This is a genomic window from Azospirillum argentinense (assembly GCF_000632475.1).
Taxonomy (GTDB): Bacteria; Pseudomonadota; Alphaproteobacteria; order Azospirillales; family Azospirillaceae; genus Azospirillum; species Azospirillum baldaniorum.
Genome location: NZ_CP007797.1, coordinates 55291 through 164781 on the forward strand (window position 1 = coordinate 55291; position 109491 = coordinate 164781).

The window sequence follows — 109491 nt, forward strand, 5'->3', positions numbered from 1 at the left end:
CAGCCGGGCCTGGAGCCGCATGAAGGTCCGCCCCCCCTCCGTCTCGCGCATGGCGAGCGCCGGCATCAGGAAGGCGTAGACGATGTCGCGCACCGGCGGCGGCGCGGGGCCGCGGCGCAGCGCCTCCAGCCGCTCCATGCGCTCGTCGGCGATCTTCCGGCCGCGGCGCAGGAAGACCTCCTCGAACAGCCCGTGCTTGGACCCGAAATAGTAGCTGATGAGGGCCTGGGTCACCTCGGCCCGGTCGGCGACGTTGCGCAGGCTGGTGCCGGCGTAGCCGAGGTTGGCGAACTCCAGCTCCGCCGCGTCCAGGATCTGGTCGCGCACGTTGCTGGTGCCCTCCGGACGGCCCGGCCCGGCGCGGCGGCCGCGCGCGGGCCGGCCCCGCGCGGTGCTGCTCTCCGGCGCGGTGTCGGCGACGGGCGCGCTGTCCTGGACTTTGCTCATCGGTCGGCTCATTTCACTCCCGGCGGCACTCTTCGGATGGAAAGTCTAACATGGTGCAACGCCTGATCCTCTTTTCAACCCCGACCGCGTCTCACAAGGCGAGAATGCGCTCCGCCGGAACCACGTCGCCGTATTTCTGGCCGATGTCGAACAGGTTGGCCTCGTGCGGCGCCAGGGCGCGGTCGCCCACGCAATCGGCCATGACGACCGGGCGGAAGCCGTGGCACATGGCGTCCACCACGCTGGCCCGCACGCAGCCGCTCGTCGTCGCTCCGGCGATCAAAAGAGTCTCGACGCCGCGCTGTGTCAACCACGGCGCCAGCCCGGTCCCGAAAAAGGCCGAGGGAACCGTCTTGCGCACCACCAGCTCCCCCGGCACCGGAGTCAGCTCCGGCACGATGGCGCTGATGGCGGCGTGCTCGGTCAGGGTCTGCATGCCCGGCACCTTGATGGAGAAGACGTTCCCGTCCGACCCGTCGTCGGCGTAGACGATCCGGCTGTGGGCGACCGCCCAGGCCATGGCGCGGGCCTTCTCCAGCACCTGCGCGGTGCGGGCGATGGCCGGCGCGATGTTGCCGCCGCCGAACACCGCCGGGTCGGCGAAGCCGTTAACGAAATCGACGATCAGCAGCCCGATCCGGCCCTGGATGCCCAGCGCTTGGCCGAAGCCCTGCCGCTCGTAGACGGCCTGTTCCGAAACACTCATGCCAGTTCCTTTCCGGCCAGCAGCTTGCCCTCGCGGACGACCGCGCGCCCGTCCAGGCTGACGGTGCAGTTCCGCATGGGGATGTCGATGTGGCAGGCGGTGGTGCGCGACCCGCCCGCCTCGTTGTTGGGACCGAGCGAGAACAGGAAGTTCCCGGCGAAGGCCCGCGCGTCCATGCCCAGCGTCTGTTCCCGGTCGTAGAGGCCGAGCGTCGACCAGCGCGCCCGCTTCTGCGTGCCCCAGCCGATGTGGGAGATGGCGTAGGCCTCCGGGTCGGCGAAGGCGTCCATGTAGTCGTTCAGCAGGTCGGCGTCCAAACCGCCGGTGATGGCGGTGACGTAGCCCTTCTCCACCGTCATCTCGATCTGCGAGGTCAGGTAGGACTTCATCGGCAGGAGGATGTCGCCCTTGTCGAGCACGATCCGCCCGCTTGCCTGCCCCTCGTTGGGGAAGGTGAAGCCGAAGCCGCTCGGCCAATGGTCCCAGCGCCCCGGCTCGTCGACGAAGCCGTATTCCTGCACCGTGGGAAACTCCCCGATGGGCAGGCGCAGGTCGGTGCCGGCACGCGAGGTGACGTGCATCTCCTTCGCCGCCTTCAGCAGCGCCGTGGCCTCGCCCACCGTCGCCTTGTCCTCCAGGCTGGGCAGCAGGCGGACCAGCACCTCCGGCGGTTCGACGGCGAGCAGGATCTTGGTGCCGCTCTCCAGGATCTCCATCTGCTCCGGCGAGAAGAGGAGGGTCATCAGGTCCAGCACCAGATCGCTTTCCTTCAGCGCGGCCATGGCGGCGCGGTTTCCGGTCAGCGGGGTGGTGCCGAGATAGGCGAGGCTGTCGCGGCTGTGGGCGTGCTCCGCGTTCACCGGCGGCAGGTCCAGCCGGTTGACCCGCGCGCCCAAGTTCGAGGCGGCGATCAGGGCGGTGCGCAGGGTCTGCGGATGGGTGCCGTCGCTGGTCAGGACGGTGACCACCTCCTGCGGCTGCAGCTTCGACAGGGTCAGAACATGGGTCCAGGCGCGGACCATATCGGCGTCACTGACGGGCATGATGCGTGTCCCTTTCCGGATGGGCGGTCAGACGGCGGTGCCGAGGAAGGTGCCGAAGGCGCGGTAGAAGCCCTCTTCGTCGTCCCAGGGGATCATGTGGCCGGCCCCCTCGACGCGGGTGACGGCCAGCTCGGGCTGGAGCCGGCGGATTTCCGCCTCCTCCTCCGGCCGGATCACGTCGCCGCGCCCGGCGGCGATCAGCAGGGCCGGGCAGGGGATGCGCGGGAAATCCGCGTGGATGTCGTCGGTCTGGAAGTCGTTGAAGGCGGTGACGATGGCCCGCTCGTCGCAGGTGTGCAGCCATTCGGCGCGCAGGCGGAGTTGCTCGTCGGTCCAGGTCGGGCAGAAGGGCCGCATCGCCTCCAGGTCGGCGCCCTCGCGCATCAGGCGGATGGAGTCCACGTACCAGGGCAACTGCGCTGGGTAGGGGCGGCGGCTCGGCCCGGAGACCGGCGGATCGACCATGACCAGCCGCGCCGGGGCGGCGCTATGGCGGCTGACCGCGCGCAGGCCGATGCGGGCGCCCATGGAGTGGCCGACCAGCGCGTAGTCGCGCAGGTTCAGTGCCTCGGCGAAGGCCGTCACGTCGGCGGCCATGGCGTCCAGCCCGTAGTCGAGCGCGTCCGACGCCTCCGACAGGCCGCGCCCGCGCACGTCGAGCACGTAGGTGTCGAAGCTGCGCCCAAAGCGCTCCGCCACGAAGCCCCAGGTGACGGCGGGGCTGGTGATGCCCGGAACGATGACGACGGGACGGGTTTTCCCCTCGCCGCCGTAGCGCAGGTAATGCTGGCGGATGCCGTTGGCGCGGACGTTCGCGCCGTAGCGGTAGGTGTTGCTGGTCATGACATACCCCCGCTCAGTAGGCGCCGGAGAGCAGGGCGCCGGCCCCCGGAACGCGCGTCGGCAGGCCCAGCGCCTTCAGCTTGGCGTAGGTGGTGGCGACGGCGGCGCTCAGCACCGGCTTGCCGGTCATCGCCTCGACCTGCGCGATGGCGGGCAGCGACGGCATCTGGACGCAGGCCGACAGCACAACGGCGTCTACCCCGGCGGTGTCCATGCCGGCGACGATGCCCGGCAGGCGGGACGGGTCGTGGCGCCCGACCTCCAGATTGTCGGGGATTTCCAGCGCGCGCCAGTCGGCGACCTGCACGCCCTCATGCTCGATGTAATCGACCACGAGCTGCGCCAGCGGCTTCATGTAGGGGGCAACCAGGGCGATCTTCTTGGCGCCCAGCACGTGCAGCCCGTCGACGAGCGCGCCGGCGCTGGTGATGACCGGGGCCGTCCCGCCGTTCTCCGCGGTGCGCCCGTGCAGCCGCTCCTGCGAGACGCGGTGGTAGCCCTTGCCCATGCTCATGATCGCGACGAGGCAGGCGTAGCCCAGCACGTCGACGCGGGCGTCCGACAGCTCCAGCGCGCAACGGTCGGACTCGGCGTCCATGGCGGCGAGCTCCTCCTTCTTCACCGTCTTCATGCGCATGCGGCTGGAATGGAAGGTGAAGCGGGTGCCGTGCGCCAGCGCGTGGGCGGTCAGCATCGCCGGGATTTCGGTCTCCATGGTCGTGTTGGAGCTGGGGACGATCTGGCCGATGCGATAGGTCTTGTTGGTCATGGTCGGTCCTTGGAGATGTCTTCTGGCGGCTGGCCCCCACCCCGGCCCTCCCCCGCTCTCGCGGGAGAGGGTGCCTTCTGCGAAGCGGCGGCAGTCCCGGCCGGACCGTACCGTACCCGTACCGTACGGTAGGTAGGGAGGGGTAGGGTAGGGAGGGCATCACGCCACGAGGCGCGGCTTGTCGGAGAGGTTCGGGCGGAAGGCGCGGGCGTCGTACTGGTAGACCCAGTTGGCCTGGATGCCGGTGGCCTGCGGGTTGAACAGCCCGCGCAGCCAGTACATGAAGTCGCGCTTCGCCTGGGCCAGCGGGGAGGGCAGGTGGTAGGTCCGTCCGCGCTCCCGCGCCTCCAGCTGGACGCGGCTGGTGCGGGGAAGCCGCTCCGCCTCGTAGTCGCGCAGCGCCGAGGCGACGTCGCTGCCGTGCCCCTTCAGGGATTCGGCCAGCACATAGGCGTCCTCGATCGCCATGGCCGCCCCCTGCGAGAGGAAGGGCAGCATGGGGTGTGCTGCGTCGCCCATCAGCGTGATGCGGCCCTTCGACCAGCTCGTCATCGGGTCGCGGTCGAACAGGCCCCATTTGTAGACCTGATCCACCTTGCTGAAGAGTGTCTCCACGTTGCGGTGCCAGCCGCGGAAAGCGCCGAGCATCTCCTCCTTGCTGCTGGGGGCGTTCCAGGACTCCTCCACCCACTCCTTGGTCTCGGCGACCGCCACGATGTTCACGGCCTTGCCGCCGCGCACGTAGTAGGTCACGACGTGGCTGTGCGGCCCGAACCAGAAGGAGGCGTCGGGGCTGACGTAATCCACCACCCCGCCGGTCGGCACCACGGCGCGGTAGCACATGTGCCCGGTGAAGCGCGGCGCCTCCGGCCCGAACAGGGCGGAGCGCACGACGGAGCGCACGCCGTCGGCGCCGACGATCAGGTCGGCCTCGAACTCGCTGCCGTCGCTGAAGCTGGCGACCGCCGTGCTCTTGTCCTGGCGCACACCGGTGCAGCTCACCCCGAAGTTGGCGACGCTGTCCGGGACCAGCGAGGCCAGGATGGCGTGCAGGTCGGCCCGGTGGATATGGATGAAGGGCGCGTCGTAGAGCACCGGGCAGGTCTCGATCAGCGGCGTGCGGAAGCTCTCCCGCCCGCTGCGCCAGTTGCGCCCGACCAGCGATTGCGGCAGGAAGCCCGCGGCCAGCATCTTGTCGAGCAGACCCAGCGACTTGATGACCTTCACCGCGTTCGGCGTCATCTGGATGCCGGCGCCGATCTCGCCGAAGCCCGGCGCCCGCTCGAACAGGCGGACCTCGAAGCCGCGCTGGAGCAGGCTGCCGGCCAGCGCGACGCCGCCGATGCCGCCGCCGACGATGCCAATTCGCATGTTGGTTCGCACTCTTGCCTCCTGAAGGACGGCGACCGAGAATTGGTCGGTCGTTCGTTTAATTATTCGTGACACGGCCTTTCGCCGTCGCTTGTGGCCGTCAGCCGCCCAGATAGGCGCGCAGCAGGTCGGGGTCGCCGCGCAGTTCCGCCGAGGGGCGGCTGGCGGTGATGCGGCCGGTCTTGACCACATAGGCCCGGCTGGCGACGCCCAGCGCGTTGTGGATGTTCTGCTCGACGAGCAGGACGGTGACGCCGTGGCCGTTGACGGAGCGCACCACGTCGAACACCTCGTCGGCCATCTTCGGGCTGAGGCCGAGGCTGGGCTCGTCCAGCATCAGCAGCCGCGGCTCCGACATCAACGCGCGGGCGATGGCGAGCATCTGCTGCTCGCCGCCGCTGAGCGTGCCGGCCATCTGGCGCGACCGCTCGCGCAGGCGGGGGAAGCGGTGGAAGGCCATGCCGATGCGCCGCTGCACCTCCTCGCGCGAGCGGCAGAGATAGGCGCCGAGCGCGATGTTCTCCTGCACCGTCATGTTCGGCCAGACGTGCCGTTCCTCCGGGCAGTGGGCGATGCCGGCGGCGACGATGCGATCGGCGGGCAGGTTCGCGATGGACTTGCCATTCCACAGGATGGTGCCGGAGCGCGCCTTCAGCAGACCGGAGATGGCCCGCAGGATGGTGCTCTTGCCAGCGCCGTTGGCGCCGATCAGGGCGACCGTCTCGCCGGCCCGCACGTCCAGCGACACGCCGTGCAGCGCCACGGTGGAGCCGTAGGCGACGTGCAAGCCCTCCACGGCGAGGACCGGCGCGTCGGCGGCCTGGGCGATGGCGGAGGGCGAGGGGGATTCGGAGAGCAGCGTCATGCGGCGGCCTTTCCGAGATAGGCTTCGGCGACCTGCCGGTTCTCCAGGATCTCGGCCGGCCGGCCCTCGGCCAGCTTGCGGCCGAAGTTGAGGACGACGATCCGGTCGGACACCGACATGACCAGATCCATGTTGTGCTCCACGATCAGCAGCGCGTCGATGCTGCGCCCGATCAGCGTCTTCAGCACGGCGCCGAAGGTCCCGGCCTCGTGGCTGTTCAGCCCGGCGGCGGGCTCGTCGAGCATCAGCAGGCTGGGCTTGGCGGCCAGCGCCACCGCGACCTCCAGCAGGCGCAGCTCGCCGCAGGACAGCAGATGCGCCGGGGCGTTCATGCGCTGGGCCAGACCCATGGTTTCGACGATGGCGGCGGCGCTCTCCCGCGCCTCGCGCTCGGCGCGGCGGACCGCCTCGCCGGGGAAGAAGGTGGCGAGGAGGGATTGGCGGCTCGCCATGTAATGGCCGGTCAGCACATTCTCGAAGACCGTCAGCCGCTTCATGACGTTGGTCTTCTGGAAGCTGCGGACGAGGCCGAGCCGGGCGATGGCGTGGGGCTTGCGGTTGGTGATGTCCTGCCCTTTGAAGCGCACCCGCCCGTTGCTCGGCGCGTAGAAGCCGGTCAGCATGTTGAAGCAGGTCGTCTTGCCTGCGCCGTTGGGGCCGATCAGGCCGACGATCTCGCCGGGCTCGATGTGGAAGCTGAAGTCCTTCACCGCCGTGATGCCGCCGAAGGTCATGGTCAGGTCGTCGGCGCGCAGAAGCGGCTGCCGGTCGGTTGTCGCCGTCATACGGTGCGCTCCTTCGCGGCGTTGAGGGTCGGCTTGGCGGCCTGCTGCTCGCGGCGCAGGGCGATGAAGCCCATCAGGCCGTTGGGCAGGAACAGGACGATGGCCATGACGATCAGCCCGAACAGGGTGAGGCGGAGTTCCTGCACCTCGCGCAGATATTCCTCCAGCACCGTCACGATCACGGCGCCGGCCAACGGGCCGATCAGCGTGCCCTTGCCGCCCAGCAGAACCATGATGATCATCGTCGCCATGAAGGCAAAGCGGAACACCTCCGGTCCGACGAAGGAGATGTAGTGGGCGTAAAAGCCCCCGGCCAAACCGGCCAGGAAGGCGCCCAGCACGAAGGCCTGCATCGCCGTGCCGAAGGGATCGACGCCGATGGACTGCGCGACGTAGCGGTTCTCGCGCACCGCCACCGCCGCCCGCCCGGCGTTCGAATAGACGAAGCGGTAGGAGAGGTAGAGCGCCACCGCGGCGATGCCCAGCACGATCAGGAAGAAGCCAGCCTTGTCGGTGACCGTGACGTCCCCGAAGAGGTTCTGGCCGACGCCGGCCAGACCCATCGGGCCGTTGGTCACCGCGATCCAGTTGTTGGCGACGATGCGCAGCACCTCGGCGAAGGACAGGGTGACGATCACGAAGTAGGGGCCTTGCAGCCGCAGCGTGATCGCCCCGATGGCGAAGCCGAAGACGGCGGAGACCAGCCCGGCCAGCGGGATCGTCACCCACATCGGCATCCCCGCCTGGGTGGACAGCAGCGCCGCCGTGTAGGCGCCGGTGCCGAGAAAGGCGGTGTGGCCCAGCGAGAACTCGCCGACATAGCCGACCACCAGATTGAGGCTGCTCGCCAGCACCGCGTAGAACAGCGCCATGATGGCGAGGTGCAGGATGTACTGGTCCGTCACCGCGAAGGGCAGAAGCGCGGCTCCGGCCAAAAAGGCCAGCAGGATGTTGCGTTCCAGGGTCATGTCAGGCCCTTTCCGTGCGGATCGAGAACAGGCCCTGGGGCCGGAACAGCAGGATCAGGATGACCAGGACGAAGCCGATGACGTCCACCATGCCCATGGAGACGTAGCCGCCCCACATCGCCTCGGCGACGCCCAGCAGCAGGCCCCCGGCGATGGCACCCGCGAAGCTGCCCATCCCGCCGAGGATCACCACGACGAAGCTCTTCAGGCTGATGAGCCCGCCGACCGACGCCTGGGCGGAGTAGATGGAGGCCAGCAGCATCCCCGACAGCGCAGCCAGCGTGCAGCCCAGCGCGAAGGTGGCGGCGTAGACGTGGCCGGTGCGGATGCCGGCGAGGCTGGCCGCCATCGGGTCCTGGAAGGTGGCGCGCATCGCCGCCCCCAGCCGGGTCCGGCGGATCAGCAGATGGGCGCCGATGATCAGCGCGATGCCCACCGCCACGGCCAGCAGGCGCAGCTTGGTCACCGCGATCGGGCCGAAGAACAGCGGCCCTTCGGCCACCGCGCCGGCCACCTTCATGGGCGCCGGGCCGACCAGCAGGAGCGTGCCGTTGACCAGGAAGATCGACAGGCCGATGGTCAGCAGGATGCCCGGCTCCTCACCCTGGCCGCGCACCCGCTCGATCAGGAAACGGTCGACCAGCCAGCCGACGGCGGCCATGAAGGCGGCGACCACGATCAGGCCGCTGAAGAAGTCGAGGCCCAGGTAATTGGTGACGAACCAGCCGCTGACTCCGCCCAGCATGTAGAACTCGCCATGGGCGAAGTTGACCACGCGCATCAGGCCGAAGATCAGCGTCAGACCGAGGGCGGAGAGCGCGTAGAACACGCCCATCACCAGCCCGTTGGCCAGGAACTGCGGAAAGAGATCCATGACGTTCTCGCAAAAGCAGGCCCGCACAAACGGTGCGTTGGATCGGTGCGCGCCGCGGGAGCGGTGCCGTCACGGCGGCCCCGCGGCGCGTCCGCCGGTCAGTGCGGCGCGTCCACCGGGGTGGAGGCGATCACCTTCGGTTCGCCCTTCTCGATCCGCACCAGCACCGCGTCGAAGCCATAGGCTTGGCCCTTGTCGGTGAACTTGTAGACGCCGTTCGGCGCCTCGTAGCTGGTCTTGGCGAGCGACGCCCGGATGGCCTCGGCGTCGGTGCCGCCGGCCCGCGCGATGGCCTGCCCGGCGATGTTCAGCGCGTTGTAGCCGGCGGCGCCGTACTTGCCGGGCTTGATGCCGTACTTTGCCTGATATTTCTGGACGAAGGTCTGGTTGCGCGGGGTGTCCATGCTGGAGGCGTAGGGGACGGCGGCGTGGATGCCTTCCGCGGCCTCGCCGGTCAGGTTGATGAAGTCGGCGGTGGCCCAGGAGCCGACGCCGAACACCTTGGTGTCCAGCCCCATCTCGCGGATCTGCTTGACCAGGATGGAACCGTCCTGCGTCTCCGCGGCGACGAACACGCCGTCCGGCTTGGCGGCGCGCAGCTTGGTCAGCAGCGTGAAGAAGTCGGTGGCGCCGTGATCGAAATACTCGGTCAGCACCGTCTTGACGCCCAACGCCGTCAGGTCGCGGGAGAATTCCTCAACCCCGCCGCGGCCCCAGTCGTCGTTGACGCCGATGTAGGCGACCTTGGTCAGCTTCAGGTCGTTGGCGAGGATCTTGGCGAAGGCCTCCGCCATCAGCGCGTCCGTCTCGGCGGCGCGGAAGAAATAGGGGTTGCCCTGCTCCGTCAGGCTGGCCTTCGACGACACGCCGGTGATCAGCGGCAGTTTGTACTTCTGGGCCACCGGCATGATCGCCGCGGTGGCGGAGCTGCAGAAGGCGCCGACCAGCGTGACGACCTTGTCCTTCTGCACCAGCTTCTCGACGGCGTTGACCGAGTTGGCCGGGGTGCACTGGCCGTCTTCGACGATCAGTTCGATCTTCTTGCCGAGGACACCCCCGGCGGCGTTCATTTCCTCGACGGCGAGCCGGGCGCCTTCCACCACGGACTTGCCGTTGTAGGCGACCGATCCGGTCAGCGGCTGGACCAGCCCGATCCTGACCGTGTCCTGCGCCTGCGCCGGAACCGACGCGGCGATGCCGGTCAACAGCAGGCCGCCCAGTACCACGTTTCTCATCTCTCCCTCCGCGTTCGACGGTGATGTCGCGATGACGGCGAATGACGATTCCCTGTCGGCGCCCCGCCGCTCTCGGCGTGGGCGCGTCGGCCCGTTGCGGGAACGCGTGCCGTCCGATGCGGCAACCGTCCCCGTGTTTTATTATACGGCCAATTAATTATGCAGGGATGCTAACGGTCGCGTCGCGGCGCTGTCAATCGCTTTTCCGACGAAGACGGTTGGGGATTTTTCGTGGGGAGTTTTGGGGGGATGTTTTGCGCTCGGTCGGCGCGCTCCTCAGCGGAGCGCGTCGAGCGTGTCGGCGTTGGGGCAGAGCAGCGCGTGCTCCGGCTGCGTGCAGCCATCGGCGAGCAGATGGCGGCAGGTGCGGGCGCTGCGGCAGAGCGCGCAGACGCGCTGCAGGTCGTTCATCAGGTCGGGGCGGTCCTGTTCCACCGCGGCGCCGTCAACGCCGTGCAGCGCCATCGCGGCGGGCAGCAGCGCGCCGACATGGCCGGCGCGCAGCACGGCTGGGGCGGTCAGGTCGGTCAGGCCGGCGTCGGCCAGCACGCGGTCGCGGTCGTGCGGCGCCAGTGCCTGAAGCGCGCCCAGGGACCGCGCGCCGCGCCAGCCGCGCAGGAGTTTCGCGCACAGGCCCTCATGCGGCGCGGGGGCGGGGGTGGTCATGGGAGTCTCCGAAGCTGGTTATTAATCGTTCGATTAATATTTGCCATCGGAGCGCCCGGCGCCTTGATGTGGATCAGCCGCGCCCAGCTTTTGTCACGGGGACGGCCGCGTTCCGACGCAGCGCACGGCGTAGCGCCGGAAGCCGAAGCCGGACTCGCCTTCGCACCGCTCGACCACGAAGGCCGCGCGCATCGTGACGACGCGGCTTCCCATGGCGAGCGGGGTGTCGTGCGCCAGTTCCAGCATCATGCGCTGCTGGCGCTGCGGGTGGGACAGCAGCAGGGCGCGGGCCTTGCCCAGCCGCCGCCCCTCGGCGTCGCGGCAGCGGGCCGGGACCTCGAACATCCAGAAGGCGAGCGCGGCTTCGGACATGGGCGGAGTCCTCGTGGGATGGTGGGATGTTCAGGTGCCGACGGTGCCCCCTCCCTAACCCTCCCCCTCCTATGAGGTGGAGGGGACTGCCGCCGCTTCGCAGAAGGCACCCTCTCCCTCGTAGAGGGGGAGGGCCGGGGTGGGGGCACCGCCGCGTTACGCCGCCAGCGGAATCGGCTTCGGCAGCAGCGGGCTGTCCACCTCCTGCACCACGCCGTCGCGCAGCGAGAAGGCCGGAACGATCATCTCCGGCGCGGTCACCCGCTCGCCGCTGTTGTCGCTGAGCTGCCAGCGGCCGGCCTTGACCTCCAGAACCGCCACGTCGGCGGCCATGCCCGGAGTCAGCGCGCCGATCTCGTCGGCCATGCCCAGCATGGCGGCGGGGTTGCTGGTCACCGTCTTCAGCACGTCGCCCAGCGCCATACCGAGAGTCAGCAGCTCGGTCATCGCGTGGGTCAGGCTGAAGGGGGCGACGCCGTAGAAGGGGTTGGCCTCGCGCTCGCCGCCGGCGCCCGCCGTCGGGGCCTTCACGTTGTAGCCGTGCAGGTCGGCGCCCAGCGTGTAGGGCAGGATGCCCGCCGCCAGCGTCCGCCGCGCCATCTCGAAGCTGAAGTGCGAGCCGTGGCCGACGTCCACGGTCAGGCCGCGCTCCAGCGCCTTGTAGATGACCGGATGCACCTCGCCGGTGCGGGTGGAGATGAAGCCGCCGGGGTGGCGGGTGAAGGGATGGGCCAGGATGTCGCGCGAATCCAGCAGCGGGACCAGCTCCTCCACCAGCATGTCGGGATCGACGGCCTCGCCGCCCTCGACCTCCGGCCAGAGTTGGCCGAGATGGACGTAGAGCGGCACGCCGATGCCGTCGGCGATGCGCTTGGCCTGCTTGATGACGTCCAAGCCCCAGCGCGAGGCGCCGCCGACCTCGGCGTGGGCCTTGATGCCCTTGACGATGTCGCGGTTCTCGCGTCCGACGCGGATGGTCGCGTCCACATCGACGCAATCCGGACGGTAGAGCTGCGGGTAATAGTGCCCCTCCAGCCCGCCGACCAGATAGGCCGACAGGAAGCACAGCGTGCGCGAGCGCGCCGGCTCGGCGATGAAGCGGCGGAAGGCCGGCAGGGTCATCAGGCTCGGCCCGCCCTGGTCGACCAGCGTCGACACGCCGGAGCGCACGCCCACCATGTCCGGGTTCAGCCCGAAGCGCCCGGTGACCTTTTCGAAGACGTGCGCGTGGGTGTCGATCAGGCCCGGCGTCACGAGCTTTCCGGAGACATCGAGGATGGTGTCGGCGGCATCGTCGGGCAGCCGTTCCGCCACCGCCGCGATGCGGCCCTTCGCGACCGCCAGATCGCCGACCAGATCCAGCCCGTTGGCCGGATCGAGAATCCGTCCGCCGCGGAGCACGAGGTCGAACGTGTGCGTCTCTGACATAACCCACCTTCTTGCGCTGATTTTTATCTGGCGGTCCTTTCAGCAAGCGTCATGCCAGGGCGGGGGGGAGTCGCCGGGGCGCACAAAACTTCAGCACACTGACGAATGACCGTCCGTTGGGCATTTGGTGGTCAAAATACGCACAATACGGCATACCACAGCATGCGCCCGCCGCCCGTCGGTGCCCAATTTTCCGCAGCATGCTGATGATTCATGGCGCGGCGGCGCGGCGTGGCACCCTGCCACCAATTTGTGCACGAACACAGAAGTCGAGGCGGAAATAAGGGGTTTCCAGGGGCTCCTGGGTTGGTCCGCTGTCGCCGCGCCGGGGCATGCACGAGCTCTTCACGAGCATCATCATATCGTCAGTATGCTGATGAATGCCCGCGCAGCAGGCAGAGGTTGCGCAGGAATGAAGCGGAAGGCCGGCCCGCTCGGAAGTCACAATTATTTGTTGTTTCTCAAATGGATGCTGGTCGTTTTCCGGCAGCCGCGTGGCCCCTCCATCCATCCGTTTGCCCAACATTAGGGCGATTTTCGGCCTTGGCGCCACGCCGCGCCCTCCTTCCCACCGAACCGAAATGCGCAGTGTTCTGCCGGTTGGCACGGCGTTCGCAAAGGGATGGGAAACCAACGGAAAAAGTCGGATATCCATAAAAATGAGAGGGTTTCTGCAGATGCGGCGGGACGTCCCGTGACCGGGCTGGGGATCGCGGCGGTGCCGCAGCTTCCCATCCTCGGCGGCGGGCTGCTGCTGGCCGGCGGCTTCGCCGGGCTGGCGGCCGGCATGATGGGGGTGGGCGGCGGCATCGTGATCGTGCCGGTGCTCTATCACCTGTTCACCGCGCTGGGCGTGGACGAGGCCGTGCGCATGCACGTCGCGGTCGGCACCTCGCTCGCCACCATCATCGCCACCTCGCTCACCTCCCTGCGCGCCCATCGGCGGCGCGGCGCCGTGGACGGCGAGCTGCTGCGCGCCTGGGGGCCGGCGATCTTCCTCGGCGTGCTGGCGGGAACGGCGGTGGCCGGCGTGGTGCGCGGCCCGGTGCTGACGGCGGTGTTCGCCGGGATGGCGGTCCTGGTCACGCTGCACATGCTGTTCGGCAAGCCCGAGTGGCGCATCGCCGACGGGCTGCCGAGCGGCGCGCCGCGCCAGGGGCTGGCCGGCGGCATCGGCATGATGTCGGCGATGATGGGCATCGGCGGCGGCACGCTCAGCGTCCCCATTCTCACCCTGTTCGGCTACCCGATCCACCGCGCGGTCGGCACGGCGGCGGCGCTCGGCTTCATCATTGGTGTGCCGGGAACGGTGGGCTTCGTGCTGACCGGCTGGAACGTGCCGGGCCGCCCGGATTTCAGCCTGGGCTACGTCAACCTGCTGGGGCTGGCGCTGATCCTGCCGGCCTCCATGGCGATGGCGCCGCTCGGCGCGCGGCTTGCCCACAGCCTCGACACCCGCGTCCTGCGCCGCGTCTTCGCCCTGTTCCTCGGGCTGACGGCGGCCCGGATGATCTACGGCCTTCTTCCCTGAGGTTCCCATGCTGAACACGCCGCGCAGCCGCCGGGGAATGGTCACCTCCCCGCATCATCTCGCCAGCCAGGCCGGGCTCCAGATCCTGCGCGACGGCGGCACCGCCGTCGAGGCGGCGGTCGCGGTCGCCGCGGCGCTGGCCGTCGTCTACCCGCACATGACCGGCATCGGCGGCGACGGCTTCTGGCTGATCGCCGAGCCGGGGCGCGACCCCGTCGCCATCGACGCCTGCGGCGGGGCGGGCAAGGCCGTCTCGCTCGACCTCTACCGGCGCCACGGCCACGCCACCGTGCCCTGGCGTGGGCCGCTGGCGGCGAACACGGTCGCCGGCACCATCGACGGCTGGCGCGAGGCGCTGGCCGTCAGCGCCGGCTGGGCCGAGCCGCTGCCGCTCGCCCGCATCCTGGACGAGGCCATCACCCACGCCGAGCAGGGCATCCCGGTGACCGCCAGCCAGGAAGGGCTGACCCGTCAGAAGCTGCACGAGCTGAAGGACGTTCCCGGCTTCGCCGGCACCTTCCTGCCGGGCGGCGCCGTGCCGCTGGAGGGCTCCACGCTGAAGCAGCCGGCGCTGGCCGCCACGCTGCGCCGGCTGGCGGCGGAGGGGCTGGAGAGCTTCTACCGCGGGCCGCTCGCCGCCTCCATCGCGGCGGATTTGCAGCGCGCCGGCGCGCCGGTGGACGCGGCGGATCTCGCGGCCCACGCGGCGCACCGCCGACCGGCCCTGTCGGTCGGCGTGCGCGGGGCGCGGCTGTTCAACCACCCGCCGCCGACGCAGGGTCTGGCCTCGCTGATGATCCTCGCGCTGTTCGACCGGCTGGGCGTGACGGAGGGCGAGGGCTTCGACCACATCCACGGGCTGATCGAGGCGACCAAGCAGGCCTTCCTGGTCCGCGACCGCGAGGTCGGCGACCCGGCCTACATGGGGCGGGAGGCGCAGAGCTTCCTCGACGACGCGGTGCTGGACGGGCTGGCGGCGACCATCGACCGCGCCCGCGCGCTGCCCTGGCCGCATGTCGCCAAGCCCGGCGACACGGTGTGGCTGGGTGTGATCGACGGCCAGGGCCGCGCCGTCAGCATGATCCAGAGCGTCTATTTCGAATTCGGCTCCGGCCTCGTCCTGCCGGAGACCGGCATCACCTGGCAGAACCGCGGCGCCTCCTTCCGACTGGCGGAGGAAGGCTGGAACGCGCTGGTGCCGGGCCGCAAGCCCTTCCACACGCTGAACCCGGCGATGGCCCGCTTCGACGACGGGCGCAGCATGGTCTACGGCACCATGGGCGGGGAGGGGCAGCCGCAGACGCAGGCCGCCGTCTTCTCCCGTTACGCGATGTTCGGGCAGGGCCTGCAGGCCGCCGTCACGGCGCCGCGCTGGCTGCTCGGCCGCACCTGGGGCGAGGACAGCGTGACGCTGAAGCTGGAAAGCCGCTTCGACCCCGCCCTGGTCGCCGCCCTGAGCGACGCCGGGCACACGGTCGAACTGCTCGATCCGTACACGAGCACCATGGGGCATGCGGGCGCCATCGTCCGCCATGCCGACGGAACGCTGGAGGGGGCGACCGATCCCCGCAGCGACGGCGCGGTCGCTGCCTGGTGAGTGCCATTGGGTGAACACCACCAAGTGACCGCTGCTTACTGACGGTTCAAATCAAAAAGAGGGGGCTAGACGACATGCGGACGATGAAGACCACGGCGTTGCTGCTGAGCGCCGCGCTGCTGGCGCCGGGCGTGGCCTTTGCGCAGGAGACGATCAAGATCGGCGTGACCCAGCCGCTGACCGGCGCGGTCGCCGCGTCGGGCAACTACGTCGCCAACGGCGCGCGGGTGGCGGAGGAGGTCGTGAACGCCAACGGCGGCGTTCTCGGCAAGAAGATCCAGCTGATCATCGAGGACAACAAGAGCAACCCGAAGGAGGCCGTCGCCTCCGCCGAGAAGCTGATCGTGCGCGACAAGGTCCCGGTGCTGATGGGCGCCTGGAGCTCCACCTTCACTCTGGCGGTGATGCCGAAGCTGGTGGAGTACGGCGTGCCGATGGTGGTGGAGACCTCCTCCTCGACCAAGATCACCACCTCGGGCAACCCGTGGGTCTTCCGCATCGCCCCGACTTCCGCCATGGAGGCCAAGTCCTTCGCGGAGAAGCTGGACCACTTCCAGCCGGCCATCCAGAAGGCTGATTTCCTGGCGGTGAACAACGATTTCGGCCGCGGCTCGGCGGACGAGTTCCGCAAGATGCTCCAGGCCAAGGGCGTCAAGATCGGCGTCACCGAGACGATGGCGCCGGAGGCCACCGACCTGTCGGCGCAGCTTTCCAGCATCAAGCAGTCGGGCGGCGACACGCTGTTCGTCACCACCGGCGTCGAGCAGATCACCCTGATCCTGAAGCAGGCGGCGGAGCTGCGCCTGCCGCACCGGGTCATCACCAACGGCGGCTCCTCCTCCCCCGACCAGCTCATCGCGCAGGCGGGGGCCGCGGCGGACGGCGGCTACTTCACGCTGTTCTTCGCCCCCTGGTTCCCGGAGAAGGCGGTGCACCCGACGGTCGCCAAGACCTTCGTCGATGGCTGGAACAAGAAGGGCTACGACTTCGCCGGCCTGACCGAGGGCTACCGCGGCTATGACGGCATCATGACCATCGTGGAAGCCATCAAGAAGGCCGGCAAGGCCGAGCCGCAGGCCATCCGCGACGCGCTGTGGACCGTCAAGCTGGACGGCGTGAACGGCGACATCGCCTTCAAGAAGGACGGCCCGGAGGGCAAGGAGAGCGGCCAGAACGAGGCCAACGTCTACGTCGTCCAGGTGAAGGACGGCAAGGTGACGATGCCGTAAGGCCCTCCTTTCAAACGCCCGCGCCGAAGGCGTGGGAAGGGTGAGGGTACCGGCAAGGATCAGCGCCTTGATCCTCGGGCGACCCTCACCCGGCTCTCAGCGGATGCCATAGGCATCCGCCTGTCGCCGTCAGCGCTGGCTTTCAGCCAGCGCGAGAGGCGCCTTCGGCGCCACCCTCTCCCGGGACGGAAGAGGGGAAGTAAGGAGACACGCGGTGGAAGCGCATCTGCAGCACCTTTTGAACGCCGTGGTCCTGGGGGGGACCTACGCGCTGCTGGGAATCGGCCTGACGCTGATCTTCGGCATCATGCGCGTGGTCAACTTCACCCATGGCGAGCTTTACACCTTCGGCGCCTACATGGCCTACATGCTGGCCGGGATGATGGGGCTGAACTTCTTCATGTCCCTGGCGATGGCAGCATTGCTGGGCATGGCGCTGGGCGCGCTGATCGAATTCACGCTGCTGCGGCCGCTGAAGGGCGCCGACATCGACACCACCATGCTGGTGATGATCGGCGCCGGCATCGCCATGCAGGCCGGCGAGCAGCTGGTCTGGGGCGGTGTGGCGAAGTCCGTGCCCAGCCCCTTCCCGACCGAGCCGGTGGTGCTGGGGTCGGTGTCGGTGGGCATGAACCGGCTGTTCGTCCTGGGCGTGGCGCTGCTTCTGCTGGGCGGCTTCTACCTGCTCATCAACCGGACCAAGCTGGGCGTCGCCATGCGCGCCACCTTCCAGGACCCGGACACGGCGGCGCTGATGGGCGTCAACCGCGGGCTGATGTACACGCTGACCTTCGCGCTCGGCTCCGGCCTCGCCGCCACGGCGGGGGCGCTGCTCGGCCCGATCTTCGTGGTCACGCCGACCATGGGCGATCTGGTGGCGCTGAAGGCCTTCGCCATCGTCATCCTGGGCGGGCTGGGCAACATCCCCGGCGCCACCATCGGTGGCTTCGTCCTGGCGCTCGCCGAGGAGTTCGGCGCCGGCTACCTGTCGTCGGGCTACCGCGACGCCATGGGCTTCCTGCTGATCATCGCCGTGCTGATCGTGCGGCCCCAGGGTCTCTTCGCCATGAAGGAGCGGATCGGATGACGACGCGTCTCCTCCCCTGGCTGTTCGTCCTGTTCATGGCGGTCGGGCCGCTGTGGCTGGGCGACCAGTACATCCTCTACGTCCTGATCTCGACCGGCATCTTCATCATCGGGGCGATGAGCCTGAACCTGCTGCTCGGCTACACCGGGCAGCTCAGCCTCGGCCACATCGCCTTCTTCGGCATCGGCGCCTACACCAGCGCGCTGCTGTCGCTGGGCTTCGACCTCGATCTCGGCGGGGCGGAACCCTTCGTGCTGGGGCCGCAGCCGGTGTGGGTCGCCTTCCTCGGCGGCATCCTGATGGCGGCGCTGTTCGGCTTCCTGATCGGCAAGCTCGCCTTCCGGGTGCGCGGGGCCTACTTCGTCATCGTCACCATCAGCTTCGCCCAGGTCATGCGCATGGTCGCGCTGAACTGGGTGGACCTGACCGAGGGGCCGATGGCGTTGAACAACATCCCGCCGCTGTCGGTGTGGCTGCCGTGGGACGGGGTGCTCCCGCTCTACAAGAAGGAATACAATTACCTTCTGGTGCTGGCGGTCGCGGTGGTCTGCTTCCTGGTGATCCAGCGGCTGGTGCAGTCGCGGGTGGGCCGGGCGCTGGTGGCGCTGCGCGAGAACGAGTCGCTGGCGCGCTCGGTCGGGATCGACGTGACGCGCTATCTGGTCGTCGCCACGGTGATCGCGGCGGGCATGGCCGGTGCCGCGGGCGGGCTCTACACCCATTACATCCGCATCGTCGATCCGGACGTCTTCATGTTCATCTACACGGTGACCATGGTCATCATGGTGGTGACGGGCGGCAAGGGCACGCTGGCCGGTCCGATCGTCGGCGGCCTCGCCTTCGGCATCCTGCCCGAGGTGCTGCGCGAGGTGGCGCGGCCCGAGGTGCAGTGGATCATCTACGGCGTCGCCATGATCGTGGTCGTCTTCTTCCTGCCGCAGGGCATCGTCCCGGCGGTGAAGAACTGGTTCGCCGGCCGCCGCAAGCGCGTCGCCGGAACGGCGCTGGGCCTGCGCAAGGAGACCTCGGCATGAGCTTCGCGTTCGACGAATCCGCCGCGCCGATCCTGGCCGCGCCAATCCTTGAGGTGCGCGAGGTCGCCGTGCACTTCAGCGGCCTGATCGCCATCGCCTCGATGAGCTTCGCCGTGCCGGAGGGGGAGATCGTCAGCCTGATCGGCCCCAACGGGGCGGGAAAGACGACCGCCTTCAACGTCATCACCGGCTTCCTGAAACCGACCGGCGGGAAGGTGCTGTTCCGCGGCACCGACCTGACGCGCCTGTCCTCCAACCGCATCGCGGGCCTGGGCGTCGTGCGCACCTTCCAGCGCACCAGCATCTTCGCCGGCTGCACCGTCTTCGACAATGTGCTGACCGGGATGCACCGGCAGGGCCGGGCGGAGACCTGGGGCGCCTTGCTGCGGCTCGCCTCCGTGCGGGCGGAGACGGAGCGGATGCGGGCGGCGGTGGCCGAGATCCTGGCCTTCGTCGGGCTGTCGCACCGCGCCGATGAGCTGGCCGGCAACCTTGCCTACGGCGAGCAGCGGTTGCTCGGCATCGCCATCGCGCTGGCCGCCGATCCGAAGCTGCTGCTGCTGGACGAGCCCGCCGCCGGGCTGAACCCGTCGGAAACGGAGGCCTTCATGGGCGTCGTCCAGCGCATCCGCGACCGCGGCGTGACCATCCTGCTGGTCGAGCACGACATGCGCATGGTCATGACCATCTCCGACCGCGTGGTGGTGCTGAACCATGGGCGCATCATCGCCGAAGGCCCGCCGGAGGTCATTCGCGCCAACCCGGACGTGATCCAGGCCTATCTGGGCCAGGGGGTGAAGCATGCTAAAGGTTGAGGGGATCACCGTCTGCTACGGCCAGATCCCGGCGCTCCGCAACGTCTCGCTGACGGTGGAGGAGGGGGAGCTGGTCACCCTGATCGGCGCCAACGGCGCCGGCAAGACCACCACGCTGCGCGCCATCAGCGGCCTGCTGCCGCTGGCCTCGGGCCGCATCACCTTCGAGGGGCGGGAGATCGGCAACGCCGCGCCGCGCACGGTGCTGGCGCTGGGCGTGGCGCACTGCCCGGAGGGGCGGCGCGTCTTCCCCCACCTGACCGTGCGCGAGAATCTGGAGATGGGCGCCTATCTGCGCCGTGACCATCAGGCGGTGGCGCAGGACATGGAGCGGCTGTTCCACCGCTTCCCCCGCCTGAAGGAGCGGCTGAACCAGCCCGCCGGCACCATGTCGGGCGGCGAGCAGCAGATGCTGGCCATCGCGCGGGCGCTGATGTCGCGCCCGAAGATCGTGCTGTTCGACGAGCCGTCGCTCGGCCTCGCCCCCAACCTCGTGGAGCGCACCTTCGAGATCGTGTCAGACATCCGCCGGGAAGGGACCACTGTGCTGATGGTCGAGCAGAACGCCTACGCCGCGCTCGACATGTGCGACCGCGCCTATCTGCTGGAAAGTGGGCAGGTGATGGAGCAGGGCACGGGGCAGGCCATGCTCGCCAACGACCACATCCAGCGCGCCTATCTGGGCGGTTAAGCAAGAAACGAGAGGGTCAGGGAATGGGAGAGGTTAGCACCGCTGGATCGGGCGCTGGTTCCGGTGTCGGCGCGCGGGTTCGCCGCAAGGAGGACGACCGGCTGCTGCGCGGGCGGGGCCGCTTCGTCGGCGACATCGCCCTGGTCGGCATGAAGGAATTGGCCTTCGTGCGCAGCCCGGTCGCCCACGCCACCATCACCGGCATCGAGATCCCGGAGGAGCACCGCGGCGCCGTCTTCACCTGGGCGGATCTGGCGGCGGGCGGCGTCAAGCCGATCCGCGCCGTCTCGGGCCTGCCCGGCTTCAAGGTGTCGGAGCAGCCGGCGCTGGCCGACGGCAAGGTGCGCTTCGTCGGCGAGCCGGTGGCCGTCTGCGTCGCCGCCACCCGCGCCGAGGCCGAGGACATCGCGGCGTCCGTCTTCGTCGACTACGCCGAGCTGCCGGTGAATGCCGACATGCTGGAGGCGGTGACGCCGGGCGCGCCGAAGGTGCACGACCACTGGCCGGACAACGTCTTCCTGGAGACCAACGTCGGTGGGAACATCGCGGAGATCGCCGCCACCGCCCCGGTGAAGGTGTCGCGGACCATCCGAACGGCGCGCCAATGCATGGTGCCGCTGGAGGGCAAGGGCGTGGTCGCCCATTGGGACCGCCATGTCGAACAGCTCGTCCTGACCACCTCGACCCAGATGCCGCACATCGTGCGCGCCGGCCTGTCGGAATGCCTGGGCCTCGACCAGGGGCTGATCCGCGTGGTGGCGCCGGACGTCGGTGGCGGCTTCGGCTGGAAGGGTCTGCTCCAGCCCGAGGAGATCGTGGCCGCCTGGATCGCCATGCGGCTCGACCGCCCCGTCCGCTGGACCGAGGACCGGCGGGAGCATCTGGTCGCCGCTGCCAACGCCCGCGAGCACCATTACGAGATCACCGCCTACGCCGACGCGCGCGGGCGGCTGCTGGGCATCGAGGCCGACGCCTGGGTCGATGCCGGGGCTTATTCCGTCTATCCCTTCTCGGCCTGCTTGGAGGCCGCACAGGTCGGCAGCATCCTGCCCGGCCCCTACGACTTCGCGCATTACCGCTGCCGCACCTTCTCCGTCTGCACCAACAAGCCGCCGATCGTCCCCTACCGCGGCGTGGCGCGCACCGGCGTGTGCTTTGCCATGGAGCAGATGATCGACGCCGTGGCCGACGCCGTCGGGCGGGAGCCGTGGCAGGTGCGGCTGGAAAACCTCGTCCCGCCGGAAAAGATGCCCTTCGACAACGTGACGAAGAAGCATTTCGACAGCGGCGACTATCCCGAATCCGTCCGCCGCGCCGTCGCCGCCATCGAACTTGAGGGCTGGCGCGCCCGCCAGAAGGCCGGGGAGCCGGATGGTCGGCTGATCGGCGTCGGCTTCGCCACCTATTGCGAGCAGTCGGCCCACGGCACCGCCGTCTATCACGGCTGGGGCATTCCCATGGTGCCGGGGCACGAGCAGGCGCAGGCCCGCATCACCCCGGATGGCGGGCTGGAGCTGCGCGTCGGCGTGCAGTCGCACGGCCAGAGCATGGAGACCACCTTCGCCCAGGTCGCGCACGAGGTGCTGGGCATCCCGCTGGAGAAGATCAAGCTGGTGCACGGCGACACCGGCCTGACGCCCTATTCGACGGGCACCTGGGGGTCGCGCAGCATGGTCATGGCCGGCGGCGCCGTCGCCACCGCCTGCCGCACGCTGGCCGAGCGGCTGCGCAAGATCGGCGCGCACCTGATGCAGGCCGGGCCGGACGGGGCGGTGCTGGAGGGCGGGTCGGTGAAGGCCGGGGCCGCCGCGGTGACCATCCGCGAGATTGCCCACACCTGGTACCGCGCGCCGCAGCTTCTTCCCGCCGACGTGGATCGCGGCGGGCTGGAGGTCACCGCCGGTTACAAGCCGGGCAGCGACCACGGCACCTTCTCCTACGCCACCCACGCCGTGGCGGTGGCCGTGGACCCGGAGATCGGGCAGGTCGAAATCCTCGACTACGTGGTGGTCGAGGACGCCGGGACCATGGTCAACCCGATGGTCGTCGACGGCCAGATCTACGGCGGCGTCGCCCAGGGCGTCGGCACCGCGCTTTACGAGCGGATGCCCTACGACGCGGAGGGCCAGCCGCTCGCCTCCACCTTCGCGGATTACCTGATCCCCGGATTCACCGAGGTCCCGCACGTGAGGATCATCCACATGCTGACGCCTTCGCCCTACACCGAGTTCGGCGTGAAGGGCATCGGCGAGGGCGGCGCCATCGCCCCGCCGGCCGCGATTTGCAACGCCATCAACGACGCGCTGAAGCCGCTGGGAGTCATCGTGACGAACGCACCGATGACCCCGGAGGTCATTCTCTCCGCCATTGCGGGCAAGCGGGGTGCGGCATGAAGGCGGTCGATTTCGACTACGCCCAGCCGGCGACGCTGGACGCGGCGCTGGAACTTCTGGCGCGCGAGGACGTGATGGTGCGGCCGGTGGCCGGCTCCCAGTCGCTCGGCCCCATGCTGAACCTGCGGCTGGCCCAGCCGGAGCTGCTGGTGGACATCACCCGCATCGCCGAGCTTCAAACGATCCGCCAGGAGGGCGACCGGCTGGTCATCGGGGCCTGCGTCACCCACGCGCGGCTGGAGGACGGCGACTATCCGGACGTGACGCGCGGTGTCCTGCCATCCGTGGCGGCGGTGATCGCCTACCGCGCGGTGCGCAACCGCGGCACCATCGGCGGCAGCCTCGCCCACGCCGACCCGGCGGCGGACTGGGTGAACGTGTTGACCGCGCTCGGCGCGGACGTGGTGATCGCCGGCACGGGCGGACGGCGCAACGTGCCGATGACCGACTTTATCCTGGGTGTCTTCGAAACGGCCCTGCAACCGGGCGAGATCGTCGCGGAAATCCGTGTGCCCGCCCTCTCCGAGCGGGCGCGCTGGGGCTACTACAAGGTCTGCCGCAAGACCGGCGAGTTCTCCCACGCCACCGGCGCGGTGCTGATCGACCCGGCCCGCGGCGTCCAGCGCTGCGTCGCCGGGGCGACCTCCGGCAAGCCGGTGGTGATCGACGGCCCGGCCCTGTTCACGGATGGCTGCACGGAAGCGGCGCTGGCCGCTCATCTCGCCGGCAGCCCCGCCGCGGACGACCCCATCGCCCTTCGGACCCATACCGTCGCGCTGAAGCGCGCCATCGCGCAGGTGATGTCATGAGCGCCCACGCCAAAACCATTTCCCTGACCGTCAACGGCACGCGCGTCGAGGCCAGTGTGCCGCCGCGCCAGCATCTCGGCGACTTCCTGCGCGAGCGGGAATTGTTGACCGGCACCCATCTGGGCTGCGAGCACGGCGTGTGCGGCGCCTGCACCATCCTGATCGACGGCGAGCCGGCGCGCTCCTGCATCACCTTCGCGGTGGCCTGCGACGGGCGGTCCATCACCACGGTGGAGGGGCTGGACGACGACCCCGTCGCCACGGAGCTGCGCGAGGCCTTCTCCGCCGAGCACGGGCTCCAGTGCGGCTTCTGCACGCCGGGGATGCTGGTGGCGGCGCGCGACGTGGTGCTGCGCCGCCCGGACGCCGACAACCCGGCGATCCGCACGGCGATGAGCGGCAACCTGTGCCGCTGCACCGGCTATGTCGGGATCGTCAACGCCATCCGCCGCGTCATCGACGCGCGCAACACGAACGCGGGGTAAGCCCATGCCGACCATGACCCAGACCCTTGCCGTCAATTTCCCGCGCGCCCGCGTCTGGCCGCTGCTCAGCGACGTGGAGCAGGTGATTTCCTGCATGCCCGGCGCCTCGCTGACCAAGCCGCGTGAGGGCGACCGGATCTTCGGGCAGATGCGCGTGAAGCTCGGCCCCATCGCCGCCGCCTTTGCGGGGGAGGGCACGCTGACGATGGACGAGGCGACCCACACCGGCGTCATCCACGGCCAGGGCACGGACCCCAAGAACAACTCCCGAGCCAAGGCCGACGTGACCTTCGCCGTGGTGGAGGAGGGGTCGGGGACGCGCATCGACCTGACCGTCGATTTCACGCTGACCGGCGTTCTGGCCCAGTTCAGCCGCGGCGCCATCGTGCAGGAGATCGCCAACCGCCTGACCGCCGAGTTTGCCCGCAACCTGGAAGCCAAGCTCGCCGCGACCGCACCGGTGGAGGAGATGGCGGCTGCGTCCACGGACGCGGTTGCCGCCCCGGTCCCGGAACCTGCCTCCGAGCCCCCCAAGGAACTGAACGCTGGCAATCTGCTGTGGAGCATGTTGAAGGATTGGCTGCGCAAGCTCTTTTCCAACCCTCTCCCCTCTGGGGAGAGGGTGGTCCGAAGGGCCGGTGAGGGGGATGCGCGTGGCGGTGCGTCCGGCAAAAGCGCAACCCCCTCACCCTGACCCTCTCTCCACGAGGGAAGAGGGGATTTGAACCTATGATGAGATTGACCACCGCATCATGCCGAACGACCCCCTGAACGCCTTCGTCCCCTACGGCCGGACCGAGGTCGCCGGAGCCGCAAGTGGCCCGCTGGCCGGGCTGCGCTTCGCGGTGAAGGACCTGTTCCACATCGCCGGCCTTCCCACCGGGGCCGGCAACCCCGACTGGCTGCGTACCCACGAGGTCCCGCGGGAGACCGCGCCCGCCGTGCAGCGGCTGCTCGACGCCGGGGCGCGCGTCGCCGGCAAGACGCTGACCGACGAGCTGGCCTGGAGCCTGGCCGGCGAGAACGCCCATTACGGTACGCCGGAGAATCCGCAGGCGCCGGGCCGCATCCCCGGCGGTTCCTCCAGCGGGTCGGCCTCCGCGGTGGCGGGCGGGGCGGTGGACTTCGCCATCGGGACGGACACCGGCGGGTCGGTCCGCCTGCCGGCGAGCTACTGCGGCCTCTACGGCATCCGGCCCACCCACGGGGCGGTTCCGCTGGACGGCTCCGTGCCGTTGGCGCCGAGCTTCGACACGGTGGGCTGGTTCGCGTGGGAGGCGGCGCTGCTCCGCCGCGTCGGGGCGGTGCTGCTGCCACCGTCGTCCACTCTGGGGCCCGATCTGGCCTTCCGCCGCCTGCTGGTCGCCGAGGACGCCTTCGCCATTGCGGGGGAGGCGGTGCGCGCCGCCCTCGCCCCGGCCTTGGACCGGCTGCGCGAACGGTTCGGGGATGCGGAGACCGTGACGCTGGCCCCGGAGGGCCTGGACCAATGGCGTCCGGTCTTCCAGACGCTCCAGGCCGCCGAAGCCTGGGCTGCGCACGGCGCCTGGATCGCGGCAACGAAACCGACCTTCGGGCCGGGGGTGCGCGACCGCTTCGCCGCGGCGGCGACGCTCGACCCTGCCCTGGCCCGTGCGGCCGCGGAGACACGGGCTGGCATCCGGCGGCGGATGGACGGCCTGTTGGGGACGGACGGCCTGATCGTCCTGCCCAGCGCGCCGGGCATCGCGCCGCTGCGCGGCTCGTCGGGGGCGGCGGTGGACGCGGAGCGCGGGCGGGCGCTGGCGATCCTCTGCCCTGCCGGTCTGGCCGGTCTGCCGCAACTTTCCATTCCGGCGGCGCGGCTCCAGGGCTGCCCGCTCGGCCTGTCGCTGATCGGGCCGCGCGGCAGCGATTCGACGCTTCTGTCCATTGCCGAGGAGCTGTTCGCATGACGCTTGAAATCAACATCCCCGAGGTGGTGGCCGAGGTCACCGCCGCCTTCGAGCGCTACGAGCGCGCGCTGACCGGCAACGACGTAGCGGTCCTGGACGAGCTGTTCTGGAACCACCCGGCGACCCTGCGCTACGGCGTGGGCGAGAACCTGTACGGCTACGACGCCATCGCCGCCTTCCGCCAGGGCCGCCCCGCGGCGGGGCTGGACCGGGTGTTGCGCAACACCGTCATCACCACCTATGGCCGCGACATGGCGACCGCCAACACCGAGTTCACGCGCCCGTCCACCGAGCGCGTCGGGCGGCAGAGCCACACCTGGGTCCGCATGCCGGAGGGCTGGCGGATCGTCGCCGCGCATGTGTCGCTGATGGGCTAGACGTTGCGGCCATCCGGCCCGGTTGCCGATCCTCCGGCCCGCCGCCATCCTCTCTCTGTTCGCCGCTTTCCCAAACCCGCTCCGACGGACCGCCCGCGATGACATTAGACGACCCCCTGATCGAAGAGGCGTACCGCGTCCTGGCGGAGCGTCCCGGATTCCTCATCCGCCGCCTGCACCAGATCCACGTCGCCATGTTCATGGAGGAGTGCGCGGAGTTCAACATCACCCCCGTCCAGTACAGCGTGCTGACCGCCCTGGTGGACCGGCCCGACCTGGATCAGGTGACGCTGGGCGCCCAGATCGGCATCGACCGCACGACCACCGCCGGCGTTCTGGCCCGGCTGGCCGAGCGCGGGCTGATCCAGCGCCGGGCCAGCCCGGTGGACAAGCGCATGAAGCTGGCCGCCATCACCGCGGAGGGCCGGAAGCTGCTGCGCCGCATGGACAAGAAGGCTCAGCGCGCCCACGACCGCACCATCGCGCCCCTGCTGAAGGAGGACCGCGCGGTCTTCCTGCGCTACCTGCTGCATCTGGTCGACGCCAGCAACGGCTACGGCCGCGCCCCGCTGCATCTGCCGTAAAGGCACGGACAACATCGAGACCTGGGGACATACGCGATGAATGACGCCACCGCGCGGGCCGTGGAACGGATGCTGGCCGCCGATCCGCTGTGGACGGAGACCGGAACCGCCGGGGAGCGGATCGGGCTGGACCGCCACACGCTGCTGCACGCCGGACCGCCCTTCGCCGATCCGGCGGAGATCTGCCCGCCGATCCTCAACGCTGCCGCCGCGGCGCTGCTGTTCGAAGGCATGGCCGGCAGCGTGGAGGAGGCCCGCGCCCTGGTGCGCAGCGGCGCCGTGACCCTGCGTCCGGCGCAGGACTTCGGCGTGGTCACCCCGCTCGCCGCCGTCGTGTCGCGGTCGATGTGGCTGCATGTGGTGGAGGATGCCGGCGGCTCCGGCGCCCGCGCCTACAGCCCGCTCAACGAGGGCGGCGGCCCCGCTTTGCGTTTCGGCATTGTCAGCGGCGCGGTGGTGGAGCGGCTGCGCCTGTTGCACGGCGCGGTCGGCCCGGCGCTGGCCGGGATCGGGGCAGTGGAACTGCGTGGCATTGTGCGCGAGGCGATGGAGCAGGGGGACGAGCTGCACGGGCGTGTCGGGGTGGCCTCGGCCCTGCTGACCGAGACGCTGGTGTCGCGGCTGGGCGGGACCGGTGAGGTCTGTGCCTTCCTGAAGGAGGCCGGGCAGTTCTTCCTCAATCCCTGGATGGCCGCCTGCAAGGCGGTGATGCTGGCCGCTGACGGCGTGCCGGGGTCGGCGCTGGTGACGGCGGCAGGCGGCAACGGGGTGCGCTTCGGGCTGCGCCTGTCCGGCATGATGGGCGAGGGCTGGGCGAGCGCGCCGGTGGCCGCACCGCAGGGGCCGGACATCGGCTCTCCCGGCAGTGCTCCCCGCCCACGCCTGCCGGCGATCGGGGACAGCGCCGTCATCGACGCGCTGGGCTTCGGCGCGCTGGCCCTCGACGCCGCCCCGCTGCTGCGGGCGGAGCTGGGGGCGGCGGCCGAGACGGCCATCGCGGCGGCAGACCGGCTGCTCTGCGCCGACCATCCCGTCCACGGGCGGCGCGTCGGGCTGGACGCTCGCGCCGTGTTGCTGGGCGGCCCGGTGCCCCCGGTCTGCCTGGCCGCCCTGCACGCGGCGGGGGAGGACGGGATCGTCGGGCGCGGCCTCGCCTGGCATCCGCCCTCCTGCCACGCCGAGGCGGTGGCCGCGGTGGACGCGCGGAGCCGCGCCGGCTTCCCGGACGCTCCCGACCGTCGCGCCTGACGTTTGAGGGTCGCGGGTCAGACGGGACTCCCCGTCACTTCTTCACGAGGGGACAGTCGCTCTGCGACAGCGGCCGGAAGGCCTCCTCCGCGGGGATCGTGGCGCGCAGGGTGTAGTAGTCCCAGGGGTACTTGGACTCCGAAGGCTTCTTCACCTGCATCAGGTACATCTCGCGCATGAAGCGGCCGTCCTCGCGCACCCAGCCGTCCTTCACGAACACGTCGTTGATCCGCATGCTTTTCAGCTTTTCCATGACCGGGCCGGCCTCGTCGGTGCCGGCGGCCTCTATGGCCTTGAGGTAGGCGAGCGTCGAGGAGTAGACCCCGGCCTGCCCCATGTTCGGCATGATCTTCACCCGCTCGTGGAAACGCCGGGAGAAGGCGCGGGTCTCGTCGTCGCGGTCCCAGTAGAAGGCGGTGGTCAGGTACATCCCCTGCGTCGCCTCCAGCCCCAGGGCGTGGACGTCGGTGTCGAACAGCAGGAGGCCGGCGAGCTGCTGGCCGCTCTGGGTCAGGCCGAATTCGGAGGCGGCCTTGATGGCGTTGCGCGCGTCCATCCCGGTGGTGGCGAGGCCGACGATCTTGGCCCCCGACGCCTGCGCCTGCGTGACGTAGGAGGCGAAATCGAGGTTGTTCAGCGGGAAGCGCACGGCGCCCAGGACCTTGCCGCCGTTCTCCTGGACGATCTTCGCCGTGTTCTCCTCCAGCCCGTGGCCGAAGGCGAAATCGACGGTGAGGAAGTACCAGGTGTCGCCGCCCTGCTTGATCGTCTGCGCCCCGGTGCCCTTGGCCAGCGCGTAGGCGTCGTAGGCGTAGTGGATGGTGTTGGGCGTGCATTTGTCGCCGGTCAGGCGAGTGACGGACGGGCCGTTGAAGATGGCGACGCGGTTCTTGTCGTGGACGATGTCCGCCACCGCCAGCGCCAGACCGGAGTTCGCCACGTCCTGGATGAGATCGACGTTCTGCGCGTCGATCCACTCGCGCACGATGGCCGAGCCCACATCCACCTTGTTCTGGTGGTCGGCCGTCAGCACCTCGACGGGCTTGCCCAGCACCGTGCCGCCGAAATCCTCCACCGCCATCTGCGCGGCGGCGATGGAGCCGCGGCCGCTCTGGTCGGAGAAGGCCCCGGACAGGTCGGTGATGACCCCGATCCGGACGACGTCGTTCGAGATCCTGGCCCCTTGCTGCGCCGCCGCCGGCAGCATGGTGGCGAGCAGCAGCGCGGTCCCGGACAGCAGCGCGGTGCCCAACTGACGCTTCATCGATTCCTCCCTGTTTTGCGTCGTCCCGGCGAGCCTTCACCGAAACCCGTTGCCATACCGTCCCGCCCCATGGTCGATTCCACAACGGCGCGCGGTCCGGAGCATGGGTAAAATGGGGAAAAAAGGTCGGTTCGACGTACAAATCGTTTCTGCGCTCTGTCCTTCGGCGGAAATGCCCAATGAGAGGTTGTTCTGTCCGGCCTTCGGCGGGCATCCGGTGGACCGCGCCGAGTATCTGGCCCTGCTTCCCATCCAGGACAGCAACGGGCGGCTGTTCGCCGCCTTGGCCGAATCGCCGGATGGCGTGCCGGAGGGGGTGTGCGTCGGCGTGCTGGCCGTCGACCCCTTCCGGCCGGTGGGGCCGTTCCTGGAAACCCTGCGCCGGTTCGGGGTGCAGGCGGTCGCCAATTTCCCCACCACCGCGCTGTTCGACGGGGAAACCGGCGAGACGCTGCGCGGCGTCGGGCTCGGTGCGGAGCGGGAGGTGTCGTTCCTTGAGCAGGCCGCCTGTGCGGGATTCGCCGTCACCGGCTTCGCCGCCGACGCGGACATCGGCCGGCGCCTGCGGGCGGCGGGTGCGGGGCGCCTCGTCGTGCATCCGGGCGCCGCGACCGGCGATCCGTTACGCGACGCCGAGGCGGTCGCGAACGCCGCCGCGGTCGCCGCCGAACTGCGTGGAGAGGGCGGCGGTCCCGTCCTCCTCTATCGGCCGGCCGGCTTCGAGGACCATCATGACGTCATGAGGCGGGCGGCCGACGGGCTGGTGCTTCCGCCCGACGCCGGTCACTCCAACAGGCCGTAGTGGCGCATCTTGTTGTAGAGCGTCTTGCGCGACAGGCCGAGGAAACGGGCCGTCTCCCCCCGGCGGAAGCGGTGCCGCCGCAGGCCGTCGAGAATCCAGTCCCGCTCCGACTGTTTAGGCGACCGGTCTCCGGGCGCGTCGGGGCGTGGGCGGCCCGTGCGCTTGCCGTCCAGGGCGGGCAGGGCTTCCGCCTCGATGACATCGCCGCTGCCGTCCAGCGCCTGCTCCACCACGGCGCGGAGTTCGCGGAGGTTGCCCGGCCAGTCATGGGCGATGAGCAGCCGGAACGCCCGCGGCGACAGGCGCACCGGACCCGCTGACGGGCGCAGCGCCGCCGCGAAATGCTCGACCAGCAGTGGAATGTCGTCCAGCCGCTCGCTCAGCGGCGGCAGGTCGATGTCGCGTCGGGCGAGGCGGCGGGCCAGGTCGGGCACGAGCGTCCCGGCGCCGGCCGCGGCCTCCAGGCCCGCCGTTCCGATCAGGATGATCCGCGCGTTGGAGCGCAGGCTGTCCTGGCCGCCTTGGCGGCGGAAGCTGCCGCGCTCCAGGAAGGCGGCAAGCTCGGCCTGCGTGCCGGGCGCCAGTTCCTCCGCGTTCTCGATCACCAGCGTCGTCCCGTTGGCGGCCTCGACCCAGCCGAGGCGGCGGCGTCCGCCGTCCGCCGGCTCCGCTCCGAACAGCCATCCGCCGTCCAGATGGCGGGCATCGACGGTCATCGGCGGACGCTGGCGCTGCGGTCCGCGCCCGTGCAGCAGAGTGGCCACCAACGACCGACCGCTGCCGTCCGGCCCGGCGACCCACACCGGTCCACCGTCGGCGCCGAGATGCTCCAGCCGCGCCCGCGCCTCCACCAGCGCGTCGGTGCGGCCGACCAGCCCCATCCCCTGGCCGGTCTGGTCGAGACGGCGTTCCAGCCGGTCGATGCGCCGCTGCAGGGTGGAGACCAGCTTGAAGGCGGCGGTCATCTCCTCCATCGAGCTTTCCGAGGGCAGGCGGTCGATGGTCGAGCCGCCGATGTAGCCGTCGGCGCGCGCCTCGCGGCAGGCCTCGTGCATCTCCTGCGGGGTGGTGATCGGCCCGCCCTCGATCACGCACAGCGCGCCGGGGTCGGCGGTGCGGATCGCCTTGATGTGGCCGCGGGCGCGGTTGCCGACCTGAAGCACCGACTCCCCGCTGGGCACGCCCACGGCGCCGCCGGCGTTCCAGCCGATGTTGAAGCAATAGACGTCTACCCCCGCCTGGGCGAGCGCCAGCGCCTCCTCCCGGCGGCGGAAATAGCCGACGGTCGCCAGCCCGGCGGCCCGAGCCTCCTCCAGCAGGCGGACCTCCCGCGCGAAGCCCAGGCCGGTGCGCTCCAGCGCCTCGCGGAAGCGCCCGTCGACATGCGACACGGTCGGGAAATTCACCACCCCGGCAAAGCCCCAGCCGCGCAGCCGCTCCATGAAGGGAGAAAACTCCTCCTCCGCGAGACCCCAGGCGCAGGCGCCGAAGAAGACCGGAATCGGCGTCGCGTCGACGATCTCCGAGCAGGCGAAGTCGGCGACGAAGGCGTTGCTGTCGCGCAGCGCCAGCATGGTGGCGATGGACGACGCCCCCATGGTGCGGAAGCGTCCCGCGGCCAGCGCCAGCAGGAAGTCGGCGCCGCCGCGCGCCGCCGCGCGGGCGGCGAGGCCGGTGCCGATGGCGGCGCCGACCAGCAGCGTGTGCCGGCCGCGCAGGCCGCCGATGGCGGCGCCGACCAGCAGCGTGTGCCGGCCCGCGCAGGCCCGCCGCAGATCATCCAGAAGCTGGGTCCGTTCATGGGTCATGCCAATCATTATACCCAAGATTACCCGCTCCGCCGCAACGCCCCGGTTGGCACCCTCGGCGGGCGGCCTACACTTCCGGAAAAGACGAAGGGAGGAGCCCGGCCATGGCGGATGCGGAGCAAGGCGCGGCGACGGTCTATGTCGTCGGCTGCTACGACACCAAGGGAATCGAGTTGGACTATGTGCGGGGGCTGATCGCGGCGGAGGGGCTGCGCACGGTGACGGTCGATGTGGGCACCCGCCTGCCGGCCGTCCCGGCCGACGTCTCGGCGCGGGACGTCGCCTCCTGCCACCCCGACGGGGCGGAAGCGGTGCTGGGCACCGACGACCGCGGGCTGGCCGTGTCGCGCATGGCCGACGCGTTCCGGCGCTTCGTCGAGCGGCGCACCGACGTCGCCGGCATGATCGGGCTGGGCGGTTCCGGCGGCACGGCGATCATCGCCCCGGGCATGCGGGTGCTTCCCGTGGGAACGCCCAAGATGATCGTGTCCACCATCGCGTCGGGCAACGTTGCGTCCTATGTCGGCGAGACGGACCTCTGCATGATGGCCTCGGTCACCGACGTCGCCGGGCTGAACCGGATTTCGCGCCGCGTGCTGGGCAACGCCGCCCACGCGATGGCCGGCATGGTGGCGCGGGCAGTTCCCGAGACGGACACCAAGCCGGCGCTGGGCCTCACCATGTTCGGCGTGACGACGCCCTGCGTCACGCAGGTGTCCCAGGCGCTCGACCCCGCCTACGACTGTCTGGTCTTCCACGCCACCGGCACCGGCGGGCGGGCGATGGAGAAGCTCGTCGCCTCGGGCTTGCTGGCGGGCGTGCTGGACGTGACGACCACCGAGGTCTGCGACCTGCTGATGGGCGGCGTCTTCAGCGCCGGGGAGGAGCGGCTGGACGCCATCGCGCGGGCCGGCATCCCCTATGTCGGCTCCTGCGGGGCGCTGGACATGGTGAATTTCGGCCCGCGCGAGACCGTGCCCGACCGCTACCGCGACCGGCTGTTCTATGTGCACAACCCGCAGGTCACGCTGATGCGCACCACGGCGGAGGAGAACCGGGCGATGGGAGCCTGGATCGGCCGCAAGCTGAACGCCTTCACCGGGCCGGTGCGCTTCCTCATCCCCGAAGGGGGTGTGTCGGTGCTCGACGCGCCGGGCCAGCCCTTCCACGATCCCGAAGCGGACGACGCGCTGTTCGATGCGCTGGAGCGCACCGTCGAGCAGACGGACGCGCGCCGGCTGATCCGCCTTCCCCACAACATCAACGACCCCGCCTTCGCCGCCGCGCTCGTCCGGGCCTTCCGGGACATCGCCGCGGCCGGCCACGGCACGACGCCATAAGGAGCCTTCGACGATGCCCCGCATTCCCCGTCAACAGATCCTCGACCGGTTCCGCGGCATGATGGCCCGCGGCGAACCCATCGTCGGCGGTGGCGCCGGAACCGGGCTGTCCGCCAAATGCGAGGAGGCGGGCGGGATCGACCTGATCGTCATCTACAACTCCGGCCGCTACCGCATGGCCGGGCGCGGCTCGCTGGCCGGGCTGCTCGCATACGGCAACGCCAACGAGATCGTCGTCGACATGGCGCGCGAGGTGCTGCCGGTGGTGCGACACACCCCCGTGCTGGCCGGCGTCAACGGCACCGATCCCTTCATGATCCAGGACCAGTTCCTGCGGCGGCTGGCCGATCTGGGCTTTTCGGGCGTGCAGAACTTTCCGACCGTGGGGCTGATCGACGGCGTCTTCCGGGCCAACCTGGAGGAGACCGGCATGGGCTACGGGCTGGAGGTGGATATGATCCGTGCCGCCCATGAGCTGGATCTGCTGACCACGCCCTACGTCTTCTCGGAAGGGGAGGCGGTGGCGATGGCCGAGGCCGGGGCCGACGTCATCGTCTGCCACCTCGGCCTGACCACCGGCGGCAGCATCGGGGCGGAAACGGCGCTGTCGCTGAAGGATTGCGTGCCGAAGATCGACGCCTGGGCGGAGGCGGCCCTGCGGGTGCGCAAGGACGTGATCGTGCTGTGCCACGGCGGCCCGATCGCCACGCCGGAGGACGCCTCCTTCGTTCTCGGCGCGTGCACCGTCTGCCACGGCTTCTACGGGGCGTCCAGCATGGAACGCTTGCCGACGGAAACCGCGCTGACCGAGCAGACGCGCCGCTTCAAGGCCATCACCAAGCAACGCTGAAGGGGGGAACGCATGGCACGGGTCTATGTCAGCGCCGTCATCGACGCGCCCGTCGGGCAGGTCTGGGACAAGGCACGGGATTTCAACGGCCACCACACTTGGCATCCCATCATCGCGGACAGCCACATCGAGGACGGGCTGCGCAGCGACACGGTCGGCTGCGTCCGCAATTTCGGGCTCACGCCCGGCGGCCGGCTGCGCGAACAGCTGGTGTCCTTCAGCGACCGCGAGCGCTCCTACACCTACACGATCCTGGAATCCCCGCTGCCGCTCACCGACTACGTCGCGACCTTCCGCCTGACCGAGGTGACGGAGGGCAACCGGACCTTCGGCGAATGGTGGGCCGACTTCGAGTGCCGGCCCGAGGACCTGCCCACGCTGCGCGAACAGGTCGGCCGGAACACCTTCGCCGCCGGGTTCCGGGCGCTGGCGGCGCTGTGCGGCGCCGGCGTTACAGCGCCTGCTCCAGCTCCGGCACCGCCTTGAACAGGTCGGCGACGAGGCCGTAGTCGGCGACCTGGAAGATCGGCGCCTCCTCGTCCTTGTTGATCGCGACGATGACCTTGCTGTCCTTCATGCCGGCGAGGTGCTGGATGGCACCGGAGATGCCGACGGCGATGTACAGCTCGGGCGCCACGATCTTGCCGGTCTGGCCGACCTGGTAGTCGTTCGGCACGAAACCGGCGTCCACCGCCGCCCGGCTGGCGCCGACCGCCGCACCGAGCTTGTCGGCCAGCGCTTCCAGCAGCTTGAAGTTCTCGCCCGACTGCATGCCGCGCCCGCCCGACACCACGATCTTGGCCTGGGTCAGCTCCGGACGCTCCGACTTGGTCAGCTCCTGGCCGACGAACTTGGCCGAACCGGCGTCGCCCGTCCCGGCGATGCTCTCGACCGTCGCCGAACCGCCGGTGGCGGCGGCCGCCTCGAAGGCGGTGGTGCGCACCGTGACGACCTTGATCGGGTCGGCGGACTTCACCGTGGCGATGGCGTTGCCGGCGTAGATCGGCCGCTCGAACGTGTCGGCGGAGACCACCCCGGTGATGTCGGAGATCGCCGCGACGTCGAGCAGCGCGGCGACCCGCGGCAGCAGGTTCTTGCCCTCCGACGAGGCGGCGGCCAGAAGATGTTCATACTTTTCGGGACCGTAGCCCTTGGCCAGCCCGACGACCAGCGGCGCAACGTTCTCCGGCAGCGGGTGGGCGTAGGCCGCGTCGTCGGCCAGCAGCACCTTGGCCACGCCGGCCACCTTGGCGGCGGCCTCGGCGACGGCCTGGGCACCCTGGCCGGCGACCAGCACGTGGATCTCTCCGCCGATCTTGGCGGCGGCGCTGACCGCGTTCAGCGTGGCCGCCTTCAGCGCGGCGTTGTCGTGTTCGGCGATGACGAGAATGGACATGTCAGATCACTTTCCCTTCAGAGCACGCTGGCCCTTCAGATCGCGCGGGCTTCGTTCTTCAGCTTGTCGACCAGGGCGGCGACGTCGGCGACCTTGACGCCGGCCTTGCGCTTGGCCGGCTCGGCGACCTTGAGCGTGGTCAGGCGCGGCGCCACGTCGACACCCAGCGCGTCGGGGGCCAGCGTCTCGATGGGCTTCTTCTTGGCCTTCATGATGTTGGGCAGCGAGGCGTAGCGCGGCTCGTTGAGGCGCAGGTCGGCGGTGACCACGGCCGGCAGGGTCAGCTGCACCGTCTCCAGCCCGCCGTCGATCTCACGGGTCACGGTGACCGAGCCGTCGCCCGGCGCGACCTTGGAGGCGAAGGTGCCCTGCGGCCAGCCCAGCAGGGCGGCGAGCATCTGGCCGGTCTGGTTGCAGTCGTCGTCGATCGCCTGCTTGCCGAGGATGACCAGCCCAATCCCGTCTTTATGGGGGCCTTCCTTGTCGACCAGCGCCTTGAGCACCTTGGCGACGGCCAGCGGCTGCGTCTCGGCGTCGGTCTGCACCAGGATGCCGCGGTCGGCGCCCATGGCGAGGCCGGTGCGCAGCGTCTCCTGGGCGGCCGTCGGGCCGACGGTGACCACGATGACCTCGGTCGCCTTGCCGGCTTCCTTGAGGCGGACGGCCTCTTCGACGGCGATCTCGTCGAAGGGGTTCATGCTCATCTTCACGTTGGCGGTCTCAACGCCGGAACCGTCCGCCTTGACGCGGATCTTGACGTTGTAATCGACCACCCGCTTGACCGGGACGAGGACCTTCATGGGTTCAATCCTTGACTGGCGGAACCGCGCTCAGGTGCGCAGGATCTTGCCGGGATTCATGATGTTGTGCGGATCGAAGGCGCGCTTCAGCGTCGCCATCATGTCCAGCTCGACCGCCGACTTGTAGCGCGGCATCTCGTCGATGCGCAGCCGTCCGATGCCGTGCTCGGCGGAAATGGAACCGCCGAGCTCGACGACGATGTCGTGGACGATGGCGTTGACCGTCGCCAGCTTCGCCTTCCATTCGGCCGGGTCGCCGCCCTCCGCCTGGATCGGGTTGAAGTGGATGTTGCCGTCGCCGAGATGGCCGAAGGCGAAGGGGCGGATGCCCGGACACTCCCGCTCCAGCGCCGCGTTGGCGCGGTCGAGGAAGCGCGCCACGCGGGAAATCGGCACCGACACGTCGTGCTTGAAGGACACGCCTTCGCGCTTCTGGCCCTCCGGGATGCCCTCGCGGATGCGCCACAGCGAATCGGCCTGGGCCTTGGAGGCGGCGACGACGCCGTCCAGCACCTCGCCGGCCTCCATTCCGGCTTCAAGGATGCCTTCCAGCATCTCCATCAGGCGGTTGCCGCCGTCCTGGTCGGCCAGCTCGACCAGCACGTACCACGGATAGCGGTCGCGCAGGGGATCGGGCACGTCCGGCACGTGGCGGCGGGCGACGTCGATGCAGTCGCGCTGGATCAGCTCGAAGGTGATGATGCGGTCGCCGGCCACGCCCTTGGCGCGGGTCAGCAGATCGACGGCGTCGCTGGGCGCCGACACCGCGACCAGCGCCGTGGCGGTGGCGCGCGGCAGCGGCGACAGCTTCAGCACCGCGGCGGTGACGATGCCCAGCGTGCCTTCCGACCCGATGAAGATCTGCTTCATGTCGTAGCCGGCGTTGTCCTTGCGCAGCCCGCGCAGCCCGTCCCAGATCCGCCCGTCGGGCAGCACCACCTCCAGCCCGGCGACGAGGTTGCGCATGTTGCCGTAGCGCACGACCTGGACGCCGCCGGCGTTGGTCGCGATGTTGCCGCCGATCTGGCAGGAGCCCTCGGCGGCGAGGCTCATCGGGAACAGCCGGCCGATGTCGCGCGCCGCGTTCTGGATGTTGGCGAGGATGCAGCCGGCCTCCACCGTCATCGTGTCGTTGTCGATGTCGATCTCGCGGATGCGGTTGAGCCGGTTGGTCGAGAGGACGATCTCCGACCCGTCGGCGTGCGGCTGGCTGGCCCCGGTCAGGCCGGTGTTGCCGCCCTGGGGCACGATGGGGGTGCGCGTCTCGGCGCAGATGCGCACCACCGCGGCCAGCGCCTCGGTGCTGTCGGGCAGAACCACGGCGGGGGAGCGGCCGACCCAGCCGTCGCGCCAGGACTCCATGAAGGGCTGCATGGTGCCGGGATCGGTGATCAGCCCGCGGTCGCCGACGATGGCGTGGATGGGGGCGAGCACGGCCGTCGCGAAGTCCGGCCGCCCGGTGGTCAGGGTGTCGTTGGACGTCGGGATGTCTTTGGACAAGGAGGCTCTCCCTGGGCTTCGGTTCCGCGTCACAGCGCGCGATAGGCCGTCTTGATGATGGTGTAGAACTCGATGGCGGAGCGTCCCTGCTCGCGCGGGCCGTAGCTCGACATCTTCCGGCCGCCGAAGGGGACGTGGTAGTCGACGCCGGCCGTCGGCAGGTTCAGCATGGTCATGCCGGCCTGGATGTTGGCCTGGAAGTGGCGGGCGTGCTTCATCGAGTTGGTGATGATGCCCGACGACAGGCCGTAGTCGGTGTCGTTGGCCACATGCAGGGCTTCCTCGTAATCCTTGACGCGGATGACGCTGGCGACCGGGCCGAACACCTCCTCCTGGTTGATGGTCATGGCGTTGCTGGTCTCGGTGAACAGCGTCGGGGCGAGGAACCAGCCGCGCGTCGGCCGGTCCAGCCGCCCGCCGCCGGAGGCCAACTGCGCGCCTTCCTTCAGGCCGGTATCGATGTATTGCAGGTTCTTGGTCAGTTGGAACTCGTCGATGACCGGGCCGATCTGCGTCTCCGGCAGCAGGGCGTGGCCGACGCGTAGCGCCGCCATCCGCTCCGTCATCGCGGTGACGAAGGCGTCGTGGATGGAATCCTCGACGATGAAGCGGCCGGTGGCGGTGCAGCGCTGACCGGCGTGGAAATAAGCGCTGTTGACGCCGATCTCGGCGGCGCGCTCCGGGTCGGCGTCGCCCAGCACGACCAGCGGGTTCTGGCCGCCCAGTTCGAGCTGGACGCGGATCATCCGCTCCGCGCAGCGCACGGCGATGCGCCGCCCGGTGTTGACCGAGCCGGTGAAGGACACGGCGTCCACCGCGTTGGCCACCGCGGCGCCGACGTTGGGGCCGGCGCCGATCACCAGATTGAACAGGCTGCTGGGCATGCCGTGGGCCTCCAGCGCCTCCGCGATGAGGCGGGTGACGGCGATGGAGATGCCGGGGGTCTTCTCCGATGGCTTCCAGATCACCGCGTTGCCGAAGGCCAGCGCTGGGGCGATCTTCCACATCGGCGTGGCGACCGGGAAGTTCCACGGCGTGACGAGGCCGATGACGCCGACCGGCTCGCGCGTCACGTCGACCTCGACGCCGGGCCGGACCGAGCCCAGCGTCTCGCCGGGCGCGCGCAGCGCCTCGGCGGCGAAGAAGCGGGCGAGGTGGGCGGCGCGGGTGATCTCGCCCAGCGCGTCGGGGATGGTCTTGCCGCCTTCGGTCGCGGCGATGCGGGCCAGCTCGTCCTTGTGGTCGAACAGCGCGCGGGAGATGGCGTCGAGCACCAGCGAGCGCTGCTCCACCGTGGCGGCGCGCCATTGCGGCTGGGCGCCGCGCGCCGCGGCGACGGCCTCCGCCACGTCGTCGGCGCCGGCCAGCGAGTAGGAACCGGCCAGTTCGTCCAGATTCGACGGGTTGAAGATGTCGAGCCGGTCGCGGCCCGGACGCCAGGAGCCTGCGATGAAGTTGGTGATGCGATCGGAAGCGGGGGACATGTCGTTTTTTCTCCGGGGACGTTCTTTGGTGGCGCTGGCCCTTGCCCCCACCCCGGCCCTCCCCCGCTTTGCGGGAGAGGGTGCCTTAGGCGAAGCGGCGGCAGTCCCCTCCCCTGCGACAGCGGGGGAGGGCTAGGGTGGGGGCAAGTGCGCTCAGTCGGCGCGCGCCACCCACTCCTTCAGGGCGGTCAGCGCCCACAATGTTTCGATGGTCGGCACCGGCACGCCGCGGCGGCGGGCCAGCTCCAGGACGGTGGTCACGATGGGGTCGATCTCCATGCTGCGCCCCGCCTCGAAATCCTGGAGCATCGACGGCTTATGGCCGGGCACGCCGCTGCCCCGGCTCAGCCGCTCGTCGATGTCGTCGGGCAGGGCGACGCCCCAAGCATGGGCGACGTTCAGGCATTCGCGCATCAGCCGGCCCTGGACGGCGACCATGCCAGGGGCCTGCTCCATGGCGCCCATGGTGGCGCCGGTCAGCACGCTGGTCGGGCCGACCGCCATGTTGAGCATCAGCTTGCTCCACAGCGGCACGCGGATGTCGGCGGGCAGGCGGGCGGTGGCGCCGGCCGTGTTGAAGGAGTCGGCCAGGGCCGCCAGCTTCTCCGCGTGATCGCCGGGCCGGGGGGCGCCGAAGGCCAGCACCGGCATAGCGGTGTGGGCGACCACGCCCGGCCCGACGATGCGGGCGGGCAGCACCTCCATCACGCAGGCGGCGACCCGCTCCGGCCCGATGGCCGACCAGATGGCGCCGCCGGGATCGACGACCTCCAGCGGCTCCGGCGTCACGCCGTCCCCGGCGCCGTACAGGTACCACCAGGGAATGCCGTTCTGCGCCGCCACCACCAGCGTGTCCGGCCCGCACAGCGCCGGGAAGGACGCGGCCAGGGCCGGCAAGCCGTGCCCCTTCACCGTGACGATCACCACGTCCTGCGGGCCGAGGTCCTCGGCGGAATCGCTGGCCCGCGGGCGGCTGGTCAGAGTCCCCTTCGGGGTCTGCACGGTCAGCCCGCCGTCGCGGATCGCCGCGAGATGGGCGCCGCGGGCCAGCAGCGACAGCTCGTGCCGGCCCGTGGCGGCGAGATACCCGGCCAGCGCGCCGCCAACGGCCCCGGCTCCAACGATGGCGATGCGCATGTCGCTCTCCCTTCCTCAGTCCCGATTACTTGAATTCCAGCGGCGGCAGGTCGTCGTCGAGGTCGCCGCCGAGGCCCTTGAACTGCTCCTCGATCTGCTTGTCGTCGAGCTTGGTGGCGGTCGACTTGTAGTGCATGACCATCTGCGGGAAGGCGATCACCAGGGCCACCATGACGAGCTGGATGACAACGAAGGGCACCGCGCCCCAGTAGATCTGGCTGGTCAGGACGGGGGCCGTCTCCTTCTTCGTGATGCGGTCGATGTAAGGTACCTTCGGCGCCACCGAGCGCAGGAAGAACAGCGAGAAGCCGAAGGGCGGGTGCATGAAGCTGGTCTGCATGTTCACCGCCAGGATGACGCCGAACCACACCAGATCGATGCCCAGACGATCCGCTGCCGGGGCCAGCAGCGGGATGACGATGAAGGCCAGCTCGAAGAAGTCGAGGAAGAAGGCCAGCAGGAAGACCATCACGCTGACGGCGATCAGGAAGCCCATCTGCCCGCCGGGCAGCGAGACCATCAGCTCCTCGACCCAGATGTGGCCGTTGACGCCGTAGAAGGTCAGCGAGAACACCCGCGCGCCGATCAGGATGAACAGCACGAAGGCCGCCAGCTTGGCCGTCGAATAGGTGGCCTGCCGCACCATGTCGAAGTTCAGGCGCTTCTTCATGGCCGCGAGCGCCAGCGCGCCGACGGCACCCATGGCGCCGCCCTCGGTCGGGGTGGCGAGGCCGATGAAGATGGTGCCCAGCACCAGGAAGATCAGCGCCAGCGGCGGCACCATGACGAAGGTCGCCTGCTCGGCCATGCGGGAGATCAGGCGCCGGCCGGTCGCCCGCTCCACCACCGCCACAGCCAGGGCGTAGAGCGCGCCCGCCGCGATGGAGTCACCGATCAGGGCCAGGGTGGTCCATTCGTTGACCGTCAGCCACGCCGCCGCCGCGGTCAGCGCCGCCGTGGCGACGGTCTGCAGGACGAGGCGCTGCGCGCCGAAGCCGCGGTTGAAGGCCGCCGCCAGGAAGGCGACCAGCACCGCCACCGACAGCATCAGCACGACGTAGTCGGCGCCGGACTTCACGTCGGTGCGGCCCATCACCCAGGTGGCGACCGCGCCCGAGAACAGGGCCAGCAGGCCGAGCTGCCAGACGCCGCGCGCGCCGTTCGGCTCGCGGTGGGCGATGGCTTCCGGCGGCAGGCCGGGGGCGGCCTTGGGCCAGATCATCGAGACGACGAAGACGTAGAGGGCGTAGAGGCCGGCCAGCAGCAGGCCGGGGATGAAGGCGGCCTCGTACATGTCGCCGACTGAGCGGCCGAGCTGGTCGGCCATGACGATCAGCACCAGCGACGGCGGGATGATCTGGGCCAGCGTGCCCGACGCCGCGATGACGCCCGACGCCAAGCGGCGGTCGTAGCCGTAGCGCAGCATGATCGGCAACGAGATCAGGCCCATCGAGATCACCGACGCGGCCACCACGCCCGTCGTCGCGGCGAGCAGCGCGCCAACGAAGATGACGGCGTAGGCCAGACCGCCGCGGATCGAGCCGAACAGCTGCCCGATGGTGTCGAGCAGATCCTCGGCCATGCCGGACCGCTCCAGCACCAGACCCATGAAGGTGAAGAAGGGCACGGCGAGCAGCACGTCGTTGTTCATCGTGCCGTAGACGCGCTCGGGCAGCGCCTGGAACAGGTCGGGGCGGAACAGCCCGATCTCGATGCCGATCAGACCGAACAGCAGCCCGTTGGCGGCCAGCGCGAAGGCCACCGGATAGCCCAGCAGCAGCATGCCGACCAGCGTGGCGAACATGATCGGCGCCATGTTGTGGCCGAACCAGCCGCGCCAGCCGTCCTGTTCGGCCAGCGCCGCGGCGCCGGGCACCGGCAGCACGTAGAGCGCCACGGCGACCACCGCCAGCAGCACCAGGGAGATGACGGACAGCCGGACGGCGCGCGGCGAAGGGGTGGGGGAGGTCGTGCTCATCGCGCGGTCACCGGCTGGGAAGGGTGTCGGGGTGGGTGGTGCGCTCGCGTTCGGCCGCCAGCAGCCGTTCCGCCTCGGCCTCGGCCGCCGCCTGATGGCCGCCGGCGCGGTGGTTGTCGTCCTCCAGATGGCCGGACATGATCGCGGCGCGCTTGGCCAGCTCGGACAGGCCCTGGATGAACAGCACGGTGAAGCCCAGCGGAATCAGCATCTTCGCCGGCCATTGCGGCAGGCCGCCGGCGTTCATCGACTGCTCCTCGATCGCGTAGGAGGCGATGGCGAAGGGCCAGGAGGTGACCATCATCACGAAGCTGAAGGGCAGCAGGAAGGTCAGATGGCCGAACAGGTCGATGGTGTCGCGGGCGCGCTTGCCGAGTTGCGCGTTCACGATGTCGATGCGGATGTGCTCGTCCTCCTTCAGCGTCCAGGGGGAGCAGAGCAGGAACACGGCGGCGAACAGCACCCATTGCAGTTCGAGCCACGAATTCGAGCTGATGTCGAACATCTTGCGGACGACCGCGTTGACGGCCGACACCAGGATCGCCAGCACGATCAGCCAGGATATCGCCTTGCCCAGCCGCGCGGTGACCGCGTCGACCAGCCGGCAGGCCCCGACCAGGGCCGTCATGAAAGGGGAAGCGTTGGGGCTCGGCATGGTGGGCAGGCCCTCCCGAAAAAGCCGGTCGCGCTCGGCGCGACAATGCCACGGCCGGAGGACGGTGGCCCCGCCCCCCGGTCATGGTTGAGGACGTGCCGGATCAGCGCCGGGCGAGACGCAGGGTGGCGCTGTCGTAGGCGTATTCCGACGCCTGGTTCCACAGGTTCGAGTCCGTCTGGAAGCGGCGGTAGCTCTCGTAGAACTTCTTGAAGGTCGGGTTCTTGTCCGACAACTCGTCGTAAAGCTCCATGGCCGCCTTGTGGCTGGCCTGCAGCACGTCCTGCGGGAAGGCGCGCAGCTTGGCACCCTTCTCCACCACGCGCTTGAGCGCCGCCGGGTTGAGCACGTCGTAGCGCGCCACGCTGTCGACGTTGGCGAGCGCCGCCGCCGAAGTCAGCGCCGCCTGGTAATGCTTGGGCAGGCTGTTCCAGCGGTTCGTGTTGATGAAGAAATGCTGGAGCGAGGTGCCGTCCCACCAGCCCGGGTAATAGTAGTTCGGCGCGATCTTGTAGAGGCCGAGCTTCTCGTCGTCATGCGGGCCGTTGAACTCGGCGGCGTCGATGGTGCCGCGCTCCAGCGCCGGGTAGATGTCGCCGCCGCTGACCTGCTGCGGCACGACGCCCAGCTTGGACAGGATCTGGCCGCCCAGGCCGGAGATGCGGAACTTCAGCCCCTTCAGGTCCTCGGCGCTCTTGATCTCCTTGCGGAACCAGCCGCCCATCTGGGCGCCGGTGTTGCCGCCGGCGAGCGCCTTCAGATTGTGGCCGGCGTAGAACTCCTCCAGCAGCTTGCCGCCCTCGCCGTGGTAGAACCAGGCGTTCTGCTGGCGGGTATTCAGGCCGAAGGGCAGGCAGCAGCCGAAGGCGAAGCTCGGGTCCTTGCCGACATAGTAGTAGGACGCGGTGTGGGCCATCTCCACCGTGTCGTTGCTGGCGGCGTCGAGCGCCTGCAGCGCCGGGACCAGCTCGCCGGCGGCGAAGACCTGGATCTGGAACTTGCCGTCGGTGGCCTCGGCGATGTTCTTCGCCATGACCTCGGCGCTGCCGTAGAGCACTTCGATGTTCTTCGGGAAGCTGGACACGCAGCGCCAGCGGATCGTCGGCTCCGACTGGGCGATGGCCGGGGCGGCGAGGGTGGAGGCGCCGGCAACGACGGCGGCACCCTTGAAGAATTGACGGCGCTTCATGTGGATCTTCCTCCCGAGAATTTTTGTGGCCGAGATTTTTGTTGCCCGGACGAGGCGATGCCGGCCCGAGGCGCTTGGCCCCCGGTGGATGGCCGGGGAGAGTGTGGTGACCCTGACAGTGGATCAGGCGGCCGCACAGCGGAATGCGTATTGCCGGCATATCAGCCATAAGCGCGGCAAGCCATCAGCGACACGAACGGTTTCACCCGAAACCCGCGGCGGCCCGCCCCAAACGGTGCGGGCGCGGACGGTTTGCTATGCCCGCAATGAATATCTGCTACAGGCACGCCATGCGCTCCGCGCCGCGCGATGGGTCGATAAGCTGGGGGCAACTGGTCTCCGACCGCCATCAAACCGACGGATGTTCAATCGCATGAACGGTGTGCGCCATGTCTAGGCTGTCCTCTCCGCTCAACGCCGCCGGAGCCGCCTATCTCGAAGCGTTGCAGGAACGTTTCCGCGAGGACCCCGCGTCGGTGGACGTGAGCTGGCGCGCCGTCTTCCAGATCCTGGACGAACTGGGCGCCGTTCCCGCCGGGGCACCGCCGGGCGGTCCGGCCGGCGATCCGACGGTTCCGCTGCGGCAGGAGGAGATCCGCCAGCGCGGCCACGCCACCGCCGCCCTCGACCCGTTGGGCCGTGCCGCGCCCTCCGCATCCTCCGTGTCCGAGGACACTGAAACCGCGCGCCTGCGCCGGCTCTATCAGGGCACGCTGACGCTGGAGACCGCGCACATCGATGATCCGGCCCTGCGCTCCTGGCTGCGCGACGCCTATGAAGGGGCGGAGCCCGCCCCGCCGGCCGAGGCGCGCCGCCGCGCCCTGGCGCTGCTGACCGCGGCGGAGGAGTTCGAACGGCTGCTCGGCGTCCGCTATCCGACCAAGAAGCGCTTCGGGGCGGAGGGCATGGAGACGCTGATCCCGCTGCTCGACCGCATCCTCGCGGCGGCGGCGGCGGTGGGCGTCACCGAGGTCCAAGTCGGGACCATGCACCGCGGCCGGCTCAGCCTGATGGCCAACGCGCTGGGCAAGCCGCTGGTCGAGCTGTTCGCCGGCATCAAGGGCATGCACCCCTTCCTGGCCGACCCGCCGGTCCCCGCCGACGTGCCCTATCACATGGGGGTGGAGAGCACCCTCTCCTTCGGCGAGCGGTCGCTGGCCCTGACCCTGTCGCCCAACCCGTCGCACCTGGAGGCGATCAACCCGGTCACGCTGGGCCGCGCGCGGGCCCGCCAGGACCTGGAGCGTGACCAGGGCGGCGAGGCCAGGCGGGTCCTCTGCGTGCTGCTGCACACCGACGCCAGCGTGATCGGCCAGGGCAGCGTGACGGAGGCGCTGCAACTGTCCGGCGTGCCCGGCTTCACCGTCGCCGGCACCATCCACGTCATCGTCAACAACCAGATCGGCTTCACCACCGAGCGGGAGGAGGCGCGGACCTCGCTCCACTGCACCGGTCTGTGGAAGGCGGTGGACAGCCCCATCCTGCACGTCAACGCCGACGACCCCGACGCCGCGCTGCGCGCCGCCGACCTTGCCGTGGCCTTCCGGCAGGCGCACGGGCGCGACGCGGTGATCGATCTTGTCGGCTACCGCCGCAACGGCCACAACGAGATCGACGAGCCACGCTTCACCCAGCCGCTCGACTACAAGGCGATCGACGCCCACCCGCCGGCCCGCGCGCTCTACGCGCAGCGGCTGGCCGCCGACGGGCTGGTCGGTCCCGAAGAGGCGGAGGCGCTGGCCACCGGGCACAAGACCCGCTTCCAGGAGGCGCTGGCCGCGGCCTCCGACCACCGGCCGAACCACGACGGCTTCCCCGGCGGGCGCTGGGCGCCCTTCGCGCCGGCCGGCACGCTTCCCGCCGAACCGGACACCGGCATCGCCGACGACCGGCTGCGCGGGCTGCTGGCGGCGCTGGCCGCCATTCCCGACGGGCTCGCCGTGGACCGCAAGGTGGAGCGCGTCATCCGCCGCCGCGCCGAGGAGCCGATGGACTGGGCGACCGGCGAGGCGCTGGCCTTCGCCACGCTGCTGGCCGAGGGCACGCCGGTGCGGCTGACCGGCCAGGACGTGGTGCGCGGCGCCTTCTCGCACCGCCACTTCGCGCTGACCGACACCGTCACCGGGCGCCGCCATGTCAGCCTGAATCACCTGGGTGTGGAACAGGCGCGGTTCGACGTGGTCAACAGCCCGCTGTCGGAATACGCCGTCCTCGGCTTCGAGTACGGCTACAGCCTGGAGCGGCCCGACGCGCTGGTGATCTGGGAGGCGCAGTTCGGCGACTTCGCCAACGGCGCGCAGATCATGATCGACCAGTTCATCGTCAGCGCCGAGGACAAGTGGCGCCAGCCCTCCGGCCTCGTCATCCTGCTGCCGCATGGGCTGGAAGGGCAGGGGCCGGAACACTCCTCCGCCCGGCCCGAGCGCTTCCTCCAGATGGCGGCGCGCGATAACATCCGCGTCGCCCACCCTTCCACCCCGGCCAACTACTTCCACCTGCTGCGCCGGCAGATGCTGCGCCGCGACCGCAAGCCGCTGGTGGTGCTGAGCCCGAAGACGCTGCTGCGCCTGCCCGCCGCCGTGTCGACGCTGGCCGACTGCGCGCCGGGCACCGCCTTCCAGCCGGTGATCGCCACCGCCGGGGCGCGGGTCGAGCGCATCCTGCTGTGCAGCGGCAAGCTGGCCTACGAACTGGAGCGCGAGCGGGCCGAGCGCGGGCCAGAAACCGGTGCCGACGGTGTGGCGGTGGTCCGGCTGGAAATGCTGTATCCTCTGCCCGACGCCGCGCTGTCGGCGCTGTTCCGCCGCTGGCCGGGCGCGTCCTGCGTCTGGGTGCAGGAGGAGCCGTGCAATCTCGGCGCCTGGACCTATCTGGACCGCCGTCTGGAAGCGCTGCGCGCGGCCGCCGGCTGCGCCGAACCGCGCGTCGCCTGCGTGGCCCGCGACGAGGCGGCGTCGCCCGCCGGCAGCTTCCACGGCGACCACGAAGCCGACCAGCGCCGGCTGGTCGAGCAGGCCTTCGCCGGGATCGCCGCGTCCCTCCCGCCCCGCGAGACGATCGCGGCGGATTGAACCAAAACAACACCAAAACAACACGCACCGAGGAAACGCGCCATGTCGTCCACCCCAACCTCCAACGGCCCGCTTCCGCTCTCCGACCTTCTGCCCGACCTGCTGTCCACCACGGCGGCGGCGCTCGACGCGGTGGCGCGGCTGGCCGAGGCCGCCGAGCGCGGCGTCGCCGCGCTGGTGGCGCCGGGCGGGCGCGTCGATGCGGCGGCTCTCGACCGCCATCAGGTGGCGGCGCACGGCTTCGCCTGGGTGGCGACCTATGCCGAGGCGCTGCGCCAGATGCAGGGCTGGGCGGAGCGGCTGGACCGCGCCGGCCGGCTGGGCGAGCTGGAGGCGTGCATGCTCCAGGCCGCCTTCGGCGAGTATCTGGCCCAGCTCGACGGCGGTCTGGCGATGAGCCAGGGCGAGATCGTCCGCCCCGCCGATTTCGGGCTGGCCGACGCGGAGCGGGCGGCCTTCCGCACCGACGCGGTGCGCCGGCTGATCGCCGCCGGCAACGCCTCCGCCCTGCGGCTGCGCATCGCCGAGCTGCTGGCCGACGCGCTGCATGGCGGCGGCTTTGGCGAAGTGGCGCTGGAGGATGAGGCGCTCGACATGGTGCGCGAGCAGTTCCGCCGCTTCGTCGCCGACGTGGTGGAGCCGCACGCCCACGAGTGGCACCTCAAGGACGAGCTGATCCCGATGCCGGTCGTCGAGCAGATGGCCGAGATGGGCGTCTTCGGCCTGACCGTGCCGGAGGAGGACGGCGGGCTCGGCATGGGCAAACTCGCCATGTGCGTGGTGACGGAGGAGCTGTCGCGCGGCTACATCGGCGTCGGCTCGTTGGGCACCCGCGCGGAGATCGCCGCCGAACTGATCCGGTTGGGCGGCACCGCCGAGCAGCGGGCGCGCTGGCTGCCGCGCCTCGCGTCCGGCGAAATCCTGCCGACCGCCGTCTTCACCGAGCCCAACACCGGCTCCGACCTGGGCAGCCTGCGCACCCGCGCCGTGCTGGAGGGCGACACCTACCGCGTCACCGGGGCGAAGACCTGGATCACCCACGGCAGCCGCTCCGACCTGATGACCCTGCTGGTGCGCACCGATCCGGACGCCCCCGGCTACCGGGGCCTGTCGATGCTGCTGGCCGAGAAGCCGCGCGGCACCGAGGCGGACCCCTTCCCGGCCGAGGGCATGAGCGGCGGCGAGATCCCGGTTCTCGGCTATCGCGGCATGAAGGAGTACGAAATCGGCTTCGACGGCTTTGCCGTGCCGCGCGAGAACCTGCTGGGCGGCGTCGAGGGCCAGGGCTTCAAGCAGCTGATGGCGACCTTCGAATCCGCCCGCGTGCAGACCGCCGCCCGCGCCGTCGGCGTGGCGCAGAACGCGATGGAGCTTGGCCTGCGCTACGCCCAGGAGCGCGTCCAGTTCGGCCGCCCGCTCGCCGCCTTCCCGCGCGTCGCCGGCAAGATCGCCTGGATGGCCGTGGAGACGATGATCGCCCGCCAGCTCACCTATTTCGCCGCGCGTGAGAAGGACAGCGACCGCCGCTGCGACATCGAGGCCGGCATGGCTAAGCTGCTGGCCGCGCGCGTCGCCTGGTCGAACGCCGACAACGCGGTGCAGATCCACGGCGGCAACGGCTACGCCGTCGAGTATCCGATCAGCCGTGTGCTGTGCGACGCCCGTATTCTGAATATTTTCGAAGGGGCGGCGGAAATCCAGGCCCAGGTTGTGGCGCGCGGCCTGCTCACCCGGCGCAATTGATCGCGAGACACGGCGGAGGACCGGGCAGGACTGACCTGCCAGGACTCCGCTTGTGTCATACCGGCGTATTCGCTATCCGACGCGGAGGCCGAACGACGAGACCTGTCCCGCGATGGAACTTCTGGAACTGCGCTACTTTGTTCAGGTGGCCGACCTTGGCAGCTTTTCCAAGGCGTCGGTCAAGCTTGGCATCACCCAGCCGGCGCTCAGCCGGCAGGTCCAGAAGCTGGAGCACGAGCTGCGCACCAGCCTGTTCTACCGCCATGGCCGCGGCGTCTCGCTGACTCAGCAGGGGCGCAAGCTCTACGACGTGGTGCGCCATCTGCTGGGCGCGCTGTCGGAGATCAAGGAGGAGATCCAGGACCAGTCGGAACGGCTCACCGGGTCGGTCACTTTGGGTCTCCCTCCGTCGATCTGCGCCACGCTGGGCGCGCCGCTGGCCCGCCGTTTCCATGAAAACTACCCCGACGCCACGCTGCGCATCCACGAGGTGTTCAGCGGCACGCTGCTCGAATGGGTCGAGGGCGGGCGGCTTGACCTCGCCGTGCTCTACGACGCCCGGCGCGGGCGCAGCATGCTGTCCTCGCCGCTGCTCGTCGAGAATCTGCTGCTCGTCCAGCCCGCCAAGGACGCGGTGGCCGGGGACGACGGGCCGGTCGAGGTGGAGACGCTGGGCGGCCTGCGCTTCGTCCTGCCGGGGCTGGAGAACGGCCTGCGCCGGGTGGTCGACGCGGCGGTGCGGCGGGCCGACATCGACCTGCAGGTCGACATGGAGATCGATTCCGTCACCGCCATCAAGCAGTTGGTGGAGGAGGGCATGGGCTCGACCATCCTGCCCTTCGGCGCCGTCCACCGCGAGGTGCGCCAGGGTCGGCTGATCGCCCGCGAAATCAGCTCGAAGGACATGCACGCCATGCTCGTCACCGCGACGCCGCTGCACCAGCCGGTGTCGAAGGCGACGCGCGCCCTGCTGCGGCTGATCCACGCCGAGGTGGCGAAATGCGTCGCCAACGGCGTGCTGAAGGGCAAGGTCGTCGCCCCCGGCAGCGCCGGGGAGAACAGCGCGCCCTGACGCGACGGTCATAACCGGCTGTGCGGGCTGATAGCAGCTATGACGGATGGTCCATAGCACGGCCGGTGCGGCGCGGATAGCCTCCCCATCACCACATAATCCCTTGGGGAGGAAACAAGAATGACGAAGCGTCTGGACGGCAAGGTCGCCCTGATCACCGGTGCGGCGCAGGGGCTGGGCCTCGCGATGGCCGAGACCTTCGTGCGCGAGGGTGGCCGCGTCGCGGTCGTGGACATCAACGGCGACGCCGCCAAGGCGGTCGCCGAACGTCTGGGCGAGTCCGCCATCGGCATCGCCGCCAACGTGACCAAGATGGCGGATGTCGAGATGACCATCGCAGCCACCGTCGAAAAGTTCGGGCGGCTGGACATCCTGGTCAACAACGCCGGCTCCACCCACGCCAACGGCCCGTTCGAGAACGTGACCGAGGAGGAGTTCGACCGCGTCTTCGCGCTGAACGTCAAGTCGATCTACCTCTATTCCAAGGCGGTCGTCGCGACCATGCGGGCGCAGAAATCCGGCGTGATCCTGAACCTCGGCTCCACCGCCGGCCTGCGGCCGCGTCCGGGCCTGGTCTGGTACAACGCGACCAAGGGTGCCGTGCACAACATCACCAAGTCGCTGGCGCTGGAGCTGGCGCCCGACAACATCCGCGTCTGCGCTCTGGCTCCGGTCGCCACCGAGACGCCGCTGCTCGCCACCTTCATGGGCGGCGACACCCCGGAGAAGCGGGCGCGCATGATGGGCATCGTTCCGCTCGGCCGCCTGGGCCAGCCGACCGACGTCGCCAACGCCGCCCTCTACCTCGCGTCGGACGAGGCGGCCTTCCTGACCGGCGTGGTGCTGGAGATCGACGGTGGGCGTTGCGTGTAAAGCGCGTCGATTGTTGCCCCCACCCCGACCACCACGTTGTTTCCATCTGGATCGAGACTCCCATGTCCTCGCTTCTCTCCGATCTGCGCGTCGTCGAGGTGTCGGCCTTCATCGCGGCACCGCTGGGCGGCATGACGCTGGCCCAGCTGGGCGCGGAGGTGATCCGCATCGACCCCATCGGCGGCAACATCGACTACCGGCGCTGGCCGGTGGCGCCGAACGGCACCAGCCTCTACTGGACCGCGCTGAACAAGGCGAAACGATCGGTGACGCTGGCGCTCGACCGGCCGGAGGGGCGGGAGATCGCCCAGGCGATCATCACCGCCTCGGGCGAGAACGCGGGCTTCCTGCTGACCAACCTGCCGGCCAGCGGCTGGATGGGCTACGAGGCGCTGTCGGCCAAGCGCGACGACCTGATCATGCTGCGGCTGACCGGCAACCCGGACGGGTCGGCGGCGGTCGACTACACCGTCAACTGCGCCAGCGGCTTCCCGATGGCGACCGGCCGCGGCGGTGAACCGGTGAACCATGTGCTGCCGGCCTGGGACGTCGCCGCCGGCCTCTATCTGGCGACCGGTCTGCTGGCGGCGGAGCGGCACCGCCGCCGCACCGGGCGGGGGCAGGAGGTGACGGTGGCGCTGGCCGACGTGATGCTGGCGACGGTCGGCAACCTCGGCTACCTCGCCGATGTCCGGGTGAACGGTGCGGTGCGGCCGCCGATGGGCAACGACCTCTACGGTGCCTATGGCCGCGACTTCGCCACTGCCGACGGGCGGCGGGCGATGGTCGTCGCCATCTCCAACCGCCAGTGGAAGGCGCTGGGCAAGGCGACCGGGCTGACCGAGCGGCTGGCGATGATCGGCCCGCTGATGGACGTGGACATGAACGACGAGGGCGGGCGTTTCGTGGCGCGCGATGCCATCTCCGCCGTGCTCGCCCCCTGGTTCGCCGCCCGCACCCTGTCCGAGGTGGAGAGCGCCTTCGCCGGGGCGGGAGTGCTGTGGGGGCCGTACCGGGATTTCGGCCAGCTGGTGGCGGAGGACGCGCGCTGCTCCACCGCCAACCCGCTGTTCCGCGAGGTCGAGCAGCCGGAGGTCGGGCCGCTGCTGGTTCCTGGCTCGCCCCTCGGCTTCCCCGGCCTGGGCGAGCGCACCGACCACCGCCCGGCGCCCGTGCTGGGGCAGGACACCGACGCGGTGCTGGCCGACCTGCTCGGCCTGCCGTCGGCCGAGATCGGCCGCCTGCACGACGCCGGCATCGTCGCCTGATCCTGTGAGCGGGGCGAGACGACCGGCGCGCGGGGGTGTTGGTGAGGCTTACGGCGGGTCGCATCGGTCCGCCTCATGCCGGAGGATGACGCGATGGGCGACAACCGCAACACCGACTCCCAACCGCAAGCCGAGAAGGACCGCGCGACCGGCAAGCCCGAGGACAAGCCGGCGGCGACCAAGGACGAGATGACCAAGGCCCAGGAGGACGCCGCGCGTGAGCGTGCGGACAAGGGCGGCTATCAGTGACCGGCGTCACCTGATCGGCACCAGCTGAACGGCACCAGCTGAACGGCAACGGTCCGCGAGTTTGCCCCCGGGCAAAGACGGCGTCCGTCTCCCGCGTCATGGTCCCTTCCGGTCATCACTTCCGGAAGGACAGCGGACATGACGGAAACGGCCGCGCCGACGACGGTCATCGCTGCGGATGGCGCTGCGGACGGGGAGGCCGCCGATTGGGGGCCCCTCTCCAGCCTGCCCGGCAACCCCATGATGTGGATTCTCATCCTGGGGGAGCTGGCGGCCTTCGGGGCGATGTTCATCGGCTTCGCGGTGGCGCGCGCGCTGGACCCGGCGACCTTCGACGCGTCGCAGGCGCAGTTGGACCGTCTGCTCGGCGGCATGAACACCATGGTCCTGGTGACGAGCGGCTGGCTGGTCGCGGTCGCCGTGCGGCGCCGGGCCTCGGGCCGCTCCCATCGGGCGGCGATGCTCGGCGCGATGGCCCTCGGCGGCCTGTTCCTTGCCATCAAGGCGGTCGAGTACGGCGACAAGATCGGCCGGGACCTGACGCTGGAGACCAACAGCTTCTTCCAGCTCTATTATCTGCTGACCGGTTTTCACGCGATGCACGTCGCCGCGGGGATCGTGATCCTGGGCATCGTCACATGGTGGGACAGCCTGGAGAATCTGGAGACCGGTGCCGCCTTCTGGCACATGGTGGACCTGATCTGGGTGCTGCTCTACCCCATCGTCTATCTGCTGAGATGAAGCGATGGCGATCCTGACGCGCACCTGGATGGTTCTGATGCTGCTCACCGCCGTCTCGATGTGGGCGGGGCATGGCAGCGGCGGTCTCGGGCCGCTCGGGGTCGGACTCGTCCTCGCCGCGGCCAATCTCAAGGCCGACCGGATCCTCACCCATTACCTGGACCTTCACCGCGCGGACGGCGGCTGGCGCGCGGCGTTCCGGAGCCTGCTCACGCTGCTGGGAATGGCGATCTTCGGGATTTACGTGCTTGTCCCGATGATCGGTCCGGCCCTTCGCTGAGAGGCGGTTCGGACCCGTCGTCGGGCCGGGCGGTCACAGGTCCATGGTGGTGTCCGGCCCCGCCGCGGCTCCCTGACTCGACGCCGCCAGCAGATTGGCGCGGACCAGCGTCAGATGCTGGAGCAGTTCGGCGCGGGCCTTCGCCCCGTCGCGGTCGAGCAGGGCCGAGACGATGCGGCGGTGCTGCTCCTGATAGATCGCGCGGCGCTGCGGAGTGACGCTGCGCGCCTTCAGCCGGCCCCATTCGGGCTGGTTGCGGATGTCGTTGATGGCATCGTAGATGTCCATCAGCAGGCCGTTCTTCGTCGCGGCGATGATGGCGACGTGGAGCATCCCGTCCCAATGCTCGAAGTCGGGCACGTCGCGCGCCTGATCGGCGCGCAGCAGGCACTCCTCCAGCCGTTGCAGGTCGGCGGCGTTCGCCCGGCTGGCCGCCAGCTCCGCCGCCAGCGGCTCGACCATCAGCCGCACCTCCATCACCTCGGTCGGGCTGGCGCCGTGGATGCGCCGGACAAGGTTCTCGCCGTCCTGCGGCGCGAGCAGGCGGATCGCCGCGCCGAGCGCCGGCTCCAATCCGCCCGCGACGAAGGAGCCGCGGCCGACGTGACGGACGATCTTCCCCTGGTCCTCCAACTGACGCAGGCTTTTGCGCAGCGTGTTGCGGGACACGCCGAAGCGCTTTTCCAGATCGCGTTCCGTCGGCAGCTTGGTGCCGGGCCCCCAGCTGCCATCGGCGATGTTGCGCTCGATGAACTGCACGACGGCGTTGGCGCCGTTGGCGGCCCGGTCCCTGAGATTCAGCGTGTCCATTCCCGTCCTCGTTCCGAGGAGATGATCCAAACGTGATCCAATTCTAGCCAGCTCTTGGGCGTTTCGCAACGCAAACCTCAAATTTTCATCACGGCCGAACGTCATACTTCCATTTTTTCAGTTGACCAAACAATCACCAAGCCGGCCTAATTGGCTCACAAGCCGATCCGCGGTTCTGGTTTGGTGAGAAATTGGCTCAACAATGGGCGAGAAGGAAACGCCATGAAGTTTGCGACCATCCAGCTTGACGGACGCCGCGCCGTCGCGGTCATCGATCCGGACAAGGAGCGGGTCTGGCCGTTGGAATCGCTGCTCGGCGAGCCGGTGGACGATCTCCTCGACGTCATCCGCCGCTATGACGAGATCAAGGGGCGCATCAATGTCGAGGGGGAGGGCATCGGCCTGTCCCGCGTCCGGCTGGAGGCTCCCATACCGCGCCCGGCGCGCAACATCTTCTGCGTCGGCAAGAACTACCACGACCACGCCCGCGAATTCGCCGGGAGTGGCTACGACAGCAGCGCCACCGGCGCCGCGGACGCCGTGCCGGCCCTGCCGATCTTCTTCACCAAGGTTCCGGAAAGCGTCATCGGGCCGGACGAGGCGATCCTCTACCCCCGCGGCATCAGCGAGCAGATCGACTACGAGGTCGAGCTGGCGCTGGTGATCGGCAAGGGCGGCAAGAACATCGCGCCGGAGGACGCTTACCAGCATGTCTGGGGCTACACCGTCATCAACGACGTGACCGCCCGCGACGTCCAGAAGCGGCACAAGCAGTGGCTGCTCGGCAAGTCCTTCGACACCTTCTGCCCGATGGGACCGTGGGTCGTCACCGCCGACGAGCTGGACCCGACCGACCTTCAGGTGAAGACCTGGGTCAACGGCGAGCTGCGCCAGAACGCCAGCACCCGCGACCTGATCTTCGACATCCCGACCCTCGTCGCGACGGCGTCCGCCGGCATCACGCTGTACCCCGGCGACATCATCGCCACCGGCACCCCGGCCGGCGTCGGGCTGGGCTTCTCGCCGCCGAAATTCCTGTTCCCCGGCGACCGCGTCACGGTCGAGGTCAGCGGCATCGGCGCGCTGAGCAACACGCTCGCCTGATTGGGTGCCTGAGTGGCAGTAAGACAACCATCAACCGAAGAGAGGGGCATATGGCACCGCAATTGGCCGTCGAGGTGCACGGCAACGGCGATCCGGTCCTGCTGGTCCACGGGCTTGGCGGAACCTCCAACGTGTTCGGTCCGCAGGTCGGCGTTCTGTCGCGTTTCTTCCAGTGCATCCGGCCCGACCTTCCCGGCTCCGGGCGCAGCCCCGCCGACGGGCCGCTGACCATCGCCGGGCTTGCCGACGCGATCGAGGGCGTGATGGACGAGCGCGGGCTCGACCGCGTGCATCTCGTCGGCCACTCGCTCGGCACCATCGTCTGCCAGCACGTCGCGGCGCGCCGTCCGAACCGCGTCCGCAGCCTTGCGCTGATCGGCCCGCTCCACGCGCCGCCCGACGCCGCCCGTCCGGTCATCCGCGACCGCGCGGCCAAGGCGCGGGCGGAAGGGATGGTCGGCATCGCCGACGCCATCGTCCAGGCCGGCACCTCGGCGGACACCAAGGCCAACCGGCCGGAGGTCGCGGCCTTGGTTCGCGAAATCCTGATGCGCCAGGACCCGGAAGGCTACGCCCGCACCTGCGAGGCGCTGGCCGCCGCGGAACCGGCGGACGTCGCGCGGATCGCCTGCCCGACGCTGCTGGTCACTGGCGACGAGGACGGCACGGCGCCGCCCACCGCCGTGCGGGCGCTGCACCGGAAGATCGCCGGGTCGTCCCTGCGCATCCTCGACCGCTGCGGCCACTGGACGACCTTCGAACGCCCGGCCGAGGTGAACGAGGCGCTGGTGAACTTCCTGTTCTCGGTGGACTGATGGACAGGCCGCCGGCCCCGGTGCGGCACATCCTGTCGGTGTGCCGCACCTGCCACCGCTACGCGGCGCGCAGCCCCGGCGAACCGACGCCCGGCGAGCGGCTGGCCGACCGGCTGGAGGCGCTGATCGCCGGGACCGCGCTGGCCGAGCGGCTGACCCTGCGGCGCGTCGAATGCCTCAGCGGCTGCCGGCATCCCTGCAACGTGTCGCTGTCGGCCTTCGGCAAGACCCGGCTGCGCTTCAACAACGTCGGGCCGGAGCAGGCGGAGCCGCTGGTCGTCCTGGCGCGCCGCTATCTGGACAGCGTCGGCGGCGAGGTGCGGGGGGAGGCGGGGCCGCTCGGGCTGGAGGCCCGCATCGCCTCCGCCGTCCCGCCGCCCTCCCAATCGAACTGAAGCCCAAAGCGAACTGAAGCCCACAACAGACCAAGGCGACGATCCACGAACGGTCACCCGAACCCACCATCACCCGCGGCGAGGCGCCAACACAAAGAAGCTGCCCCCGCAACCGGAGGAAACGATGCCCACGACCCTGTTCACCAACGTCCAGATTCTCGACAGCACCGGTGAGAAGCCCTTCGCCGGGGAAGTGCTCGTCCAGGGCAACCGGATCGCCGAGGTGTCCCGGCAGGCCGGCGCCATCTCCCGCGAGGCGCACCGGGTGGTCGACGGCGGCGGCGCCACGCTGATGTCCGGCCTGTGCGACGCCCACACCCATTTCAGCTGGATCAACCAGGCCGGCCTCGACCCCATCGGCCTGATGCCGGTCGAGGAGCACATCCTGGAGGCGGCGGACAACGCCCGCACCTACCTCGACTGCGGCTACACGATGTGCGTCGGCGCTGCGGCGGCCAAGCCGCGCCTGGACGTCGTCGTCCGCGACTACATCAACAAGGGCCGCCTCGCCGGGCCGCGCTACCTCGCCAACGGGCCGGAGATCGCCACCATCGGCGGCCTGGGCGACCTGAACCCCAGCCACATCGGCGCCTACACCTTCGTGGAGGTCGTCAACGGCCCCTACGAGATGCGCGCCTGCGTCCGCCGCCTGCTGAAGGAGGGCGTGGACCTCATCAAGCTGAACCTGTCCGGCGAAGAGATCACCAAGTGCCGGGCCGAGGACACGCCGATGGCCGAGGACGAGGTCGCCGAGGCGGTCCGCGAGGCCCATCGCAAGCGGGGGGTGCGCATCTGCGCCCACGCGCGCAGCGCTGAATCCGTGAAGCTCTGCGTCAAGCACGGCATTGAGATCGTCTACCACGCCAGCTTCGCCGACGAGGAGGCACTGGACCTGCTGGAGGCCAACAAGGACAAGCACTTCGTCGCGCCCGGCCTCGCCTGGGTCTATCAGACCTGCTACGCCGCCGCCGACTGGGGCATCACCGAGGAGGTCGCCCGCAACATGGGCTATTTCCGCGAGCTTGAGGCCGCGGTCGAGACCATGAAGGCGATGCGCAAGCGCGGCATCCGCGTGCTGCCCGGCGGCGATTACGGTTTCGCCTGGACCCCGCACGGCACCTACGCCAAGGACCTGGAGTATTTCGTCGAGCTGCTGGGCTTCACCCCCATGGAGGCGATCCAGTCGGCGACCCTGCTGGGCGGCGAGATCATGAACCGTCCGGGCGAGCTGGGGCTGGTGCGCAACGGCTATCTCGCCGACCTGATCCTGCTCGACGGCGACCCGCTTCAGGACATCACCCTGTTCCAGGACCGCAGCCGCATCCTGGCGATCATGAAGGACGGCTCCTTCCACAAGGAGATGACGCCGCCGGCCCGCGCGCAGGTCAGCGTCGCCGCCTAAGGCGGCGCCTCCCGCCCCTGCCGCGACCCTCCTCCACGGCCGTGGGGGAGGGAACGGGCGGGCCTTGCGCCCGCCACCCCCAGCATCGGGGCCGCCGAGCATGAGATTCTACCTTCTCCTGTCGCTGAACGCGCTGACCGTGGCGTCTCTGTACTTCCTGGTGGCCAGCGGCTTCTCGCTGATCTTCGGGCTGCTGCGGACCGTCAACATGGCGCACGGCGCCTTCTATCTCCTGGGCGCCTATGTCGGGTACGACATCGCGTCCTACACGGGGTCCTGGCTGCTCGGGCTGGTGGGGGCGGCGGTCGCCGTGGCCGTCGTCGGGCTGGCGATGCATCTGACGCTGCTGCGCACGCTGGGCGGCGACGAGTTGCGGCAGGCGCTGGTCACCATCGGCTTCGCCATCGTGGTCGGCGACCTGCTGCTGGCCCATTACGGCGGCATCACCTACCAGTTCACCCCGCCCGAAATCCTCTACGGCACGACGCCGCTGCCGGTGGTCCGCGGCTACCCGACGATCCGCCTCGTGGTCATCGCCAGCGCGCTTCTGGTCGGGCTGGGGCTGTGGCTGCTGATCCACCGCACCAAGGTGGGCATGCTGATCCGCGCCGGGGTGGACGACCGCGACATCCTGTCGGCCATGGGCTTCAACGTGCAGCGGGTGCTCCTGCTCGTCTTCGCGCTGGGCGCCGGTCTGGCGGGGCTGGCCGGGGTGATCGGCGGCAGCGCCCTGTCGATCTCGCCGGGGGAGGACGCGCGGTTTCTGCTGTCCTCGCTGGTCGTGGTCATCATCGGCGGCATGGGCAGTCTGGCGGGGGCGGCCTTGGGCGCTCTGCTGATCGGCTTCGCCGAGCAGTTCGGCCTCGCCTTCATCCCGAACTACGCGACGCTGCTGACCTTCCTGCTGATGGTCGCGGTTCTGGCGGTCCGGCCCCAGGGCCTTCTCGGACGGGGATGACGACGATGCCTCAACAACTCCTTCGCCATCCGGTCCTCTGGCTGGCCCTGGCCGGTCTGGCCTTTCCGCTGGTTGCCGACGACTTCTGGGTCGGCACCGTCGCCGCCCGCGTGCTGATCATCGGCACCATGGCGCTCAGCCTGACCTTCCTGACCTCCAGCGCCGGGCTGGTGTCCTTCGCCCAGGCCGGGGTGGCGGGCGTGGCGGGCTACACGCTGGCGCTGCTGTCGCCCAACATCACCGGCGTCGGCATGGCGGTGCCCTGGCCGCTCGCCGTCGGGGCGGCGCTGGGCATGGGGACGCTGGCGGGCCTGCTGGTCGGCTGGGTGTCGGTGCGGTCCAGCGGCATCTACCTGCTGATGATCACGCTGGCGATGTCGGTCAGCCTGTTCTACCTCGTCTCGCAGAACACCGAGGTCTTCAACGGCTTCGACGGCATCAACGGGCTGAAGCCGCCGGAGCTGTTCGGCATCGACCTGCGGGCGCCCATCCCCTTCTACGGCATGGCGCTGGCCGCCGCCGTCCTGTCGGCCGCCGCGGTCATGCATCTGGACCGCACGCCCTTCGGCCTGCAGCTGCACGCCCTGCGCAACGCCCCGCGGCGGGTCGCGGCGCTCGGCTTCAGCACCACGCTGCTGCGCATCGCCGCCTTCGGCATCGCCGGGCTGATCGCCTCGGTCGGCGGCGTCCTCAACACGTGGTTCAGCGGCCAGATGTCGCCGGGGGCGGTGGACGTGCACGCGGCGGTCAACCTGCTGGTCGTCGCGGTGCTGGGCGGCATCCGGCACCCGCTGGGCGCCTTCCTGGGGGCCGCCGCTTTCGTCCTTCTGGAGAACTACGCCGCCTCGGTCATCGACCGCGAGCGCTTCAATCTGGTGATCGGGGCCGTCTTCATCGTGATCGTCCTCTTCGCGAAGGACGGCCTGATCGGACTGATCCAACAACTGCGCGCGCAGATCAAGCCGGCCTGGACCGGCGTGTGCGCCAAGAATGGGAGGAAAACGGTATGAAGACGACCTTGCACACGGTGCTGGGCGCCGCCGGCGTCGCGGCTCTCCTGTCCGGCACGGCCCTGTCACCCGCTTTCGCGCAGGACATACGGATCGGCGCGCTGGCCACGCTGGAGGGACCCTTCGCGCAGTCCGGCCTGGACGGCATGCGCGGCGTCGAGCTGGCGGTGGACGCCTTCCAGGGGCAGGTCGCCGGCAAGCGGATCGTGCTGGTGAAGGAATCCTCCAACGCCAAGCCCGATGTGGCGGTCGCCAAGACCCGCAAGCTGATCGAGCAGGACAAGGTGGACATCGTCGTCGGCCCGCTGTCCGGCGGCGAGGGCATCGCCGTCAAGGAATACGCCAAGTCGGTCCCGTCCAAGACCTTCGTCAACGGCACCTCGGGCGCGCAGGACACGACGCTGCGCGACCCGGCGCCGAACTTCTACCGCTTCACGCTGGACGGCGCGCAGTGGCAGGCCGGGCTGGGCAGCTACGCCTACGAGACCAAGGGCTACCGCAACATCGCCGTCGTGTCGGAGGATTATTCCTTTCCCTATTCCCAGGTGATGGGCTTCCAGGCGGAATATTGCAGCCGCGGCGGCAAGATCGCCCAGAAGAACTGGGTGCCCGTCGGCACCAAGGATTTCACCTCGGTCATCGCCAAGCTGCCGGACAACGTGGACGCCGTGTATGTCCTGCTGGGCGGGGCGGACGCGGTGAACTTCCTGACGCAATACTACCAGTCCGGCGGCACGGCGCCGCTGATCGGCAGCAGCGTCACCGTGGACCAGACCGTCCTCAGCTCGAAGGGCGCCTTCAAGAACAAGGTGCTGGGGATGATCGCCGCCGGCCCGGTCGCCGATTCCAACGACGACCCGAAGTGGGTGGAATTCGTGAAGGCCTACAAGGCGAAGTTCCCGGACGGGCTGGAATCGCCCTCGCTGTTCGCCCACGGCTATTACGTCAGCACGCTGGCGGTGCTCCAGGCGCTGGATCAGGTCGGCGGTACGCTGGACGACGGGCAGAAGGCGTTCCAGGCGGCGTTGGCGAAGACCGAGCTGACCGACCGCTCGCCGACCGGCGCGATCCGGCTGGATGAGAACCGGCAGGCCATCGCCGACAATTTTGTGACGGAGGTCGCCCAGCGGCCCGACGGCGCCTTCTACAGCAAGGTGGTCAAGGTGGCGAAGGGCGTCGATCAGGCGTTGGGCATGGACCGGGCCAAGTTCCTGGCGCTCGGCACGGCCTCCCGCGACAACCCGTCCTGCAACTGACCGCCGCTCCAGAGCGTCGCGTCCTCCGGAGGCCCGCCATGCCCACGCCGCCGATCCTGACCGTTCAGGATGTGTCCATCAGCTTCGGTGCCGTGCGCGCGGTGAACGGGGTGTCCCTGGCGCTGGCGCCGGGGGAGCGCCACGCCCTGCTCGGCACCAACGGCGCCGGCAAGACGACGCTGTTCAACGCCATCTCCGGGGAGGTGCCGCTGACCGCCGGCGGCATCGCCTTTAAAGGGAGCGACATCTCGCGCCTGCGCCCGCACCAGCGGGTGCGGCTGGGCATTGGGCGCACCTTCCAGACCAGCCTGACCTTCGCCGACCGCTCGGTGGAGGACAACCTCCGTGTCGCGGTGATGGGCAGCCGGGGGCCGCGCTTCAGCCTCCGCCCCTGGCGGCACCATCGGGAGCAGGTGGAGGCGGCGCGGGCCTGCGCGGCGCGTTTCCGGCTGGACGAGGTGCTGGCCCAGCCGGTCGCCACCCTGTCCTACGGCCAGCAGCGCGAGCTGGAGATCGCCATGGCCCTGGCCGGAGAGCCGGAACTGCTGCTGATGGACGAGCCCGCCGCCGGCATGTCTCCGCAGGGCCGCGGCCGTCTGGTCGAGATCCTGCGCGGGCTGCCGCGCCGCATCACCATGCTGTTCGTGGAGCACGACATGGACGTGGCGCTGTCGCTGGCCGACCGCATCACCGTGATGCGCGACGGCGCGGTGGTCGCCTCGGGCACCCCGTCCGACATTCGCGCCAACCCCCTGGTTCGGGAGATCTATCTTGGTGGAAAGCACTAACGCGCTGGTCGTCAGCGGGCTGGAGGTGCGGCGCGGCGCGCTTCCGGTGCTGCACGGCGTCGAGCTGCGGCTCGATGGACCGAGCTTGGCGATTCTCGGCCGCAACGGGGCGGGGAAGACGACGCTGTGCAGCGCGCTGATCGGGCTGCTGCCCGCCGGGCGGGGATCGATCCGCTTCAACGGCGTGGAACTGGCCGGGCGCAAGCCGCACGACATCGCCGGGCAGGGTGTGTCCATCGTCCCGCAGGGACGACGGGTGTTTCCCTCGCTCACCGTGGACGAGCATCTGCGCCTGATGCAGGGCCGGCGGCCCGGCCCCTGGACGGTGGAGCGCGTCTACACCGTTTTCCCGCGGCTGGCCGAGCGCCGCCGCAACTTCGGCAACCAGCTGTCCGGCGGCGAGCAGCAGATGCTGGCCATCGGGCGGGCGCTGCTGACCAACCCGCGCCTGCTGATCCTCGACGAGCCGTCGGAGGGGCTGGCCCCGAAAATCGTCGATTATCTGCTGGAGGTGCTGGGCGGTCTGCGCTACGACGGCACCTCCGTCCTGATCGTCGAGCAGAACCTGCGCGTCGGCACCAGCGCCGCGGAGCGCGTCGCCATCATGTCCGGCGGCCAGATCGCGCTGGTCACGTCATCCAGGGAATTGTGGGAGGACGACGGCCTGCAGCAGCGCTATCTCGGCGTGTCGGCCCATTGACTCCACCGGAAAAGGACAGCGACCGGATGAGGCTTGCAAACACATTCGCCGTCGTCACCGGCGGGTCGGACGGCATCGGCTGCGCCATCGCGGAGGCTTTCGCGCGGGAGGGGGCGGACCTCTGCCTCGTCGCGCGCAACCCCGGGAAGCTCGCCGACGCGGCGGCACGGCTCGCCGCGAACGGGACGCGGGTGGTGACCGTTGCCGCGGATCTGGGGCAGCCGGACGGGCTGGAGCGGGCGGCGGCGGAGATCGGCGGCTTCGGCCGGGCGGTCCACACGCTGGTCAACAACGCCGGCACGGCGACCTTCGTCCCCTATCTGGAGGCCGACCGGGCGCAGTACGAGCACAGCGTCGCCCTGAACGTCACCGCCCCCTTCTTCCTGACCCAGGCGCTGGTGCCGCTTATGCCCGCCGAGGGGGGAGCGGTCATCAACATCTCGTCCTACTTCGCTGGCAAGATGCTGCCGGGGCGGCCGTCCAGCCTCTATTCGCTGACCAAGGGGGCGCTCAATTCCCTGACCAAGGCCATGGCCTACGAGCTGGCGCCGCGCGGCATCCGCGTCAACGCCATCGCGCCGGGCACGGTGGACACCGAGCTGCGCCGCCGCACCATCGCCGCGATGCCCGAGGACGACCAGCGCGCCATGGCGGAGCTGGTCAAGCGGCTCTACCCTCTGGGCCGCATCGGCAAGGCCAGCGATCTCGGCGGCATCGCCGTCTTCCTGGCCTCGCCGGAGGCCGCCTGGACCACCGGGGCGGTCTTCGCGATCGACGGCGGCCTGACGATTACCTGACCGCCATCGATCTCGGAGGGTGTCACTCGTAGCGGATGCTGACCGCCGAGGCCGCCTTCAGCGCCCGGTCGCGCGCGTCGTCGGTGTCGGTGCCGGCGGCGAGCGCCACGCCCATGCGGCGGTTCTTGCGGGTCGTCGGCTTGCCGAACAGGCGGACGTCCACGTCATGCTCCGCGCTGCCCACGCGCATCGCGTCGGCCAGCCCCTCGATGGCGAAGCGCTCCGCCTCGCGGTCAGCCAGGATGACGGCGGAGGCGGCCGGGCCGCGGACGTGGATCGCCGGGATCGGCAGGCCCAGGATGGCGCGGGCGTGCAGGTCGAACTCCGACAGGTTCTGCGACAGCAGGGTCACCATGCCGGTGTCGTGCGGGCGCGGCGACAGCTCGGAGAAGACGACCTCATCCTTGGTGACGAAGAACTCGACGCCGAAGATGCCGTAGCCGCCGAGATTGTCCACGACCTTCGCCGCCATGTCCTTGGCGTCGTCCAGCAGCGCCGCGGGCATCGGCACCGGCTGCCAGGATTCCTGGTAGTCGCCGCGCTCCTGCCGGTGGCCGATCGGCTCGCAGAACAGGATGCCCTCGCGGGTGCGGACGGTCAGCAGGGTGATCTCGTACTCGAAGGGCACGAACTCCTCGACGATGACCTTCCGGCGGTCGCCGCGCATGTTGGCGACGGCGTAGGTCCAGGCGGTCTCAAGCTCCTCGGCGGTGCGAACGGTGCTCTGCCCCTTGCCGGAGGAGGACATGACCGGCTTGATGACGCAGGGCAGGCCGGTGTGCTCCGCCCCGGCGACCACCTCCTCCAGGCTTTCGGCGTAGCGGTACTTGGAGGTGCGCAGGCCCAGCTCCACCGCGGCGACCTCACGGATGCGGTCGCGGTTCATGGTCATGGTGGCGGCGCGGGCCGAGGGGACGACGGTCAGGCCGGCGTCCTCGAACTCGTGCAGCACCTCGGTGCGGATGGCCTCGACCTCCGGCACGATGAAGTCGGGCGTGTGCTTGGCGATGGCCGCACGCAGGGCGTCCGGGTCGAGCATGGAGAACACCTCCGCCGCGTCGGCGACCTGCATCGCCGGGGCGTTGGCGTAGCTGTCGCAGGCGATGACCTCGCAGCCGAGGCGCTTGGCGGCGATGACGAACTCCTTCCCGAGTTCGCCCGAGCCGAGAAGAAGAATTTTGGCCGTGAACATGCGCGGACTCCCGTGACGCAAACCCGTGACGCAACTGCCCGCGGAGCTTTACCCCAACGCGGGCCGTGCGTACATGGCCGACTGCATGCGTTATTGCAGACTTCCCCAGCGCCGCGTCGAGGGCTCGGCCAGCGCCCAGCGCCACTGGCCGTCCTTGGCCCGGCAGACCGTGGTGACGTTGAAGTCCGGCGCGTCGTCCAGCGTGAAGACCACGTCCTTGCAGGGGATCGCCTCGCCGAAGCCGCGCGCCACTTGCACGGTGCCGGTCTTGCCGCTCAGCGGCAGCTTCTCCTCCACCGTCCAGGTCGCCGATTGGCCGACGGCGAGCGGGCCGGCGGCGCGGGCGACGGCGTTGTGGACGTTGTCGGTGATCCGCCGTTCCGCGTATTTCACGCCCTGGTCGATGCCGTAGCTGACCCCGGCGCCGGCGATGACGCCAAGCACCGGGTTGCCGGTGGCCGAGCCGACGGTCGCCGCCACGCCCGCCGAGGTCACCCCGGTGACCGCCGAGCCGAACCCGGCGCAGCCGGACAGCGCGAGCAGGGCGGCGGTGGCGAGGGCGGCGCGGTGGAGCGGGGATGCGGTCATGGAGCGGCACGGGGGTGGTGAACGGGGCTTTGGGGGGCGGACCGCGGCACCCTATCCGTTCGGATGGGGAGGCCGCCCGTGGTCAAAGCGTGACCTTCGCCTCACTGTTTGGCTTGTCTGCCCTATGGACGGTGGCGAGTCCAAACCCCATGCTTTGGGTGGCAAGGCAGTCGATCTAGCCCTCTCCCCTCTGGGGAGAGGGTGGCCCGAAGGGTCGGTGAGGGGGGTGCGCATGGCGGTACGTCCGGCAAAAGCGCCCCTCTCCCAGAGGGGAGAGGGGACTTTGAGTGCAGATACATGGGGTGACGGCGAGTGAACAGTGGCGTGGGCAGGCGTGGATGGATGGCGGGCGTGGGAGCCGGGCTGCTGCTCGCCCTGCTGGCCGGGCCGGCGGCGGCGGAGCGGATCGTCACGGATTCCTCCGGGCGCCGCGTCACCCTGCCGGAGCGGGTGGAGCGCGTGTTTCCCGCCGGGCCGCCGGCCTCCGTCGTCGTCTACATGCTGGCGCCCGAGAAACTGCTGGGCTGGACGCGGGCGATCAGCCCGCCGGAGCGGCCCTTCCTCCCCGACCGCTACGCCGACCTGCCGGAGCTGGGGCGGCTGACGGGGCGCGGCAACACCGTCAACCTGGAAACCGTGGTGGCTGCGAAACCGGACGTCGTCGTCGATGTCGGCAGCACCGCCCCGACCTTCGTCTCGCTGGCCGACCGGGTGCAGGAGCAGACGCGGGTACCGACCCTGCTGATCGACGGGCATCTCGCCGACTCCGCGCGCACCTTCCGTACGCTCGGCACGCTGATGGGCGTGGCGGAGCGGGGGGAGGAGTTGGCCCGCTACGCCGAGCGGACGCTGAACGACGTGCGCCGCCGCTTCGACGACGTGCCGGAGGGCAAGCGGCTGAAGGTTTACATGGCGCGCGGGCCGCGCGGCCTGCAGACCGGCATCCGCGGCTCCATCAACGTCGAGGCGCTGGACGTCGCCGGGGTGCGCAACGTCGCGGCGGAGAATCTCGGCAACGGCGGGCTGGTCAACGTGTCGATGGAGCAGGTTCTGGCCTGGCAGCCGGACGCTATCGTCACCATCGACCGCGGCTTTTACGAGAGCATGTGGACCGACCCGCTGTGGCAGGGGGTGAAGGCGGTGCGCGACCGGCGCGTCTACCTTTCGCCGGGGCTGCCCTTCACCTGGATCGATTCCCCGCCCGCCGCCAACCGCCTGCTCGGCCTGCGCTGGCTGGGCGCCGTCCTCTATCCGGAGCTGTTTCCGGAGGATCTGCGCGAGGAGACGCGACGTTTCTATGCCCTCTTCTACCACCGGGAGCCCACCGCGGAGCAGATCGACGCCCTCCTCGCCGGCAGCCGCCCGCCGGGGTGAGGTCCCCTTCGCACTGACGCTGGGCGGGGTGGCCGCGCTGCTGGTCGCCGCGGTCTGCATCGCCTTCAGCACCGGCGCTTATCCCGTCACGCCGGGGGAGCTGACCGGGCTGCTCGCGGCGAAGCTGGGGCTCGGGAGCGCCGCCGTCGCCCCGGCGGTGGAGACGGTGATCTGGGACATCCGCGGCCCGCGCGTGCTGACCGCCATGCTGGTCGGGGCGGGGCTGGCCGCCTCGGGCGCCGCCTATCAGGGGCTGTTCCGCAACCCGCTGGTCTCGCCGGACATCCTCGGTGTGTCGTCGGGGGCGGCGTTGGGGGCGGTGCTGGGCATCTTCGCCTCGCTGCCGGTCCTCGCCATCCAGGGCATGGCCTTCGCGGGCGGGCTGCTGGCGGTGGGGGTGGTGCTGGCCGTCGCCTCCGCCATCCGCGGGCGGGACCCGGTGCTGGTTCTGGTGCTGGGCGGTGTGGTGATCGGAGCGCTGCTGGGCTCCGGCGTGGCTCTGCTGAAGTATCTGGCTGACCCCTACAACCAGTTGCCGGCGATCACCTTCTGGCTGCTGGGCAGCCTGTCGGCGGTCAACCGCGGCGACCTCGCGGCGCTGGTCCCGCCGGTGGCGGTGGCGCTGCTGCCGCTGGTCCTGCTGCGCTGGCGGCTCGACGTCATGACGCTGGGCGACGAGGAGGCGACGGCGCTCGGCGTGCCGGTGCGGGTGGTGCGGATCGTGGTGATCGTGGCGGCGACGCTGATGACCGCCGCCGCGGTGTCGGTCAGCGGCATCGTCGGCTGGGTCGGGCTTCTGGTGCCGCACCTCGCCCGGCTGATGGTCGGCCCGGCCTTCGTCCGGCTGCTGCCCACGGCGGTTCTGCTGGGGGCGGCCTATCTGCTGGCGGTGGACACGCTGGCCCGCAGCCTGGGGCCGGTGGAACTGCCGCTGGGCGTGCTGACCGCGGTCATCGGCACGCCGGTTTTCCTCTGGCTGCTCGCCTTCGGAAAGCGCGGCTGGTCATGAGCGCGCGGCTGTCGGTGGAAGACCTCGCCTTCGGCTACGGCGAGCGGGTGGTCGGCGCCGGGGTCGGCTTCGACGTGCCGGCGGGGGAGGTGCTGTGCCTGCTCGGCCCCAACGGCGGCGGCAAGACGACGCTGTTCAAGACGTTGCTCGGCCTGCTGCCGCCGCGCGGCGGGCGGGTGCGGGTCGATGGCGAGGACACCGCCGGCTGGTCGCCGCGCCGCCGGGCGCTGGCCTTCGGCTATGTCCCGCAGGCGGGAGCCGGGCAGTTTCCCTTCACCGTGCGCGAGATGGTGCTGATGGGCCGCACCGCCCACCGCGGCGCCTTCAGCGCCCCCGCCGCATCCGACCACGCCGCCGCCGAGGCCGCGCTGGAGCGGCTGGGCATCGGGCATCTGGCCGAGCGCGACTGGCTGCGCATCAGCGGCGGCGAGCGGCAGATGGCCCTGATCGCCCGCGCGCTTGCCCAGGCGCCGCGCGTGCTGGTGCTCGACGAGCCGACCGCCAGCCTGGACTTCGGCAATCAGGTCCGCGTTCTGGAGCAGGTGCGGCGGCTGGCGGACGGCGAGGGCGGCGAGGGGCTGACGGTCGTCTTCTCCACCCACCACCCGGAGCAGGCCTTTGCCATCGCCGACCGGGTGGCGCTGCTGCACGGCGGGCGGCTGGCCCGCTTCGGCACGCCGGAGGAGGTCATCACCGCCGCCATGATGCGCGAGGTCTACGGGACGGAGGTCGAGGTGGTGGCCGTGGGGGCGGACGGCATGCGGGTGTGCCTGCCAGTTGGGCTGAAGCGGGCGGTGCGGGCTCAGGTCCGGTAGGACGGGGAGAGCCGCCCCGCCGCCGGCGCCTTCGTATAGCGCAGCGCGACCAGCCCCAGGAGGATCGCGGCGTAGACGAAGGGCGGGTACTGCCAGCCCTTGACCAGCATGACGTAGTGGACGCAGCCCGCCGCCCCGGCGACGAACACCGCCTTGTGCAGTGCCTTCCAGCGCCGCCCGCCGAGCCGCCGCACCATGCCGTTGGTCGAGGTCGCGGCCAGCCCCGTCAGGATCACGAAGGCGCCCATGCCGACGGTGATGTAGGGCCGCTTCACGATGTCCTTCCACACCGCCGCCCAGTCGAAGAACTGGTCCACCCCCACATAGACGGAGACGTGCAGCAGCGCGTAGAAGAAGGCGAACAGCCCGATCATCCGGCGAAACCGCGCCAACCCCGCCTGACCCGTCAGGATGCGCAGCGGCGTGACGGCCAGCGCCACCAGCAACAGGCGCAGCGCCCACAGCCCGCTCTGCCGCACCGCCTCGGCCACCGGCTCGGCCCCCAGCCCGCCGCTGACGCCCAGCCAGACCATCCAGCCGAGCGGGACGAGCCCCAGGGCGAACACCACCGGCTTCGCCCAGCGCGAGGACAGCGCCAGGGCGACCGGGCCTTTCGACGTTGCGGCCATCTCAGTAGTTCTTCCGCAGATCCATGCCGGTGTAGAGGGACGCCACCTCTTCCCCATAGCCGTTGAAGGGCAGCGTCTTGCGGCGCGAGAACTCGCCGACGCGGCGCTCCGTCGCCTGGCTCCAGCGCGGGTGGTCGACCTCCGGGTTCACGTTCGAATAGAAGCCGTACTCGCGCGGCTGCGAACGGTTCCAGGAGGTCGGCGGCTGATCCTGCGTCAGGGTGATGCGGACGATCGACTTGATCGACTTGAAGCCGTACTTCCACGGCACGACCAGCCGCACCGGCGCGCCGTTCTGGTTGGGCAACGTCTCGCCGTACATGCCGACCGCCAGGATGGTCAGCGGGTGCATGGCCTCGTCCATGCGCAGCCCCTCCACATAGGGCCATTGCAGCACGGGATACTTCAGGCCGGGCATCTGTGAGCGGTCGGCCAGCGTCTGGAAGGCGACGTACTTGGCGTTGCCGGTCGGGTCGACGCGCTTCAACAGCTCGGCCAGCGAGAAGCCGACCCAGGGGATGACCATCGACCAGCCCTCGACGCAGCGCAGGCGGTAAACGCGCTCCTCCAGCGGGAAGGACAGCAGGTCCTCGATGCCGAAGGTGGTGGGCTTGCCGGCCTCGCCGTCCACCGCGATCTCCCACGGGCGGGTGCGCAGCGTGCCGGCGTTCTCGGACGGGTCGGTCTTGTCCGTCCCGAACTCGTAGAAATTGTTGTAGCTGGTCGCCGACTTCATGGGAGTCTGGGCGTCCATCTTGGGGTCCTTCGGGCTGACCGTCAGCGGGGCCTGGAAAGGCGCGGCCAGCGCCGTGCCCGGCAGGACACCCGTGCCGCCGAGCGCCAAGGCTGCGGCGCCGCCAGCCATGATCGAACGCCGGGACAGGAACAGGCCGCGGGGCGTCACCTCGTTCTCGCTGGCCTGCGACGCGCTCCGGACTTTGATGAGCATGAACACTCTCCACAGGAAAGCCGCCGGAAGGCGACAGCGCCTCCCGTCCCTCATCTAGCCTTGGTCGCCGCTCCCGGCAAATCAAGCGCGGGACACGAGTTCGTGAGCGAAAGGTGAAGAGGCTTCGCGCCCCTCTCCCGCTCCGGGAGAGGGAGGGGCCCGCCGCGAAGCGGTGGGAGGGTGAGGGTCCTGCCGAGAATCAACACCTGATCCTCGACCTGATCCTCGCACGACCCTCACCCGCCCGCTGCGCGGGCACCCTCTCCCGGGGCGGGAGAGGGGGTTGACGTATCCGTCTCAGCCTTCCGGAACCGTCGTGACGGCGCCGCTTTCCGAGGATTTGAGGATCGCCTCGATCAGCCGGTGGACCTTCAGCGCCTCCCGCCCGGACAGGCGCGGCTGGGTACCGTGGTCGAGCGCGTCGAGGAAATCGGCCAGGACGGCGCGGTGGTGGGCGTTGGAGAAGGCCATGGGGTCGGCCCCTCCGCCCAGCGTGCCCGCCGTCTCCCCCGCCTGCACCGTTTCGCCGGAGCGCAGCTGCACCTCCAGCCGATCACCGGTCAGCAGGGCGGAGCCGGCGGTTCCGGCGATCTCGATGCGCTCCGGGTAGCCGGGATAGGCCGCGGTGGTGGCGTCCACCGTGGCGAGCAGCCCGCCGTCGTAGCGCAGGGCGGCGCACACCACGTCCTCGGTGTCGATGGGGCGCAGGCCGCTGGTGTTGGCGAAGGCGGCGACCTCGCGCGGCAGGCCGAGCAGGCTGACATAGAGGTCGAGAGTGTGGATGGCCTGGGTCAGCAGAACGCCGCCGCCGTCCCGCGCCTTCATGCCGCGCCCCGGCTGGGCGTAATAGGCGTCGTCGCGCCACCAGCGCACCACGACGGAGGCCGACAGCGGACGGCCCAGCGCGCCGGTGCGCAGCAGCTCCGCCAGCCGTTCGGCGGCGGCGCGGAAGCGGTGCTGGAGCATGACGCCCAGCGTCAGCCCGGCGCGCTCCATGCTCTCCACCACGGCGCGGCAGCCGGCCGGGGTGGCGTCGAGCGGCTTTTCCAGAAGGACATGCTTGCCGGCAGCGGCGCAGCGGGCGACGAGGTCGGCGTGGGTGTCCGGCGGGGTCAGCAGCAGGACGGCGGAGACGGTGGGATCGTCAAGGATCGCCTCCGCCCGGTCCACCGCCGGCAGGCCGAAGCGCGCCGCGAAGGCGGCCCGCCGCTCGGCGGACGGGCTGAAGCAGCCCGCCACCTCGACGCGGTCCGCCATATCCAGCAGGCTTTGGGCGTGCGGCGTCGCCGCCATGCCCAGCCCGATCACGCCGACGCGGCGGCGCCCCGTCATGCCGGTCAGCCCTGGGCCAGGGCGGAGGCCTCGCGGGCCAGCCGCTCGATCTCGGACCAGCGGCGCTCCTTCACCGCGTCGGCCGGGGTCAGCCAGGTGCCGCCGAGCGCGAAGACGTTGGGGAGCGACAGGATCTCCTTCACATGCTCGGCCTTGAGGCCGCCGGTCGGGCAAAAGCGGATCTCCGGCATCAGCGGCGCCATGCCGCGCAGCGCCGGGGCGCCGCCGTTCAGCATCGCCGGGAAGAACTTCAGCTCGCGGAAGCCGTGCTCCATGGCGATCAGCGCCTCGGCCACCGTGGCGATGCCCGGCAGATAGGGCAGGCCGGCAGTCTTGGCGGCTTCGGCCAGACGGTCGGTCAGGCCAGGGCTGACGACGAAGCGGGCGCCGGCGTCGCGGGCCTGGGCGAACTGCTCGGGCCGGATCAGCGTGCCGAGTCCGACCAGGGCGCCCGGAACGCGGGCGGCGATGGCCTCCGCGCAAGCCAGCGCCGCGGGGGTGCGCAGCGTCACCTCCAGCGTGGTCAGGCCACCGGCGACCAGCGCCTCGGCCAGGGCGACCGCGGTGTCCGGCTCGTCGAGGACGAGGACCGGGACGATGCGCGGGCCGGACAGGGAGGGTTCAAGACGCGGGTGGGTCATGTCAGGGCCTCGGCAGGAGAGAAGTACAGTGGGGTGGCGTGCCGCATGTCGTCGATGGTCAGCAGCAGGCCGTCGATGTGGTCGCCGAGCGCCTTCACCGCGCGGTCGGGGTCATGGTCCGCGATGGCGGCGACGATGGCCTCGTGCTCGGCGATGACGGTCGCCAGGCGGCCGGGATAGGGAAGGGTCATGTGGCGGCAGCGGTCGATCTGCACCTTCACCTGCTGGGTGATCGGCCAGAAACCGGGATAGCCGGCGATGTCGGCGATCAGCGCGTGGAACGCCTCGTCCGCCTGATGGAAGCCGTCGGCGCAGCCCGAGGCGTCCACCTCGCGCTGGCGCTCCAGGTTGGCTTGGAGGGCGGCGACCTGGCTGCGCGTCGCGCGTTCCGCCGCGAAGCGGACGGTCGCCTGCTCCAGCGTCTTGCGGATCAGGTTGGCTTCCGGCAGGGCGGCGATGGGGATGCGCGCCACGAAGGTGCCCGACTGCGGAAAGACCTCCACCAGCCCCTCGTCGGCCAGCCGCAGGACGGCCTCGCGCACCGGGGTGCGGCTGACGCCGAAGGCTTCGGCCACCAGCTTCTCCACGATCGGGTCGCCCGGCTTGCGGGCCAGCGACACGATGTCGGCCCGCAGGTCGCGGTAGATCGCCGCCGCCGCCGTGGTCCCGCGCTGCGACGCGCGGGGCGGCTTGACGGCGGCGGGAGCGACGGCGGCTTGGCCCGTGAGGATTTGGTCTGGTGGCATGGAGGGTCCCTCCGTCAGGGGATCAGCCGTCCAGCACGGACGCCATGGCGTCGCGCGGGATGACGGCGCCGCGGTGCTGGATGACCACGGCGGCGATGCGGTGGGCGGAGCGCGCCGCCTCCACGGGGCCGAGGCCCTTCAGGCGGGCGCTGAGATAGCCGGCGCTGAAGCTGTCGCCCGCCGCGGTGGTGTCCACGACCTTGGCGACCTTCTCCGACGGCACGGTCTCCTCAAGGCCGGGGGCGGAGACGATGCAGCCCGGCTTTTCCAGCTTCAGCACGATCTCCGTCACCCCGGCGCCGCGCACGCGGGCCATGGCGGTGTCGGCATCGGCGTCGCCGTAGAGGCCGCGCAGGTCCTCGACGCCCGGCAGGGCGATGTCGGTGCGCCGGAGCATCGCGTCGTAGGCGCGCTGCGCCGTCTCGCGGTCAGGCCACAGGCGGGGGCGCCAGTTGGTGTCGAAGGCGACGCGGCCGCCGCGCTCGCGCAGGCGGTCGAGCATGGGGAACAGCACCTCCCGCCCGCGCTCGCCCCAGATGGCCAGGCTGATGCCTGACATGTAGAGCAGGTCGTAGCCTTCCAGATCGGCGACCAGCGCCGGGCTGTCGGGCAGCACGAACAGGTCGCGGGCCGGCGCGGAATCGCGCCAGTAGAGGAAGCGCCGCTCGCCGCTGTCGTCCGTCTCGATCATGTAGAGGCCGGGGACGCGGTTGGGCACGCGCAGCACATGGCCGGTGCCGACCCCTTCGGCCTCCCATGTGGCGACCATGGCGTCGCTGTTGCCGTCGTCGCCCAGCGCCGTCACGTAATCGGTTGCCACGCCCAGCCGCGCCATGTAGACGGCGGTGTTCAGGGTGTCGCCGCCGAAGCCCATGGTGAAGGTTCCGTCGGGACGGCGCACCAGTTCGATCATGCATTCGCCAAGGGTCGCAACCCGGCGCGCGGACTCACCCATCGCCATCCCCCGTCCGGCGGTCCGATCCGCCGGTCTGTGCTAAAGAGTTCGAACAACACGGGTTTTTAGTCCCGTGCCTCCCGAGGGCAAGTATACTAATATATCAATGTCGGAAGCAAGGCTTTTCGGGGATTCGTCCTGCCGGACAATGGTCATGGCGCGGACGCTGCGGTGTTTTTCTGCTTCTTGCGCAGCCGCTCGCGGTGGGCGGTGTACAGGCCGCTGGCGATGATGATTCCGGTGCCGAGGAAGGTCCAGTGGTCGGGCAGCGCACCGAAGATCAGGAAGCCCAGCAGCGTGGACCAGACGATCTGCACGTAGGAGCAGGGCGCCAGCACCGACGCCTCGCCGAAGCGGTAGGCCTGCACCATCAGCCATTGCCCCATGGTCGAGACCAGCCCGACCAAGGCGCCCAGCGCCACCTCCGTTGCGGTCGGCATGGTGAAGTTGAAGGGCAGCATCACGGTCAGCACGGCGAGGCCGGTCAGGGCGGACCAGATCAGGGTGGTGGTGGGGTGCTCCTGCCCGGTCATCTTGCGGGTGATGACCACGCCGGTCGCCCAGCTCATCGCCGACAGGATGGGGAAGATGGCCGCCGGCTGGAAGGCCGCCCCGCCGGGCCGGATGACGATCAGCACGCCGAGCAGCCCGACCAGCACCGCCGCCCAGCGGCGCGGCCCGATCTTCTCGCCCAGAACCAGGATCGACAGCACCGTGACGAAGACCGGCGAGACGTAGCTGGTCGCCGCCGCCTCGGCCAGGGGCAGGTAGTGCATGCCCATGATGAAGAACAGCGCCGAGCCCAGCATGCCCAGCCCGCGCAGGACCTGGAGGCCGGGGCTGGCGGTCTTCATCACCGGTGGGCCGCCGCGGATCATCAGCGGCAGCAGCAGCGTGGTGAAGCCGACATAGCGCATCCAGCCGATCTCGATGGAGGGCAGCGTCTGGGCCAGATACTTCGCCGTCGCGTCGGAGCAGGAGAAGAAGAAGACCGCGGCGACGACCATCAGAATGCCGCGCACGGGATCGTCGCGGCGCTCGCGGCCATAGGACGACACGGTCTGGGCGGCGGACACCCCTTCCGGGGGTCGGGAGCAGTCGGGCATGGCCGGAGGGCGCTTCCAGGCAGGAGGGCAGCAAGCGGAAGGATGGCCCGGGTCTCTCGCCCGGTTTACCGTCAGGTTACTGATATATCATGCCTGGGAACAATGGTGCGGAGCGTCATGGCAGCCATACGGCCCGGCCCCGTGAATCCACAACACGGGCCCGTGGGTCAACCGTCGCCGCGGTCGGTGCCGCCGCCGCCGCGCAGGGCCGAGGTCACGGCCGGCGCCGGGCGTATCAGGGGCGTCGGCGGGTTGATCGGCAATTCCATCAGGCCGCGGCGGGCGGCGTTGCGCTCCAGCTCGTAATCGGGATCGGGGAAGCGCTGGAGAAGCGTCTCGTAGGTGTCGCGCGCCGCGGCGGGGCAGCCCAGGATGCGGAACGCCTCTCCTTGCCGCAACAGGGCGCCGGCCTCCGTCCCGCGATGGTAGGAGGTGAGGCTGGCCGCCACGGCGAACCAGCGGTCATAGGCGGTCCACAACGCCTCCACCGTCGGCCCCTCGCACCGCCCGGCCACCACCGCCGCCTCCAGCGCCTGCCGGTAGGCGGTGTCGGGTGCCGGTCTGGTCATCGCGCAGCCGCCCGCCAGCAGGAGGACGCCCGCAAGGGCGGTTCCGGCAATCGCCTGTCTGTTGCGCGGCATCGGTTCCTCTCCCCCGTTCGCATCCTCTCGCCACCAGTGAAATACAGCCGGATTAAAGCCCGGTTCAAGCCGGAGCGGGGAGGGCCGGGGAGGTGCGGCGTTGCGGGCAACTCGGGAGGAAAATGCTTCGAATTTCGAGGCAAAGAGCAGCCAAGAATCTACGCCTTAACGGATATTAAAAGTCATATAAAAGCGGGCCGTAACATTATCCCTTGAGGTAAGCCGAATGGTTGACTCGCGGTACAGGAAGGCTATTACCTGAGGGTGTGAGAAAATAAAGCACTCGGAATTAAGGAAAATTTTAAGTGCCTTGTCCTCCCGCCCTCTAGTTGAAACCCCTGTTGCGGAGAATCCCATGCGCGCTGTCCTGGTTGAACCGAACCCCCTGATCGCCGACGCGCTCGGCCGTCAGCTCGGCATGGGGAAGATCCGCTACGACCGCCAGGACTGGGCCGGGCTGGAGGAGCTTCTGCGGGAGCAGGGCGCGGAAGGACTCGGCTACGACGCCATCGTCCTGGGCAGCGTCGAGGACCCGGCGCGCTGCGTGGCGGCGCTGCGGGCGTATCAGGTCGGGGCGGCGATCCTCTGCCTGCTCGACCGGCGCTGCGTGGCGACGACGGTGGAACTGCTCCACGCCGGGGCCGACGACGTGCTGGTCAAGCCGGTGGTCAGCGCCGAGGTGCGGGCGCGCATCGAGGTGGCGCGGCGGCGCTCGCGCGGCCTGCTGAGCAACGCGGTGCGGGTGGGCCAGCTCACGGTGTTCCTCGACGGGCGCGACCCGGAGGTCGCCGGCGAGCGGCTGCGGCTGAGCCAGCGCGAGCACGCCATCCTCGGCGTGCTGGCCGCCCACCACCGCCGCGTCGTGTCCAAGGAGCACATCTACGACGAGGTCTACGGCCTGTCCGGCGCCGACCCGCTGGACAAGGTCATCGACGTCTACATCTGCAAGCTCCGCAAGAAGATCGCCGAGGCCACCGGCGGCGCCCGCTACATCGAGACCGTCTACGGACGCGGCTACAAGTTCGAGGCCCCGCCCGAGCATGAAGAGGCCGTTCCGGCCGCCGCGTCCGCGGCCCGCCGCTTCCCGGCCATCCCCTTCGCCGCGTCCGGCCTGCATCCCGGCTGTCTCGTCGCCGCCGAGTGACTGCCGCCGAGTGACGGCGCCTTAATTTCAAAGTTCCGCCCGACCTTCTGCTTCCGACATTTTGCCCCAAATTTTGAAAGACGCCACGGCCGCGGCCCTCCGGGGGACGGCGGCTGAGCCGCTTTGCGCGGCAATCGTATTTTTGTAAGCGGGCGCATTTTTATAAAATGCGCTATTACTTTTAAAAGATGCCCATCTTTGAAAGACGACTGCGTCACCCTGGAAAGGCTGCGGTTTTTTACTCCGGTTTAAACGGGGTCGGTCACAGTCGAATGGTCGGTTGCGCGCCCATAAAAACCAAGTGGGAAGGCCCGCGCACCCGGCCCCAGCGTCAGAAAGGCGCTCTGCATCTCGCGAATGGAGATACACATGGCCTCGATCATGACCAACACCTCGGCGATGACCGCGCTGCAGACGCTGCGCCGCGTGACCGACGATCTGGCGACCACCCAGGATCGCATCTCGACCGGTCTCAAGGTCAACAACGCCAAGGACAACGCCGCCTACTGGTCGATTGCGACCACCATGCGCGCCGACGTCGCCGGCTTCAAGGCGGTGAAGGAATCGCTGGAACTGGGTTCGGGCACGACCAACACCGCGTCGGTGGCGTCCAAGAACATCGTCGAGAACCTGCAGACGCTGAAGGCCCGCGTCATCGCCGGCCAGACCAACGGCGTCGACAAGTCGCTGATCCAGAACGACATCGACCAGCTCGTCAAGCTGGTGAAGGGCGCCGCCGCCGACGCCTCCTTCAACGGCGACAACCTGCTGCGCATCACCTACTCCAACGACGGCACGGCCAAGGACCAGAACGTCGACATCCTGGCGTCGCTGAGCCGCAGCGCCGGCACGGTCGATCCGAGCTACATCAGCTTCCAGCGCCAGGACATGCAGGTCACCTCGATCGTCGGCAAGGCCACGATCGAGCAGCAGGTGGACTCCACCAACGACCTGAAGGCCAGCGTCGGCATCGCCATCGGTGCGCCGGACACCACCTTCATCGACGGCCAGAACCTGGGCCTGGGCAACCTGACCCTGAACGTCACCAACGAGGCGGGCACCAAGACCGCCGTGACGGTGGACCTGTCGGGCATCGACTACACCACGGATCTGGCGACCACCCAGGGCCTGATCGAGACCGCGGTCAACACGGCCCTGACCGCGGCCGGCGGCGACTTCCAGGTGGCCTTCAACGGCGACAAGCTGGAATTCACCGACCAGGACCTGAACACCGACGGCAACTTCACCGCCAAGGTGGACAGCCTGTGGGTCGGTTCGAAGGAAAGCGACGCCTTCGGCGGCTTGGCCGACTTGACGCAGATCGACGTGACCTCCAACGCCACCAAGTCGCTCGAGGTCATCAACGGCCTGCTCGACAAGGCCATCGGCAAGGCCGCGGTGATCGGTTCCATCGAGAACCGCGTGTCGGTGCAGAACGACTTCGTGTCGAAGCTGACCGACTCGATGAACAAGGGCATCGGCTCCTTGGTGGACGCCGACATGAACGAGGAATCGAGCCGCCTGCAGGCCCTCCAGGTCCAGCAGCAGCTCGCCACCCAGGCGCTGTCGATCGCCAACCAGGGTCCGCAGAACATTCTCTCGCTGTTCCGCTAACCCGGTCCGGCCGGCGTCCCTCTCCCGAGGGGGCGCCGGCCTCTTTTTCCTATCCGATCCGGCTCCATTTTTTTTCCCGCCCCAGCCCCATTCCGGCGCCCCCGTGCGCGTTGCATAAGGTGCGACCATGAGCATCGCCGCCTACCAGCAGACGATGGCCGAGTGCGAAGACCCGCGCCGCATCGAATATCTGGTCTTCCTCCGCATCACCCTGGATCTGGAGACCAACCGCGACGCCGGCTGGCGGTCGGCGGCGCTGAAGGACGCGCTGTGGCGCAACCTGGAACTCTGGAACACGCTGCGCGCCGACCTGCTGGAGGACGGCAACGCCCTGCCCGAGGCGCTGCGCGCCGGGCTGGTCTCGCTGTCCTTCTCGGTGGCGCGCCAGACCACCCAGGTGCTGCGCGGCGAGGCCGACGCGGGCACGCTGATCGACATCAACCGGTCGGTCATGCGCGGCCTGCAGGGCGTGGCCCGCACGGAGGCCCCCGCTCCGATGGAGGCGTCCTATGGCGCTTAAGCTCCGCCTCAAGCCCTGCGAGCGCGTGGTCATCAACGGCTGCGTCGTGCAGAACGAGAACCGCCGCTACACCCTGACCGTCAGCAACTTCGCCCAGATCATCCGCGGCAGCGACATCATGCAGGAGGACGAGGCCGACACCCCCGTCCGCCGCGCTTACTTCCTGATCCAGAGCATGCTTCTGGACCCTCAGGCCGCGGAACAGTACGGCAGCGTCGTCGCCGGCATGATGGCGAAGCTCTACACCGCCTTCATGCATCCGGAGATGCAGGACCGCATCATGCAGGCGATGCGCAACGTCAGCGACCGCGACTACTACAAGGCGCTGGCCTGCCTGCGGCCGGTGATGGCCTACGAGGACGGGCTGCTGAACGCCCAGCGCTCCCCGCGGGACGAGCGCGTTCCCGAGACTCGCGTGGAGGCGTGACGCCATGCCCGCCCCCATCCAGGGACTGACCGGCGGCGTGTCCGGCGTCAACGGCGAGCGCGGCACCGCCAGCGCCGACCTGATCGCCGAAGCCCGCCAGCGTCAGGCCGACCGGCTGCGCGCCGCCCAGGCCGAAGCCATCAAGGCCACCGAGGTGGTCGAGGAGACCCGCGCGTCGGCGGAATCCGACAACGGCCGCCAGCCCGACCCCATCCCGCCCTACCGCGTCAACCTCGACCCCGGCACGGGCCGCCTGTCCACCGAGGTGCTCGACACCCACACCGGCGAGGTGATCCTGCGCATCCCGCCGTCCTACGCCGACCCGGCGGAGGACGCGGCGGAGGAGAGCGGGCGGCCGAAGGCCCCGGAGGTGAAGGCATGAGCACGCTCCAGGATTATCGCCAGATCGTCCGCAATCAGGACCGCTACGACGCGATGATCCGCTCGCGTCCCGACGTGAAGCGCAACATCGCCTATTTCGAGGCCAACATCGGCAAGATCTCCAGCGCCGAGGAGCTGCTGAAGGACGACAAGCTCTACCGCTTCGTCATGGTGGCCTTCGACCTGGAAAGCCAGACCTACGCACGTGCCCTCATCCGCAAGGTGCTGGACCAGGGGGTGAAGGACCCGGAGGCGCTGGCCAACCGCATGAACGACGCCAAGTTCAAGGAAATGGCCACCGTCCTGTCCTTCAAGGAGACGGGCGGCGCCACGCTGAAGGAGCCGGCGATCGTCAAGGCCATCGTCGACCGCTACGTCGACGTGTCGCTGGAGGTGAAGGCCGAGGAGAGCAACCCCGCCGTCCGTCTGGCGCTCTACTTCGACCGCAAGGCGTCGCGCATCACCAACTGGTATCAGGTGATGGCCGACCGCGCGCTGCAGAAGGTGGTCTTCACCGCGCTCGACATTCCCGAGCAGTCGGCGCTGGGCGACCTCGACCGGCTGGTCGACAAGCTGAAGAAGCGCTTCGACATCGCCGATTTCAAGGACCCGGCCAAGCTCGGGAAGTTCCTGGACCGCTTCTCGGCCATGTACGACCTGAAGAACGGCGGGCCCGCGGGAGCCTCCACGAACCTCCCCTACATCGGGCCGATCAACAGCCGCGGACGCTCCTCGATCATCGCCATCGACCCGTCCATCACCATGTCGCTGCTGAACTTCCCGCGCTTCTGAGCGGCGGCGTTCCGGCAGGCCGAATTCCGGGAGATTGGCTGTGCAGCCGAGCCGACAGGCCAGGCCGCCGGGCACCTGGCCGCACGTCGTGGCCCTGCTGCCCGGCCCGGACGACCGGGACGAGGACACCGCCCGCGACTCCCTTCATATCCTGCCGATGACCATCCTGCCGCTGGAGACTCCGGGTCTGCGCCGGGCGCGGCTGATCAAGAACGTCCGGCTCCAGACGGTGGTGGAGCTGTTCAACGACGTCCACGCCGGCAGCGGGCAGGTGATGCCCAGCCAGTTGCCGCTGCATTTCGGCAACCGTTCGCCCGAGCTGGACCGCGACCTTCTGATGATCGGGCAGATCGCCCAGGCCGCCAGCTTCGACGTCTATTCCCTGCGCATCGAGCTGCGCCGCCTGAAGATCGCGGTGGACGAGCACGCCGCCCTGCGCCTGTCGCAGCGCCGGAAGGACCAGCTCACCCGCTACATGCGCGTCTTCACCCGCCCGCTGATCGAAAGCGTCTACGGCAGCGACGACGTGCAGGTGCAGAATGTCGAGGATCTGATCCGCCTGTTCGCCGAACCCGATCTGGCGGAGGTGCGCCGCCGGCTCACCATGATGGCCGACCGGCTGGACATCGCCATGGCCGACATCCCGGCCTTCCTGGAGGAGTACGGCGACATCTTCCTGTCGCTGGCCTATTTCAAGCAGTGCCTGGACGAGATTGTGCCCGACGTGCAGGCCTTCCTGGCCTGGATGGACGCGGTGCGCGGCTTCAGCGAGGTCCGCCGCGACGCCCGACACGCCCGGATGCTCGACGAGGTGGGCCGCGACCTGACGGAGATCGCCGCCTCGATCACCGGGCGGTTCGAGAGCTTCGACAACCGCTCCAAGGACTTCTGGCGCAACATCAACGCCCAGAGTTTCCGCAGCATCCGCGACCTGATCACCAACCACCACGTCACCATCGGCGGCGTGCTGTGCGGGCTGGCGGTGAAGATGGCGCTGTGGAAGGCCCGTTTCTCCAGCGGCGGCGGCCCGGTCCGCCGCTTGGAGTTCATCCGCTCCGAGATCCTGCCGGGCCTGTCCCACATCCGCTCTCTGGAGCGCTCGGCGCGGAGTGGGGGGCGCTGAGGCCCCCGGCATTCCACAGACCTCCTACCGGCGCCGCGCGGCGAGCTGCAGGGCGGTGGCCGCCGCGGCGACGGCGATGCCCAGACCGGTCACCGCGGCCCAGCCGCCGGCGTTCCAGGCCAGCGTCGCCGCACTCGACCCCAGCGCGCCGCCCAGGAACATGCCGCCCATGAAGATGGTGTTCAGCCGGGCGCGCGCTTCGGGGCGCAGAGCGTAGACGATGTGCTGGTTCGACACCAGCGCCGCCTGGACCGCGAAGTCGAGCAGGATCACCCCGGCGACCAGACCGGCGACCGACGTCCACAGCCCGAACAGCAGCCAGGAGGCGAGCGTCAGCAGCGTGCCCAGCAGGATCACCCGGTGCGGCCCGCTGCGGTCGGCGATCCGCCCGGCCATCGGGGCAGCCAGGATGCCGACCGCGCCGACGATGCCGAACAGCCCCGCCGCGTCGGCGCCCAGGCCGAAGCGCGGCTCGGCCAGACGCAGCGCCAGGATGGTCCAGAAGGTGGTGAAGGCGGCGAACAGCAGCCCCTGGGTGACCGCGGCCAGCCGCAGGGCCGGGAACTCCCGCCACAGATGGACCAGCGAGCGCATCAGCGCCGGGTAGCGCAAGGACGCGTTCGGGTGGCTGCGTGGCAGCATGACGGCCATCAGCGCGGCCGCAGCCAGCGCCAGCGGCACGGCCAGCCAGAACATGGCGCGCCAGCCCTCGTGCGTCCCGACGAAGCCGGCCAGCGTGCGGCTGAGCAGGATGCCGGTCAGCACCCCCGACATGACGGTTCCCACCGCCGCCCCGCGCCGCTGCGGCGAGGCGAGATGCGCGGCGAAGGGAACGATCTGCTGGGCCACCGTCGCCGAGACGCCGAGCAGCAGCGAGGCGGCGACCAGCAGGGCGGGCCCCTGCGCCAGCGCCGTCGCGACCAGCGCCGCGGCGAGCAGCAGGAACTGCCCGACGATCAGCCGCCGCCGCTCCACCAGATCGCCCAGCGGCACCAGCAGGAGCAGGCCGGCGGCGTAGCCCAGCTGCGTGGCGGTCGGGATCATGCCGGTCAGCGGGCCGGGCAGGTCGTCCTCGATCAGGCCCAGCATGGGCTGGTTGTAGTAGATGTTCGCGACGGCCAGCCCCGCGGCGGTCGCCATGGCGAAGGTCAGCCCGCGCCCGAGCCGGGTCTGGTCGGGTGCGTGGGTCGATGTGTGGGGCATTGTGTCGGTGATGCTCATGACATGCGGTCCTTTCCGACAATCCCTCTCCCGCCCCGGGAGAGGGTGGCGCCGGAGGCGCCGGGAGAGGGTGCTGCCAAGGATCGAAGCGCTGATCCTAGGCGGCACCTTCACCCTCCCGCCGCTTTGCGGCGGGCCCCTCCCTCTCCCGGGGCGGGAGAGGGGTTTTCAACGTGCGAAAACCTTGAACCGGACCCTATCGCACTTTCACAATCCGCATCAGTCATGCAGAATGAATGGCCTGTATGTCGGAATATGAAGCAATGGACCTCGCCGGACTCGCCGTTCTGGTGGAAGCCGCCCAGGCCGGCAGCCTTGCCGGGGCGGCGCGGCGGCTGGGCATCTCGCCGCTGATGGCGACCCGGCGGCTGGCCGCGCTGGAGGAGGCCATGGGCGCGCGGCTGATGCAGCGGACCACCCGCTCCCTCGCCCTAACGCCGGAGGGGGAGGCGATGCTGCCCTTCGCCCAGGCGATGCTGGAGAACGAGGCGGCGGCGCGGGCCAGTGTCCGCCCGTCCTCCGCCGGGGCGTCGGGGCTGCTGCGGCTGACCGCCTCCGCCGCCTTCGGGCGCAAGGTGGTGGTGCCGGTGGTCGCGGACTTCCTGACGGACAACCCGCAGGTCTCGGTCGATCTGCTGCTGACCGACACGGTGGTGGATATCGTCGGGCAGGGCATCGACCTCGCCATCCGCATCGCGCGTCTGAACGACAGCGCGCTGATCGCGCGGCGGCTGGCCGACAACCCGCGGGGGCTCTACGCCACGCCCGGCTATCTGGCGGCCCGAGGGACGCCCGCCACCGTCGCTGATCTGGCGGAGCACGAGTGCCTGTGCCTGTCCGGCACGACCCACTGGAGCTTCGCGGGCGACGGGCGGGAGCGGCGCATCCGGGTGCGCGGCCGCTTCACAGCCAACTCCATCGAGGGGTTGCGGGACATCTGCCTCGCCGGGCTCGGCATCGCCGTCCTGTCCGAGTGGGACGTGCGCGACGAGGTGGCGCGCGGCGCGCTGGTCGCGCTCCGCCTCTGCGATGGCGAGCTTGAGCCGCTGGCGGTGTGGGGCGTCCATCCCTCGGCGCGCTTCGTGCCGCCGAAGGTTCGGCTGTTCATGGACGTGCTGGCGAAGGCGCTGCGCTGACCGGGGTCAGAGCCGGACGGCCGGGCGGTCCGCCGGCTGGGTGGCGTGCAACTCATAGAGCTTCGCGAGGATTTGCGGGGCGGGCTGCTCCGCCTTGGGCGCCGGTGCGTCCGCCGCGGCATCGGTGCCCGGTGCCTTGCGGGCGAGCGCCTCCGCCAGCACGGCCGGGGACGGGCGATGGTCCGCCGGATGTTCATGCGCCGGCCCGGCGAGGAAGGGCAGGGGCGGGGCGTTGGACGGCGCGTCCTTCGCCGGGGCCTTCGTCTCGTCCGGGCCGCCCTCCGCCAGCGTGACGAGGTGGCCCAGCGGATCGTCGCCGGTCACCGCCTCGAAGGCGGCCATGGCGGCGCTTCCCAGCAGGCCGATGGGGCCGCCGAACAGAAAGCCGCCGGCCAGCCGCGCCGGCAGGCCGATGTCGTCGCCGGTGGCGTGGCGGTAGATTTGCGACACCCCCGGCAGGTGCTGGAGCGGATTCACCGCGTCCAGCAGGTCGCCGAAATCCAGGCTGAGGTCCGCCGCCTCCTGCTTTGCCGGAGCTTTCACGGCGTCCCGTGCGGCGGTGGTCGGGGCAAGCGCGCGAGTGGCGAGCGCGGTGGCGTTGGTCATGGCGTGGCTCCGGCGGGAACGGCGAGGATGCGGTCGAGGATTCGGAAGGACTCGGGGGACGGCGTGGCGTCGTCCTTGCCCTGGCGCAGGAAGTCTTCCAACGCCGGGTTCAGCGCGACGGCGTCGTCCACCTCCGCGTCGGTGCCTTGCTTGTAGGCGCCGATGCGCACCAGCTCCCGCATGTTGTCGTAGGTGGCGGCGAGGCTCCGCGCGCGGCGCAGCAGGGTGTTCTGCTCCGCCGTATGGCAGCCGGGAAGCAGGCGCGACACGCTGCGCAGCACGTTGACGGCGGGGTAGCGCCCCTGCTCGGCGATGCGGCGGTCCAGCACGATGTGGCCATCCAGGATACCGCGCACCGCGTCGGCGATGGGCTCGTCATGGTCGTCGCCGTCCACCAGCACGGTGAAGATGCCGGTGATGTCGCCCTGGCCCTCTTGTCCCGGCCCGGCGCGCTCCATCAGTTTGGGGAGTTCGGCGAAGACGCTGGGCGGGTAGCTCTTGGCGGTCGGCGGCTCCCCGGCGGCCAGCCCGATCTCGCGCTGGGCCATGGCGAAGCGCGTCACGCTGTCGATCAGGCAGAGGACGTGCAGGCCGCGGTCGCGCAGCTCCTCCGCCACGGTCAGGCAGAGATAGGCGGCCTGCCGGCGCATCAGCGGCGGCTCGTCCGAGGTGGCGACGACGACGACGGAGCGGGCGAGGCCGTCCGCCCCCAGGTCGTCCTGGATGAACTCCTGCACCTCGCGCCCGCGTTCCCCGACCAGCCCGATCACGATGGCGTCGGCCCCGGCGTGGCGGGCGACCATCGACAGCAGCGTCGATTTGCCGACGCCCGACCCGGCGAAGACGCCCATGCGCTGGCCGCGGCAAATGGGTGTGAAGACGTCGATGGCGCGCACGCCGGTGTCCATCTTCGCCCCGACCCGGCGCCGCGCGTAGGCCGGCGGCGGGGCGGCGCGCAGCGGGCGGGCGTGGTGGCCGTTGCGCAAGGGGCCGCGCCCGTCGATTGGCTCGCCCAGCGCGTTGACCACGCGGCCCAGCCAGCCGGGGCCGGGGCGCAGCGTGAAGGCGGTGTCGTCGGTGACCGCGGCGCAGCCCTCCGCCACGCCGTCGAGGTTGTCGAAGGCCATCAGCAGCGTGCGGCCCTGGCGGAAGCCGATGGTCTCGCACAGCAGGCGCTGGCCGCGCGCCGTCTCCGCCCAGCATTTGTCGCCCACCGCCAGCACACGGCGCAGACCCTCGACCTCCAGCGTCATGCCGGCGGCGCTGCGGATCTCGCCGCGCCAGGATCGGGTCGGCATCCGCTCGATCTCGGACAGAAGGTTGGAAAGCACACGCATCGCCGGTACGTCTCCGCCGTGTCGGAATGCGGTGATCCTGCCACGAGGATTTTAAATCCGGTTTTAAACGGCGGGCGTCATCTTGGCCCTGCCTTGCTTTCCGGCTTTGCGATAGGGCCGTTCCAATGGATTTTAGCAATATTTCGGTGTTTCGGCTGACCGGCGCGCGGCTCGATTACTTGGCGGAGCGGCAGAAGCTGATCGCCGCCAACGTCGTGAACGCCAACACGCCCGGCTATCAGCCGAAGGACCTGAAGCCCTTCGCGGCGCTGATGGATGGCCCGCAGACGGTGGCGCCCGCGCTCACCTCGCCTATGCATCTGACGGGCTTCAACCCGTCCGGCGCGGTGCAGGAGGCGCGCAAGCCCGAGCAGTGGGAAACCACGCCGGACGGCAACGCCGTGTCGCTGGAGCAGGAGATGAACAAGGGCAGCGAGACGCGCGACGCCTTCGCCCTGACCGCCGGCCTGTTCCAGCGCAACCTGCAGATCCTGCGCGCCGCCTGGCGCGCCGGCTGACGACTTCGGAGTTCCCTCCCATGCTCACCGATCCCCTGGCCGCGACGATGCGGATCGCCAGTTCGGGCCTGCAGGCGCAGGGCACCCGGCTGCGCGTGGTCGCCGAGAACATCGCCAACGCCGACTCCACCGCCATGACCGCGGGCGGCGATCCCTACCGCCGCAAGACCGTGTCTTTTGCGACCACGATGGACCGCGCCGCCGGGTCGGAGATCGTGAAGGTCAAGCAGATCGGGCGCGACCGCAGCGACTTCCAACTCGTCTACGAGCCCTCGCACCCCGCCGCCGACGAGAAGGGCTACGTCAAGCGCCCGAACGTCCAGCCGCTGATCGAGATGATGGACATGCGCGAGGCCAGCCGGTCCTTCGAGGCGAGCGTCAACGTCATCGAGCAGTCGCGCAGCATGATGAGCCGCATGATCGACCTTCTGCGCGGCTGAGGAGACCCAGAGCATGATCGAACCCATCGGCCGCGCCGCCGCCGCCTACAGCCTCCACCGCGCGCCCCTGGCCCAGCCGGCGCCCGCCGCCTCGCTCGCCACCCCGCCCGCTGCGGCGGCTTCCGCGGCATCGCCGTCCGCCGAGACGGCGGCGTCGGCGGAGAGCAGCTTCGGCGCCTTCCTCGACCGTCAGGTGTCGCAGGCGGTGGAGACGCTGAACGAGGGCGAGCGCATGTCCGTCGCCGCCGTCGCCGGCAAGGCCGGCACGCACGAGGTCGTGCGCTCCGTGCTCGCCGCCGAGATGACCGTGCAGACGGTGGTGTCGATTCGCGACCGCATGGTGCAGGCCTATCAGGACGTCATGCGGATGGCGATTTGAGCGCGTGTGTTGGGACGCATTGCCCCCTCCCTAACCCTCCCCCGCTTCGCAGGAGAGGGACCGAATTCCCTCCCCTGCGAAGCGGGGGAGGGAAGGGGCCCGCGAAGTGGGAAGGGTGGGGGCAACCGCTCCCCAGGAGAACCCCCATGAACGAAGCCGACGTGCTGGAAGTCCTGCGCACGGGCATCTGGACGATGCTGCTGATCGCCGCCCCGCCGCTGGTCATCGCGGTCCTGGTGGGCGTGGCGATCTCGCTGGTCCAGGCGCTGACCCAGGTGCAGGAGATGACGCTGACCTTCGTGCCGAAGATCGTCGCCATCCTGGTCACCACCGTGCTGGCGCTGCCCTTCATGTACGGCGCGCTGACCACCTACGCCGACCGGCTGGGCAGCCTGATCGTCTCGGTGCGGTGACATGCGCCGGCTGGCCGGACTGGCGGCGCTGCTCCTGGCCGGAACCGCGACCGCCGCGGACGTGAAGCCGCCGGCCGCGCAGATCGGCACATGGTCCACCGCCCTCTACGCGCCGCGGGTCCTGCCCGCGCGCAGCCTGCCGCCGGAGGCCGCCTGCATCGACGCCATCCTGGCGGCGGAGCGCGAAGCGGGGGTGGCCGACCACATGCTGCTCGCCATGGGCTTCACCGAGGCCGGGCGGATGACCGCCGACCGGCTGTTCACCGTCTGGCCCTGGACCGTCAACACCGAAGGCGCCTCCCAGTACTTTCCGACGCGCGAGGAGGCCATCGCCTTCGTGCGCGCCGCGCAGGCGCGGGGCACGCGCTCCATCGACGTCGGCTGCCTCCAGGTGAACCTGAAATGGCACCCCGACGCCTTTCCCGACCTGGAGACCGCCTTCGACCCGCGCGCCAACGCCCGCTACGCCGCGCGCTTCCTGGGCGACCTGCACCGCGCGCAGGGATCGCTGGACGCCGCCATCGCCCGCTACCACTCCGCCCAGTCGGAGCGCGGAGCGGCCTACCGCGAGCGGGTCGGCGGCAACCGGCGCTGGGTGGCCGGCGCCATGGATTACCTGAAGACGCTGGCCGCCGGCCCGCAAGTGGCCACTTCCCAAGCCGCCCCCGGTGCGCTGCCCGCCTGGGGCCGGGCGGAGCTGGGCCGCTTGTCCTTCCTGTCCAGCCTCTACGCCAACGCGGCGGTGAAACCCCTCCTGCCGGGCGCGGACTGACCCCGACGTAAAAGCCGGTTTTACCGCGGGACGCTAGCGTACCAACGGTGCCGCACCCTGGAGTTCCCGCATGGCTTTCACGGACACCCTTCGGAACCGGATGACCAGCCTCGGCGATGCCGGGCTGGCGAACCGCGACGTGCTGTTCGCGCTGGCCATCGTGCTGGTGCTGGCCGTGCTGTTCCTGCCGGTGCCGACCTGGTTCCTCGACCTCGGGCTGGCGCTGTCGCTGGCGGTCAGCGTGCTGATCCTGATGGTCTCGCTGTGGATCTCCCGGCCGCTGGACTTCTCGTCCTTCCCGACCGTGCTGCTGGTCGTCACGGTGCTGCGGCTGGCGCTGAACATCGCGTCCACCCGCCTGATTCTCAGCCACGGGCACACCGGCCCGTCCGCCGCCGGCCATGTGATCGAGGGCTTCAGCCAGTTCATCATGGGCGGCAATTTCGTGATCGGCGTGGTGATCTTCGCCATCCTGATCGTCATCAACTTCGTGGTCATCACCAAGGGCGCCACCCGCATCGCCGAGGTCGGGGCGCGCTTCACGCTGGACGCCATCCCCGGCAAGCAGATGGCCATCGACGCCGACCTGTCCGCCGGTATGATCGACGACGTCGAGGCCCGCCGCCGCCGCAAGGAGCTGGAGGACGAGAGCACCTTCTTCGGCGCCATGGACGGCGCGTCGAAGTTCGTGCGCGGCGACGCGGTGGCCGGGCTGGTCATCACCGCGATCAACGTGCTGGGCGGCATGGCCATCGGCATGGCCCAGCAGGGCATGTCCTTCGAATCCGCGGCGTCGGTCTACACCATCCTGACGGTGGGCGACGGTCTGGCGACGCAGATCCCGGCGCTGGTCGTCTCGCTGGCCGCCGGCCTGCTGGTGACCAAGGGCGGCAACGTCGGTTCCGCCGATCAGGCGGTGCTCGCCCAGCTCGGCGGTTATCCCAAGGCGCTGATGGTGGCGGGCGGGCTGCTCTGCACGCTGGGCGTCACGCCGGGCCTGCCCGCCGCCCCCTTCGTCCTGCTGGGCGGGGGCTTCGGCGCGGCGGGCTGGTACGCGATGCGCGGCAAGATGCGTCGCGCCGCGCTCGCCCGGCTGGAGGAAAGCCGCAAGGCCCCGACCGCCCCGGCCGAGGAGGCGGTGGAGGACATGCTGAAGGTGGACGAGGTCAAGGTGGAGGTCGGCAACCACCTCGTCCCGCTGATCCTCAACAAGAACGGGCCGCTGACCGGCAAGGTGAAGACGTTGCGCAAGCGTTTCGCCAAGGAATTCGGCTTCATCCTGCCGTCGGTGCGCATCAAGGACAGCAGCTTCCTGCCGCCCAAAGGCTATGTGGTCAGCGTCATGGGCGTCGAGGTGGCGAGCGGCGAGGTGCGGCCCAAGCAGCTGCTCGCCATCGACCCGTCCGGCGGGGCGGCCCCCGACCTGCCCGGCGAGGCGACGCGGGAGCCGACCTTCAACCTCCAGGCCCGCTGGATCGACCCGGCGCGGCACGAGGAGGCCATCGCCAAGGGCTACACGGTGGTCGACCCGGAAAGCGTCATCACCACCCACCTGACCGAGGTCATCAAGGACCACCTCTCGACCCTGCTGACCTTCGCCGCCATGCAGAAGCTGCTGGACGGGCTGGGGCGGGAGTACCAGAAGCTGATCGCCGACATGGTGCCGTCGCGCATCACGCTGGTGGTGGTGCAGCGCGTGCTCCAGGCGCTGCTGGCGGAGCGGGTGTCGATCCGCAACCTGCCGGCCATCGTCGAGGCCATCGCCGAGGCGGTGAACTGGACGCGCAACATCACGCTGGTCACCGAGCATGTGCGGGCTCGGCTCGGCCAGCAGATCTGCCAGTCGCTGACGGCACCCGACGGCTTCGTCCCGGTCATCGTCCTGACCCCGCGCTGGGAGCAGGCGCTCCAGCAGAGCGTCATCGCCGAGGGCGAGGACCGCCGCTTCGCGATGCCGCCGACCCAGGTGCAGGAATTCCTGACCGCGCTGCGCATCACCATCCAGAAGCACGCCACGCCCCAGGTCTGGCCAGCGCTGCTGGTCGGGGCGGAGGTGCGGCCCTTCGTGCGCTCCCTGCTGGAGCGGGTCAGCCCGATGACCCCGGTCATCAGCCACGCCGAACTGCACCGCAAGGTGTCCGTCAAGACGATCGACCAGGTCTGAAGGAAAGGTCATGGACACGCTCGCCGACCTGCTCAGCCTGGAGGTCTACCGCGCCTTTCTGGTCTTTGCCCGCGTCGCCGCGGCGGTCAGCCTGCTGCCGGGCTTCGGGGAATTGGCGGTGCCGCCGCGGGTGCGGCTGTGCATCGCGATTCCCGTTGCGCTGGCGCTGACCCCGACGGTGCCCGGCCTGCCCGACCGCCTGCCGCCCGACGCCGCGGTGATGCTGGAGCAGATCTTCGCGGAGACGGTGGCCGGCGCCTTCCTCGGGCTGGGGGCCAAGCTGTTCCTGGCGTCGCTTCAGGTCGCCGGCAACATCGCCGCCCAGGCGATGGGCCTCGCCAACCCCTTCGGCACCGACGCGGCGGGGTTCGAGAGCGGGTCGATCCTATCGGGCACGCTGGTCATCGCCGGGCTGGCTCTGCTGTTCGCGCTCGACCTGCATTACCTGATGATCGATGCGCTGGTGCGCTCCTACGGAAGCTGGCCGGCGGCGACGCTGCCCGATCCCGGCATGGTGGCGGGCCGCTACGCCCAGCTCGTCGGCTTCACCTTCCGGCTGGGGGTGCAGATGGCGGCGCCGTTCCTGGTGTTCGGCATGATCGCCAACATGGCGCTGGCCCTGGTCAACCGGGTGATGCCCTCCATGCCCGTCTATTTCGTCGCCACCCCGGCGATGGTCGGCGGCGGGATGCTGGTCTTCCTGGTGACGGCGGGCGCCATGGTCACCGCCGCGCTCGCCGCAATGGCCGGCTGGCTCGGCGGGCGATGAGAAGGGGGCGGTGAGGGGGCGGCGATGTCCGACAACACCCAGGACGAGGAACAGAAAACCGAGGAGCCGACCGAGAAGCGTCTGCGCGAGGCGATGGAGAAGGGCGACGTCCCCCGCGCCCGCGACGTCGGTCTGGCCGCCACCATGGCGGCGGCCTGGCTGATCGCCGCGGCCGGCGGGCCGCTCGCCGCCTCGCGCATCGCCGAGGTGCTGCTGCCGCTGATCGAGAATCCGAACGACATCCGGCTCGACGGCGGTCCCTACGACGTGATGAACAGCCTGCGCTGGCTGATCGGCGGGGTGGCGGTGGCGATGCTGCCGGTGCTGGGCCTGCTGGTCGGCGGGGCGGTGGTGTCGGCGGTGGGTCAGGGGCCGCTGCTGGCGGCGAGCGACCGCATCCGGCCCAAGCTGTCGCACCTGTCGCCGCTCAGCGGCTGGCGCCGCATCTTCGCGCGCCACGCGCTGGTCGAATTCGTGAAGAGTCTCGTGAAACTGGCGATCATCGCCTGCGCCGTCTGGTTCGCCGTGGCGCCCTACATCGATTGGACGGAGGGGATCGTGGGCATGGACGTTGCGGCGCTTCCCGACCTGCTGCGGGACCTGACCCTGCGGCTGCTGCTGGCCGTCCTGTTGGCGACGGTGGTGATGGCCGCCGTGGACGTGCTGTGGAACCGGCTGGAATGGCGGCGGCGCCTGCGCATGACCTTCCAGGAGCTGAAGGACGAGTTCAAGCAGACCGAGGGCGACCCGCATCTGAAGGCGAAGTTGCGCGAGATCCGGCGCGACCGCTCGAAACGCCGCATGATGGCGAACGTGCCGCGCGCCACGGTGGTGATCGCCAACCCGACCCACTTCGCGGTGGCCTTGGAGTACGACCGGTCCAAGATGCCGGCGCCGGTCTGCCTCGCCAAGGGGGCCGACCTCGTGGCGCTGCGCATCCGCGCGGTGGCGGAGGAAAACGGCGTTCCAGTGATCGAGAATCCGCCGCTGGCCCGCGCCCTCTACGCCGCGTCGGAGGTCGACGCGGTGATTCCGCTCCAGCATTACCAAGCGGTGGCGGAGGTGATGATGTATGTGCTGCGTCTGAAGAACGGCGGGGCGGCGCAGCCGGCGCAACGGGCGTGATCGGGCGGGCGTGATCGGGCGAACGCCGAATGGATTGGAAGTCCGCTTAATGTCTTCTCAACGGGTTTGGCGGTAGACGAAAGAAATCCTTCCCTTCCGCGGCGCATCACGGCAATGAGCGACGGCGACGACCTGTTCGAGATGTACCGCTCCGACCGCGCCGCCTCCGGCGCGCTGAAGGGGGAGGCGCTGGCCACCGCGCTGGCCGACAACGTGCGGCGCAGCTTCGCGGAAATGGACCGGCTGATCCCGGAAGTGACCCAGGCGCTCGCCCAGGCCCGCTACGCGCTGCGTCTCGCCCCTGCGGTGGTGGACCGCAGCGCCTACGTCCAGCACGACCGCTCCTCCGAGAGCTTCCGCGATTACCTGCGCTTGTGGAGCCACCGCCGCGCCGAGGCGGGCAGCGGCGGGATGCATTGGGAAGCGAAGATCCTGGTCACCGACAGCCGTCGCCGCACGGCGGAGCTTGGGCTGGGCGTGACCGTCGAATGGCCGACCGCGGACCGTGCGGCCGATTGCGCCTTCGTGGAGTTCTGGACGACCGGCCAAGGGGTGAACCTGCCCTCCGAGGGCCGCAACTTCCAACGCGCCCTGGTCGCCTGCCTGCGGCGGCTGGAGGAGGCGGGGGAGATCACGCCCGCCGTGAAGCGCTGATCCGAGAGCCGGACCGCTACCCTCTATAATCCCCTCTCCCCTGGGGAGAGGGTTATGACGGCCGAAGGTGTTTGCTGGATTACAAACGAATCAGCGCCTCGACCTCCTTGATCGCCGCGTCGGCGGGAATGCGCTCCATCTCCTGGCCGCCAAAGGCCGAGGCCGTCAGCACGGCGCCCCGCGTCACCTTCGGGCGCAGCTTCTCCGCGGTGGTCGGACCGTAGAGGGTCAGCAGCGGCACGTCGGCGAGGCCGAACAGATGGCTGGTCCCGCTGTCGTTGGCGACCGCCGCCGCGCAACGCCGGGTCAGCGCGATGGTGCGCACCGGGGAATAGCGCGGCTCGGCCAGTTCGGCGTCCTGGAGCGGGAACAGCGCCTGCGGCACGGCGGCGCGCAGTTCGGGCAACCAGTCCAGCTCCGCCGGGCCGAGGATGAAGACCGGCACCCGCCCGCCCGCCGCCTGGGCGCGGGCCAGCTCCACGAAACGGTCCAGCGGCCAGCATTTCACCCGCTTGCCCGCTCCCGGCGCGATGGCGACGTAGCCCGGCCCGTCGGGCAGGACGGCACGCGCCTCGGCCTCGGCCTCGGCTGGGATGGGGACGGCCATGTCCAGCGGGGGACGCCGCCCGCCGGCCACCTCCAGCAGGTCGAACAGGCGGTCCAGCACGTGCTTCGGCCGCACGTAGCCGGGTGGCGGGCGGCGGTCGGACAGGCGGTAGCCGGCGCAGGCCGAGATGAACACGTCGTGCTTCAGCCGCCGCGCCAGCAGCGTCCGCCAGGGCAGCGCCTGGGTATCCAGCACCAGGGAGAAGCGGTCGCGGATGGGCATGCGCTTCAGCAGGTCGAGCGGGCTGCGCCCGATCCCGCTGTCGGCGTGGAACTCGTCGATCAGCCCGTCCATCATCGGGCGCAGCGTGGTCGCCAGATGGGTGCCCTCGGTGGTGATCCAGGTGATCCGGTGGTCCGGGAACAGCCCCCTCAGGGCGCGCACGAAGGGAATCTTGATGAGCGCGTCGCCGATCAGCTCGCCATGGGTGAAGACGGCGAGCGACGGAGAGCCGGCGCGGTCGGTTGCGGGCATGCGGAAGCCTCGGGAGGATGCGGCCAAGCGGACGCCGGACTATAGCCGCCCGCATCCGGCGGCGGAACCCTCCGCATTGGCGGAGTCTACAGCTCGGCGTTCAGGCCCGACGCCGACAGCTCGACCGGGCGCACGGCGTGGCCGGAAGGGGCGTAGAGGCCGTCGCTGGCCGCTTTCTCCAGCGCCACCAGAAGGCTGCGGTTGATCGACAGGACGGCCTTGCGCATGGCGACCAGCCCCGCCGCGTTGTCGTTGATGGCGCGGTCCAGCCGTTCCACCCGCTCCAGGATCATCGCGCGCAGGTCGTCGTTCAGCCGCAGCGTGCCCGACTGCGCCTGGGTCATGATGCCGCCCAGACGGTCGGCCATCGCCTGCTTGCGCCGGGCGTAGACCTCCAGCCCCTCCAGATCGCCGGCGGCGAGCGCCGCCGTCTCCTCGTCGAGCAGGACGCTGAGTTCCGCCACCGTGTCGAGGAACTCCGTCATCACCACAGCGGTCGGCCCGTCGGCCAGCGCGGGACTCTCGGGCTCCGGGGCAGCGATGGGGGCGGTGTCCGCCTCCGGCTTGGCGTCGGGGGCGAATTCGCGGATCAGGTCCTTGAAACGGCGGCTCATCCCTTGGTTCCTTCGCTCGTCTGGCCGTAGAGGCGGGCCACGTCGGCCTCGACCATGCGGCCGATCCCCAGCGTGCCGGCCTCGGCGATGGCCTTGCCGTATTCCTGGAGCATGAAGCTGCGCCACGTCCGCTCGCCCTGGCCGCCGCCGAAGGCGCTGCCGGTCTCCACGCCGGCGAACATGGATTCCAGCATCTGCCCGACCATCAGCGCCTCGAACTCCTGCCCGGCCTTCTCGGCGGATCGGGTTTGGGCGGCGGGTTTCGCGGCGGGGGTGGTTGGGGAAAGGGGGGAGATGTCCATCGCGTCGTCGTCCGGCCGGAGGTGTCAGATGATTTCCAGGTCGGCGTGCAGGGCGCCCGCCGCCTTGATGGCCTGGAGGATGGCCACCATGTCGCGCGGCCCGACGCCCAGCGCGTTCAGCCCGTTGACGAGCTGCTGTAGGCTGACGTTGCCGCCAATGGTCACGAACTGGCGCCCGTTGCCCTCCTGCACCTGCACGTCGGTGCGCGGCACCACCACCGTCTGCCCGTCGGAGAAGGGCTGCGGCTGCGACACCTGGGGCGTCTCCACCACGCGGACGGTCAGGTTGCCCTGGGTGATGGCGACGCGGCTGATGCGCACGTCGTCGCCGATGACCACGGTGCCGCTGCGCTCGTCCACCACCACCCGCGCGATGCCGTCGGGGCGCACGGTGAGCTGCTCGATGTCGCCGATCAGCCGGGCGACCGCGCCGGTGTAGCGGGGCGGGATGCGCACATCGACGGTGGTCGCGTCCAGCACATGGACGGCGCTGCTGCCCAGCCGCAGCGCCACCGCGTCGGCGATGCGGTTGGCGGTGGTGAAGTCGGGGTTGCGCAGCGCCATGCGCACGCCGGTCGTCTCGTCCAGCGCGAATTTCAGCTCGCGCTCCACGATGGCGCCGTTGGCGATGCGGGCGCTGGTCGGCACGCCCTTGGTCACGTTGGCGGCCACGCCGCCCGCCGAGAAGCCGCTGACCGACAGCGACCCCTGGGCCACGGCGTAGGCCTGCCCGTCGGCGCCCAACAGCGGCGTGACCAGCAGCGTGCCGCCGAGCAGGCTGGTGGCGTCGCCCAGCGCCGACACCGTGATGTCGATGGTCGTGCCCTGGCGGGCGAAGGGCGGCAGCGAGGCCGTGACCATCACCGCCGCGGCGTTGCGGGTGCGCAGCACCTCGTCGCGGGTGTTGATGCCCAGCCGCTCCAGCATGCCCTTCAGGCTCTGCTCGGTGAAGGGCGTGTTGATCAGCCGGTCGCCCGAGCCGTTCAGCCCGACCACGAGGCCATAGCCGATGAGCTGGTTGCGGCGCACCCCGTCGAAGGTGACGAGATCCTTTACCCGCGTCTGGGCCAGCCCGTCGCCCGCCACGGCGGCGGCGCCCAGCAGGCAGGCCGCGGCCAGCGCGGCCACGCGGAGGGCTCGGCGGATCGGACCATGCTTCATCAGACCGTCTTTCATCATCCCGCAGGGAGGCCGTGCCGTCCTACAGGTAATTGGTGAGGCTCATCCGGGCGATGCGGGCGGTGGCCGCCGCGGTCGCCTCGATCTGCACTTCGAGTTGGTTCATGCGCAGGCTGGCCTCCGCCGGATCGACGCTTTCCATCGCGTCGAGCTGGTCGTTGAGGATGCGGAGCTGCGTCGTGTTCATCGCCGCGATGTCGTCGAGCTGCGCGCGGTGGATGCCGAGCTGCGCGGTGGCGTCGCGCACCCCCTCGATGCCGCCCGACACCTTGGCGACCGCGGCCTCCATGTAGGGCTTGTAGGCGTCCAGCGGCAGTTGGCTGGTGTCGACGCTGGCCAGCATGTAGAGGCCCTGGAGCAGGTCCCGCATGGCCGGGTCGTTGCCCTGGATGCCGTAGGGAATCTCGGTCGTGCGGTCGAGGCGGGCGCTGAGGCGCGGTGCGGTCGACGGCGCCCCCTGGTAGAACCCGCCCTCGAAGCCGAGCGGCGAGGCCGACGGTGTCGCGAACAGGTCGTCCAGAGCCGCCACGGCAGCGGCGGTCTCGGCCGGGGTCTGCGGCGATGACGTGCCTCCGGTGGCCGCGGCGATGGTGTCCTGCACGATCTGGATGGGCGAGGGCAGGCCGGACTCGTCGCCCTGCACGGCGCGCATGGGGGCGGTCTTCACCTCCACCCCGCCGAACAGGTAGCCGTTGCCGGAGGAGGCGTTGAGCATGCCAACCACCTGCTCCAGCATGGCGCGGGCCCGCACCTGGAGCGAGCTGCCGGTGGGCGAGGGCTGGCCCAGCCCGACCGAGGCGGCGGCCAGAACGTCCTGCCCGGCGGACAGGATGTTGGTCAGCGCGCTGTCCATGGTGCCCAGCCGGCCTTGCAGCAGGGCGGTGGATTTCAGGGTCTGGTCGGTCTCGTCATACAGGTTGCGCAGCGCGATGGCCTGCCCGGTGCGCGCACCCAACGCCTTGGCGACGTCGAAATGCTTGCCGCTGGCGATCTCGTCGTTGTTGCGCAGCCGTTCGAGCTGAAGCTCGGTGTTGGCGGTCTGCAGGCGCTTGGAAAGGCCGAGGGTGGAGACGGCGTTGTAGAGCATGGCGTCAGTTCCGGATCTGGAGCAGCGTGTCGAGCATCCGCCCGGCGGCCTGGAGCACCTGGGCGCTGGCGCCGTAGCTCTGCTCGATCAGCAGCAGCTTCTGCATTTCGTCGTCGACGTTCACGCCGTCGCGGTTGAGACGCGCCGATTGCAGCGCGTCGGCGCTGATCTTGCGGGTCTTCATCTCGGACTCGGCGGTGGTGCGGTAGCCCTGCTGGGTGGAGACCATGCCGGTGGCGTAGTCGCCCAGCGTGGCCGAGGAGGGCAGGTCCGCCGCGGCGAAGCTGCGGGTGGCCGAGAAGGCGTTCAGGAAGCGGTCGATCTGCGTGGTGTCGCCCGACGCCAGCGGCGCGCCCGCCTGGACGCCGCTCTGCACCATCCAGGGGTTGCTTCGCACGCTGCCGTTGACGGCGATGCGCGAGGCCAGACCTTCCGTCGCGCCGTAGGCGGTGCCGGCGTCGGTGAACAGGCCGGGCTGGGTGGGGTCGGCCTCCGCCGCCTGGAACTGCTGCACGATGCCCGCCGCCAGCTCGTCGAGCTGGGCCAGCGCCCGCGGCATGTCCTGGTGGGCGGTCTGGACGTAGCCCATGATGCGCCCGCTCTGGATGTCCTGATCCGGGTTGTCGGAGATGATCTTGCCGCCAGCCACCAGATCGCCGCCGACGAGCTGCAGCGGCTGGGAGCCCATGGGAAGCTCGCGGTCGAGCAGCGTCTGGCCGTTGCGGGTCATCACCACCACCTCCCCGCTTTCGCGGGTGTGGGTGCGGATGCCGATCTCGCTCGACACCTGATCGAGCAGCCGGTCACGCTCGTCCATCAGGTCGCCGGTCTCGGCGCCCTTGGCCTTCTGGGTGGCGATGGCGCTGTTCAGCTCCCCGATGCGGACGAGCGAGCGGTTGACCTCGTCGACCGAGGACTGGAGTCGCGCCTTGGCGTCGTTCTGCACGGTGATGGCGGCGGCGGCGGTGTCGTGCAGGCGGCGCACCAGCGATTCCGCGGAATCCACCACGGCGGTGCGCGCCGCCTCGTTGTCCGCCTGGTTGCGGAGCTGGCTGAAGGACTGCTGGAGCTTGGCCAGGGCGGTGGAGACGGACCGCTCGTCCTGCGGCTGGCCCAGCGCCGTGGCGTAGTCGGCCAGCGCCGAGGCGCGGGTTTCCTGCGCGGTGTAGCGGCTCTGCTCGAACCGGGCGTCGCGGATCAGGAACTCGTCCACGCTGCGCAGCACGCCGTCGACGCGCGCGCCCTGGCCGCGCCCGCCGCTGATCGCGGTGGAGACGGCCAGATCCTTGCGGACGAAGCCCGCGGTGGTGGCGTTGGTGATGTTGTGCGAGACCAGCGCGGCTTGCTGCTGGGTCGCGCGCAGCCCGGAGAGGGCGGCGCTGAGGGCCAGTTGGAGGCTCATGGCGGGCTATCCCCTTTCCCGTCCGTCAGCGCTTCAGACGGGTGGTTTCGTCCACCATCTCGTCGGCGGTGCGCACCAGCGTGGCGTTGGAGGAGTAGGCGCGCTGCGTCTCGATCAGCGACACCAGCTCCTCCGCGATGTCGACGTTCGACTGCTCCAGCGCGTAGCCGGCGACCGAGCCGGCGGTGCCGCTGTTGCCGTTGCTCAGCGTCATCGTGCCGCTGTCGATGCCCAGCGTGTAGGTGTTGCCGTCCTGCGGGACCAGCCCGCCGGGGTTGACCACATCGGCGACCGGCACCTGATAGAGCGGCTGGCGGGCGCCGTTGTCGTAGACGGCCCACAGCGTGCCCGCCTTGTCGATGTCCACGGTGCTGACGCGGCCGGCGCGGGCGCCGTCGCCCATGAACTGCGGCACGTAATCGCCGTTGAGCTGCGTCAGGTTGCCGACCGTGACGTTGACGGTGTCCGGCGTCGGGTTGGCCGGCGAGGTCAGCGTGATCTGCGGCAGGGCACCCGCCGGCAGGCCGGCGTTGGCGCCCGTGGTGTTGAAGGTGACGGTGTTGGTCGACAGCGTCGCGGTGTAGCCGGCGGGCGGCGTGACCGACAGCGTCCATTCGTTCGGGTTGGCCGTCTTCGTCCAGGTCATCGTGACGTCGAGCGGGTTGCCGAGCCCGTCGTAGAGCGAGGTGGAGGTGTCGAAGCTGGTGCCGTCCGTGGCCTGGGCCGGCAGGTTGCCGGCGAAGCTCATCTGCGTCGTCTTGCTGCCGCCATAGGCCAGCCCGGCGATGGAGACGGCGCTCAGCCCGTCGAAGCTGCTGCGGTTCACAGCGGGCAGGCTGCCGTCCGGGCCCAGCTTCCAGGCCTGGAGATACTGGCCGGCGCTGTTGCGCAGGAAGCCCTGGTCGTCGGGCAGGAAACTGCCGGCGCGGGTCAGCGCGTAGCCGGGCGAGGTTCCGGTGGTGCCGGCGTTGTCGGCGACGACGAAGAAGCCGCGCCCCTCGATGGCCATGTCGGTGGCGGACTGGGTGCCCTGGATGGTCCCGTCCTTCAACACCTGATAATGCACGTTGGAGCGGACGCCGCCCGCGGAGTAGTTGCTCGTCGAGCCGGAGGAGGTCATCAGCGTCGAGAAGTCGACCGCGGCGCGCTTGTAGCCGATGGTGGCGGAGTTGCTGATGTTGTCCGAAATGGCGGCCATCCGCGAGCTTTGCGCGGACATGCCGCTCACACCGGACCGCATGGCGCTGAACAGGCTCATCGGGAGATCCTCATCCTAAATCGGTTGGGCCGGAAGCGAGCCACGGGATTCTCCGCGATGGACTTCGGAGGGGAGAGTACAGGGCGGCTTTTAAAGCGGATTTAAAGAGCGTTTTTGTGCGTTTACTTAAAATTTTCCGCTCTTTTGCTGCGGTGGTCCGTTGGGCCGGCGGCCGGGGGCGGCTCCTTCCCGTGGGAAAGGGTGGAACCGAAGTGCGATTGCGGGGGCGGCGAACGGATGCCGCATTGCGCGGATCGACAAATCCGGTCACTGTTGGACCGGTTGTCCTCCATGCATCGAGTGTCCAGAGTGAGCGAAGAGCAAAAGCAGCAGGTTACGGCGGTCGTCAAATGGTACAAGGCCGACAAGGGCTTCGGCTTCGTCCGCTTCGCCGACGGAAGCGGTGAGGCGTTTCTGCATTCCCGGGTTCTCGCCTCGCTGGGCGAGGTGTCGCTGACCGAGGGCACCGGCCTCGTCTGCGACATCGCCGAGACCCCGAAGGGGCCGCAGGTCGTGGCCATCCATTCCATCACCCCCGCGGACCCGGCGGAGGCCAAGCCGGCCCGCGCGCCGAAGCAGCGCCGCCAGCGCCAGCCGGAGGGCGGCGATCCCCAGGCCGTGCGCCCCGCCGCCCCGGCGGCCATCCGCGAGCCCAAGCCGCGGCGCGAGCGGTCGGCCCCGGCCCTGATGCCGGTGCCCACCGGTGAGATGATCTACGGCACCGTGCGCTGGTACAATCTGGACAGCCAGTCCGGCCTGATCGACCCGTGGGACGACGAGACGGGCATCGGCGTCTATTTCGACCGCGCAATCCTGCGCCAGTCCGGGTTGGAAGTGGTGGCCGACGGCGAGGACGTGCGTTTCGTCGCCGTGCCGGGCGACGGCGGCCCGACCGCGCTGCGCGTCGAACTGGTCTGAGCTGACAGAACTCGGGCGCCGTCGGGGTATCCGCCCGGCGGCGCCTGATTCAAGCCCTGGCTTTGGCTGCCGCCGTCAGCGGGGGGTGAAGGATCGCGAGGGGCGGCGTTCCACCACCACCGGCGGGCGCTGGTCCATGCCGCCGGAAGGGCGGGACGGGTAGTGGCCGCGGGATTCGGAGGAGTCCATCCGCCCGGCGGCCTCGCGCACCTCGAAGATGCGGCGTTCGACCGGCAGGCTCTCCGCCAGGACGATGACGGTGTTGAGCGAGATCCGGTCGATCGCCGGCTCCATCCGGTCGGCGCGCAGCCGGCCCGCCTGCACAAGTTCCTCCACCTCGGCTTCCGAGCACTTCAGCCAGGCCGCCGCCTCGGCGATGGAGAGTGACTGGTCGCGCATCGAAGAAGCTCCAAGACTGGGGTGGGGACAGGAAACCGGGTTGCCAATAGGGGTGTACCCGATTTCCGCGCCGAACAACAGGGTGGCGAAGGGGCGTCCCGTCACAAGACGCCCGGGAACCGCCTCTTTTTACTCCTTGGTCACGCTCCGGCAGCGCTGCTGGAGCAGGGTGACGGCCTGGGCGGCCTCGTCGCCCTGCAGGGTGAAGGCCCGCTCGTCCAGCAGCCGCCCGTCGGCGTTGAAGGCGCGGACGAACAGGCCGTGCGCGGTGCTGGTCACCACCGCGTCTACCACGGCGTCCGCCGTCTCGTCGCTCGCCACGTCGATGAAGGAGGCGAGTTCCGCCAGTTCGCCATTGTCCGTCCAATCGGCCTCGGCGATCAGGTCGAGCAGGTCGTTCAGCCCACCGGCCGGCTCGCAGCGCTGGACGCGCGGGTCGGCGCCCTGGATGGCCGCCGTGAAACGGGTCAGCGCCTCGCGGATGCGGGTCTCCTCGGCGGGGTCGAGTTCGGGTTCGCCGTCCTCGCCGATGCGGGCCAGCCCGAGGAAATCGGGAACCGCATCCTCGCCGGCGGCCTCGACGGCTTCCGCCTCCTCCTCGATCAGCCCGACGACGCCGACCAGCCGCGTGCCGGCGTCCGCCGGATCGGCCAGCAGGTCGCCCTCGCGGACGAAGCGCAGCGCCGCGTCGGTCGAATCCAGCATGCGCCGCAGCAGGGTGCGGCGGTCGGCGGCCTCCAGATAGACCAGCGCTTCCGGCTCCAGCCAGACCGGCAGCAGGCGCGTGTCGGCGGCGGTTTCCAGCAGGCCGGTGGAATCCAGCGCCTCTTCGATGGTTTCCACGGCGGGTGGCTGCGACAGGTCGCCGGACACCTCCACGGCCAGCCAGAAGAGGGTGGCGATCATGTCGTCGCCCTGGGCGTCGGTGCGGCGGACGGATTCGGCGATGGTCTCCACCTCGTCGAGGAACTCCGGCTGTTCCTCCTCGCGCAGCTTGTCCAGCGCGGCTTCCAGCACCGCTTGGCGACCGGCGTCCAGCGTCTCGTCGAGCAGTTCGTCGAAGCGGCGGTCGCTGTTGCGCCAATAGCGGACCAGGCGCTCCGCCGGCGTGCCCGTGAAGGTTCCGGTGGTCGGCTTGCCCGCGCCGTTCCGCCCGTTGCCTGTCTTTGCCATGCTGCCTCTCCTGACTGGTCCGCCGGCGCCGTCGGGCGCGGGGGTGACGATACGGGCAGTGACCGTAGTGGCCGGAGGGCGCGCTGGCAAGCCGCCCGTCAAGCTGTTGTCTTGCGCTTTCAGGGCACTCGACAGCGGCGGCCGTCCTACGGCAGGCTGAAGCCCGCAATCAAAAGCCGGAGGGCAAGACCCGTGACGACGCGCGATGAGACCGAGGTCCTGCTGGCGGAGCTTCGCAAGGGCTTCGGCGTGGCCTCGAACAGCGAGCTTCTGCACCTGCTGGCTGCGCTGGGGCGGGTCGTCCTGGACGAATCCAGCCGCGACGAGCGCGGCCGCCGCGTGCTGAAGATCGTCGGCAAGGGCGGGCGCGAACGCCAGATCGTGATCTCGGAGTAAGGGAGAAACGCCCTTCCCCGCGCACTGCCGCGGGGAAGGGCGTCCTTATCAGCTCGCGCGGACGCGCTGGAGGAAGCCGGACAGCTCGCGGTTGAGCGCGTTGGCGCCGTCAGCGAGGTCGTGGGCCTTGTCGAGGAGCGTGCGGGCGGCGGTGCCGCTGCGGTCGGCGGCGGCGTTGACGCCGGCGATGGTCTGCGTCACCTCGGTGGTGCCCAGCGCCGCCTGATGGACGTTGCGGGCGATCTCCTTGGTGGCCGCGCTCTGCTGCTCCACCGCCGCGGCGACGGTGGCGCCGATGGTGCCGACGCGGGTGACCACCTGGACGACCGCCTGGATCTCCTGCACGGCCTCCCCGGTGGCGCTCTGGATGCCCGCGGCCTGGGCGGCGATCTCGCCGGTGGCGCGGGCGGTCTGGGCGGCCAGCGCCTTCACCTCGTTGGCGACGACGGCGAAGCCCTTGCCGGCTTCCCCGGCGCGGGCCGCCTCGATGGTGGCGTTGAGCGCCAGCAGGTTGGTCTGGCTGGCGATGTCGTTGATGAGATCGACGACGCGCCCGATGCTCTGCACGGAGTCCGCCAAGCCGCCAATCTGCCCGTTGGCGCGCTCGGCCAGGGTCATCGCCTCGCGGACGATGTTGGTGGATTCGGTGATCTGGCGGGTGATCTCCTCGATGGAGCTGGTGAGCTGCTCCGACGCGGCGGCGACCGTCTCCACGTTGGCCGAGGTCTGCTCGGTGGCGGCGGCGACGCTGGTGGCGAGGCGGTTGGTCTCCTCCGCCGTGACCGACATGCTGCGGGCGCTTTCCTCCATTTCGGTGGATTCCGCCACGAAGCGGCTGACCACGCTGCCGACGGCCCCCTCGAAGCTGCTGGCGATCTCCTCCAGCGAGCGCTTGCGGTCCTCCTCGGCGCGGCGGGCGGATTCGATCTGCTCGGCCTCCAGCCGGCGCTTGGCGAGGGCGTTCTCGCGGAAGACCTCGACCGTGCGGGCCATGGCGGAGATCTCGTCGCGGCCGCCGGACGGAACCGTCACGTCGAGGTCGCCGGCGGCGATCTTCTCCATCCCGCCCTGAAGGGTGAGCAGGCGGCGCACCACCATGCGGCGCACGAAGACCAGGATGACCAGCGCCGACAGCAGCAGGCTGACCACGCCGACCCCGATCTGGAGGATCGTGCCGTTGGACAGGGCCTTCTCGCTGTCCTCGGCGGCGGTGGTGATGGCGCCCTCCTGCGTGTGCACGAGGTTGACCACCGCCATGGACAGCGCTTCGGACAGGCTCAGGTTGTTGGTCAGCAGGTCCCGCTGCGCCTTCAGGATCTCCAGCTCGGCCAGACGGGTGGGAATCAGCCCGTTCGGCTCGATCGAGAGGGTTTCGATCGCCTTCAGCGGCTCGGCCATCGCCTCGCGCGAGGCTTCGGGCAGCTGTCCGGAGTTGGCGGTCATCGTGGTCACGAGGATGCGCGTCTGCGCCTCGATGATCGACAGGCGGTTTTCATCGAAGCTGGCGGCGGCTTCGGTCAGCAGGCCGCGGACGGTGGTGGCGCCGTCGTCGATGCCGCGGACGATGGCGAGCTGCTCCTCGGTCTGGAGATACTCCTCGCCGGCCTTCAGCCGCTCCTCCGCCGGGCGGGTGTCGTCCCGGAAGGCGGCGCGCTGCATGTCCACGCCGCTGCCGTGGATCGACTTCCAGGGCGCCACGAGCTGCGACAGGCGCCGCGTGGCGATGACCACCTGCTCCAGCAGTTCGGAGCGGCGGTCGCTCAGCCCGATCCGCTTGTCCGCCGCCTGATCGAGCAGCGTGACATTGGCGAGCAGGGCCTGGGCGGCGCTGCTGGCGGCGGCGGTTTCGGACGGATTGCCGGCGTGGGACGCGGCGTTGGCGCTGTTCTGCTCCAGGTCGGCCAGATCGCGCAGCTCGCGTTCGAAGTCGTGCCGCTCCATGGCGATGCGCGCCGCGAGATCCGCCTTCTCCTCCTTGCTGGTGACGGAGCGGAAGGCCGGAGCCAGCGCGTCGATGCGGCCCGCGTGCTGGGCCGCCCGCAGGGCGCCGAGCGCGGACGGCACGGCCTCCGCGGTGATGACCTGCAGCGTCCGGCCGAAGCCGGCGTATCCGGTCAGCGCCACCCCGATGGCGACCAGCGTGCAGCACATCACGGCGCCGACACCGGTGAACAGGCGCCCCTGAACGCCCCCCAGCCGGCTTGGGCGCACCGCCTTATCCTGGGCAATTTCTAACGGTTTGGACATGTCATCTCTTCCCCAACGGCGGTCTTGCTTCTCGTTGGCGCCGCCGCACGCCGTCCGCGGCAGGCCTTATCCCTGTCTTCCCGTCAGCCGAGCCAGGCCGTGTGGGCCAGAACCTCGTTCGAGCCCCGCCAGACCATGTCGAGCGCAACATAAGTGATGATCGCAAGACCGATCCAACCAATCCAGCGATGTTTGTGCAGAACACGTGCAATTACGTTCGCGGCGGCGCCCATCAACGCCACCGAGAGCAGCAGGCCGAGCACGAGCACGGTCGGATGCTCCTTGGCAGCACCGGCCACCGCCAGCACATTGTCAAGCGACATCGACACGTCGGCCACCACGATCTGCCAGACGGCGGCGCCGACGGTCGCGGCGCCCGCGGCGGCGACGGCCGTGCTGTCGGTGATCGAGGCCGTTCCGGGGAGGACGTCGGGGGCGTCCAGCGCCTCCTCCGGCGTGATCTCGTCGGCGCCCTGGGAGCGCAGCTCGCGAAACATCTTCCAGCAGACCCAGAGCAGAAGCACGCCGCCGGCCAGGGTCAGCCCGATGATGGCGAGAAGCTGCGTGGTCATCAGCGCGAAGATGATGCGCAGCACGATGGCGGCGCTGATGCCCCACAGGATGACCCGGCGCCGCTGCTCCGCCGGGACGGCGGCGGCGGCCATGCCGACCACGATGGCGTTGTCGCCGGCCAGAACGAGGTCGATGGCGACCACCTGCCCGAAAGCGACGAGTTGCGGCCAGAGTTCGGCGGTCATCATGATTCGTCTCCATTGCGGCGGGGCGCCCGATGATCGGAGCGCCCCGCGGTATCCATTGTGTGCAGTCGGGGGCGGTTGGGACGCCCGGTCACCGCATGAGCATGTGCGGGAGCCAGAGGGAGAAGGTCGGGACGTAGGTGACGAGGAGGAGGGTGACGAAGAGCGCGCCGTAGAAGGGAGTGATGGAGCGCATGACTTGGCCGACGGAGACCTCGCCGATGGCGCAGCCGATGAACTGGGTGGTGCCGACCGGCGGGGTGTTGAGGCCGAGCGCGCAGTTGATCAGCATGACGATGCCGAACTGCACCGGGTCCATGCCGTACTGCATGGCGATGGGCAGGAAGATCGGTGTGCAGATCAGGATCGTGCTCGCCATGTCCATGAAGGTGCCGAGCAGGAACAGGATGATGTTGATCAGCAGGAAGATGACCAGCGGGTTGGTCGAGATGCCGGCCATCAGCTCGCCGGTGATCTCGGCCACCTGATACAGCCCCATGATGTACTGGAACATCGTCGAGACGCCGATCAGCAGCAGGACCACGCCGGTGGTCTTGACCGTCTTGGCGGCGGCCGCCAGGAAGTGGTCCCAGGTCAGCGTGCGGTAGACGAAGGTGGTGAGCAGCAGCGCGTAGATCACCGCGATGGAGGCGGACTCGGTGGCGGTGAAGACGCCGGACGTGATGCCGGCCAGGATGATCACGACGATGAGCAGGCCCGGGGCGGCGGCGGCGAAGGAACGGCCCAGGATCGACCAGCCGGGGAAGGTGCCGGGGGGATAGCCGCGCTTGACGGCGACGTAGTAGGCCGCACCCAGGTTGCAGACCATCAGCAGCAGGGCGGGGACGATGCCCGCGGCGATCAGCGCGCCGATGGAGGCTTTGCCGCCGGCGGCCAGCGCGTAGATGATCATGTTGTGGCTGGTCGGCATCAGCGCGCCGACCAGGGCTGCGTGGGTGGTGACGTTGACGGCGTAGTCGGCGTGGTAGCCCTCGCGCTTCATCATCGGGATCATCACCGCGCCCATGGCCGAGACGTCGGCGACGGGGGAGCCGGCGACGCCGCCGAAGAGCGTGCAGGCGACGACGTTGGACATGCCCAGGCCGCCGCGGATGTGGCCGACCATGTTCTTGGCGGTGGCGACGATCTTGTCGGCCACACCGCCGTGGAGCATCAGCTCGCCGGAGAAGACGAAGAAGGGGATGGCGAGGAAGGAGAAGACGTTCATGCCGGACATCATCTGCTGGAAGATGACGGCGACGGGGAGGCCTTCGTAGAGGATGGTGCAGAGCGCCGACAGGCCGATGGCGAAGGCGACCGGAATGCCCAGAACGAGGAAGCCGAAGAAGCTGATGGAAAGGATGGTCAGTTCCATGATGGTGCGACCTCCTCGCCGCGGATGATGGCGACGACGTGTTCGATGGCGAAAAGCACGATCAGGACGCCGGAGAGCACGAGCGGGATGTAGCGGACGGCTTCGGAGACGTGCAGGTTGGGGATGAAGTACGGGGCGACGGAGTTGCCGAGGACCCAGCCGTTGTAGGCCATGCAGGCGCCGAAGACGCCGACGAGGGCGTAGATGACGATCTCGACCTTGCGGCGGATGGCGTCGGGCAGCATGACGAGGAAGGATTCCAGGCCGATGTGTCCGGCGTCGCGGACGCCGACGGCGGCGCCGATGAGGGTGACGTAGAGGACCAGCACGATGGCCAGGCTCTCCGCCCAGGTCGGCGAGTCGTTCAGCACGTAGCGGCCGAAGACCTGATAGAACACCACACAGACGATGGCCATCAGGCCGACCATCGCCACGCACATCCCCGACCGCGCCAGACGCGCGTTCACCCGCGTCAACAAGCGTGGGGCGGCGAGGGGGCGGACCTCTTCCAATTCAAGTTCGATGCTCATGATGCCGTCCTTCCCGCGGGGGGCGGCGCCGGCCGGACTTGGCCGGCGCCGCGACCGCGTGCCTTACTTCGTGTCCTGCCTACTTCGTGTCCTGGATGCGTTGGACGAGGCCTTGCAGCTTCGGCGTGTTCGCGAACTTGGCGAACACCGGCTTCATCGCGTCGATGAATTCCTGCTTGTTCTTCACGTCGCTGATCTGGGAGCCGGCCTTCTCGACGATGGCGCGGGAGGCCTCTTCACGCTCCGTCCACAGCTTGCGCATGTAGGGGACGGAGTCCTTGGCGGCTTTGCGGATGGCGGCCTGGTCGTCCTTCGACAGGCGGTCCCAGGTGACCTTGGAGAAGACCAGCACTTCCGGCGCCATCGCGTGCTCGGTGCGGGTGAAGTACTTGGCAGCCTCGAAGTGGCGCGAGGATTCGTAGGACGGGTAGTTGTTCTCCGCCGCGTCGATGATGCCGGTCTTCAGGCCGGTGTAGACCTCGCCCATCGGCATCGGCGTCGGGTTGGCGCCCAGCGCCTCGATCATCGACACGAACAGGTCCGACTGCTGGACGCGGATCTTCATGCCCTTGAGGTCGGCCAGCGATGACACCGGCTTCTTGGAATAGAGCGAGCGCGAGCCGCTGTCGTAGAAGGCCAGACCGATCAGCCCCTGGCTTTCCATGGCGGCCAGGATCTCGTCGCCGATCGGGCCGTCCAGAACGGCGTGCATGTGGTCGGTGTCGCGGAAGATGAAGGGCAGGGCGACGACCATCGACTCCGGCACTACGTTGTTCAGCGGCGCCACGTTGATGCGCATCATGTCGAGGCCGCCGATCTTGATCTGTTCGATCGTGTCGCGCTCGTTGCCCAGCGCGCCGTTCGGGTAGACCTTGACGCCGAGCTTGCCGTTGCTGCGCTCGCTCAGCAGCTTGCCCATGTATTTGACCGCCTCGACGGTCGGGTAGTCGCCGGGGTGGATGTCGGCCGACCGGAAGTCGCGGGCCGAGACCGGGGCGGTGAGCAGCGCGCCTGCGGCGCAGGCGGCCAGCAGCGCCATGCCGAGGCGGCGGAAAGTGTTCTTCATGGACCGTACTCCTGCCTTAGGAGAAGTGCCTGTTGGAGCGGAGGCGGGGTGTCGGCCCGCCGAAAATGGACAAACGAATAAGTTGCAGAGTTCGGAAGAGGCCCCGGCTGTTCGGCTGTGCGCTTCGAATAACAGCGCTGCGAAGGCGAGGGCAAAAAAGAACCCCGAAGGGTATGAGGGCGCAAAATCCCGGCGCCATCGGCGTGTGCCGACGGGGGTGAAGCTGGGCGGTTCTTGTCCTTTGTTCCGAAGCGGCCGCGGTGTTCTTCCGCGCGGCTGCCCTGGTGTTGTCTGATGAGCGGGCGGCGTCGGTTGTTCACGTCCGTGCCACATCCCGCTGCGCTAGTTATATTAATATATCAGCTTTCGAGGCAAGCACAAAACGGAGGCTGGAAAGCGTGATGCCAAAATGTCGCAAGCCGGGTGTGGATTAAAACCGGGGCGGGGTTTGACGTCCCGCGGCGGTGGGCGCG

The 109491-nt window shown here is 69.9% G+C and carries 112 protein-coding genes (2 of these 112 cut by a window edge); 59 read left to right on the forward strand and 53 right to left on the reverse strand.

Annotated features, from left to right (window positions below; translation table 11 throughout):
- The 14 genes from ABAZ39_RS29520 to ABAZ39_RS29585 form a co-directional block, all read right to left on the reverse strand.
- On the reverse strand, positions 1-447 hold the 5' portion of the coding sequence (locus tag ABAZ39_RS29520; protein WP_014200187.1) for a TetR/AcrR family transcriptional regulator. Its footprint begins 318 nt before the window's first position; only the first 447 of its 765 coding nucleotides appear in the window; the start codon lies at positions 445-447; its stop codon lies off the left edge, out of view.
- A gap of 91 nt (positions 448-538) precedes the next feature.
- The gene (locus ABAZ39_RS29525) at positions 539-1153 is read right to left on the reverse strand and encodes an isochorismatase family protein (RefSeq protein WP_040137887.1); all 615 of its coding nucleotides are present in this window, start codon (positions 1151-1153) and stop codon (positions 539-541) included.
- A complete protein-coding gene (locus tag ABAZ39_RS29530; protein WP_040137888.1) occupies positions 1150-2196 on the reverse strand; it encodes a 2,5-dihydroxypyridine 5,6-dioxygenase NicX family protein in 1047 nt (348 codons plus the stop codon). The genes ABAZ39_RS29525 and ABAZ39_RS29530 overlap by 4 nt, the downstream gene beginning before the upstream one ends.
- 27 nt (positions 2197-2223) lie before the next feature.
- Positions 2224-3039, reverse strand: a complete 816-nt coding sequence (locus ABAZ39_RS29535; protein WP_040137889.1) for an alpha/beta fold hydrolase — start codon at positions 3037-3039, stop codon at positions 2224-2226.
- A gap of 13 nt (positions 3040-3052) precedes the next feature.
- Positions 3053-3808, reverse strand: a complete 756-nt coding sequence (locus ABAZ39_RS29540) for a maleate cis-trans isomerase family protein (protein ID WP_040137890.1) — start codon at positions 3806-3808, stop codon at positions 3053-3055.
- A gap of 159 nt (positions 3809-3967) precedes the next feature.
- A complete protein-coding gene (locus ABAZ39_RS29545; protein WP_040137891.1) occupies positions 3968-5179 on the reverse strand; it encodes an FAD-dependent monooxygenase in 1212 nt (403 codons plus the stop codon).
- Positions 5180-5279: 100 nt separating this feature from the next.
- Complete coding sequence (locus tag ABAZ39_RS29550; RefSeq protein ID WP_051658730.1) at positions 5280-6044, reverse strand: ABC transporter ATP-binding protein; 765 nt, start codon at positions 6042-6044, stop codon at positions 5280-5282.
- Positions 6041-6829, reverse strand: coding sequence for an ABC transporter ATP-binding protein (locus ABAZ39_RS29555; RefSeq protein ID WP_040137892.1), 789 nt, complete (start codon positions 6827-6829; stop codon positions 6041-6043). Before ABAZ39_RS29555 ends, ABAZ39_RS29550 begins: the two co-directional genes overlap by 4 nt.
- Positions 6826-7797, reverse strand: a complete 972-nt coding sequence (locus ABAZ39_RS29560) for a branched-chain amino acid ABC transporter permease (protein WP_040137893.1) — start codon at positions 7795-7797, stop codon at positions 6826-6828. The genes ABAZ39_RS29555 and ABAZ39_RS29560 overlap by 4 nt, the downstream gene beginning before the upstream one ends.
- Before the next feature lies 1 nt (position 7798).
- Positions 7799-8671: a branched-chain amino acid ABC transporter permease gene (locus tag ABAZ39_RS29565; protein ID WP_040137894.1), complete on the reverse strand. Its 873-nt coding sequence runs from the start codon at positions 8669-8671 to the stop codon at positions 7799-7801.
- Between the two features lie 98 nt (positions 8672-8769).
- Positions 8770-9906 (reverse strand): ABC transporter substrate-binding protein, encoded by a 1137-nt coding sequence (locus ABAZ39_RS29570; RefSeq protein ID WP_040137895.1) that lies wholly within the window; start codon positions 9904-9906, stop codon positions 8770-8772.
- Between the two features lie 276 nt (positions 9907-10182).
- Entirely contained in the window at positions 10183-10572 is a 390-nt protein-coding gene (locus tag ABAZ39_RS29575; protein ID WP_040137896.1) for a hypothetical protein, read from the reverse strand.
- Positions 10573-10665: 93 nt separating this feature from the next.
- On the reverse strand, positions 10666-10944 hold the full coding sequence (locus ABAZ39_RS29580) for a hypothetical protein (protein WP_040137897.1): 279 nt from the start codon (positions 10942-10944) through the stop codon (positions 10666-10668).
- Between the two features lie 156 nt (positions 10945-11100).
- Positions 11101-12372, reverse strand: a complete 1272-nt coding sequence (locus tag ABAZ39_RS29585) for an amidohydrolase/deacetylase family metallohydrolase (protein WP_040137898.1) — start codon at positions 12370-12372, stop codon at positions 11101-11103.
- Positions 12373-13066: 694 nt separating this feature from the next.
- Here ABAZ39_RS29585 and ABAZ39_RS29590 point away from each other — a divergent pair.
- From ABAZ39_RS29590 to ABAZ39_RS29660, 15 genes are all read left to right on the forward strand, one after another.
- A complete protein-coding gene (locus ABAZ39_RS29590; protein WP_081863434.1) occupies positions 13067-13903 on the forward strand; it encodes a sulfite exporter TauE/SafE family protein in 837 nt (278 codons plus the stop codon).
- Positions 13904-13910: 7 nt separating this feature from the next.
- The gene (locus tag ABAZ39_RS29595; protein WP_040137899.1) at positions 13911-15500 is read left to right on the forward strand and encodes a gamma-glutamyltransferase family protein; all 1590 of its coding nucleotides are present in this window, start codon (positions 13911-13913) and stop codon (positions 15498-15500) included.
- Positions 15501-15574: 74 nt separating this feature from the next.
- Positions 15575-16729 (forward strand): ABC transporter substrate-binding protein, encoded by a 1155-nt coding sequence (locus ABAZ39_RS29600; protein ID WP_014199597.1) that lies wholly within the window; start codon positions 15575-15577, stop codon positions 16727-16729.
- 214 nt (positions 16730-16943) lie between these two features.
- Positions 16944-17816: a branched-chain amino acid ABC transporter permease gene (locus tag ABAZ39_RS29605; protein ID WP_040137900.1), complete on the forward strand. Its 873-nt coding sequence runs from the start codon at positions 16944-16946 to the stop codon at positions 17814-17816.
- Positions 17813-18850: a branched-chain amino acid ABC transporter permease gene (locus ABAZ39_RS29610; protein ID WP_040137901.1), complete on the forward strand. Its 1038-nt coding sequence runs from the start codon at positions 17813-17815 to the stop codon at positions 18848-18850. Before ABAZ39_RS29605 ends, ABAZ39_RS29610 begins: the two co-directional genes overlap by 4 nt.
- Positions 18847-19665 (forward strand): ABC transporter ATP-binding protein, encoded by an 819-nt coding sequence (locus ABAZ39_RS29615; protein WP_051658731.1) that lies wholly within the window; start codon positions 18847-18849, stop codon positions 19663-19665. Before ABAZ39_RS29610 ends, ABAZ39_RS29615 begins: the two co-directional genes overlap by 4 nt.
- Positions 19652-20356 carry an ABC transporter ATP-binding protein gene (locus tag ABAZ39_RS29620; protein ID WP_014199601.1) on the forward strand — a complete coding sequence of 235 codons (705 nt, stop codon included), beginning with the start codon at positions 19652-19654 and terminating at the stop codon, positions 20354-20356. The genes ABAZ39_RS29615 and ABAZ39_RS29620 overlap by 14 nt, the downstream gene beginning before the upstream one ends.
- Before the next feature lie 23 nt (positions 20357-20379).
- Positions 20380-22749, forward strand: a complete 2370-nt coding sequence (locus ABAZ39_RS29625) for a xanthine dehydrogenase family protein molybdopterin-binding subunit (RefSeq protein WP_040137902.1) — start codon at positions 20380-20382, stop codon at positions 22747-22749.
- A complete protein-coding gene (locus tag ABAZ39_RS29630; RefSeq protein ID WP_040137903.1) occupies positions 22746-23558 on the forward strand; it encodes an FAD binding domain-containing protein in 813 nt (270 codons plus the stop codon). The genes ABAZ39_RS29625 and ABAZ39_RS29630 overlap by 4 nt, the downstream gene beginning before the upstream one ends.
- Positions 23555-24043: a (2Fe-2S)-binding protein gene (locus ABAZ39_RS29635; protein WP_040137904.1), complete on the forward strand. Its 489-nt coding sequence runs from the start codon at positions 23555-23557 to the stop codon at positions 24041-24043. Before ABAZ39_RS29630 ends, ABAZ39_RS29635 begins: the two co-directional genes overlap by 4 nt.
- Before the next feature lie 4 nt (positions 24044-24047).
- Entirely contained in the window at positions 24048-24737 is a 690-nt protein-coding gene (locus tag ABAZ39_RS29640; protein ID WP_051658732.1) for an SRPBCC family protein, read from the forward strand.
- Between the two features lie 58 nt (positions 24738-24795).
- Entirely contained in the window at positions 24796-25977 is a 1182-nt protein-coding gene (locus tag ABAZ39_RS29645; protein WP_040137905.1) for an amidase, read from the forward strand.
- Positions 25974-26354 carry an oxalurate catabolism protein HpxZ gene (hpxZ, locus tag ABAZ39_RS29650; RefSeq protein WP_040137906.1) on the forward strand — a complete coding sequence of 127 codons (381 nt, stop codon included), beginning with the start codon at positions 25974-25976 and terminating at the stop codon, positions 26352-26354. The genes ABAZ39_RS29645 and hpxZ overlap by 4 nt, the downstream gene beginning before the upstream one ends.
- A gap of 98 nt (positions 26355-26452) precedes the next feature.
- Positions 26453-26938 carry a MarR family winged helix-turn-helix transcriptional regulator gene (locus ABAZ39_RS29655; RefSeq protein WP_051658733.1) on the forward strand — a complete coding sequence of 162 codons (486 nt, stop codon included), beginning with the start codon at positions 26453-26455 and terminating at the stop codon, positions 26936-26938.
- 36 nt (positions 26939-26974) lie between these two features.
- Positions 26975-28186 (forward strand): YlbE family protein, encoded by a 1212-nt coding sequence (locus ABAZ39_RS29660; RefSeq protein WP_051658734.1) that lies wholly within the window; start codon positions 26975-26977, stop codon positions 28184-28186.
- Positions 28187-28220: 34 nt separating this feature from the next.
- On the opposite strand, the gene ABAZ39_RS29665 is transcribed toward ABAZ39_RS29660, so the two are convergent.
- Positions 28221-29450, reverse strand: coding sequence for an ABC transporter substrate-binding protein (locus tag ABAZ39_RS29665; protein WP_040137907.1), 1230 nt, complete (start codon positions 29448-29450; stop codon positions 28221-28223).
- Positions 29451-29622: 172 nt separating this feature from the next.
- On the opposite strand from ABAZ39_RS29665, the gene ABAZ39_RS33565 reads away from it, so the two are divergent.
- Positions 29623-30252: a phosphoenolpyruvate hydrolase family protein gene (locus ABAZ39_RS33565; protein ID WP_160174879.1), complete on the forward strand. Its 630-nt coding sequence runs from the start codon at positions 29623-29625 to the stop codon at positions 30250-30252.
- Here ABAZ39_RS33565 and ABAZ39_RS29675 read toward each other — a convergent pair.
- Positions 30234-32060, reverse strand: a complete 1827-nt coding sequence (locus tag ABAZ39_RS29675; protein ID WP_160174880.1) for a phosphoenolpyruvate hydrolase family protein — start codon at positions 32058-32060, stop codon at positions 30234-30236. The two genes, ABAZ39_RS33565 and ABAZ39_RS29675, sit on opposite strands and share 19 nt — an antisense overlap.
- A 104-nt stretch (positions 32061-32164) precedes the next feature.
- Here ABAZ39_RS29675 and ABAZ39_RS29680 point away from each other — a divergent pair, with 104 nt between their 5' ends.
- The 3 genes from ABAZ39_RS29680 to ABAZ39_RS29690 are packed head-to-tail and all read left to right on the forward strand — an operon-like array spanning position 32165 to position 34736.
- Positions 32165-33400 (forward strand): Tm-1-like ATP-binding domain-containing protein, encoded by a 1236-nt coding sequence (locus ABAZ39_RS29680; protein ID WP_040137908.1) that lies wholly within the window; start codon positions 32165-32167, stop codon positions 33398-33400.
- A gap of 13 nt (positions 33401-33413) precedes the next feature.
- On the forward strand, positions 33414-34250 hold the full coding sequence (locus tag ABAZ39_RS29685) for a phosphoenolpyruvate hydrolase family protein (protein WP_040137909.1): 837 nt from the start codon (positions 33414-33416) through the stop codon (positions 34248-34250).
- 12 nt (positions 34251-34262) lie between these two features.
- On the forward strand, positions 34263-34736 hold the full coding sequence (locus ABAZ39_RS29690; protein WP_040137910.1) for an SRPBCC family protein: 474 nt from the start codon (positions 34263-34265) through the stop codon (positions 34734-34736).
- Here the strand turns inward: ABAZ39_RS29690 and ABAZ39_RS29695 are convergent.
- From ABAZ39_RS29695 to ABAZ39_RS29730, 8 genes are all read right to left on the reverse strand, one after another.
- Positions 34702-35646, reverse strand: a complete 945-nt coding sequence (locus ABAZ39_RS29695; protein WP_040137911.1) for an electron transfer flavoprotein subunit alpha/FixB family protein — start codon at positions 35644-35646, stop codon at positions 34702-34704. The two genes, ABAZ39_RS29690 and ABAZ39_RS29695, sit on opposite strands and share 35 nt — an antisense overlap.
- A 35-nt stretch (positions 35647-35681) precedes the next feature.
- Positions 35682-36446 carry an electron transfer flavoprotein subunit beta/FixA family protein gene (locus ABAZ39_RS29700; protein WP_040134474.1) on the reverse strand — a complete coding sequence of 255 codons (765 nt, stop codon included), beginning with the start codon at positions 36444-36446 and terminating at the stop codon, positions 35682-35684.
- Positions 36447-36476: 30 nt separating this feature from the next.
- A complete protein-coding gene (locus tag ABAZ39_RS29705) occupies positions 36477-37946 on the reverse strand; it encodes an FAD-binding oxidoreductase (protein ID WP_144243671.1) in 1470 nt (489 codons plus the stop codon).
- A 29-nt stretch (positions 37947-37975) separates the two neighbouring features.
- A complete protein-coding gene (locus ABAZ39_RS29710) occupies positions 37976-39430 on the reverse strand; it encodes an aldehyde dehydrogenase family protein (protein ID WP_040137912.1) in 1455 nt (484 codons plus the stop codon).
- 153 nt (positions 39431-39583) lie between these two features.
- Positions 39584-40567, reverse strand: a complete 984-nt coding sequence (locus ABAZ39_RS29715; protein ID WP_040137913.1) for a ketopantoate reductase family protein — start codon at positions 40565-40567, stop codon at positions 39584-39586.
- Positions 40568-40592: 25 nt separating this feature from the next.
- Positions 40593-42383: a TRAP transporter large permease gene (locus ABAZ39_RS29720; RefSeq protein WP_040138359.1), complete on the reverse strand. Its 1791-nt coding sequence runs from the start codon at positions 42381-42383 to the stop codon at positions 40593-40595.
- 169 nt (positions 42384-42552) lie between these two features.
- Positions 42553-43173 carry a TRAP transporter small permease subunit gene (locus ABAZ39_RS29725; RefSeq protein WP_040138360.1) on the reverse strand — a complete coding sequence of 207 codons (621 nt, stop codon included), beginning with the start codon at positions 43171-43173 and terminating at the stop codon, positions 42553-42555.
- Positions 43174-43303: 130 nt separating this feature from the next.
- Entirely contained in the window at positions 43304-44389 is a 1086-nt protein-coding gene (locus tag ABAZ39_RS29730) for a TRAP transporter substrate-binding protein (RefSeq protein ID WP_040137914.1), read from the reverse strand.
- Between the two features lie 389 nt (positions 44390-44778).
- On the opposite strand from ABAZ39_RS29730, the gene ABAZ39_RS29735 reads away from it, so the two are divergent.
- The 8 genes from ABAZ39_RS29735 to ABAZ39_RS29765 all read left to right on the forward strand — a co-directional run bounded on the left by ABAZ39_RS29735 (position 44779) and on the right by ABAZ39_RS29765 (position 53686).
- Positions 44779-47460, forward strand: coding sequence for a 2-oxoglutarate dehydrogenase E1 component (locus tag ABAZ39_RS29735; protein ID WP_063922761.1), 2682 nt, complete (start codon positions 44779-44781; stop codon positions 47458-47460).
- 42 nt (positions 47461-47502) lie between these two features.
- Positions 47503-49203 (forward strand): acyl-CoA dehydrogenase family protein, encoded by a 1701-nt coding sequence (locus ABAZ39_RS29740; protein WP_040137915.1) that lies wholly within the window; start codon positions 47503-47505, stop codon positions 49201-49203.
- Between the two features lie 112 nt (positions 49204-49315).
- Positions 49316-50275: a LysR family transcriptional regulator gene (locus ABAZ39_RS29745; protein ID WP_014199620.1), complete on the forward strand. Its 960-nt coding sequence runs from the start codon at positions 49316-49318 to the stop codon at positions 50273-50275.
- A gap of 120 nt (positions 50276-50395) precedes the next feature.
- Positions 50396-51148 (forward strand): glucose 1-dehydrogenase, encoded by a 753-nt coding sequence (locus tag ABAZ39_RS29750; RefSeq protein WP_040137916.1) that lies wholly within the window; start codon positions 50396-50398, stop codon positions 51146-51148.
- 62 nt (positions 51149-51210) lie between these two features.
- Entirely contained in the window at positions 51211-52416 is a 1206-nt protein-coding gene (locus tag ABAZ39_RS29755; protein ID WP_040137917.1) for a CoA transferase, read from the forward strand.
- Between the two features lie 75 nt (positions 52417-52491).
- Positions 52492-52665 carry a hypothetical protein gene (locus ABAZ39_RS36365; protein WP_160174881.1) on the forward strand — a complete coding sequence of 58 codons (174 nt, stop codon included), beginning with the start codon at positions 52492-52494 and terminating at the stop codon, positions 52663-52665.
- A 138-nt stretch (positions 52666-52803) separates the two neighbouring features.
- The gene (locus ABAZ39_RS29760; protein WP_051658738.1) at positions 52804-53406 is read left to right on the forward strand and encodes a cytochrome c oxidase subunit 3 family protein; all 603 of its coding nucleotides are present in this window, start codon (positions 52804-52806) and stop codon (positions 53404-53406) included.
- A 4-nt stretch (positions 53407-53410) separates the two neighbouring features.
- The gene (locus ABAZ39_RS29765) at positions 53411-53686 is read left to right on the forward strand and encodes a cytochrome C oxidase subunit IV family protein (protein ID WP_051658739.1); all 276 of its coding nucleotides are present in this window, start codon (positions 53411-53413) and stop codon (positions 53684-53686) included.
- A gap of 33 nt (positions 53687-53719) precedes the next feature.
- Here ABAZ39_RS29765 and ABAZ39_RS29770 read toward each other — a convergent pair whose 3' ends face one another.
- Positions 53720-54496 (reverse strand): FadR/GntR family transcriptional regulator, encoded by a 777-nt coding sequence (locus tag ABAZ39_RS29770; protein ID WP_051658740.1) that lies wholly within the window; start codon positions 54494-54496, stop codon positions 53720-53722.
- 222 nt (positions 54497-54718) lie between these two features.
- Here ABAZ39_RS29770 and ABAZ39_RS29775 point away from each other — a divergent pair, with 222 nt between their 5' ends.
- The 10 genes from ABAZ39_RS29775 (at position 54719) to ABAZ39_RS29820 (ending at position 63721) form a co-directional block, all read left to right on the forward strand.
- Positions 54719-55600, forward strand: coding sequence for a fumarylacetoacetate hydrolase family protein (locus ABAZ39_RS29775; RefSeq protein WP_040137918.1), 882 nt, complete (start codon positions 54719-54721; stop codon positions 55598-55600).
- Between the two features lie 50 nt (positions 55601-55650).
- Positions 55651-56415 carry an alpha/beta fold hydrolase gene (locus tag ABAZ39_RS29780; protein WP_040137919.1) on the forward strand — a complete coding sequence of 255 codons (765 nt, stop codon included), beginning with the start codon at positions 55651-55653 and terminating at the stop codon, positions 56413-56415.
- On the forward strand, positions 56415-56810 hold the full coding sequence (locus ABAZ39_RS29785; protein ID WP_040137920.1) for a DUF1636 family protein: 396 nt from the start codon (positions 56415-56417) through the stop codon (positions 56808-56810). The genes ABAZ39_RS29780 and ABAZ39_RS29785 overlap by 1 nt, the downstream gene beginning before the upstream one ends.
- 124 nt (positions 56811-56934) lie before the next feature.
- On the forward strand, positions 56935-58212 hold the full coding sequence (locus tag ABAZ39_RS29790; protein ID WP_040137921.1) for a metal-dependent hydrolase family protein: 1278 nt from the start codon (positions 56935-56937) through the stop codon (positions 58210-58212).
- A gap of 100 nt (positions 58213-58312) precedes the next feature.
- A complete protein-coding gene (locus ABAZ39_RS29795) occupies positions 58313-59170 on the forward strand; it encodes a branched-chain amino acid ABC transporter permease (protein WP_040137922.1) in 858 nt (285 codons plus the stop codon).
- Between the two features lie 5 nt (positions 59171-59175).
- The gene (locus tag ABAZ39_RS29800; RefSeq protein WP_051658741.1) at positions 59176-60180 is read left to right on the forward strand and encodes a branched-chain amino acid ABC transporter permease; all 1005 of its coding nucleotides are present in this window, start codon (positions 59176-59178) and stop codon (positions 60178-60180) included.
- Positions 60177-61436: an ABC transporter substrate-binding protein gene (locus ABAZ39_RS29805; protein ID WP_051658742.1), complete on the forward strand. Its 1260-nt coding sequence runs from the start codon at positions 60177-60179 to the stop codon at positions 61434-61436. The genes ABAZ39_RS29800 and ABAZ39_RS29805 overlap by 4 nt, the downstream gene beginning before the upstream one ends.
- A 38-nt stretch (positions 61437-61474) precedes the next feature.
- Positions 61475-62224 (forward strand): ABC transporter ATP-binding protein, encoded by a 750-nt coding sequence (locus ABAZ39_RS29810; RefSeq protein WP_040137923.1) that lies wholly within the window; start codon positions 61475-61477, stop codon positions 62222-62224.
- Positions 62211-62924: an ABC transporter ATP-binding protein gene (locus ABAZ39_RS29815; protein WP_040137924.1), complete on the forward strand. Its 714-nt coding sequence runs from the start codon at positions 62211-62213 to the stop codon at positions 62922-62924. The genes ABAZ39_RS29810 and ABAZ39_RS29815 overlap by 14 nt, the downstream gene beginning before the upstream one ends.
- A gap of 26 nt (positions 62925-62950) precedes the next feature.
- Positions 62951-63721, forward strand: a complete 771-nt coding sequence (locus ABAZ39_RS29820; protein ID WP_040137925.1) for an SDR family NAD(P)-dependent oxidoreductase — start codon at positions 62951-62953, stop codon at positions 63719-63721.
- 22 nt (positions 63722-63743) lie between these two features.
- Here ABAZ39_RS29820 and purT read toward each other — a convergent pair whose 3' ends face one another.
- Entirely contained in the window at positions 63744-64913 is a 1170-nt protein-coding gene (purT, locus tag ABAZ39_RS29825; protein ID WP_040137926.1) for a formate-dependent phosphoribosylglycinamide formyltransferase, read from the reverse strand.
- A gap of 90 nt (positions 64914-65003) precedes the next feature.
- Entirely contained in the window at positions 65004-65501 is a 498-nt protein-coding gene (locus ABAZ39_RS29830) for a hypothetical protein (protein ID WP_040137927.1), read from the reverse strand.
- 342 nt (positions 65502-65843) lie between these two features.
- On the opposite strand from ABAZ39_RS29830, the gene ABAZ39_RS29835 reads away from it, so the two are divergent.
- From ABAZ39_RS29835 to ABAZ39_RS29845, 3 genes are read left to right on the forward strand one after another with little or no spacing between them, the layout of a single operon-like run.
- Positions 65844-66875 (forward strand): iron ABC transporter substrate-binding protein, encoded by a 1032-nt coding sequence (locus ABAZ39_RS29835; RefSeq protein WP_040137928.1) that lies wholly within the window; start codon positions 65844-65846, stop codon positions 66873-66875.
- Between the two features lie 28 nt (positions 66876-66903).
- The gene (locus ABAZ39_RS29840; protein WP_081863438.1) at positions 66904-67884 is read left to right on the forward strand and encodes a FecCD family ABC transporter permease; all 981 of its coding nucleotides are present in this window, start codon (positions 66904-66906) and stop codon (positions 67882-67884) included.
- On the forward strand, positions 67881-68699 hold the full coding sequence (locus ABAZ39_RS29845; RefSeq protein ID WP_040137929.1) for an ABC transporter ATP-binding protein: 819 nt from the start codon (positions 67881-67883) through the stop codon (positions 68697-68699). The genes ABAZ39_RS29840 and ABAZ39_RS29845 overlap by 4 nt, the downstream gene beginning before the upstream one ends.
- Here the strand turns inward: ABAZ39_RS29845 and msrQ are convergent.
- The 8 genes from msrQ to ABAZ39_RS29885 all read right to left on the reverse strand — a co-directional run bounded on the left by msrQ (position 68687) and on the right by ABAZ39_RS29885 (position 75698).
- A complete protein-coding gene (gene msrQ / locus ABAZ39_RS29850; RefSeq protein ID WP_040137930.1) occupies positions 68687-69328 on the reverse strand; it encodes a protein-methionine-sulfoxide reductase heme-binding subunit MsrQ in 642 nt (213 codons plus the stop codon). The two genes, ABAZ39_RS29845 and msrQ, sit on opposite strands and share 13 nt — an antisense overlap.
- Before the next feature lies 1 nt (position 69329).
- The gene (gene msrP, locus ABAZ39_RS29855; RefSeq protein ID WP_040137931.1) at positions 69330-70277 is read right to left on the reverse strand and encodes a protein-methionine-sulfoxide reductase catalytic subunit MsrP; all 948 of its coding nucleotides are present in this window, start codon (positions 70275-70277) and stop codon (positions 69330-69332) included.
- Between the two features lie 297 nt (positions 70278-70574).
- Positions 70575-71609, reverse strand: coding sequence for a Gfo/Idh/MocA family protein (locus ABAZ39_RS29860; RefSeq protein WP_040137932.1), 1035 nt, complete (start codon positions 71607-71609; stop codon positions 70575-70577).
- A 5-nt stretch (positions 71610-71614) separates the two neighbouring features.
- Positions 71615-72250 carry a bifunctional 4-hydroxy-2-oxoglutarate aldolase/2-dehydro-3-deoxy-phosphogluconate aldolase gene (gene eda, locus ABAZ39_RS29865; protein ID WP_014199635.1) on the reverse strand — a complete coding sequence of 212 codons (636 nt, stop codon included), beginning with the start codon at positions 72248-72250 and terminating at the stop codon, positions 71615-71617.
- Positions 72247-72996, reverse strand: a complete 750-nt coding sequence (locus tag ABAZ39_RS29870; RefSeq protein ID WP_040137933.1) for a GntR family transcriptional regulator — start codon at positions 72994-72996, stop codon at positions 72247-72249. Before ABAZ39_RS29870 ends, eda begins: the two co-directional genes overlap by 4 nt.
- Positions 72997-73018: 22 nt before the next feature.
- Positions 73019-73951, reverse strand: coding sequence for a sugar kinase (locus tag ABAZ39_RS29875; protein WP_035682199.1), 933 nt, complete (start codon positions 73949-73951; stop codon positions 73019-73021).
- Between the two features lie 152 nt (positions 73952-74103).
- Positions 74104-75057, reverse strand: coding sequence for a DMT family transporter (locus ABAZ39_RS29880; protein WP_040137934.1), 954 nt, complete (start codon positions 75055-75057; stop codon positions 74104-74106).
- Between the two features lie 167 nt (positions 75058-75224).
- The gene (locus tag ABAZ39_RS29885) at positions 75225-75698 is read right to left on the reverse strand and encodes a hypothetical protein (RefSeq protein WP_051658743.1); all 474 of its coding nucleotides are present in this window, start codon (positions 75696-75698) and stop codon (positions 75225-75227) included.
- Positions 75699-76053: 355 nt separating this feature from the next.
- Between ABAZ39_RS29885 and ABAZ39_RS29890 the strand changes: the two genes are divergently transcribed.
- The 7 genes from ABAZ39_RS29890 (at position 76054) to ABAZ39_RS29920 (ending at position 81699) form a co-directional block, all read left to right on the forward strand.
- Positions 76054-76842, forward strand: coding sequence for a response regulator transcription factor (locus tag ABAZ39_RS29890; protein ID WP_040137935.1), 789 nt, complete (start codon positions 76054-76056; stop codon positions 76840-76842).
- Between the two features lie 369 nt (positions 76843-77211).
- Complete coding sequence (locus ABAZ39_RS37605; protein ID WP_014199642.1) at positions 77212-78456, forward strand: flagellin N-terminal helical domain-containing protein; 1245 nt, start codon at positions 77212-77214, stop codon at positions 78454-78456.
- A 127-nt stretch (positions 78457-78583) separates the two neighbouring features.
- On the forward strand, positions 78584-78976 hold the full coding sequence (gene flaF / locus ABAZ39_RS29900) for a flagellar biosynthesis regulator FlaF (RefSeq protein ID WP_040137936.1): 393 nt from the start codon (positions 78584-78586) through the stop codon (positions 78974-78976).
- Positions 78966-79403: a flagellar biosynthesis repressor FlbT gene (locus ABAZ39_RS29905; RefSeq protein WP_040137937.1), complete on the forward strand. Its 438-nt coding sequence runs from the start codon at positions 78966-78968 to the stop codon at positions 79401-79403. The genes flaF and ABAZ39_RS29905 overlap by 11 nt, the downstream gene beginning before the upstream one ends.
- Positions 79404-79407: 4 nt before the next feature.
- Positions 79408-79785 carry a FlaG family protein gene (locus ABAZ39_RS29910; RefSeq protein WP_040137938.1) on the forward strand — a complete coding sequence of 126 codons (378 nt, stop codon included), beginning with the start codon at positions 79408-79410 and terminating at the stop codon, positions 79783-79785.
- Positions 79782-80576, forward strand: a complete 795-nt coding sequence (locus ABAZ39_RS29915; RefSeq protein WP_040137939.1) for a DUF1217 domain-containing protein — start codon at positions 79782-79784, stop codon at positions 80574-80576. The genes ABAZ39_RS29910 and ABAZ39_RS29915 overlap by 4 nt, the downstream gene beginning before the upstream one ends.
- An 88-nt stretch (positions 80577-80664) precedes the next feature.
- Complete coding sequence (locus tag ABAZ39_RS29920; RefSeq protein ID WP_014199647.1) at positions 80665-81699, forward strand: hypothetical protein; 1035 nt, start codon at positions 80665-80667, stop codon at positions 81697-81699.
- Positions 81700-81723: 24 nt separating this feature from the next.
- Here ABAZ39_RS29920 and ABAZ39_RS29925 read toward each other — a convergent pair whose 3' ends face one another.
- A complete protein-coding gene (locus ABAZ39_RS29925) occupies positions 81724-82920 on the reverse strand; it encodes an MFS transporter (protein WP_247881812.1) in 1197 nt (398 codons plus the stop codon).
- Positions 82921-83183: 263 nt separating this feature from the next.
- Between ABAZ39_RS29925 and ABAZ39_RS29930 the strand changes: the two genes are divergently transcribed.
- Positions 83184-84056: a LysR family transcriptional regulator gene (locus ABAZ39_RS29930; RefSeq protein WP_040137940.1), complete on the forward strand. Its 873-nt coding sequence runs from the start codon at positions 83184-83186 to the stop codon at positions 84054-84056.
- Positions 84057-84062: 6 nt separating this feature from the next.
- On the opposite strand, the gene ABAZ39_RS29935 is transcribed toward ABAZ39_RS29930, so the two are convergent.
- The gene (locus tag ABAZ39_RS29935; protein ID WP_040137941.1) at positions 84063-84662 is read right to left on the reverse strand and encodes a hypothetical protein; all 600 of its coding nucleotides are present in this window, start codon (positions 84660-84662) and stop codon (positions 84063-84065) included.
- Positions 84659-85999, reverse strand: a complete 1341-nt coding sequence (gene fliI, locus ABAZ39_RS29940) for a flagellar protein export ATPase FliI (RefSeq protein WP_040137942.1) — start codon at positions 85997-85999, stop codon at positions 84659-84661. Before fliI ends, ABAZ39_RS29935 begins: the two co-directional genes overlap by 4 nt.
- Before the next feature lie 125 nt (positions 86000-86124).
- Here fliI and ABAZ39_RS29945 point away from each other — a divergent pair, with 125 nt between their 5' ends.
- From ABAZ39_RS29945 to ABAZ39_RS29985, 9 genes are all read left to right on the forward strand, one after another.
- Positions 86125-86517 carry a flagellar basal body rod protein FlgB gene (locus ABAZ39_RS29945; RefSeq protein WP_040137943.1) on the forward strand — a complete coding sequence of 131 codons (393 nt, stop codon included), beginning with the start codon at positions 86125-86127 and terminating at the stop codon, positions 86515-86517.
- Positions 86518-86537: 20 nt separating this feature from the next.
- Positions 86538-86957, forward strand: coding sequence for a flagellar basal body rod protein FlgC (flgC, locus tag ABAZ39_RS29950; RefSeq protein WP_040137944.1), 420 nt, complete (start codon positions 86538-86540; stop codon positions 86955-86957).
- A 13-nt stretch (positions 86958-86970) separates the two neighbouring features.
- On the forward strand, positions 86971-87336 hold the full coding sequence (fliE, locus tag ABAZ39_RS29955) for a flagellar hook-basal body complex protein FliE (protein WP_051658744.1): 366 nt from the start codon (positions 86971-86973) through the stop codon (positions 87334-87336).
- 146 nt (positions 87337-87482) lie between these two features.
- Positions 87483-87749 carry a flagellar biosynthesis protein FliQ gene (fliQ, locus tag ABAZ39_RS29960; RefSeq protein WP_014199655.1) on the forward strand — a complete coding sequence of 89 codons (267 nt, stop codon included), beginning with the start codon at positions 87483-87485 and terminating at the stop codon, positions 87747-87749.
- A gap of 1 nt (position 87750) precedes the next feature.
- Positions 87751-88521: a lysozyme family protein gene (locus ABAZ39_RS29965; protein WP_040137945.1), complete on the forward strand. Its 771-nt coding sequence runs from the start codon at positions 87751-87753 to the stop codon at positions 88519-88521.
- A 70-nt stretch (positions 88522-88591) separates the two neighbouring features.
- Positions 88592-90685 (forward strand): flagellar biosynthesis protein FlhA, encoded by a 2094-nt coding sequence (flhA, locus tag ABAZ39_RS29970; protein ID WP_014199657.1) that lies wholly within the window; start codon positions 88592-88594, stop codon positions 90683-90685.
- Between the two features lie 10 nt (positions 90686-90695).
- Complete coding sequence (locus ABAZ39_RS29975) at positions 90696-91454, forward strand: flagellar biosynthetic protein FliR (RefSeq protein ID WP_040137946.1); 759 nt, start codon at positions 90696-90698, stop codon at positions 91452-91454.
- A 24-nt stretch (positions 91455-91478) separates the two neighbouring features.
- Positions 91479-92579: a flagellar biosynthesis protein FlhB gene (gene flhB / locus ABAZ39_RS29980; protein WP_040137947.1), complete on the forward strand. Its 1101-nt coding sequence runs from the start codon at positions 91479-91481 to the stop codon at positions 92577-92579.
- A 114-nt stretch (positions 92580-92693) separates the two neighbouring features.
- Entirely contained in the window at positions 92694-93233 is a 540-nt protein-coding gene (locus tag ABAZ39_RS29985; RefSeq protein WP_040137948.1) for a hypothetical protein, read from the forward strand.
- A 79-nt stretch (positions 93234-93312) separates the two neighbouring features.
- Here ABAZ39_RS29985 and ABAZ39_RS29990 read toward each other — a convergent pair whose 3' ends face one another.
- The 7 genes from ABAZ39_RS29990 to ABAZ39_RS30020 form a co-directional block, all read right to left on the reverse strand.
- Complete coding sequence (locus ABAZ39_RS29990) at positions 93313-94314, reverse strand: glycosyltransferase family 9 protein (RefSeq protein WP_040137949.1); 1002 nt, start codon at positions 94312-94314, stop codon at positions 93313-93315.
- An 86-nt stretch (positions 94315-94400) separates the two neighbouring features.
- Positions 94401-94928, reverse strand: coding sequence for a flagellar protein FlgN (locus ABAZ39_RS29995; protein ID WP_040137950.1), 528 nt, complete (start codon positions 94926-94928; stop codon positions 94401-94403).
- Entirely contained in the window at positions 94925-95230 is a 306-nt protein-coding gene (locus ABAZ39_RS30000; protein ID WP_040137951.1) for a rod-binding protein, read from the reverse strand. Before ABAZ39_RS30000 ends, ABAZ39_RS29995 begins: the two co-directional genes overlap by 4 nt.
- A gap of 24 nt (positions 95231-95254) precedes the next feature.
- Positions 95255-96391, reverse strand: a complete 1137-nt coding sequence (locus ABAZ39_RS30005) for a flagellar basal body P-ring protein FlgI (RefSeq protein WP_040138371.1) — start codon at positions 96389-96391, stop codon at positions 95255-95257.
- Between the two features lie 40 nt (positions 96392-96431).
- Positions 96432-97496 carry a flagellin gene (locus ABAZ39_RS30010; protein WP_040137952.1) on the reverse strand — a complete coding sequence of 355 codons (1065 nt, stop codon included), beginning with the start codon at positions 97494-97496 and terminating at the stop codon, positions 96432-96434.
- 4 nt (positions 97497-97500) lie between these two features.
- Entirely contained in the window at positions 97501-98898 is a 1398-nt protein-coding gene (gene flgK / locus ABAZ39_RS30015; protein ID WP_040137953.1) for a flagellar hook-associated protein FlgK, read from the reverse strand.
- Between the two features lie 25 nt (positions 98899-98923).
- On the reverse strand, positions 98924-100156 hold the full coding sequence (locus ABAZ39_RS30020) for a flagellar hook protein FlgE (RefSeq protein WP_040137954.1): 1233 nt from the start codon (positions 100154-100156) through the stop codon (positions 98924-98926).
- Positions 100157-100465: 309 nt separating this feature from the next.
- Between ABAZ39_RS30020 and ABAZ39_RS30025 the strand changes: the two genes are divergently transcribed.
- A complete protein-coding gene (locus ABAZ39_RS30025; protein WP_040137955.1) occupies positions 100466-101074 on the forward strand; it encodes a cold-shock protein in 609 nt (202 codons plus the stop codon).
- A gap of 75 nt (positions 101075-101149) precedes the next feature.
- On the opposite strand, the gene ABAZ39_RS30030 is transcribed toward ABAZ39_RS30025, so the two are convergent.
- The gene (locus ABAZ39_RS30030) at positions 101150-101473 is read right to left on the reverse strand and encodes a hypothetical protein (protein ID WP_014199685.1); all 324 of its coding nucleotides are present in this window, start codon (positions 101471-101473) and stop codon (positions 101150-101152) included.
- A 129-nt stretch (positions 101474-101602) separates the two neighbouring features.
- A complete protein-coding gene (locus ABAZ39_RS30035; protein ID WP_040137956.1) occupies positions 101603-102646 on the reverse strand; it encodes a hypothetical protein in 1044 nt (347 codons plus the stop codon).
- Positions 102647-102838: 192 nt separating this feature from the next.
- On the opposite strand from ABAZ39_RS30035, the gene ABAZ39_RS30040 reads away from it, so the two are divergent.
- Positions 102839-103042, forward strand: a complete 204-nt coding sequence (locus ABAZ39_RS30040; RefSeq protein WP_014199687.1) for a hypothetical protein — start codon at positions 102839-102841, stop codon at positions 103040-103042.
- A 48-nt stretch (positions 103043-103090) separates the two neighbouring features.
- Here the strand turns inward: ABAZ39_RS30040 and ABAZ39_RS33570 are convergent, their stop codons facing one another.
- The 6 genes from ABAZ39_RS33570 to ABAZ39_RS30070 all read right to left on the reverse strand — a co-directional run.
- Positions 103091-105289 (reverse strand): methyl-accepting chemotaxis protein, encoded by a 2199-nt coding sequence (locus ABAZ39_RS33570; RefSeq protein ID WP_081863440.1) that lies wholly within the window; start codon positions 105287-105289, stop codon positions 103091-103093.
- Positions 105290-105372: 83 nt separating this feature from the next.
- Positions 105373-106050: a TerC family protein gene (locus ABAZ39_RS30050; RefSeq protein ID WP_040137957.1), complete on the reverse strand. Its 678-nt coding sequence runs from the start codon at positions 106048-106050 to the stop codon at positions 105373-105375.
- An 88-nt stretch (positions 106051-106138) separates the two neighbouring features.
- Positions 106139-107422: a TRAP transporter large permease gene (locus tag ABAZ39_RS30055; protein WP_040137958.1), complete on the reverse strand. Its 1284-nt coding sequence runs from the start codon at positions 107420-107422 to the stop codon at positions 106139-106141.
- A complete protein-coding gene (locus ABAZ39_RS30060) occupies positions 107413-107952 on the reverse strand; it encodes a TRAP transporter small permease (protein WP_051658746.1) in 540 nt (179 codons plus the stop codon). The genes ABAZ39_RS30055 and ABAZ39_RS30060 overlap by 10 nt, the downstream gene beginning before the upstream one ends.
- Before the next feature lie 79 nt (positions 107953-108031).
- Positions 108032-109018, reverse strand: coding sequence for a TRAP transporter substrate-binding protein (locus tag ABAZ39_RS30065; protein WP_103041702.1), 987 nt, complete (start codon positions 109016-109018; stop codon positions 108032-108034).
- Positions 109019-109448: 430 nt separating this feature from the next.
- Positions 109449-109491, reverse strand: the 3' portion of a protein-coding gene (locus ABAZ39_RS30070; RefSeq protein ID WP_040137959.1) for a GntR family transcriptional regulator. 716 nt of this gene lie beyond the right edge of the window; only the last 43 of its 759 coding nucleotides appear in the window; its start codon lies off the right edge, out of view; its stop codon occupies positions 109449-109451.

Excerpts from the sequence above, each read along its gene's own strand:
- ABAZ39_RS30005 (WP_040138371.1), bottom strand. The coding sequence starts at position 96,391 with ATGAAGCATGGTCCGATCCGCCGAGCCCTCCGCGTGGCCGCGCTGGCC.
- ABAZ39_RS29565 (WP_040137894.1), bottom strand. The coding sequence starts at position 8,671 with ATGGATCTCTTTCCGCAGTTCCTGGCCAACGGGCTGGTGATGGGCGTG.
- ABAZ39_RS29750 (WP_040137916.1), top strand. The coding sequence starts at position 50,396 with ATGACGAAGCGTCTGGACGGCAAGGTCGCCCTGATCACCGGTGCGGCG.
- ABAZ39_RS29860 (WP_040137932.1), bottom strand. The coding sequence starts at position 71,609 with ATGACGGGGCGCCGCCGCGTCGGCGTGATCGGGCTGGGCATGGCGGCG.
- ABAZ39_RS30055 (WP_040137958.1), bottom strand. The coding sequence starts at position 107,422 with ATGGAACTGACCATCCTTTCCATCAGCTTCTTCGGCTTCCTCGTTCTG.
- ABAZ39_RS29985 (WP_040137948.1), top strand. The coding sequence starts at position 92,694 with ATGAGCGACGGCGACGACCTGTTCGAGATGTACCGCTCCGACCGCGCC.
- ABAZ39_RS29790 (WP_040137921.1), top strand. The coding sequence starts at position 56,935 with ATGCCCACGACCCTGTTCACCAACGTCCAGATTCTCGACAGCACCGGT.
- ABAZ39_RS29905 (WP_040137937.1), top strand. The coding sequence starts at position 78,966 with ATGGCGCTTAAGCTCCGCCTCAAGCCCTGCGAGCGCGTGGTCATCAAC.
- ABAZ39_RS30050 (WP_040137957.1), bottom strand. The coding sequence starts at position 106,050 with ATGATGACCGCCGAACTCTGGCCGCAACTCGTCGCTTTCGGGCAGGTG.
- ABAZ39_RS29545 (WP_040137891.1), bottom strand. The coding sequence starts at position 5,179 with ATGCGAATTGGCATCGTCGGCGGCGGCATCGGCGGCGTCGCGCTGGCC.
- ABAZ39_RS29760 (WP_051658738.1), top strand. The coding sequence starts at position 52,804 with ATGACGGAAACGGCCGCGCCGACGACGGTCATCGCTGCGGATGGCGCT.
- ABAZ39_RS29570 (WP_040137895.1), bottom strand. The coding sequence starts at position 9,906 with ATGAGAAACGTGGTACTGGGCGGCCTGCTGTTGACCGGCATCGCCGCG.
- ABAZ39_RS29945 (WP_040137943.1), top strand. The coding sequence starts at position 86,125 with ATGGATTTTAGCAATATTTCGGTGTTTCGGCTGACCGGCGCGCGGCTC.
- ABAZ39_RS29780 (WP_040137919.1), top strand. The coding sequence starts at position 55,651 with ATGGCACCGCAATTGGCCGTCGAGGTGCACGGCAACGGCGATCCGGTC.
- fliI (WP_040137942.1), bottom strand. The coding sequence starts at position 85,999 with ATGCGTGTGCTTTCCAACCTTCTGTCCGAGATCGAGCGGATGCCGACC.
- ABAZ39_RS29835 (WP_040137928.1), top strand. The coding sequence starts at position 65,844 with ATGGCGGGCGTGGGAGCCGGGCTGCTGCTCGCCCTGCTGGCCGGGCCG.
- ABAZ39_RS30010 (WP_040137952.1), bottom strand. The coding sequence starts at position 97,496 with ATGCTCTACAACGCCGTCTCCACCCTCGGCCTTTCCAAGCGCCTGCAG.
- purT (WP_040137926.1), bottom strand. The coding sequence starts at position 64,913 with ATGTTCACGGCCAAAATTCTTCTTCTCGGCTCGGGCGAACTCGGGAAG.
- flgC (WP_040137944.1), top strand. The coding sequence starts at position 86,538 with ATGCTCACCGATCCCCTGGCCGCGACGATGCGGATCGCCAGTTCGGGC.
- ABAZ39_RS29745 (WP_014199620.1), top strand. The coding sequence starts at position 49,316 with ATGGAACTTCTGGAACTGCGCTACTTTGTTCAGGTGGCCGACCTTGGC.
- ABAZ39_RS36365 (WP_160174881.1), top strand. The coding sequence starts at position 52,492 with ATGCCGGAGGATGACGCGATGGGCGACAACCGCAACACCGACTCCCAA.
- ABAZ39_RS29695 (WP_040137911.1), bottom strand. The coding sequence starts at position 35,646 with ATGTCCATTCTCGTCATCGCCGAACACGACAACGCCGCGCTGAAGGCG.
- ABAZ39_RS30060 (WP_051658746.1), bottom strand. The coding sequence starts at position 107,952 with ATGAGCATCGAACTTGAATTGGAAGAGGTCCGCCCCCTCGCCGCCCCA.
- ABAZ39_RS29965 (WP_040137945.1), top strand. The coding sequence starts at position 87,751 with ATGCGCCGGCTGGCCGGACTGGCGGCGCTGCTCCTGGCCGGAACCGCG.
- ABAZ39_RS29885 (WP_051658743.1), bottom strand. The coding sequence starts at position 75,698 with ATGCCGCGCAACAGACAGGCGATTGCCGGAACCGCCCTTGCGGGCGTC.
- ABAZ39_RS29925 (WP_247881812.1), bottom strand. The coding sequence starts at position 82,920 with ATGAGCATCACCGACACAATGCCCCACACATCGACCCACGCACCCGAC.
- ABAZ39_RS29755 (WP_040137917.1), top strand. The coding sequence starts at position 51,211 with ATGTCCTCGCTTCTCTCCGATCTGCGCGTCGTCGAGGTGTCGGCCTTC.
- ABAZ39_RS29715 (WP_040137913.1), bottom strand. The coding sequence starts at position 40,567 with ATGCGCATCGCCATCGTTGGAGCCGGGGCCGTTGGCGGCGCGCTGGCC.
- ABAZ39_RS29535 (WP_040137889.1), bottom strand. The coding sequence starts at position 3,039 with ATGACCAGCAACACCTACCGCTACGGCGCGAACGTCCGCGCCAACGGC.
- ABAZ39_RS29805 (WP_051658742.1), top strand. The coding sequence starts at position 60,177 with ATGAAGACGACCTTGCACACGGTGCTGGGCGCCGCCGGCGTCGCGGCT.
- ABAZ39_RS29540 (WP_040137890.1), bottom strand. The coding sequence starts at position 3,808 with ATGACCAACAAGACCTATCGCATCGGCCAGATCGTCCCCAGCTCCAAC.
- ABAZ39_RS29630 (WP_040137903.1), top strand. The coding sequence starts at position 22,746 with ATGAAGGCGGTCGATTTCGACTACGCCCAGCCGGCGACGCTGGACGCG.
- ABAZ39_RS30020 (WP_040137954.1), bottom strand. The coding sequence starts at position 100,156 with ATGAGCCTGTTCAGCGCCATGCGGTCCGGTGTGAGCGGCATGTCCGCG.
- ABAZ39_RS29820 (WP_040137925.1), top strand. The coding sequence starts at position 62,951 with ATGAGGCTTGCAAACACATTCGCCGTCGTCACCGGCGGGTCGGACGGC.
- ABAZ39_RS29910 (WP_040137938.1), top strand. The coding sequence starts at position 79,408 with ATGCCCGCCCCCATCCAGGGACTGACCGGCGGCGTGTCCGGCGTCAAC.
- ABAZ39_RS37605 (WP_014199642.1), top strand. The coding sequence starts at position 77,212 with ATGGCCTCGATCATGACCAACACCTCGGCGATGACCGCGCTGCAGACG.
- ABAZ39_RS29585 (WP_040137898.1), bottom strand. The coding sequence starts at position 12,372 with ATGTCAGAGACGCACACGTTCGACCTCGTGCTCCGCGGCGGACGGATT.
- ABAZ39_RS29710 (WP_040137912.1), bottom strand. The coding sequence starts at position 39,430 with ATGTCCCCCGCTTCCGATCGCATCACCAACTTCATCGCAGGCTCCTGG.
- ABAZ39_RS29610 (WP_040137901.1), top strand. The coding sequence starts at position 17,813 with ATGACGACGCGTCTCCTCCCCTGGCTGTTCGTCCTGTTCATGGCGGTC.
- ABAZ39_RS29580 (WP_040137897.1), bottom strand. The coding sequence starts at position 10,944 with ATGTCCGAAGCCGCGCTCGCCTTCTGGATGTTCGAGGTCCCGGCCCGC.
- ABAZ39_RS29845 (WP_040137929.1), top strand. The coding sequence starts at position 67,881 with ATGAGCGCGCGGCTGTCGGTGGAAGACCTCGCCTTCGGCTACGGCGAG.
- ABAZ39_RS29725 (WP_040138360.1), bottom strand. The coding sequence starts at position 43,173 with ATGACGGCCCTGGTCGGGGCCTGCCGGCTGGTCGACGCGGTCACCGCG.
- ABAZ39_RS29995 (WP_040137950.1), bottom strand. The coding sequence starts at position 94,928 with ATGAGCCGCCGTTTCAAGGACCTGATCCGCGAATTCGCCCCCGACGCC.
- fliQ (WP_014199655.1), top strand. The coding sequence starts at position 87,483 with ATGAACGAAGCCGACGTGCTGGAAGTCCTGCGCACGGGCATCTGGACG.
- ABAZ39_RS29550 (WP_051658730.1), bottom strand. The coding sequence starts at position 6,044 with ATGACGCTGCTCTCCGAATCCCCCTCGCCCTCCGCCATCGCCCAGGCC.
- ABAZ39_RS29685 (WP_040137909.1), top strand. The coding sequence starts at position 33,414 with ATGCCCCGCATTCCCCGTCAACAGATCCTCGACCGGTTCCGCGGCATG.
- ABAZ39_RS29990 (WP_040137949.1), bottom strand. The coding sequence starts at position 94,314 with ATGCCCGCAACCGACCGCGCCGGCTCTCCGTCGCTCGCCGTCTTCACC.
- ABAZ39_RS29660 (WP_051658734.1), top strand. The coding sequence starts at position 26,975 with ATGAATGACGCCACCGCGCGGGCCGTGGAACGGATGCTGGCCGCCGAT.
- ABAZ39_RS29935 (WP_040137941.1), bottom strand. The coding sequence starts at position 84,662 with ATGACCAACGCCACCGCGCTCGCCACTCGCGCGCTTGCCCCGACCACC.
- ABAZ39_RS29875 (WP_035682199.1), bottom strand. The coding sequence starts at position 73,951 with ATGGGTGAGTCCGCGCGCCGGGTTGCGACCCTTGGCGAATGCATGATC.
- ABAZ39_RS29600 (WP_014199597.1), top strand. The coding sequence starts at position 15,575 with ATGCGGACGATGAAGACCACGGCGTTGCTGCTGAGCGCCGCGCTGCTG.
- ABAZ39_RS29595 (WP_040137899.1), top strand. The coding sequence starts at position 13,911 with ATGCTGAACACGCCGCGCAGCCGCCGGGGAATGGTCACCTCCCCGCAT.
- flhA (WP_014199657.1), top strand. The coding sequence starts at position 88,592 with ATGGCTTTCACGGACACCCTTCGGAACCGGATGACCAGCCTCGGCGAT.
- ABAZ39_RS29700 (WP_040134474.1), bottom strand. The coding sequence starts at position 36,446 with ATGAAGGTCCTCGTCCCGGTCAAGCGGGTGGTCGATTACAACGTCAAG.
- msrP (WP_040137931.1), bottom strand. The coding sequence starts at position 70,277 with ATGCTCATCAAAGTCCGGAGCGCGTCGCAGGCCAGCGAGAACGAGGTG.
- ABAZ39_RS29680 (WP_040137908.1), top strand. The coding sequence starts at position 32,165 with ATGGCGGATGCGGAGCAAGGCGCGGCGACGGTCTATGTCGTCGGCTGC.
- msrQ (WP_040137930.1), bottom strand. The coding sequence starts at position 69,328 with ATGGCCGCAACGTCGAAAGGCCCGGTCGCCCTGGCGCTGTCCTCGCGC.
- ABAZ39_RS29975 (WP_040137946.1), top strand. The coding sequence starts at position 90,696 with ATGGACACGCTCGCCGACCTGCTCAGCCTGGAGGTCTACCGCGCCTTT.
- ABAZ39_RS29665 (WP_040137907.1), bottom strand. The coding sequence starts at position 29,450 with ATGAAGCGTCAGTTGGGCACCGCGCTGCTGTCCGGGACCGCGCTGCTG.
- ABAZ39_RS30000 (WP_040137951.1), bottom strand. The coding sequence starts at position 95,230 with ATGGACATCTCCCCCCTTTCCCCAACCACCCCCGCCGCGAAACCCGCC.
- ABAZ39_RS29620 (WP_014199601.1), top strand. The coding sequence starts at position 19,652 with ATGCTAAAGGTTGAGGGGATCACCGTCTGCTACGGCCAGATCCCGGCG.
- ABAZ39_RS29800 (WP_051658741.1), top strand. The coding sequence starts at position 59,176 with ATGCCTCAACAACTCCTTCGCCATCCGGTCCTCTGGCTGGCCCTGGCC.
- ABAZ39_RS29740 (WP_040137915.1), top strand. The coding sequence starts at position 47,503 with ATGTCGTCCACCCCAACCTCCAACGGCCCGCTTCCGCTCTCCGACCTT.
- ABAZ39_RS29575 (WP_040137896.1), bottom strand. The coding sequence starts at position 10,572 with ATGACCACCCCCGCCCCCGCGCCGCATGAGGGCCTGTGCGCGAAACTC.
- ABAZ39_RS29690 (WP_040137910.1), top strand. The coding sequence starts at position 34,263 with ATGGCACGGGTCTATGTCAGCGCCGTCATCGACGCGCCCGTCGGGCAG.
- ABAZ39_RS29785 (WP_040137920.1), top strand. The coding sequence starts at position 56,415 with ATGGACAGGCCGCCGGCCCCGGTGCGGCACATCCTGTCGGTGTGCCGC.
- ABAZ39_RS29775 (WP_040137918.1), top strand. The coding sequence starts at position 54,719 with ATGAAGTTTGCGACCATCCAGCTTGACGGACGCCGCGCCGTCGCGGTC.
- ABAZ39_RS29795 (WP_040137922.1), top strand. The coding sequence starts at position 58,313 with ATGAGATTCTACCTTCTCCTGTCGCTGAACGCGCTGACCGTGGCGTCT.
- ABAZ39_RS29625 (WP_040137902.1), top strand. The coding sequence starts at position 20,380 with ATGGGAGAGGTTAGCACCGCTGGATCGGGCGCTGGTTCCGGTGTCGGC.
- ABAZ39_RS29810 (WP_040137923.1), top strand. The coding sequence starts at position 61,475 with ATGCCCACGCCGCCGATCCTGACCGTTCAGGATGTGTCCATCAGCTTC.
- ABAZ39_RS29655 (WP_051658733.1), top strand. The coding sequence starts at position 26,453 with ATGACATTAGACGACCCCCTGATCGAAGAGGCGTACCGCGTCCTGGCG.
- ABAZ39_RS29635 (WP_040137904.1), top strand. The coding sequence starts at position 23,555 with ATGAGCGCCCACGCCAAAACCATTTCCCTGACCGTCAACGGCACGCGC.
- flhB (WP_040137947.1), top strand. The coding sequence starts at position 91,479 with ATGTCCGACAACACCCAGGACGAGGAACAGAAAACCGAGGAGCCGACC.
- ABAZ39_RS29640 (WP_051658732.1), top strand. The coding sequence starts at position 24,048 with ATGCCGACCATGACCCAGACCCTTGCCGTCAATTTCCCGCGCGCCCGC.
- ABAZ39_RS29615 (WP_051658731.1), top strand. The coding sequence starts at position 18,847 with ATGAGCTTCGCGTTCGACGAATCCGCCGCGCCGATCCTGGCCGCGCCA.
- ABAZ39_RS29730 (WP_040137914.1), bottom strand. The coding sequence starts at position 44,389 with ATGAAGCGCCGTCAATTCTTCAAGGGTGCCGCCGTCGTTGCCGGCGCC.
- ABAZ39_RS29735 (WP_063922761.1), top strand. The coding sequence starts at position 44,779 with ATGTCTAGGCTGTCCTCTCCGCTCAACGCCGCCGGAGCCGCCTATCTC.
- fliE (WP_051658744.1), top strand. The coding sequence starts at position 86,971 with ATGATCGAACCCATCGGCCGCGCCGCCGCCGCCTACAGCCTCCACCGC.
- ABAZ39_RS29880 (WP_040137934.1), bottom strand. The coding sequence starts at position 75,057 with ATGCCCGACTGCTCCCGACCCCCGGAAGGGGTGTCCGCCGCCCAGACC.
- ABAZ39_RS29765 (WP_051658739.1), top strand. The coding sequence starts at position 53,411 with ATGGCGATCCTGACGCGCACCTGGATGGTTCTGATGCTGCTCACCGCC.
- ABAZ39_RS29720 (WP_040138359.1), bottom strand. The coding sequence starts at position 42,383 with ATGGCGCCGATCATGTTCGCCACGCTGGTCGGCATGCTGCTGCTGGGC.
- ABAZ39_RS29530 (WP_040137888.1), bottom strand. The coding sequence starts at position 2,196 with ATGCCCGTCAGTGACGCCGATATGGTCCGCGCCTGGACCCATGTTCTG.
- ABAZ39_RS29645 (WP_040137905.1), top strand. The coding sequence starts at position 24,796 with ATGCCGAACGACCCCCTGAACGCCTTCGTCCCCTACGGCCGGACCGAG.
- ABAZ39_RS29915 (WP_040137939.1), top strand. The coding sequence starts at position 79,782 with ATGAGCACGCTCCAGGATTATCGCCAGATCGTCCGCAATCAGGACCGC.
- eda (WP_014199635.1), bottom strand. The coding sequence starts at position 72,250 with ATGACCCACCCGCGTCTTGAACCCTCCCTGTCCGGCCCGCGCATCGTC.
- ABAZ39_RS33565 (WP_160174879.1), top strand. The coding sequence starts at position 29,623 with ATGCCCAATGAGAGGTTGTTCTGTCCGGCCTTCGGCGGGCATCCGGTG.
- ABAZ39_RS29525 (WP_040137887.1), bottom strand. The coding sequence starts at position 1,153 with ATGAGTGTTTCGGAACAGGCCGTCTACGAGCGGCAGGGCTTCGGCCAA.
- ABAZ39_RS30030 (WP_014199685.1), bottom strand. The coding sequence starts at position 101,473 with ATGCGCGACCAGTCACTCTCCATCGCCGAGGCGGCGGCCTGGCTGAAG.
- ABAZ39_RS29770 (WP_051658740.1), bottom strand. The coding sequence starts at position 54,496 with ATGGACACGCTGAATCTCAGGGACCGGGCCGCCAACGGCGCCAACGCC.
- flgK (WP_040137953.1), bottom strand. The coding sequence starts at position 98,898 with ATGAGCCTCCAACTGGCCCTCAGCGCCGCCCTCTCCGGGCTGCGCGCG.
- ABAZ39_RS29830 (WP_040137927.1), bottom strand. The coding sequence starts at position 65,501 with ATGACCGCATCCCCGCTCCACCGCGCCGCCCTCGCCACCGCCGCCCTG.
- ABAZ39_RS29930 (WP_040137940.1), top strand. The coding sequence starts at position 83,184 with ATGGACCTCGCCGGACTCGCCGTTCTGGTGGAAGCCGCCCAGGCCGGC.
- ABAZ39_RS29560 (WP_040137893.1), bottom strand. The coding sequence starts at position 7,797 with ATGACCCTGGAACGCAACATCCTGCTGGCCTTTTTGGCCGGAGCCGCG.
- flaF (WP_040137936.1), top strand. The coding sequence starts at position 78,584 with ATGAGCATCGCCGCCTACCAGCAGACGATGGCCGAGTGCGAAGACCCG.
- ABAZ39_RS30035 (WP_040137956.1), bottom strand. The coding sequence starts at position 102,646 with ATGGCAAAGACAGGCAACGGGCGGAACGGCGCGGGCAAGCCGACCACC.
- ABAZ39_RS29890 (WP_040137935.1), top strand. The coding sequence starts at position 76,054 with ATGCGCGCTGTCCTGGTTGAACCGAACCCCCTGATCGCCGACGCGCTC.
- ABAZ39_RS29675 (WP_160174880.1), bottom strand. The coding sequence starts at position 32,060 with ATGACCCATGAACGGACCCAGCTTCTGGATGATCTGCGGCGGGCCTGC.
- ABAZ39_RS33570 (WP_081863440.1), bottom strand. The coding sequence starts at position 105,289 with ATGTCCAAACCGTTAGAAATTGCCCAGGATAAGGCGGTGCGCCCAAGC.
- ABAZ39_RS29870 (WP_040137933.1), bottom strand. The coding sequence starts at position 72,996 with ATGCCACCAGACCAAATCCTCACGGGCCAAGCCGCCGTCGCTCCCGCC.
- ABAZ39_RS29555 (WP_040137892.1), bottom strand. The coding sequence starts at position 6,829 with ATGACGGCGACAACCGACCGGCAGCCGCTTCTGCGCGCCGACGACCTG.
- ABAZ39_RS30065 (WP_103041702.1), bottom strand. The coding sequence starts at position 109,018 with ATGAAGAACACTTTCCGCCGCCTCGGCATGGCGCTGCTGGCCGCCTGC.
- hpxZ (WP_040137906.1), top strand. The coding sequence starts at position 25,974 with ATGACGCTTGAAATCAACATCCCCGAGGTGGTGGCCGAGGTCACCGCC.